The sequence below is a fragment of the Paenibacillus sp. J31P316 genome, from assembly GCF_056269105.1.
The window spans coordinates 1-114,843 of record NZ_JBWDNI010000004.1 but is presented as its reverse complement, the minus strand read 5'-3'; the positions used below and the strand labels follow the sequence as shown (position 1 = coordinate 114,843).

Genomic DNA, 114,843 nt, shown 5'->3' with positions numbered 1-114,843 from the left:
GCGTGATCCCCTGCGGGACGCCCGCAACCTCTATTCGGTTCATTCCATTCGCACTCCCTTTGATCGAATAATTCGATATTGACGCTGCCAGAAATCGCATGTTTCCCTGCTGCCTGCAGCCAAATGCGGAGTCTGCTTGCCAGCTTGCTGGTTCAACTGGACGAGCAGCCTTCGTTACTCTAGTGTAATAAAGGATTCCGCCGAGCGACATCGAAATATATTGATGCCTTAGAACGATATTGACCATACACTTCTTACAGGAGCCGGTGCCATGTTCCGAAACCATCTCACGCTCCCGCTGCAGGGCCGCGGACGCTTCTACTGTTTTCCCGAATCGGCGGGCCATTATCTCCCCGACCGCGGACATGAGTCCTATCGGGAAGCAGGCTCCATGCAGGAATTCAATTTGCATCTCGTCGTAGCCGGCAGCGGCTTTGTCGAACTCGACGGCCAGCGCAAGGAGCTGACGGCCGGCGATTGCTTTCTCTATTTTCCGGGCGACAGACAGGTTTATTACGCCCATCCCGAGCATCCTTGGGAAATCAAATGGATCCATTTCTACGGCAACGGCGCCTTGGCGGATTTGGCTGAACGCGGCTTTCATCGCTCCGTGCCGTGGCGCCTCCGCCATTCCTCCGAGCTGGAAGGTCGCATCGACGAGCTGCTGGCCGAGATCGAACGCTATAAAATGCTTCATCCCAGCCGCATCGCCATGCTGATGTACGGCGTTCTTGCCGAATTCATCGAACAAGCCGAGCCGGTGGACGGCGCCGGTACCGGAACCTCGTCCGCGGTGGAACGCATGCTGGCGCTGCTTCCCGAGCTTCAAGCCTCGGCTGCCGAGCCGTTCGACTTGGACGCGTGGGCCGCACGCGCCGCGACGAATCGTTATACGTTCTGCCGCTGGTTCCGCCGCGCCGTCGGACAGACGCCGCTCGCTTTTCTGACCATGTGCCGGATCCAGCGGGCGAAGGCGCTGCTCGTGGAACGACCCGAGCTGAGCATCGGCGATATCGCCAAGCTGTCCGGCTACGACACGGCAAGCTACTTCAACAAAAGGTTCCAAGAAAGCGAGAACATGACGCCGACCGCCTATAGGCAGCAGTTCGCCGGCATGCATGCCGTCCGAACATAACGCTTGTTCCCTCCTCCGTTTTCCGCTACAATCAATGGAAATGCGTTAGCCATAGAGAGAAGGAGCCGGAGAGAATGACCTACAAATTAATCGCTATCGATATCGATGACACCTTGCTGACCGACGATATCATCGTAACGCCCGGAACGAAGGCGGCGCTGGCCGCGGCGATCGAACGCGGCGTATTCGTAACGCTCGCGACGGGACGCATGTTTCCGTCTGCCAAGAAAATCGCCAAGCAAATCGAGCTGAACGTGCCGATCATCACCTACCAAGGCTCGCTCGTCAAGACGCTGCTCGACGAACAAGTTCTCTACGAACGGAACGTGCCGGAGGATGCGGCAAGGGAACTGCTCGCGTTCTGCCAAGCGAACGATCTTCACCTGCAGCTGTATATCGATGATGTTCTCTACGTCCGCGAAGACAATGAGGAGGCGCGCAATTATTCCGCCCTCTCGAACATTCCTTTCGTGGTGGAACCGGACTTCGAGACGCTGCTCGCTAAGCCGTCGACCAAGATGCTCATGATCGACGATCCTGCCCGTCTCGACGAGATGGCCGAGAAGCTTGCCCCGCTCATCGGAGATCGCGTGCACATCACCAAGTCGAAGGCGCATTACTTGGAAGTGACGCACAAGGAAGGCACGAAAGGCCATGCGATCGCCTTTATGGCAGCGCATATCGGCTGTACGCTGGACGAGGTCATCGCCATCGGCGATTCCTGGAACGACCACGAGATGATCGAAGCCGCCGGACTCGGCGTCGCCATGGGCAATGCCCTGCCGAAGCTGAAGGAAATCGCGCAATTCGTGACGAAATCGAACAATGAAGAAGGCGTGAAGCACGTCATCGACAAATTCATTCTTCAAACGGTCTAACAACAAGAGCTGCAGCACCGGTCCTACGCGGGACGGGATGCTGCAGCTCTTTTTTGCTATGGCGATATTGAAGATCCGTCAGACGGATACGTATGTCCATATGGAGAGAAGCACCGAGACCGCGAGCATCGCCCAAAGCGATCTTAGCACGCCCCCGCCCAAGCTGCGGAGATTCACGTTCAAGCCAAGTCCCACCATCGCCATGGTGAGCAGGAACGTGGTGAGCGTCGTCAATCCGTTCATCAGCCCGGGCTGGGATAAAATGAAGCTGTGGCCGAAGCCGCTGCTGCCGAGCAAGCTCATCAGCGCAAAACCAAGCAGGAACCACGGGAGCTGCAGCGTCGCCTTCTCCCTCTCTCCGCTTCCCGATCTGCGGCTGCGGATGCGTTGCTGGATGAATACGAGCGCCAAGCACAACGGCACGAGCAGAAACACGCGTCCCAGCTTGGCGAGCAGCGCCAACGCCAGCGCATCCTGCCCGGCCGGCGATGCGGCCAGCGCGGCATGCGCGATTTCGTGCAAGCTTGTGCCGGCCCATATGCCATACTGCTGATCCGACAAGCCGAGCAGCGGGCGAAGCAGGGTGTAGGCGACGGCGAACAAGGTGCCGACGAGCGCGATCAAGCCTGCGCCGACCGCCGTGTCTTCGTCCTTCGAACGCAGAATCGGGGATACGGCAGCGATGGCCGCCGCTCCGCATATGCCCGTGCCGATGCCGAGCAGGAGCGACAGCTTGAGATCGGCCCGCAGCCATTTGGCAAGCAGCATCGTTCCTCCGATCGCGAACAGAACGACGACGGCATCACGGGCTAACAGCCCAAGCCCCTCGCGGTAGATATCCATGATGTTAAGCTTCAAGCCATAGAGTATAATCGCGAAGCGCAGCAGGTGCTTGCTGGCGAACTGGATTCCAGGCTGCAGCGCCACGGGATAACCGAGGAAATGCCGGTAGCCAATGGCGAGAAGAATCGCACACGCCATCTGTCCCACATAGTGAAAACCGGGCAAACAGGATAGGCTCCAGCCTGCAGCTGCGAAGAGAAACGTAAACGCGATGCCGCCGATACGCTGTCTGCCGAAGCGAACGAGTATCGCGGGAAAGCCAAGGGGCTTGATAGGGTAAGGGATAGACATGATGTTTGGCCGCCTCCGATTCCATAGTTCAAATTTCTAAATTCTAAATTTAAATACGAAGCACTATTCACGGGGGGAGCGGTCTATTACTCGTTCCAAAGTTCAGCAGCTCGTTCAAGCTCCCTCCGAAGTTCCGGACAGCCCGTTCCTGGCATGTTCCGTCGCTCCTTCCGAACGTTCGGGTTGGTTCCCATTATACCGCCATGCCTGCCGATAAGAGAAATCAATCCTAATGATGAAATAGATAACGAATCGTTATGACACCTTCCGGAATAGGGATCGTTACCGTTTTGTTACAATCAATCGGGGTAAATCCGTTTATAGTGTAACTAGACACACATTGGAGGGATAATTATGAACAACCATCACAGCCGCTCCCACTCGCGCAAATCTGCTTTCAAAATCCTGTCATCCACTGCCTTAGCCTCCGCGCTGCTTCTGAGCGCTTCTGCGCCATTTGCGTTCGCCGCTTCGGATGCCCCCGTTGCATCGGACGAGCCCGTCGCATCGCCGATCGCAGTCGTTCAGCCGATCGCCGTTGCCCAGCCGATCGTTGTAACCACCGCGGCAGCGGATGCCGTGAAAATCACGTTCAAAAGCGTGCAGCAATCCACGAAGCAGCTCGAAACCGATCTTCAAGTGCCCGTCATCTCGGGCATGAAGGATACCGCCTACCAGAATACGCTGAACGCCAATATCGCGGCGCGCGCCAAGGCAGCCGTCGATGCGATTACGAAGCAGGCAGCGAAGGACTATGCGTCGAACGACGGTTCCTATGAATTCCGTCCGTACGGCATCACCATTCGCTACGAGCTCGTGTCGGATGGCAGCGCGGCCGCTGACGGTATTCTGTCCTTCAAAGTCCTGACATACACCTATACCGGCGGCGCTCATGGCGGCACGCAAGCCACGACTTATAACGTGCGCAACGACGCCAAGGCAGCCCCTATCAAGCTGAAGGACCTGTTCGGTTCGAACTTCAAGTCCATCCTCGGCCGGGCAGCCACCGCGGAAGTAAAAGCGTTCCCGGATGACTATTTCGCCTCGAAGAACGTCACGATTGCCGACGCGCAATCGTTCGTAATCAAGAGCGGCCTTGCCTTCATAATCTTTCAACAATACGAAATCGCGCCGTATGCCGCCGGCCTACCTGAAATCGCCGTCGCCATCCCCGGCTCGTCCGCGGTCGCTCCGGCCGGCGCGGTCAAGCTGCCGGTCGTCGCCGACGGCAAAACCGTTAAAGGCGCGAACGTTCTCCCGGCTGCCGCAGGCAACCTGATGGTACCTCTTCGTACCGTCGCCGCGGCGCTCGGTTTCGAGGTCCGTTACGACGCCAAATCGCATGAAACGATGGTGACCAAGGGATCGTTCACGGCAAGCGTGATGCAGGGCTATGACCGGTACGCGTACGGCGATTTCCAATCCTTCGCGCTTGGTGCCGCTCCTTCCGTGAAAAGCGGCGTGCTCTACGTGCCGCTTAACTTCTTCTCCACCGGCCTGAACGCGGACCTCGCCTATACGTCGAAAGCCATTACGCTGAGCTCCGCGAAATAATCGGCCTTCGGGCCAGATTCCGTAATCGCTTAGCTCCAAAGAGCGAATCGCCGCGCAAGCACGGCACCAACGACAAAAAAGAGCCCTGACCGCATCATGCGGTCAGGGCTCTTTTGTTATATGCTGAATAGCTATCGGAAACCATATGCTACTCTCGAGCTCATAGCTTTATTTATCTTACCTGCACGCTGCGAGCTAGATTCCGGCCAGCACCTGGTACCAGACGCCCTTCTGCGAATACAGCGTGCGCCTTACCTCGTCCCAGCCGCCCAAATAACCGATGTCGAACAAATCGGCCGGCGTAGCGAAGTCGCCTTCGACCTCTCCCATGACCGCCTTATTTATAGGACGGAAACCGTATTTCACGAGGATACGCTGCGCTTCCTCGGAATGCAGGTACGCGACGAACGCCTCCGAGACCTTGCGCGTGCCGTGCTTGTCGACGTTCTTGTCGACGACCGCCGCCGGGTTCTCGATCCGGATCGTCGAGTCCGGAACAACCAGTTCGTAGGGCACGCCCTGCTTAATACGGGCCAATATCTCGTTCTCGTACGTAATGATCACGTCGCCGAAGCCGTACTCGAACGCCGCCATGGAGGCGCGTCCGCTCTTATCCAGCGATTCCACGTTGCGGTGAATGGCCTTCAGAAAGTCTTTGGCGTAGGCGGGGTCCTTCTTGCCGGTCTTCGCCTCGGAAGCTTTCAAGCCCGCGCCGTACAGCGCGTTAATGTCCCATTGCGCGCCGCCGGACGTCTTCGGATTGGGGTAGAGCACCTTGATGCCTTTGCGGGTCAAGTCATCCCAATCGCGAATGCCTTTGGGGTTGCCTTCGCGCGTCCCCATCGCGACGACCGACTGCGTAATCATGCCGCCGTCCCCGAATTGCTTGCGCCAGTCGCTCGTAATGAAGCCCGCCTGCTGAATCTTGTCGATATCGGCTTCCATCGCCATCACGGCTATATCGGCCTCGAAACCGCCGGCGATTGCCCTGGCTTGCGTACCGGATGCCTCGTACGACTCTTGGAAGTTGACGGTCTGGCCCGTCTTCGCTTTCCACTGCTTCGCAAAGGCCGGCAGCAGTTCGGCAAAGGAATCCTTCGCCACGGAGTAGGCACCGATGACGAGCGTAACGCCGCCTTTCGGAGGAGCCGTCTGCCCGGTTCCGTTATCGGTCCCCGAGTCGTTATTCGCGCATGCCGCGGTCAACAGTACCGTTGCGGCAAGGAGCGCCGTACCGGCCAATCGCCATCCTTTGAGTAGGGTAGGTTTCATTATGCACACAACACTTTCTTTGGGGTAAGAAGACTCGGATGAAGAAGACTGAGATGGAGGAAACGGACTTCGCCACCTTGCCTGACGCTTAGATAAAGATCGGCATCGGGTCTTCCTTCTGCTTGTTTTCCATGATCCAGGTGTCGTTGTCGTTGAATAAATACGCGCGGTGGATCAGCACGCTGATCGGTTCTCCGGGCGTCAGGACTTCCTTCTCCAGCGAGCGGTACGTAATCAGCTTGATATCGCCGATCTCGACTTCGACCATCCATTCGCTGCCGCGGAAATGCAAGTGCCGCACGATGCCCTCGACGGTCGCGGACGGAATGCGGAAGTCGCTCCGTCTGCCGATCTCGATATATTCCGGACGGATCAGCGCTTTCGTGCCCGGCCAATTGGCCGCTTCCTCGAAGCCCTTAAGCTGCTCCACGTTCTCGACGATCGTCGACTCCCCGATGAAGCTGGCGACGAACTGCGTTTGCGGGTTTTTGTAAATATCCCAAGGCGTTCCCTTCTGTTCCAGGCGCCCCTTATTGATAATCATGATTTCGTCCGCGACTTCGATCGCTTCGTCCTGGTCATGCGTGACGAAGATCGACGTAATGCCAAGTCGCTCGATCATTTCCTTGAGCCACGTCCGCAGCTCGTTGCGGATCTTGGCGTCGATGGCCGCGAACGGCTCATCCAACAGCAACAGCTGCGGCTGCGGCGCAAGCGCACGGGCGAATGCCACGCGCTGGCGCTGACCGCCTGAGAGCTGGTGCGGATAGCGGTGCTCGAAGCCCTTCAGTCCCGTCAGCTCGATCAGCGACATAACGCGCTCGCGGATGACGTCCTTCGATTCCTTCTTCACTTTCAGCCCGAAAGCGACGTTGTCGTAGACGGTCATATGCTTGAACAGCGCGTAGTTCTGAAATACGAAGCCGATGCCCCGCTCTTGCGGCGGCAGATCGTTGACCCGTTTGCCATGGAAAACAATATCGCCCGACGAAGGCGTCTCCAGCCCCGCCAGCATGCGAAGAATCGATGTTTTGCCGCCGCCGCTCGGTCCGAGCAGGCCGATCAGCTGGCCTTTGGCGATATCGAAATCAACGTCCCGTACGGCATGAAAGTCGCCGAATTGTTTATTTAAACCGCGCACCTCGATATGCATCGTTCAATGCACTTCCTTTCTCTTCTTGGCCCATTCCATGAGCAGCAGCAACCCGACGGAGAAGGCCGCGAGCACCAAGGCTACGCTGCTGGCTTCCGTCACGTTGAAATTCTCGACATCCTGATAGACGAGCGTTGTCGCCGTCTGGGTCTTGTTCATAATATTGCCGGAAACGACGAGCACGGCGCCGAATTCGCCAAGCGTTCTGGCGACCGTAAGGACGACGCCGTAAATGACGCCCCAGCGAATCGACGGCCAAGTTACTTTCCAGAAGGTGTACCACGAGTAAGCTCCGAGGGTCGATGCCGCCTCTTCCTGCTGAGCGCCGATCTCCTGCAGCACCGGCATCACTTCCCGCACCATCAGCGGGAACGTGACGAACAAGGTGGCAAGAATCATGCCCGGCAGCGCGTATACGACTTTAAAGCCGACATCTTCGAAGAATGCGCCGATGGCCGAATTCGGCCCAAGCACAAGCACGATCATTAAACCGCCGATGACGGGCGATACCGCGAACGGAAGATCGACGATGCTGTTCAGCAGCCCTTTGATCCGGCGCGACATCCAGTCTGCCCTGACGAGGTAAATGGCCAGCATGACGCCGAACAAAGTATTGAGTACGGTTACAATAACGACAAGGATTCCGGTCATCATCAGCGCATGCAGCGATTGCTCGCGCGTAAGCGACTCCGTGAAGCCGTTCCAGCCGTCACCCCAGGACCCGACGAAGATTTTCGCCAGCGGCGCGATCAGCAGAACGAGGAATACAAGATAAGTGAGTCCGATCCAAAGCTTTCTCATTTGCCGTGCCTCCTCGCCTGAACGAGGTTGACGGCTCCCAGGATGAGGAACGAGAGCGTCAGCAGAAGCACGGAAACCGCAGCGGCTCCCTGCGTGTTATCGCTTTCTATTTCGCCGAAAATATAGACCGACGCGATCAAGGTTTTGCCCGGAATGTTGCCTGCCACGAGGACGACGGCGCCGAATTCCGCAAGCGCGCGGGAGAAGGCCAGCATGGCCCCGCTGATGATGCCCGGCAGCATGGACGGGAAGATCACCTGAACGAACGTTCTTGCCTTGGACGCTCCGAGCGTATAGGAAGCTTCCTCCTCCGACTTGTCCATCTCCTCGAGCAGCGGCTGCACGCCGCGAATGACGAACGGGAACGTGACGAAGACCATCGCGACGATGATCGCCGGTTCATGAAACACGATTTCGAAGCCGAGCTTCTCGGCAAGGCCGCCGACGAAGCTGTTCGGCCCTAGCAGCAATAATATCATCAAGCCGCCGACCGCAGTCGGCAGCGCAAATGGCAAATCCACGAGACTGTTCAATATTCGGCGTCCCGGAAAACGGTAACGGATAAGGACCCACCCGATCATCGTGCCGAGCAGCACGTTAATGACCGCGGAGATGACCGCGAGCTTAATCGTCAGCAGGACGGCTTCCCATGCCAGCTGATCCGTCGCGCTGTCCCAAAAGGTCGACCAGCCCAGCTTGAAGGACTGGGAATAGACGCCGACGATCGGCAGAACGATGAGCAAGATAAAATAGAGCATAATGGTGCTGCGAAAACCAAAGCTCCACAAACGGCCGCGCATTATGAAATTCAAGCTGTATTACCCCCTGACGCTTTCCTTGAGGAATCGCGGTGTGGAATTCGACAATCTATAATCCCCATCAAATCGCTTGGTATTCATACTCTAGCAGACGGAAGGATGTCTAGTCAATGCTTTATTCGACAGGTTTCCCCTTGAACCTATGAACGAAAAACGAACAAAAAGCTCCCCGGCGACGATCGATAATCGCTGGGGAGCTTTTGAGGAACGAAGGGCATCATTCTCCGTCGATATAATACTTTTCTTCGCCGACGGCAAGCACCGCCTGACCTTGCGTCAGATCGGTAATCCAGTCCGCGAACTTGTCCGCCTCCGGCGCCGTCGGCAGGCAAGTAATGACGACGCGGTCCGTGAAATCAGTCCCGCCGATGCGGACGCCGCGTGCATGGAACTCATTCTCGAGCTTGCCGTACCAGGTGTAATCGACGTCGACGATGACTTCCCGGTGCAGCACCTCCGTGATGGCTTCCGCCGCCTCGATGGCAGCGACAGCGCCGTCCGTGTACGCTCGGATGAGGCCGCCCGCACCCAACAGAATACCGCCGAAATAACGGGTCACGACGATAACGACGTTCTTCAGTCCTTGATGCTTGATCACTTCAAGAATCGGCTTCCCCGCCGTACCGCTCGGCTCGCCGTCATCCGACTGCTTCTGGATTTCGTCCCGTTCGCCGATGACGTACGCCGAGCAGTTATGCGCGGCATTCCAGTGCAGCTTCTTCAGCTCCTCGATGAACGCGACTGCTTCCTCTTCCGAGGCGACAGGCTTGCCGTACCCGATGAAGCGCGATTTCTTGATGACGATCTCTTGGCTGCCCTGCTGCCGCAGCGTTCGGTAACGGTCCAGCATGAATACCGCTTACAGGCGAGCTTCCAGCTCGGCTTTCTCTTTCTCGAAGCCCGGTTTGCCGAGGAGCGCGAACATGTTTTTCTTGTACGCTTCGACGCCAGGTTGATCGAACGGGTTCACGCCGAGCAGATAGCCGCTGATGCCGCAGGCGATTTCGAAGAAATAGACCAGGTAACCGAACGTATACGGCTTCATGTCCGCGATGTTCACGACGAAGTTCGGCACTTGACCGTCCGTGTGCGCAAGCAGCGTGCCTTGGAATGCTTTCTTGTTCACGAAATCCATCGTTTTGCCGGTCAGGAAGTTCAGGCCGTCCAGATCGTTCTCGTCATGCGCGATCGTGATATGCTCCGCCACGTTCTCCACTTGAATGACCGTTTCGAAGATATTGCGGTTGCCTTCCTGGATGAATTGGCCCATGGAGTGCAGATCGGTCGAGAAATCGACTGCGGCCGGGAAGATCCCTTTGAAGTCTTTGCCTTCGCTCTCGCCGTACAGCTGTTTCCACCACTCGGATACGAAGTGAAGGGCAGGCTCGTAGTTAACGAGGATTTCGGTCGCTTTGCCTTTGCGATAGAGCGCGTTGCGGGCCGCCGCGTATTGGTACGCTTCGTTCTCGGCCAAGTTCGGATTGTTGTAAGCAACCGATGCGTCAGCCGCGCCTTGCATCATTTCTTCGATGTTGATGCCGGCCGCCGCGATCGGCAGCAAGCCGACTGCAGTCAGAACGGAGTAACGGCCGCCCACGTCGTCCGGAATAACGAACGACTCGTAGCCTTCTTCATTCGCCAGCTTCTTGAGCGCGCCTTTCTCGCGGTCCGTCGTCGCGTAGATACGCTTGCGCGCTTCGGCTTTGCCGTATTTGGCTTCGAGCGCTTCGCGGAATACGCGGAAAGCGATAGCCGGCTCTGTCGTCGTGCCGGATTTGGAGATGACGTTGATCGACCAGTCGCGGCCTTCCAGCAGCTGGAGCAGATGCGTTACGTATGTAGAACTGATATTGTTGCCCGCGAACAGGACTTGCGGCGTTTTGCGCTGCTCCTGCGGGAGTAGGTTATAGAAGGAGTTCGACAGCATTTCGATTGCCGCGCGCGCTCCGAGGTAGGAGCCGCCGATGCCGATCACGACAAGCACTTCGGAGTCCGATTTGATTTTCTCGGCCGACTTCTGGATGCGGGAGAACTCTTCTTTATCGTAGTTCGCCGGCAGGTCGATCCAACCGAGATAGTCCGAGCCCGCGCCCGTTCCGTTACGAAGCTGATCATGCGCCGTGCGCACCTGTTGTGCCAAATTATCGATCTCGTGCTGGCCGATGAAGCCGAGCGCTTTGCTGTAATCGAATTTTACTGCTTTAGTCATGTGAAGACCTCCTGAAGGTTATTTAGAATACTTCCTGAGAAACCGCATTGCGAGCAAAACCCGCATCGGAAGCATAAGCGCTGCTCGTCCGTTTTACATCAGGATAAGGATAATGGATTTCATAGGCAAAAACAAGGGAAGGAGGGCCGAATGCAGCTTGTCCCGCAATTATGTTAAAATGGAAACAGCTACATACGGAAACCAAGGAGATGACGCGACATGTTCAAAATCGGCTTTATCGGTCTAGGCGTCATGGGCGAACCCATGGCTGCCAACTTATTGCGGAAGGGCTATCCGGTCACGGTCTACAACCGCACGCCGGGTAAGGCGGCCCAGCTGACAGCGCTTGGCGCGGATGAGGCGCCGACGCCTGCGGCGGTTGCCCGTTCCTCCGAAATCATCATCACGATGATCAGCAACGACGATTCCATTCGCGAGGTCTACTACGGCGAGAACGGCATTCTCGGCGCCCTGCTGCCGGGAACGGTCGTGATGGACAGCAGCACGATTTCTCCGCCGCTGTCGCGCCAGCTTCATCAAGACATCAACGGCAAGTCCGCCGACTTCCTGGACGCCCCGGTAACGGGCAGCAAGCCGGCGGCCGAGAGCGGCACGCTCACGTTCATGGTCGGCGGCGACGTAGAAGTGATTCATAAAGTGAAGGACGTCCTCCAAACCATGGGACGCAAAATCATTCCGATGGGCCCTGGCGGCAGCGGCTCCGTCGCGAAGCTTGCCCACAACACGATCGTCGGCATCAACGTCGCCGCTCTCGTGGAAGGCATGGCGATCGCCGCGAGCGGCGGCATCGACGCCAAGTCGTTCTTGGAGCTGGTGCAATCCGGCGGCGCTGCAAGCAAGATGGCCGAGCTCAAGACGCCGAAGTTCCTGGATCGCGATTTCAGCGTCCAGTTCTCGCTCGCCTTGATGCTGAAGGATTTGCGGCTCGCCTCGCAGCTGTCGGATGAACTGAAGACGCCGACGCCGATTCTGGAGACGGTCAAGAGCTTGTACCAGATCGGCGATTCCATGGGCTTTGGCGATTCCGATCTCTCCGCGCTGGCGCACAGCTACGAGCAGTGGATCAATAAGCGCATCACGAACCACAGCGATGCGGAAGACTTTACGGCCGCTGCCAGCGCTTCCGCCGAGGCGACGGCCCCTGGCGTAGGAACGGCGAGTTCCTCAGCCGTTAACGGAGACCGCAGACGCAGCGAGCGCCTGGCGCTCAACGTGCCGCTCAAAGTATCCGTGTATCAATGGGAGCAGGAAGGCAGCTTTACGGGCCATTTGATCGACTGCACGCTGCGAGATCTTTCGGACAGCGGCCTGCAAATCGTTTCGGATGCTCCGCTTGAATGCGACATGTTCGTCGTCATTTATTTCCCGCAGGATGCCGGGCTTCCTCCGGTAACGGGACGCATCATTCGCATCGAGTCGAGCGGCTCCTCCTTCCGCTATGGCTGCATGCTCGCAGGTCTCGCTCCGTATCAGCGCTTGCTGCTGGAAAATTACATCAATAAGCAGATCACTATGGCCGACTAATTGCAACTCGCCCCTTCATGCCAAAAGGCTGCTCCATCCCCGCGTACGCGGCGGAATGGAGCAGCCTTTTCTACGTTCACTCTACGAAACATTGCAATGCTGTGCTTAGCGAACTAAGCTCGCGAAGCCTGTCTATTCTTGAATGTACGAGCAAGCGTAGTCCGTAATGGTTGCCACTTGCAGCTTGAATTTGGAGTTAGCCGGTACCGTGAACTCGCCTTCGCCGGAGATGCTGATCCATTCGGAATCGCCTGGAAGCAGCACTTTCAGGTCTCCTGCAAGGATTTCCATGATTTCTTTGGCATCCGTACCGAACTCATAGTCGCCCGGCAGCATGATGCCGAGCGTTTTCTTCGTGCCGTCCGCGAACAGAACGGTGCGGCTGGATACTTTGCCGTCGAAGTAAAGATTAGCTTTCTTGATCACGGTTACGTTTTCGTACTGGGACATTGGGGATGATCTCCTCGCGTTTAGGAATGATGGCTATACAAAAGCAGGACTTGCGATGCTTAAACAGCAAGCGGTGCAAGCCCCGCGATTTAATGAATATGGACCGTCCTGCGATTCTATAAATCGACTACAGCAGCGCTTTTACTTTGCTGACGACGTTCTCGACCGTGAAGCCGTATTCCGCGATGACGCGGTCGCCCTTCGCGGATGCGCCGAACGTGTTGATGCCGAGTACCGCGCCTTGATCGCCGACGTAGCGCTCCCAACCGAACGGCGAAGCCATTTCGATCGCAAGACGCGCTTTAACGTCAGGAAGAATCACGGAATCTTTGTACGCTTTGGATTGACGCTCGAACAGATCGAAGCTTGGCATGCTGATGACGCGAACGTCGATGCCTTCCGCTGCGAGTGCTTTCTGAGCCGCAACCGCGAGTTGAACCTCGGATCCCGTTGCGATCAGCTGCGCCTGCGGTTTGCCGTTTGCTGCTTCAGCAACGACATATGCGCCTTTGGCAATGCCTTCGCGGGAGTTCTCGTTCGTGCCTTCCAGAACCGGCAGGTTTTGGCGAGTCAGCACAAGCGCTACCGGCTGGTCTGCATTGGACAATGCATAGGCCCAAGCGGAAGACGTCTCGTTCGCATCCGCAGGACGGATCACCGTCAATTGCGGAATGATGCGCAGGGAAGCCAATTGCTCGATCGGCTCGTGCGTTGGACCGTCTTCGCCGACTGCGATACTGTCATGCGTCAGTACGAAAACAACTGGCTGTTTCATCAGCGCGGACAGACGAACCGCCGGACGCAGGTAGTCCGTGAAGACGAAGAACGTCGCGCCGAACGGTTTCACGCCGCCGTGCAGGCTCATGCCGTTGACTGCGGCAGCCATTGCGAATTCACGTACGCCGAAGTAGACGTTGCGGCCTTCGTAGCTGCCTGGCTTGAAGACCGGCAAGCCCTTCAGATGCGTCATCGTGGAGCTCTCGAGGTCGGCGGAGCCGCCGATCAGGTTCGGGATGTTTTTCGCCAAACCATTCAGGGCGTTGCCGGAAGCTACGCGCGTCGACAATGCTTTGTCAGCCGGCGTGTACGCAGGAAGCTCTCTGTCCCAACCCTCGGGCAGCTTGCCGCTGATTGCGGTTTCGAATTGCGCAGCCAGCTCAGGGTAAGCGGATTTGTAGGAAGCGAAGAGCGTATCCCAAGCCGCGTTTGCTTTCTCGCCGTTCGCTTTCACTTCGGCGAAGTGCGAGCGAACCTCTGCCGGCACGGAGAATGCTTCGTTCTCCCAGCCGTAGAATTGCTTCGTCAGCACCGTTTCTTCGGCGCCGAGCGGGCTGCCGTGCGTGCCCAGATGGCCGCCTTTGCCGCCTTTGTTCGGGCTGCCGTAGCCGATCGTCGTTTTCACTTCGATCAGCGTCGGTTTGCTGAGGTCGGCTTGAGCCGCTGCCACCGCTGCCGCGAGCGCGTTCAGGTCGTTGCCGTCTTCAACGCGCAGTACTTGCCAACCGTACGCTTCGAAGCGGCCTTGCACGTTCTCGGAGAAGGACAGGCTCAGTTCGCCGTCCAGCGAGATATCGTTGGAATCGTACAGCACGACAAGTTTGCCGAGCTTCAGGTGAGCCGCAAGCGAAGCCGCTTCGCTTGCAACGCCCTCGCTCATGTCGCCGTCGCCGCAGATCGCGAATGTATAGTGGTCGATAACGTTCAGGTCTTGTTTATTGTAAGTCGCGCCAAGATGCGCTTCGGCCATGGCCATGCCGACAGCCATCGCGAAGCCTTGTCCGAGCGGACCCGTCGTAGCGTCTACGCCGGCCGTGTGGCCGTACTCCGGATGCCCAGGCGTCAAGGAGCCCCATTGGCGGAAGTTTTGCAGCTCTTCGATCGGTAGATCGTAGCCCGAGAGATGAAGCAGGCTGTAGAGCAGCATGGAGCCGTGGCCCGCGGAGAGCACGAAACGGTCGCGGTTGATCCATGTCGGGTTCGAAGGATTGTGATTCATGGTTTTCGCGAACAATTGGTAGCCCATCGGAGCGGCCCCCATAGGCATGCCCGGGTGGCCGGAATTCGCTTTCTCGATCGAATCGATCGCAAGCGTGCGAATCGTGTCGATGGAAAGCTGGTCGATGGATTTCTGAGTAACTGTCATTACGTAAACTCCTCCTAAATCTCAATAGGTACACGACAGTTTGATCTGCATGCACGACCGGTATCGGCCGGACATGAAGCATTCTGCGCATGCATTTTTTCATTTGTTTCCTCATGCGGATTTCCCGCAATAGGCTTTGAAATATTGTATCATTACCACTTCGTCATTTCCATCTTTAATGAGCTTCCCACCGTAAAATCGACAAAGGACCACGGAACGGCAGACAAAAAACGCGCCAGTCCGGGAATCCGGCTGGCGCGTCTTGGCGGCGATGCTACCGCTGCTTATATTTAGTTAAAAACGACCGTCTTGTTCTGATGAACCAGAATCCGGTCCTCCACATGCCATTTCACGGCGCGCGCAAGCACGACGCGTTCGATCGTGCGGCCGATCCGCTTGAGATTGTCGACATCGTCGCGGTGGCTGACGCGCTGAACGTCCTGCTCGATGATCGGGCCGCCGTCCAATTCTTCGGTTACATAGTGAGCGGTAGCTCCGATGATTTTGACGCCGCGCTGGTAAGCCTGCGCATATGGCTTGCCGCCGACGAACGCCGGCAAGAAGGAATGATGAATGTTAATAATCCGGTTCGGGAACTGCTCGATGAACTTGGGCGAGATGATCTGCATGTACCTTGCGAGGACAATAATGTCCGCTTTGCCGGTAACGGCTTCAAGCTGCTGCTTCTCGGCTTCGGCCTTCGTATCCGGCGTAACCGGAATATGATGGAACGGAATGCCGAACGATTCCACAAGCCCTCTCATATCGGGATGATTGCTCACGACCATCGCGATATCGGCGTCCAGATCGCCAGCCTGCCACTGCCAGAGCAGCTCGAGCAGGCAATGGTCCTCCTTCGATACGAATATCGCGAGGCGCTTCTTGCGGCTTGCGCGGAACGTGTGCCATTTCATCTCGAAACGGTCCGCCACGCGGGTGAAATCCTCCTGGAGCACAGGCAGCTCGCGCTCCAAGTCGGTAAGATCGAACTCGAAGCGGATGAAGAACATGCCGCCGCCGGGATTCAAGGTGTATTGATCGGACTGTACGATGTTCGCGCCGTGCTCGTAGAGAAACTGCGATACGGCTGCCACGATGCCGTTGCGGTCCGGGCAGGAAATGAGCATCCGCGCGCGGCCCGACTTATCCGGACGCTGCGAAGGCTGCTGGGTTGGATGACTAGTAGACATATAAAAAGCGACTTCCTTCCGTCAACAATTAGATGAGCCGGCCGAAGCCGGTTTTACGCATTACGCGTTTACGAGCAGCGTCTTGCCCGCGAACCAAGCCGTGATGCGCTGGTTGACTGCCTCTTCGGACAGGTCTGGCAGCACGCGGTGCTCGGCCACGAGGTCGTACAGACGATCCATCGGCTCGCGAGGATCGGCTTTCTTCGCTTTCGCGTCGTTCTTAAGCACATCCCACACGCTCAGGACGAACTGGCGGTGGTCGATGTCCTGCTTGCCGAAGAAGTGGTGCAGGCGTTCGACGTCCTCCAGGAATTGACCGCCGAAACGGCCCGAAGCATCGCCGCGAAGCAAAGCGATCTCCGCCTCGTACATCGGACGCTGCGTCTTGTCCTCTTGGCCGATCCATGGCGTCTCGAGAATGAACGGACGTCCCTTGAGCGCTTCATGGTGAACGATGTTGTGTATGGCGTCATGGCCGATCCAGCCTGCACCGATCGGGGCATGGCGGTCCTTGCCGGCGCCGCGAGGGTTCTTGCTGTCGTTGACATGCACGACGGCGACGCGGTTCAGACCGACGATCCGGTCGAATTCGTTCAGCACGCCGTCCGCGTCGTTGACCAGGTCATAGCCGGCATCATGCATATGGCAGGTGTCCATGCAGACGGTCAACCGATCGTTGGAAGCAACCTTGTCGATAATAGAGGCAAGTTCCTCGAAGCTGCGACCGATCTCCGTTCCTTTGCCGGCCATCGTCTCGAGCGCGATGTTCACGTTCGTTTCTTTCGTGCCGTTCAGTACTTCATTCAGACCTTCGGCGATCCGTGCGATGCCGTATTCGGCGTCCTTGTCCGTATAGGCGCCGGGATGGAGCACGATATTGCGTACGCCGATGGCGTCCGTGCGGCGGATTTCCTCTTGCAGGAATCTGACGGCCAGTTCGAATGTGTCGTCTTTATAGGAACCCAGATTAACAATATAAGGAGCATGCACGACGATTTCGTCGATCCCCGCTTCGCTCATCGCTGCCTTGCCTTCCGGAATGTACAGGTCTTCCATCGGCTTGCGGCGCGTGTTCTGCGGTGCGCCGGTATAGATCATGAACGTGCTGGAGCCGTAAGTAACGGCCTCGTTCGCTGCGGTGAGCAGCCCTTTATCAGAAAATGAAACATGCGAACCGATTTTCAACATGGACGAATTTCGCTCCTTTCGTTTATACGGCGGAACCCTGCCTTGTCGCGGGTCTCCGAGTTAAACGCTTGTCCTTCCTATTTTACAAGGAATGGCGAAATAAATCTAGGTTCCGGAATTTTCCTTTGTTGCGGGAAAGGCAATACATGGCTTATAATGAAGTACGATTTATCCGAAGATAATGGCATAATGTGCGTCAAGAGGTGAAAGCTAGCGATGGCTCCGAATTGGTTCATGTATTTTATCGTATTTTGGGCAGTTGTCATGATCGTCTTCATGTCGATCGGCGGATACTTCATGTTCCGCAAGTTTCTGAAGGTCCTCCCGATGCGGGACGGCAAGTCCAAGCTGGATTGGCAAAACTATTGGGTGGAGCGCAGCCGCGGCATGTGGCCCGAGGATTCAAAGGATTTTCTGGAGAAGCTCGTAGCGCCGGTACCAAGCGCTTTCCGAGATATTGCAAGACATTCGATCGCAGCCAAAATCGCGCAAGTGGCGGTTGAAGGCGGCTCGGCCGAGGTATCGCGCAGCCACTGCATCGAGGGCTATATCCGGGCAACGCCGAAGCGCGATTATCGCAGCCTCGTTTCCTTCCTGGAGAAAGAACAGATCGATTACAAGCCCTACGCGCATTTATTGAATAAATAAGCCGCCCCTCAAGGCGGCTTTTGTTGTACCATGGAAGTAATCAGGAAGTAACTGGAACCGAGGAGGCGTACGCAATGAAAGTGGCGGTAACGGGAGGAACAGGCTATGTGGGCAGCCTGCTGGTGCAAGCATTGCTTGATCGAGGGGACGAGGTCGCCGTCATCACCCGCTCTGCGGGACGACGGGCAGCCGGGCCCAAGCTCCGCTATGTCACCTGGTCGCAGCTTGCCGAGTCGCCTTCCGTGCTGGACGGATTCGGAGCGATCGTGAATCTAGCCGGAGAATCCATCAACAGGCGCTGGAACGAAGCAGGGAAGCACGCGATTCTGCAATCCCGGCTGGACGCCGCTTATGCAGTCGGAGCAGCCGTTGCCGCATTGGCGCATAAACCCGGGGTTGTCGTCAATGCTTCGGGCATTTCGATCTATGGCACCGACGATAGCATCGCCCACGATGAAAAGAGCGATGTCCGCGGCAAGGACTATCTGTCGTCCGTCGTCGTTCAGTGGGAGGCAGCGGCTGATCGTATACCTGCGGAGAGGCTTGTTAAACTGCGCGTCGGACTCGTCCTTGGCATGAAGGGCGGAGCTTTCCCGGCCATGCTGCTGCCTTACCGTCTGTTCGCCGGCGGCCGGATCGGCGGCGGAAAACAATGGATTCCATGGATTCACGAAGACGACATGGTCCGCTTGATTCTGTTCTGCATCGATAATCCCGACATCGAAGGCCCCGTCAATGCCTGCGCGCCAGAGCCGCTGACCAACGACGATTTCGGACGGGCCGTCGGCAAGGCTGCCGGCAGACCGCATTGGTTCCCGTTGCCGGCCTTCCTGCTGAAGACGGTCCTTGGCGAGCTGTCCTTCCTGCTGCTCGAAGGATCGCGAGCCGTCCCCCGCAAGGCGCTGGAGCATGGATTTACGTTCCGCTATGCAGACATTGCTTCCGCATTGCGCCAACTGCTTGGGAAAGGCCGCTAACCGCTGTCGTTAACCCGCTCGGAAAATATAGACCGGCCCCTGCTCGCCGGCAAGTTGAAGCTTGTCGGAATCGGCAAGCGCATACGTCTTATACGGGATCATCGCACTTCCGTTCAGCGTGCTCCCGTTGCGCGAACCCATATCTTTCACCGACCAGAACCCCTCGCTGCCCGACAGCTCTAAATGGGCCCTCGAAATGCCGGATGCCCGGTCCGTATAATGCGTGCCTTCACTGGAACGGCCAATCAGAAATTGCAGCCGTTCCAGCGCGATCTTCTCCGCCTGTCCCTCCGTTTGTCGTTCCAGCCATGGACGATGATTCTCTTGTGCCGGCCTCCCCTTGGCAGCATCTCCGAGCATTACCGTGGCATCGTCAGCCGCGGAAGACTTGAAAACCATCTGTCTGACGGGCAAGTTGCTTACGGGTTCGCCCCGCCTCGGTTCTCTCTCCCGCAATGCTTCTTCTCTAGCTGCTGCCGCATCATTCGTTCGCAAGAATGGATGCACCGAAGCGCCGGCCCCCAGCGCGAGCGAATTCGGTACAAATGCATCGTCAGCCGACCAGCCCTTCTCCCCTCCCTCTGCCGCCGCACCGCCTCGCATTCGGCGTAATACGATCAGAGCCATAGCCCCCGCCATGAGCGACAGTCCAGCACACAGGAGCAGCTTCGATTGCGACGGAGAAGCAAGATAGATAAATCGCCACACGACGGCTGCGATAAGAACCCACCCCGCTCCGACGATCCATCCCATTGCGGATGACGGCTGTTTCTCGGGAAGCTCGTTGAAAGGCAGGTCAACCTCCTCGCCAAGTTCCTTCTGATCCCAGCCGCTTGCGCTTGCCCAAGCTGACTCGGGCGGCACATTCTCGCGGGCGGCCGTCGTTCGTGCAGGCGGCGAATCGAAGGAAGCCTTCTCGACCTTTGGTTCGCCAGCAGCAACGAAATGCAAAACCTCAGCTTTCTCTTTACTCTGGACGGTATTCCCTTGCATTCCGGCAGTACTGGCACCAAGTAGCGCGAGCAGCGTCTGCCTGAGCCGCTCCCAGGCAACCAGTTCACCACGCAGATGCTGAAACACCTGCTGCAGACCGATTCCATCTGGCTCTTCGATCGCGGCTACCCAGCGGATGGCCATGGCCAACACGGCTTCACCTGCGGAGGAGACCACTTCCTTGCCGCTCAACGGAACGTAAGCAAGCATGGCTTCATCCCAATTCTCCCCGATGAATATATATTGTTCGTGCAGCAGGAAGCATTCCGCGCGGAGCATGTAATGTCTGCAATCGTCCAAAACCTCGACGACGGCCAGCAGCAGCGTATAAAAGTCGAACATCGTCATTCGCTGGGTTTGGAGACGATGCATCAGCATTCGTTTACCGTTGAGCGGATAACGGAACGTGATTTCGCCGTCAATGTCTATCCACTCCACCGGCAGATGCTTGGGTATACGCTGTCCCTGCAGCATTTGGATTTCAATGCTGTCCAGCTGTTCCCGTTTCATGCCGGACTTCAAGTCCACGATCATTTCATGGCCGCGTTTCATGGCGAAATCGACCCGAAGCTCATCTAGAAGCATCCTTGCTTCCTCCTTTCAAAGTTAAAACGCCATCATGTACCATGCCGTTAGAGCTCCCGGCACGACAGCGATCATGAACGGAAACCGCAGGCTTCCGCCATCCGCGAAGCTTGCCTCCCAAGCACGAAGCCGGGATTCGGCTACGATGACCGATACCGCGCCAAGCAGAATCCGCCTGCCGAACGAGCGATTGATAACCAGCATGACGAGTCCCAGCAATCCGCCGTACAGTACGGCATACATAAAGATTTGCAAGACGTCCGCCGCGCCTACAACCGCGCCTAATGCCGCAAAAAACTTGACGTCTCCCGCTCCGATCCCTTTGAGCAGGTAGAGCAGCAGCAGCGGCACCAGGCCTGCCGCGCAGCCAGCCAAAGCCAGTGTTCCCCCGGCGAGACCTCCAGTTATCAAGTGATAGGCGACACCTGCCGCAAGAAACGCGAGGTTCAGCTTGTTGGGAATGGTCATCGACCGAATGTCGCTGACAAACGCAGCGATGACGAACAAGGCTCCTATGATACAGGTCAGCGTGCTATCCATTGGATCCGTCTCCTTCGGTCTGTTTCTTCTGCACGACAAAATGTTTGGCAGCCGACGTCCCGTCATCTGCCGTTACGACGATCTCCCAGGTTCCCGGGGTCGTATTGCCCGATACGTGCCATGTCCAGTCCGCTAAGCCTTCGCCGTCGGTAACCGTATCCCCCAAATGTTTAGCCGTGCTTTGGCCGCTCTTATAATGCACCTGGATGGACAGGCTTCGCCCGGGACTCGTCTTCACGACCACTCGCGCTTTGTTGCCTGGTCTTACGGGAGAAGGCTCCACCAGCACGATTTGGATCGGCGCATGCTCGGAGTCCGAAGCGCTCCCAGTCCGAAGTGAAGGAACGATATCGGGCGTCCATACCCGCTCCTCTGCCCGTTCCGTAAGAACGATGGTTTTGCGCGTAAACGGGAAGCCGAGCTTGAACGCATATTCCACTTCCATGGATATGGACAAGTCGCTCCGGTCCTTCAAGTCGGGCAGCGAAATCTTGCTGAGCCTTAGCCGTTCAGGATCCAGAATCGCCGTATCCGCTTCATGGCGCAGCATCGGCTCGATAATGGAACGGCCAACCTCCGCAGCCGCGGTATCTTGAATCGATTTCCAATCCCCTCGCAGCGCTGCTGCTAGTATCGGGCCTGAAGGCGGGGGCAGCCAGCCTTCCAGCTTGTCCGCCAGAAACCGGACAGCGGCCGAAGGTTCTTGAGCTGCGACGCTATCTTCTGCGGTCTGCGAATCGTCGGATGATGCCGCCGAACCATCGTTCGTCGCACTCCCCCCAACGGGCAATTCCGATGAGCTGCCTTCGTCCCGCATCCCCTCTCTAACGGCGAGATCGATCGGATGAATATTGGCAGCGGCCTGCCTGACCGTTTGCGAGACGGCGCCATGCAGCGCCATCTGTGCCGCGCTCAATTTAATGAGCATAATGAAGAAGATAGCCACCATCAGCACGACGGGCAGCACTAAACTCGCTTCTAGCGCTATGCTGCCTCGTTCGCCCCGCCGTTCATCCGTAAGAGGTACCGATCGTCTGCGTTTTCTCATAGCGGCCGTCCTTTACCTTTCCATTCAAAATGCCCGTTGCCGTAAACGCCCTCATCAGTCCCGGCAGGAACCATAAGTTGACCGAGGACGTCATCTCACCGGATAAGCCCGTGGCCGCCATGGTCAGATCGGCACCCGTATTATGCTCGATGACGGCAATGATGCGGGAAGTCCGCGCTTGGCCGCCGCTGCCGTGAAGGATGAGAAAGACACGCAGGTAATCAGCATAGGTCAACTCGGCCGGCACGTACTTCGAGAGCTGTACCTTCCCTTTCTCCGATAGAACCGCCATGTCCGCAATCGCCTTCTCCAACCCATACAGCACGGCCGCCGACAATACGAGCAGCGGATGCCCGAGCGCCCTGCATGCGATAAGTCCTTCCATCGTCCGAATGGCCAGCCTCGCCGCGAAGATCTCACCGACCGCGGCAGCGACATTGGCCTCCGGCTCCTGAAACCCGTAGAGGATGTACTCGACCTCCTGGTTCTCGAGGGCAAGCGCCTTCGAGAATGACGCTCGATCGCCTTGACCGCCGCCGGATATCATCCCGCGGAGCTGCGTAGGATCAAAGCTGCGAAAGCGATGAACGACGTATTCGTTGACATAAAGCGGATCGCGAATCCCTTCCAGAAGGTCGGCCATACCGCCGAACATCGTGCCCATGGACGCCAAGGCAGACTTGGCTTCATCTCCGGCATCGTCTGAGCGGTCAGCATCGTCTGAACGGCCAGCATCGGCATCGTTATCCAGCTCTTCGCTGGCAGCTTGATTAAATTGCAAATTGTCCGCTGCCAGCTGTTTCACCTCTTCGAAAGCTTTCTTCTGCTCTTCTTGACTGGGGTCGGACTTCAGCCCCCCGAGCATCGATTTCACTTCGGACCATTTGGTTTTCGCCGCGGCTTCATTGGATTTGCGCTCTGCATCATGAGCGTGCCTTCGTTGGAATTCATTCTTTCTGGCAATAATGACCGTTCCGGGATTGGAGTAACTGGCCTCGTAACGATGGGCAGCACCATTCAAATCCGACCAAGCCCCGTCAAGACTAGCAGCCATACCTGTCGTAGAGACGGCTGACTGGACAGCAGCCTGGAACGCAGCCGCTGCGGCATTGATGCTCCGGTAGTCCCCGAGCTGCTCATTGAGCTCTTGGCGATAGTCCGTGAACCACGCCTCCTCCAAGACAAGCCCTTCGGCGGATGTCCTTGTTTGTTCGAGTTGCGAGAATTCCTCCGCAGTCATGGAAGAACTGTCCTTCCCGGCTGCGTCCGCGCCCGATAACTTGTCGTATCCGCTCGTGTCCTGCGACTGCCGCATACGTTCGGCTGCGGAAGCGATCGCGGCGTTCAGCTGCTCTGCGGCCATCAGCTCGGACAAAGCTTGCGCCGTGTCGCTGCCATGACGTTCCAGGCCGGTATCGGCGGCGCTCTTCACGGCGGCGGCAGCGGCCTGCGAACGGGCCGCATAGGCAGCAATGGCGTCCGTATGCTTCGGCTCTTCATCCTCGCCAAGCGAAGCATCCTCTTGACGCCAACTTTCGTAAGCACCATATCCGCTGAAAATGCCAGAGGCGGTCGACAGCGCTCCGTTCAGATCGGATACCCGAGCCGCTGCTCCCTCCTGAAGCCGGGCTGCTCGTTCGAGATGCTCCTCGCGATCTTCGTAGAGCTGCCGGATGTCCTCGAGTCCTCCGATTGTCGCGGATGCCTCCTTCATCGCGGCGCTCATTGGCGCAAAACGCGACACGATCTCCATCGTAAAATCGATCGGCGCTTTATATTTCATTTCCTCGAGCACTTGACGGGTAAAAACGAGTTGATTCCCGAGTACTTCCTCGGTATCCACATGCGACGCTTCCCGCCGGATACGAAGCCATTGAAAATGATTGCCGTTATCGGCGGGCCAGTTATGCTCGGCCGCCAGCGCGAACAGCTCGCTTCTGTCCGTACCGCCCGCGCCGAACAGTCCGTACCGCTCATACAGCGACTGATCGTAGGCAGAGAGCGCCGAACGAATACCGGACTGCGCGGCCAACTCGGTCTGTTTGTCGAAAGCGGCGATCCGCGCATAGTCGATCAGCAGCGAAGTGAAAAGCAGCATCGCGGCCGTCGCAACGATCAAATACAGCGACACCGCGCCATCCGCCCTGCGCCAAACCGACAAGCTTAACCGGTTTCCCCCAAGCCGCCAGCATTCCTCCCACCGAAAGCGTCGCTTCCGTATCATGGTTTGGACGCCTGCCGATCGCCCAAAATAACCTGCGCCTGCTTGCGTTGATCGCCGCTTAACCCGCCTTTGAACTTGCCGGCATAGTAACGTACCAAGTCAACGTTACGGATCAGCTCGACGGGATCGACGATGGAAGCCGATCCCTTGGTCATAGGCTCCGAATGTCCGAGGAACGTATCCAGCAGAGGAATGGAGAGCGGCTGGCGCAGCTTGAGCTCGACCCGTTTCTCGATTGCGCCGTAATAACGAGACTCGCCTTCAAACGGGCTGCCGACTCTGCCGGCTTCCGCGCTCATTTTTCGCTCGGGCAGCGAGCGTCCCTCCTCGCTACCCTCCTCGGCAGTACCGATGGCCATGCTGACTCCAGCTTCGCCGCCGCTCTCTCCGCCAAAATCAAACAACGATTTCAACGCGCCGTTGTCCGCCATTCGCCAATACAATCCGTCGTATTGCCCCGTCGGTGCAATACCGCTGATAGGGTCGCGGGCGCTGTTATCCCAGCGAAAGGCTGTCCGCTCCGCTGTTTTCGAAGCCGCATGATAGAGCACGACGGTCTGATAGGTGTACATGCTCAGCATGAGAAGCGAGATTAAGGCAAGGAACAGCACGGGGAACACCATGCTGGCCTCCAGCGTGAAGCTGCCGTCCTCCCTTTTCGCGAGAGCGGCCATCCAAGGATTAGCTCTATTCATCGAAGATTTCATTCGCCTTCTCGTCCGCGCTGCCCATTAGATTTTTGAGCAAATCAATGATCCAGTCCTTGAACAGAAGCGCCAGAATAATGACAACCGCAATGATAAGCACGACCTCCAGCGTGCCTAAGCCTTCCTCGCCTTTCCAAAAATTCCGAACCGCTTGTTTCCACTTCGACAACATAATCCTCTCCCTACATGAGTGTTTTCTTCTATACTCGCTAGCCCCGCATCATCAGAATGGCAGGCGACGCAACAAGCACCATCAGGACAAAAAAGATACCGACGAGCGGAAACACAAGCTTCGAGGACGCTTCCTCGCCCCTTGCGCGAACGACTGCCTTGCGCTTCTCCCACAGCGAATAGGACAGTTCCTTGAGCGAGAGCACCAGCCGGTCTCCGCCGCGCCTATAATTGAGCAGTAGCGTCGTCGTGAAGACGGACACTTCCTGCACGCCGCAGCGCCGGCTGAAAATTTCCATCGCCGCGGCAAACGGTTCTCCGTTGCGGACGGATTCGTTCACCCGCCGCAGCTCGAGCAGCAGCGGATGCTGCCCCTGCTCGTCGTTCCGCTCCGCGCAGCGTACCAAGGCACGCTGCAGCGTCTCCCCCGCGCCGAGCAGCAGCATCAATTTACCCAGCACCTCCGGCAGCAGCAGCACAATGTCCTGCTTCCGGCGCGCGACTTGTCCGGCGACATCCTTCCATTTCGCCGCCGGAATGACCAAGCCGAAGAGCAGCCCGAGACCAACCAGCATCGGTTCTCCGCTCAGCACGCTCAGCCAAGCCCCTGCCCACATCGCCACAAAGCCGAAACCGATTGCTTCGGCAATGAATCCGCGGCTGGCTTCGGCGGACCATGTGCTTCCTTTCAGAAGGAGCAGCCTGCCGTGCAAGCCGGCCGCGAGCGGCTGAAACCGATCCAGCAGCCCGCTCCGATGGAGCAGCGCTTTAAACGGCGCCGCAAGGAGGCGCTCCTTCGGCTCGCTCTTGCTTCCCTTCATGCGATCGCGCTCGCTCAAATACAGCGAGAAGCTCCATACGACCGTCAACAGCAGTCCCACTGCCCAAGCAACCATCATCGGCGACCATCTCCTTATAGACGGATTTTCATGATTTTGGACATGAGCATGTAACAGAAACCAAGAGCGAGCAGCGCGCCGGTCAGCAGAAAATAACCCGCTCCGCTGTACAACGGCTTCATATAGTCCGGCGCGGAAATGCTGAGAAAAGCCAAAAAAATGAACGGAACAGCCATCATGATCCGGGATTCGAATCGTTTCTGCGCGACCATGACCGCGATTTCCTGCTGCACCTCGAGCTTCTCGCCGATCATTTGGGACGTGCGGCGAATGACGTCCACCATATCTCCCCCGGATCGTTTGCACGTCATGAAGACGTCGGCAAACTGCATGATGTCATCGATGCGAGCTCTTCGGCTGAAATCGTTCAGCGCCTGCTCCAGCGGCTCCCCGTAACCTATACGAGCGGCGACGATTTCGAATTCGATAATGATTTCCGTATTCGGACTGGGATATAGCAGATGCAGATCCTCCTGGGCCGTCAAAAACGCATTCTCGACGGATCTGCCTGCCGCAAGCGACGAAGCGATGGAATAGAGCGCCTCCTTGAACTGCTGCGCGAGCCGCTGCTTTCGTCGTTCCAGCAGGAACCTCCGGTACAACCGGGGGACGACGATTCCCGCAGCGGACAATAACAGTGCAGCCGGCACCGAACGATAGAACAAGAAGGCTGCAGCAAACACGATTCCGCCGCCGAACACGCATGCCGTCATGAATTGCTGCCTGGTCAGCCGGTACTCCGAATAATGAATCAAGCCCCCTGCGGCATGGACGCCTGCTCTTGCCGCCGCGGAATCCGGCCAAGCGAGCCATTCCGCCCAATCTTTCTTCCGCCGTCCTTGCTGCTTCACGCGCCTCTGCCTCCCCAAACATCGGATATGCCTGCCATTCTCAGCTTCCAGGTGCGCTGCAGCTCATTGCCGGCGCGCTTCAAACCGCCGATCAATCGGCCGTTCCGCTCGCCTTCTTCCTCGAAGCGATATAACGGCTGGAGCGCTACTTCACCGTTCACGACGCCGGTCACTTCGCAGATTTCCGTTACCCGACGAGATCGGTCGCGCAGCCTGGACAGATGCACGACGATGTCGATCGCAGATGCGATCTGCTGCCGAATGACCGCAACGGGAAGCTCGGCACCGCTAAGCGCCATCGTCTCCAGGCGCGCGATCATGTCTCTTGCGCTGTTAGAATGGCCCGTAGAGAGCGATCCGTCATGCCCAGTATTCATGGCTTGCAGCATGTCGATTGCCTCCCCGCCCCGCACTTCCCCGACGATTATGCGATTCGGCCTCATCCGCAGCGAAGCCCGGATCAGCTCGCGCATGGAGATGGCCCCCTTCCCCTCGGTGTTCGCATTGCGCGTCTCCATCGTGACGAGATTGGGGACGGACACGATCTGCAGCTCTGCCGCATCCTCGATCGTGACGAGACGTTCGTCGTCGGGAATGAACTGGGACAGCGCATTCAGAAACGTTGTTTTGCCGGAACCTGTCCCCCCGCTGATGAAAATGTTGTATTTCGCCCGAACGAGCTTCTCCAGCAGCGCGGCCGCCTCGTCCGGAAGAGCCTCGAGCTTGATCAGATCCTGCATCAGAAGCGGCTTGTCCGGGAATTTCCGAATCGTCATCGTCGGCCCTTTCAGCGCGACCGGCGGCAGCACGATATGAACCCGCGATCCATCCTTCAAGCGGGCGTCCACGATCGGCGACGATTCGTTCACGACGCGATTCACGCCGGCTACGACCGATTGAATCAAATCCTCCAACCGTTCCCGGCTCTCGAAAGCGAACGGCAGCCGCGTCAGTCGACCGCCCCGCTCGACGAACAGCTCCTCATGACCGTTGATCATGATCTCCGTCACGGAGGGATCATCCATCAAGGGCTGAATGAGATCCAGCCCGCGGAAGGCGTGAAACAACCGGCGAACCAATTGAATCTTCTCCCCGGCCGGCAGGGGATGCTCGGCGCACCATCCGAAAACGACGCGTTCGATCTTGGCCGTGAGCTCGCCGTCGGATATGGCGCTGTCCAATTCCAGCTGCCCGCGAATGCGCTCCTTCAAGAGCTGCACCGTTTCTTCGCGCATGTTCCCGCCTCCTTACAAAATACCGAGCTTGCGAACCAGCCCGTCTACGGCTCCCCTGTAATGGGGAACCATCGCACCGGTCGCGTTCAAATGATCGCCGCCCGCCCATTCCTCCACGTACGGAAGCACAGCGTCGAGCCGGGAAGAGCTTCCGCTTGGCAAGTCCTCCCGATTCGGCAAGGCGCCCTTCTGAACGAAGCGGAATTTCGGCTGCTGATCTCGGAAGGCCTGGCCGAATTTGCGGTCGGCATATCGCATCGCCAGCTCGTTCTTGCGCCCGCTTGCGGCGTCCGGCGTCACGAGCCACAGAATCGTATCGCATGCCTCGAACACGCCGGCATGCAGCACATCCAGCCTGCTGTCCAAATCAACGACGATGAAGCCGTAGTCGCCGGTGTCCGCGATCGCGGTGACCAGACTTTGGGCTTGTTCAGCCCCGAGTGACAGCCTTTCGTCCGGATTGTCGCTAGGGACGAACATGTCCATTCCCAGCACAGGATGGCGCCGGCGAAGCGCCGAGACGGCAGACGCCCCTTTGCCAGGCTCCGATTGGAGCGTATAGAGAAGCTTGGCAAAATCATCGCCTCCCCCGGCCGTCTCCTCCGAGGCCATGGAACCATTCCACTGCTCTAAATTCAAATAGAACGATTGGACTCCCGATATGCTGGCATGCCTCGCCAGCTGCATGGCAAGCGTGGTCTTGCCCGAACCGCCCGATGCGGAGTATACAGCCGCAACTACAGGTCCCTGTCCACGGAGCGCAGGCTTAGGAAGCGTATGGCCGCTAGCCGCATACAACGCAGTGAAGGCTTGAAGCAGTTGAGGCAGCGGCTGATACTGCAGCAATTCGTTCGCATGACGAGACTGCCCGTGAAACTCGACGAATGCGGCCGTCGCAATCGGCGCAGGCAGCTCGCCGAGCTCCTCCAGCATCGCGGATTGCGCGGCAAGCAGGTCGACCGAGTAGCCGCCGCGAATAAAACCGCGGAGCGCTGCCGCGTTCGTGAATGCAGTCAACTGCCAGCTTTCTCCGAAGGCGGAATGACGGATATAATCGGCCAGCCGCTCGACATAGGCGCTTTCTTTTACCGCCACGATTAGATTTCGTTTGTTCATGATGCTCGGTTCCACACTCCTCCAGGATGAGAAGAACGCAAAAAAGCACCATAACGACGCAAGGTTCTGCGCAGTTACGGTGCTTCCGTAGCGAACTTCATATAATTGACCATAATTTACCATGGAAGGATTATGGTGTCAACCCCTCTTCACGCTAACTTTCGGCTCGCCTTTAAGACTTGCTTACGAATTTATTAGTTGCTTATATTTTGTAAGCAAGGTATACTCAAGTTAGTAACGACATAAAAGATGAGTTACTTAATTTTACATTTCAACCACATATGGAGAGGAAGAATTCATAATGAACACAACCAATACATCGGCTGCCTTGACGGCAGAACAAGTCATGCGCGCCCGCAATTCCGTACGCAAGTACAAGAGAGACGTGGTCATTCCCGAAGCGGACCTGAACGGAATTCTCGAGCTCGCGGCAACTGCTCCATCCTCATGGAATCTGCAGCAATGGCGCTTCCTGGTTATCCAGGACCAAGCACAGAAAGATCTCGTGCTTCCGATCGCATACGGCCAACAGCAAGTGTCCGACGCTTCGGCTGTCATCATCGTCCTGGGTGATCTGCAAGCGAACATCACGGGCCGCGAAATCTTCGAAGGCGCCGTGGCAGCAGGCCATATGCCGAAAGAAGTAGCGGATACGATGATCGCTCAAATCGACGGCGCATATTCGTTCGAGCAAGTCGCGCGTGACGAAGCGAACAAAAATGCCGGCTTCGCAGCTATGCAGCTGATGCTTGCAGCAAAAGAAAAAGGCTACGACACGGTTCCAATGGGCGGCTTCGACAAAGAGAAGCTCGTGGAAGCACTGAACATTCCTTCGCGTTATATCCCGGTCGTTATGATCGCGCTCGGCGAAGCAGCGGCTCCAGCGCATGCATCCGCTCGTCTGCCGCTTAGCACGCTCGTCATCAACGAATCGTTCTAATTTCGTTGCATCTCTTATAACTATCGAAAGCCCTCCGTTCTCTATCAGAGACCGCGAGGGCTTTTTAATGTCCAGCTAGTAAGGCGCACCGAACCAGAAGAATCCAAGCTAATGCACCGTATGTTCGCCGTCATGACCGATCGCGTTCGCGCCGAGCAAGTCAAAAGAATGGGGAGCGGCATGCCTTCCGAAGAACAGTCCGATTTCCCTTGCCGCGCTTGCTGCCGAATCGGACCCATGCACGATGTTGCCTGCAATATCCATCGCAAAATCCCCTCGTATCGTTCCCGGCGCCGCCTCGACGGGATTCGTCTTGCCGATCAGCGCCCGCGCGTTCTCGACCGCATGCTCGCCTTGCCAGATCATGGCGCACACCGGGCCTGACGTTAAATAGTCGACGAGCTCGCCGAAGAACGGTTTCGTTTTCAAGTCGCCGTAATGCCGTTCCGCCAGCGCGCGGTCGATTTGCAGCAATTCGATCGCCGCCAGCTTGAACCCTTTCTGCTCGAAACGCGTGATGATCGGACCGATTAATCCCCTGCTCACGCCGTCCGGTTTTACCATGACAAATGTCTGTTCTTGCTGCATCGCCAATCTCCTTCCGTGATTACCTTCCTAATTCTGCCGATGGGACAGAAAAACGGCGCAGACGCCCTCTCGGGCCGCACCGTTCCTATAAGCATCAGTATTCCACGAAAGCGAGATTTTATTCACTCTCTCATCCGAACTTTAGTTGTCCCCTATTCCTCCGTCAGCGCCAGGAATGCATCCACATCCGCTAGCAGCAGCGCTACCGCTTCCCGCCAGAAGTCAGGCTCATCCAACCTTACGCCCAAATGCTTCTCGCCCAGTTCTTCCACGGTCATCAATCCCGTATCCCGCAAGAGCGAGACGTAACGTTCCGCGAACGAAGCGCCTTCCTTCTTCGCGATGGCGTAGATGCCGCCGCTGAACAGGTAGCCGAACGTGTACGGGAAGTTATAGAACGGAACGTCCGTCAAGTAGAAATGCAGCTTCGCCGCCCAGAAATGCGGGTGGAGCTCGCCAAGCGCGCCGCTGAACGCTTCCCGCTGCGCTTCTTCCATCAGCCCGTTCAGCTCTTCCTGACTAACCATGCCTTCGCGGCGCTTCTCGTAGAATCGTGTCTCGAACAGGAAGCGCGCGTGGATATTCATGAAGAACGCAACCGCGTTCTGCAGCTTCTCGTCCAGCAGCGCCAGCTTCTCGCCTTGTTCCGTCGCCGCTTCAAGCGCCGAGTCCGCCACGATCATTTCGGCGAAGGTCGAGGCGGTCTCCGCCACGTTCATGGCATATTCCTGCGCAAGCGGCGGCAGGTCGTTCATCACATGCTGGTGATAGGCGTGGCCAAGCTCGTGCGCAAGCGTCGACACGTTATCCGGCGTGCCGGAGTACGTCATGAAGATACGCGTTTGCTCGCTCTTCGGGAAAGCCGTGCAGAAGCCGCCGGGACGTTTGCCGGGACGGTCTTCCGCCTCGATCCAGGCATCCTTGAACGCCATCTCCGTGAAATCGGCCAAGTCCGGGCTAAACGCGCCGAACTGCTCCTTGATGAATACCGCCGCCTCGTCGTAGGAAACCTTCTTCTCCGTCTGACCGAGCGGCGCCGCGACATCGTGCCAGTCGAGCTTCGTCAGCCCGAGCAGCTTTGCTTTGCGCTCCAGATAACGAACCAGCTTCGGCTTGCCTTCCGTGACCGCGGACCACATCGCGTTCAGCGTGGCTTCGCTCATCCGGTTGATTTCAAGCGGTTCCTTGAGGATCGACTTCCAGCCGCGCTTATCGTACAGCTTCAAGCGGAATCCGGAAATCCGGTTCAGCGTATCGGCGCACAGATCGGCCTGCTCGCCCCAAACGCGTTCCCACTCGGCAAACGCTTCTTCGCGCACGGAACGATTGCTGTTCGAGAGACGGTTGAACATCTGTCCGGCGGACAATTGCTTCGACGTACCGTCTTCCTCTTTTGTCTCGAAACGAATCCGGGAGACGATCGTGTTATAGAAATCTCCCCAGCCATGATAACCGTCAACCGCCAGCTCGCCAGCCAGCGCTTCCTGCTCCGGCGGCAGCTTTTCTTTCGACGCTTCGCGGCGCTCGTTCAACACGAACGCAACCGGAGCGGCTTCGCCGGATTGCACCCACGCCTGCCAGGATGCATCGTCCGTGCGGAGCAGCTTCTCGTCGAAGCTCGTCAGCGCGGCATTGAACTTCGCCGACATCGTCTTCACCCGGTCGTTCAGGCCGTTCGCGGCCGCGTCCTTCATCTGCTGCGCCTGCAGGCAGGACACGAACGAATCGGACTGGCGGATGCGAAGCAGGATGGACTGCACCGCGGCGGTCCAGCTCGTCAGCTGCTCCGAAGACGGAGCCTCGCCGGCCGTCAGCGCCGCGAGTTCCCTCGTCAACGATTCGATATCCCGTTCCATGCCGGCTAGTTCCGCTAGAAATGCCGCCGAGCTCGAGCCGCCCTCGTAAATTACGTCCAAGTCCCAAGTGATTGGATAATGGTTTGTCATCGTGTCACTCCTTAAAGTTATTGCGAATGAAATCCGCTGCCGGTAATCCGGTAAGAATAGCAAAAACTACGTCGGAAGCATAAACTTAAAGTTTTTTCGCGCGCAGCACGCTGCCGCTCTTCGCGTTGCGTAATGGACGGCATCGGTGTATAACTGATTATAACGGTAATGTTGTCCCTTTTACCAATCCTATGCAGTCGCAGCTTCCGTTCATAACAAGGGCAAGGCCTACGAAAATAAGGAGTTGACACCGATGTCCCAACCATTGCAGCTATCTGCCGAGACCGCCGTAAAGCTGTCCAAGGAGCTGAACGTTCCGCTGGAGCATCTCATGCATATGCCGAAGCATATTTTGTTGCAGAAAATCGCCGAGCTGGCCGCCAAGGCAGCCGCCGAGCCCGAGAGCAAACCCGAGGATGAAGGAGACGGCAAGCCGTGATTCCGTTCGAGCGCTCCTGGCCGTACGACATCATCATGAAGGACGTGTACGTCTCCTCCTGTCCGTTCTGCGGCCAGGATAACGTCCTGCTCCCGCTCCGGCCGAGAGAAATCCCCGACATCCACACCGGCAAAAAGAAGCTGCTCGTCTTCCCCTGCTGCCGGAACCGGGTCACCGTCGTGGATGCGGACCAAGACTACCTCCTGACCGATACCGTGCTGCGGCGCGCCTGATGCTCCACGGAGAGATGCCGCAGTCTCCGCTTCTCGGCAAGGCATCCAACTCGCCGCTTTACGACAAAGAACCTCCACGACCACGCGCTGCCATGCAGCCGTGATGATGGAGGTTCTTTTTTTGCAGCGCATTTTGCAGCCAACTCAATCCCTCGGATAATTGACGCCCATGATATCCATGAAAGGGACCTTGTCCAATCCGTCCGCCGTATTCACATGAACCTTGCCCGTTCTGGAGTCCATCGTTACGATTTGCCCGCGCACGTTCTCTTCCCTTCCCCAAACGGTCAGCAGAATCACGGATTCCTCCTGAAAGGCCTCCACCAGCTGATTGCCTATCTCCTCCAGAACGAACTCGTCTCTGGTCGGTCTCTTCGGTACTTTCGCTTTTGCCAATTTCGTCACGCCTTCGCTTCATAGCTTGAACTTCTATCATAATATGAACGGCCCGATTGGGAAATGGTAATTATCTTATTATCCCTTCACATGAACGATATGATTGTCACCCGACAGCGCGTTCCGCGTATTGCCGTACCAATTTTTCGCGACGAAATCGAGTCCGCCTTGATCGGAAATACGCCCCGCTCCGCCCATATGCGCCCCCAGATTGGCATCCAGCACGACCTCTTCCTCGAAGGATAAGCCGCCCCGATTGCGGAAATAGACCCAGCGAGGGCGCCTTACGATACCGCTGTCCTCCTGCCACACTTCCATCTCGGCAGCGAAGAGGTTAGGCAATCCTCCCGGATTCTCTACCAGCTGCAAGGTATGGATCGAGCCCCATTCCCGTTCACGGTCTACGAGAACCTGCGTTGTCCACGTCGAGCCGTTATCAGTCGAATGCAAAATCAAGATTCGCGCGTTGGCCAACAATTCCGATTCGCTGAGAATAACCGTAACGGACCCGTCTCCGGCAAAATCGCCCACGACGATTCGCGTCTCATGGTCGATGCCGAATGAATCAAGCTGAGCGAAAGGACGGAATTCCCACGACGTTCCGTCGCCTGCAGCATTGGCGTAATAGCCCGTACCGGTTACGATATCGCACACCCCGTTTCCGGTAATGTCGTACAGCGCCGTGCCGTCGCCATCCTGATGCTCCGTAACGGGCGACTCGATCCACGGCTCCCGCGGATCGCCGTTTTGGGCATACCAGCAGATAAGTCCGCTTTTGCTGCGAACGACGATGTCCGCATTCCCCGCTGCCGAGACGCTTCCGACGACGACATCATGCGGATCGCGCCAGCCGCCGCCGATCACGTGCTTCTTCCATGGTCCCGAATCCGGATCGTCCGGCTGCTCGAACCAAACGGCATTGCCCGTATCCGAGTTTTTCCAGAAGTCGAACACCCATTCCGCGCACACGAGATCCAGCTTGCCGTTGCCCGTCAAGTCCACCGCGGCCATGCCGACATGAACGGCCGTATCGTTCGAGACGAACCTTTTCTCCCATTCCGCGCCATTCCAATGGAACCACAGCACGTTTTGGATCCGCTTATCGTACGTAAGAAGGCCGCTTAAATAATCAGGCTTGTACAGGCTTCCGGCATCCTGCAAATTGCAAAGCAAACCGCCTGTGTACACGTGCTCCGAAGAGCTTCTTTCGATCAAAGCGTATCGATTGTTCGTCGAGATGGATGCCATTGCCTCTTCACGCTCCCAGCAAAGTATAAACCAACTGCTTCAACTCCCATCATCCCAAATTTCCCGACATGCGCCTACTGCTTTTTTACGCCATCGCCGGCATTCAGGGCAGTTATTGCGGAAGAATTCAACCGACGCGATTAGAGAAATAGCGCAACGAACATCCCATTAACAGTCGATGTTAATTTAGTTGACATAAACCTACGTCGATTTTATAATGACGCTATAAGTTAATCGAACGATTTAACTTAATAATTAAATCTAGTGACGGGGTGGATGGGATGAAACGATCGTATGCGATGAGATCCTTCAGAACACAGGTTACCGCGGTGTCAGCTTTATTGGTTTTCGCTGCAATCTTGAGCGGCTGCGGCAAAGAAAGCGGCGGTTCCAAGACGCTCGTCAAGCAAACCGTCGTCACGAACTGGTTCGCCGAACCGGAGCATGGCGGACTGTATGCCGCCTTGGAGAAAGGCTTTTATACGGACAGCGGCCTGGATATGACCATCGAGCCTGGAGGACCGCAGGTTTCGTCCATCCAGCAGGTTGCCGCAGGCAAAGCGGATTTCGGCATGGCCCAAGGCGACGAGCTGCTTGTCGCCCGCAAGGAAGGCATCCCGGTCGTAGGCATATTCGCCGACTTCCAGAAGGATCCGCAGGCGATCATGGTTCACGGCGAGGAGCCGTTGCAGAGCTTCGCCGATCTAAACGGGCGGACGGTGTACACCGCGCAGGGAGCCATGTACTGGGAGTATCTGAAGAAGGCGTACAAGCTGGACAACGTCAAAGAAATGGCTTTTACCGGCAATTACACCGGATTCTTGAGCGATAAGCTCGCCGGCATTCAGAGCTACGTGACCTCCGATCCTTATATTTTCAAAACCCAGAACGTCGATGTGAAGTTTCTTTCCATATCGGACTCCGGATACCAGCCCTATGCGAATGTATTGTTCACGACGGAAGCGATGATCAAAGAAAAGCCCGAACTCGTGAAAGCTTTCGTCAAAGCCACGGCGCAAGGCTGGGATTATTACAAGACCCACTACGAAGAGATCAACCCGGCGATCAATAAGATCAACCCTGAAATCTCCCTCGACAGCATGAAAGCTACCGCGGAGAACGAAATGGACCTCATCTTCTCCGGGGATGCCGCCAAATCCGGCGTAGGCACGATGACCGAGGAACGCTGGACGGCCCTGGCCAAGCAGCTGGTAGAGATCGGCATCATCCCGAACGCCGACCAAGTGAAACACGTCTTCACGACCTCATTTCTCCCCTAACCGCTTCTCCTGAAGTTAATTTCATCCATCTTATTCATAAGGACGTGACAACCATGGATACCGCATTAGCAGCGCAATGGCTCCCTGTCGCTTTCTCCAAAGATCTTCGCGAGGATCCGGTCAGCGCGGTCGTGCTTGGCGAACGGGTCGTCGTCTTCCGCACCTCCGAAGGCGTCCGTGCCTTGAAGGACCTGTGCATTCATCGCGGCGCGGCGCTGTCGCAAGGCAAAATGATCGGCGACGAAATTATGTGCCCCTACCACGGCTGGCGCTACGACGGCTCGGGCAAATGCACGCTGATTCCGCAACAGCCCGCATCCCGCAAAATTCCGCTCAAGGCCTGCGCCGAGCCCTACGGGTGCACGGAAGCCTACGGACTCGTCTGGGTCCGGTTGGACGGGAACGATCCCTCATCCCTCCCGCCATTTCCGGAATATGCGGATCCCGATTTCAAAACCTTCTTCTGCGGACCGTATGAGGTAAAAGCTTCGATGCCGCGCGTCGTGGAGAACTTCCTCGACGTCGGACACCTCGCCTTCCTGCACGAAGGCTCGCTTGGCGACCCGGCCCATGCCGAAATTTCGGATTACGGCGTACGGCAGGTCGAAGATACGATCGTGACCGACGTCATTTCGATCTTCCAGCCCGATCCGGACGGCCGCGGCATGTCCTTCCTGACCGACTACGTTTACGAAATTCTGAAGCCTTCCGTCGTCCGTTTCAAGAAATCGGGCAAAGCTTCCGAGGAACTGTTCTCGATGATGCTGGCCGTATTGCCTACGGGACCGGTCACTTCCGTCGCTTTCATCTGCGGATCGCTGAACTACAACAAGCAGACGACGAACGATGAATTCGCCGAACGGCAGACCCGGATTTTCCAAGAGGACCTGTCCGTGCTCGAGAACCAGCGCCCGGAGCTGCTGCCGCTCGATCTGACCGAGGAACTGCATCTGACTGCCGACCGTCTGAGCATCGCTTACCGGAGGTACCTCAAGGAACAGGAAATCGCCATGGGCACGGCGTAGCCTTTGCTTCGGCAGCCGCAGCGATTGACACGTTTTGCCATGGAACGGTATAGTCGCCTTATTCGATCAACGTCCGTCTGGGAGTGCAAACGATGAGAAATCGCGAGAAGGATACGAAAGACCCGGTGTCCGTCCAGGACAGCATCCGGGAGGCCGCAGAAGCGGTATTTTGCCATAAAGGTTATGCCGGCACGAGAATCAGCGAAATCGCCGAACGGGCGAAAGCCAATCAAGCCCTCGTCCACTATTATTACGAGAACAAGGAGAAGCTCTATCAGGCCGTGCTCGCGCCGCTCGTCGAGAAGTGGAAACAGCATCTGCTGCACACGCAATGGATCGGCGATCATCCCGAGCAGGTGCTGCGCCAGTTCATCTCCGCGCACTGCGAGTATCACTTCCGTCACCCCAGCCTGTATAAGCTCGCGAGATGGGAGGAACTCGAGGGAAAGGATTTGTTCGCCACCCCTTTCTTCAATTCCGATGTCGCCGAGAAAGTCGCCGCGTTAAGCGTCTGGCAGCGCAACGGCGAGTTATCCCCGGCCATTAATGCGAACACGCTGCTCTATCTGATATGGAGCATGATTCAGCGGTTTTTCGATAAGCAAGCATCCGAGCTCAGGACGATGCTGAGAAGCGATGGCGGGGAGCAGGAGCTGCAGCTTGAAGTGGCGGAACAGATCGCGGAGCTTGTCCTGCATGGGGTTCTGGGGCGTAGTAGTGGCGAAGAAGGGACCGCGAGCCTCTCTCCGCCTGCGGAGCCCGCGAGGTATGCGAGGCATGCGAAGCCAATCACCTTATGGTGCTGCTCCGATTGGGGTCCTGAACAGGAGGATTTGGCGTCGTCCATCCGGCATCAGCTATCGAATGACGCGCAATTGCGATTGATCCAATCGTCCTTTCATGAGGCAAACGGAGAATCCGTTCGTGCCATTGCCGGCGCAGGCGCAGGAGCGCAGGGAATCGTGCTGCTCGTTCACACCGACTACGGGGAAATGTCCGGCTGGCTGAGCCAACTCATCCAGGAATGGACGATCAATCCCGCCTCCATTGCCGGCATGTGCGGCGGCGTATGGGTCAATGGACCATCTCCTGTCTCGCGATCGCTGCAAACGATCGTCGAGGAGCACTTCAACCGGCTAGGCGGTTATGCGTTACCGCGCACGAGCGGGCAAACAGCGCAAGAATATTTCAAACGATTCCATAAACTGCTTAACGCTATGGTGTAATGCGCTCGCCATACCATACCCGATTACGCAAGAAAGCCCGCCGAGATCGTCTCGGCGGGCTTTCTTATTATAACTAGCTGCTAGCGTGCAAGCACAGCAGAAGATCGCTCGAAGCAGTCGTCATGCGATGCCTTCAGCCGTCTCTTCATCGAGGCCCGTCTGCGCTTCGCGGATCGCCTGCCACTGCTCCCGGCTTGCGCGGATCATCGCGGCATCCGTAATTTTCTTATCGTTCACGACGCGGGAGAACCAGCGAACGGCCATGCGCGGGTCCCCGACGCGGCGGTACAGCTCGCCGATCAGATACATCAATTTGGCATTGTTCAGCGATACGCCTTCGGTCTCGAACACCCCGATGTAAGCGTCGAGTGCGTAACGGAGAAACCGCTGTTCCTGATCCCCGTTTCCCTTGGAGCGGTACAACCAAGCGATATGATGAAGAAGCCCCGCGGTAACCCGATCCTTCTCGCCGATGATACTCGCGCAGAGCAAGCCGAGCTTACAGCATGCAAGCGCCTGCTCTCTTGTCCGGGTGCCGCCGTAATCCCGGTGAATCCAGCGCGAGCCGATCTGATCGTAATAAGCTTTCTTTTGGGCATCCGTCAAGCGCGAAGCACCGTTCTCCGTCGAGGAGAAGCCGCAATCCGGACAGACCCAAACGATGTAATAATCCGGGTTGATGTCATTGGCATACAAAGCGCGAAAATCGGAATCCCGATTGGACGCTTTCTTGAAGCTTGGGCGGACGCGCGATGTTTGATAGGAACGCTCACAGCAAATGCATGTTTTGGTTGTCGCGTACAGAGGTTCCATCTCATCACGTCTCCAGGTCGGTTAAGGTTGATTAATAAAATGATGCGCGGGACCCGAAAGCCGCTCCACCATCAGCTCCTGCAGCTCGATCGGCAGATCGGTCTCGGCCAGCGCCGCGCGCATGCAGCTCAGCCAAGCTTCGGCGCGCTCAGGCGTAATCGGGAAGGGCATATGGCGTGCCCGCATCATGGGGTGGCCGTGTTGGTCGGAATACAGGGACGGTCCGCCGAAAAATTGCGATAGAAATAACGTTTGTCTCTCCATGACAGGATCGATATCGGCCGGAAACAGCGGCCCGATCAATGGATTCTTCAGCACCTTAGGATAAAAGGCCTGGACGATTTTCCTGATCCCTTCGACTCCTCCAACTGCTTCATAAATAGTGCTATAGTTATTCATCGTCTTCTTCCTCTCCATTTTTTAGGTCTTTGGAATTAGTTGTTAAAACTTTTTTCCGCGAAACCGATCACATCAAAACGTCAAAAAAATGCCCTCTCTCAGGAGGGCATTACGGAAATCGTATAGTGTTGCGACTAAGGCACCAGGACTAACGCTCGTAATCCTCTTCTCCGGGAGCCACAAGCGACTCGCGAATGACGTAAACGAAGGCACATACAAAAATGCCAGCAATTATACTCATCGTCATCACCCCAAGCGTTTGATTGACTTAATCCGATTGTACCATAACCGGGATTAAAAAGACATTACCTTTTGCAAGCGTTTTCTAAATTAATTTCCGGCATAAATTCGGCTTTTTCCACCGATGCGGGACGTGGACAGGTGATGATTGCGCCTGCTTGGACATATAGCAGTAATAGTCCGATTTTCACTTGTCCAATAGGAGGGAATCCCCTTTGCATATCGTTCGTTTTCTGTTTCGACCGGCCATCATTCCCGCATGGTCTGCCGCCGTGCTCGTCCTGCTGCTTGCAGCTTTTCCCGCCCCGGCGCTCGAAGCCTCCCTTCGCGGCCTGTCGATATGGTGGGAAGTGCTGTTCCCGGCCCTGTTTCCGTTCTTCGTGATCTCCGAGCTCCTGCTCGGCTTCGGTATCGTCCACTTCTTCGGCAAAATCCTTGACCCGCTTATGCGGCCATTGTTCCGCATTCCCGGCATCGGCGGCTTCGTCGTGACAATGGGCTATGCATCCGGCTATCCCGTCGGGGCACGTCTGACCGCGCAGCTGTGGGAGCAGAAGCTGATCAACCGCGCCGAGGGCGAACGGCTCGTCGCCTTCACGACGACATCGGATCCGATCTTCTTGATCGGCGCGGTGTCGGTCGGTTTCTTCCACAGCGTCGCGCTGGCGCCAGTCCTTGCTGCCGCCCACTATGGCGGCGGGCTGATCATCGGCCTCCTCATGCGCTTCCATGACCGCCATGCTCCTGCCAGCAGCGAGCAGAAGGCGAGGCGCGCACCCGGCGCCCGGCGGAAAAGCCGGATTGCCGAAGCCTTGCAAGCCATGCATACGGCCCGGCTGATGGATGGCCGACCGCTGGGCAAGCTGCTGCAGGACGCGGTTCAAGCCGCGCTGCGCCTGATGATCGTCGTCGGCGGTCTCGTCGTCGTCTTCTCCGTCATTATGGAGCTGCTGCGGCAGACGGGCAGCATCGAGGTGCTTGCCGGGGCTGTGCGCCTGGCGCTCGGGCTGGCAGGCATGCCGACCGCCCTGGCGGATGCCGTCGTGAGCGGCATCTTCGAGGTGACGCTCGGCGCGCGCTCCGCCGGCTCCGCAACCGGCAGCGGCCTCATGAATCAGGCCGCGATCGCCGCGTTCGTGCTGTCTTGGGCAGGTCTATCGGTTCATGCCCAGGTCGCCAGCCTGCTAAGCCGAACGGACCTGCGCTACAAGCCTTTCTTCATCTCCCGCCTCCTGCATGGCTGTATCGCCGCCGTGCTCGTCTACTTGTTTTGGGGATGGCTCGGTCCCGTCGCGTAACGTTGTATTCAGCCCCGTTTTCAGCTATGATGCAAGGAGAATCTGGCTGATTTCCAAATGAAAGGTCCGCTGGCGTTGCAACAAGCATCGGCACGACCCACGCGGATATCGGCTGTGCGGAAGGGGCTACTACCTTTGAACTATGTCGTTATTGACAGAGGCGACAAGCTGTCGAAGCAGCTTGCCGCCCAATTTCATATTCTTGCGGCGGAGCGCGGACTTGTTCGCAACGACGAACAGCCTGAGATCGTCATTTCCATCGGCGGTGACGGAACGCTGCTGCAAGCTTTCCATTCCCATGCTGACCGCGTCGAGGATATTGCTTTCGTCGGCGTCCATACCGGCCATCTCGGCTTCTTCGCCGACTGGAAGGCCGATGAGCTGGAGGAGCTGGTCCGCATGATGGCGGAGGACGAGCCGAAGATCGTGCGCTATCCGCTTGCGGAAATCGTGCTCGATACGTCCGAAGGCTTGTCCGCTTACATCGCGGTCAACGAATTCACGCTTAAAGGCGTGGACAATACGCTTGTCGCCCAGATCGACATCAACGACGAGCTGTTCGAGATGTTCCGGGGCGACGGCATCGTCGTATCGACGCCGTCCGGCAGCACCGCGTACAACAAAAGCTTGGGCGGCGCGGTTATCCATCCGTCCATCGACTGCCTGCAGATTGCCGAGATCGCATCCATCAACAATCGCGTATATCGGACGCTAGGCTCCTCGGTCGTCCTGCCGCAGCATCACCACTGCGACATTATTTCGCGCAAGGATCAGCGGCTTCAGCTGACCTTCGACCATTTGAACATCACGAGGTCTGATATCCGTTCCATCCGGTGCAGCGTCTCCGCGCGCAAAATCAGCTTTGCCCGTTATCGCCCATTCCCGTTCTGGAACCGGGTGCGCGAGGCGTTCCTCGGCTACGAAGTCAAATAGATGAACCGTTATCGCGCATTCTACCGGCTCGTCCAGCCTTACCGCTGGCTTGTCGCGCTAACGCTGATTATCGGTGCCGTGAAGTTCGCGATTCCGCTCACGCTGCCGCTCTTCATCAAATACGTCGTGGACGACGTGCTGCTTTCGAGCCTGCCCGCCGCCGACAAAACGGCCAAGCTGTTCAAGGCCATCGGACTGGCCTTCCTGATCTTCGTCGTGCTGCGCTACCCCATCGAATATTATCGGCAGTATTTCGCCCAATACACGACGAGCCGCGTGCTGTACGACCTGCGAAACAAGCTGTACGTCCATCTGCAGCAGCTGTCGCTGCGTTTCTATCAGAACCGCAAGTCCGGCGAGATCATCTCCCGAATGATGAACGACGCCGAACAGACCAAGTCGCTCGTGGAAACCGGCCTTATGAACATTTGGCTGGATATGTTCACGCTCGTCATCGCGCTCATCATCATGTTCAACATGAACGTGGCGCTGACGTTCGTCGCCATTGCGATTCTGCCCTTCTACGGCTACGCGGTGAAGAGGCTGTACAAGCGGCTTCGCGGGTATTCCCGGTCGCGTTCGCAAGCGATGGCCGACATGCAAGGCTACCTGAACGAGCATGTGAACGGCATTCCCGTCGTCAAGAGCTTCACGTTGGAGCGCTATGAAGAGGAGCAGTTCGGCGCGCGCAACCGAACGTTTCTCGCTCGCGCTTTCGCCTTGACGCGCTGGAATGCGCTGACGCAATCCATAATCAATACGTTGACGGAGATAGCCCCGCTTCTGGTGCTCGGCTGCGGAGGCTATCTTGTCGTGCAAAATACGTTGACCCTCGGCGAATTCGTTGCGTTCTATGGTTACCTGGATCGGCTCTATGCGCCGCTTCGGAGGCTCGTCAATGCTTCGACCGAGCTTACCCAAGCCTCGGCTTCCTTGGATCGCGTCATGGAGCTGTTGGACGAAAAGCCGGAAATCAAAGATTCGCCCGATGCGGCCGTCCTCCCGTCGGTTCGCGGCGATATCGTCTTCGAGCATGTTTCGTTCCGCTATCACGACGAATCGGAATGGGTGCTGCGGGACATCAGCCTAACGATCCCGCACGGCCATACCGCCGCGCTCGTCGGCATGAGCGGCGGAGGCAAGTCATCGATGGTCAGCCTGCTCGCCCGCTTCTACGACGCGCAGGAAGGCCGTATCACGGTCGACGGACAGCCCATCGATCAACTGACGCAGCAAAGCCTGCGCTCCCATATCGGCATGGTGCTGCAGGACAACATCTTGTTCAGCGGCTCCGTCCGCGAGAATATTTTGCTCGGCAATCCCGAGGCAGCGGACGAGGCGATGATGGAGGCGGCCAAGAAAGCCAACGCCCATGACTTTATCTTATCTTTACCCAAAGGCTATGACACCGAAATCGGCGAACGGGGCGTGAAGCTGTCCGGCGGACAGAAGCAGCGCATCGCCATTGCCCGCGTCTTCCTGAAGGATCCCGCCATTCTCGTGCTCGACGAAGCGACGTCGGCGTTGGATCTGGAGTCGGAGCGCGCCATCCAGGAGTCGCTCGCGGAGCTCGCGCGCAACCGGACGACGCTCGTCGTCGCCCATCGCCTGTCGACGATCACGCATGCGAATCCGATCGTCGTCATCGAGCACGGGGAGATCGTGGAGCAGGGCTCCCACGAAGAGCTGATGCTACTAGGCGGCGCTTATGCGCGGTTGTATAACGTGCAATATCTATAGACTTGTGCCGATCATTCATTAAAACAAACGCCGGTTCATCCTTAGGGATGAACCGGCGTTTTCCATTCGTTTGGTGCGTTTGTTCGTTTTGTTCGTTTTGTTCGTTTTGTTCGTTTTATTCGTTTTGTTGTTTTGTACTCTTTGCTCGTTTGGCTCAGCTTTGCTTAGGTGCAGCGTCCTTGCTGCGGTTCTGCTGCTGATGCTGCTGGCGCGGTTGATTGTTCGAGTTCGGCTCGGAAGCCGCCGCAACCGGCGCTTTCTGATTGAAATGCCGCTGCTTGCTGCGGCCGCGATCCGAGCGCTCTGGACGCTCCCCGCGCTGTTCGCCGCGATCATTGCGCTGCTCGCCGCGGTCCTGACGTTCCGGACGATCTCCGCGCTGCTCGGCACGATCGTTGTTGCGTTCCCCGCGATTTTGGCGTTCGGGCCGTTCGCCACCGCGCTCTCCGCGTTCGCTCCGTTCAGGACGATCGCCGCCGCGTTCCTGCTGCTGGCCGCGTCCCCCTTGCTGCCCTTGGCGGGTGCCGTGGTCGCGATCCTTGCCGGATGGCTTGCGCTGATGATTGTCGCGCGGAGCGCCTTCGCGTTCCTTATCGGTTTCCTTCGTCGTTTCCTTGCGGCTGTTGCGCTGCTGCTCGCGGCGCAGATCGCGTTCATGCCGCGGCATGAATTTCACATGCTGATTCTCGGACACCGGCGCATCGGCTGCTTTCGCGGCCGCGATCGTACGAGAAGCCGTCAATAACGCTTCCTCCGCCGTATCCGGCACCTCGATAACCTCGTATTCGCCGGTGTTCTCGCCGCCCTCGCCGTCTTCGCCCTGCTTCACGCCGCCCGGCTGTTTCTCGAGAACGAAATAAGCGCATCCGAAATTGCAATATTCGTTAATGTAATCCGCAATCGTGGAAATCACGGATTCCCGCGTCGCCTTCGGATGCGTATCGCGAAAGAACCCTTTTAGCCGCAGCTGATTGTATCCCCAGTCTCCGACTACGTAATCATAGCGTTCCAGCACGTCGCTGTACCGTTCGCGGAATGCCTCTAGATTCCAACCGTTTCTGTTTTCGTGGATTAATGCGTAGGCTCTGCCGCTAATTTGGATCAAGGCTCCTTCTCACTCCTTAAAAGTTTTGCGATCACGGTTTGATGACGGTTATCCGGCAAAAAATGAGCAAAACTACTTCGTAAGCATAAACAAAGTTTTGCGATCACGGTTTGCTGCCGGATATCCGGCAAAAATGAGCAAAACTACTTCGTAAGCCTAAGCTCACAGGGATGCGCTTTGGGCTTCCTCCGCCGATTTGACCTGCTCATGCGCATGGTAGGAGCTGCGTACGAGCGGTGCGGATTCCACGTGGCTGAAGCCGCGCTTCAAGCCTTCTTCCTTCAGCTTCGCAAACTCATCGGGATGCACGTAGCGTGCGATCGGCATATGGTTCGGCGTCGGCTGCAAATATTGACCGAGTGTCAAAATGTTGCAATCCACGGCGCGCAAGTCGTCCATCGCCTGCAAAATCTCATCCCATTCCTCGCCGACTCCGAGCATGATGCTGGACTTCGTCGGAATTTCGGGCTGCATTTCCTTCGCCCGTTTCAGCAGCTCCATGGAACGCGGATACTTCGCTTTCGCGCGCACCCGGTCCGAGAGCCTTGCGACGGTCTCTATATTATGGTTCAAAATATCGGGTTTCGCGTCCATGACCGCCTGAAGCGCTTCCCAGTTCCCCATGAAATCGGGGATGAGCACTTCCACGCTGCACAGGGGCAGCTTGCGGCGAACGGCCTTGATCGTCTCGACGAAAATGCTTGCGCCGCCGTCCTTCAAATCATCGCGAGCCACGGAAGTGATAACGCAATGACGCAGGCCCATCTGCTCCGCGGCTTCCGCCACGCGCTCCGGTTCCTGGAGATCCAGCTCCGTCGGCAGTCCAGTCTTTACGGCGCAGAAGCGGCATGCCCGCGTGCAAATGTCGCCGAGAATCATGAACGTCGCCGTGCGGTTCGCCCAGCATTCGTAAATGTTCGGGCAGCGCGCTTCTTCGCAAACCGTATGCAGCGTCTTGGAACGCATCATATCTTTCAGTTCGGCATAATTGCCGCCCGTCGTTAATTTTATTCGCAGCCAATCCGGCTTGGGTTGTTTCTCTTTGGTCTTCATTGTACGCAGTACCTGCTTTCCTTCTTCACTCTGCGTCTTATTATAGCATGTTTCGGATAAAAACCAATGATTTGCAAACCATAACAGCAGAGCAGCGCCGCATAAGCTGCATCCCTATCTGATCGATCGACCGGCCAGAAGAGGTCCTTCCGGATCCTTCCAAATCGAACGGCCGGCGGTCTTCCTTGGAGGCTGAACCATGTGAAATCATATGCCTTCCGCCTCATGGCGGTACTTCCGCTCGCGCTGATGCTGCTGCTGCAGTCCATGCCGGATCGGGCGGGCGCATCGGCCCCGAACCAAAAGCCGACCCAAGACAAGCTTTATGCCGAACGTAGAATCCTGTATGACGAAATCAGCGTCGTGACCGGCATTCCCTGGTACCGGCTGGCCGCGATCGACCAGTACGAGCGAACGATAACGAAGGCGCGCCCCAAAACCCGTTCCCAACTGGGGCAGTATATCAGCGTCTTCGTCACGGAATCGGACTGGGCCGGAGAGCTGAATCCCGACAGCACCGATCAATTCCCGCTTTCCATCCATTGGTTCAGGGGCCTGGGAGAAGACGGCGACGGCGACGGACTCGCCAAACGCACGGATGATACAGACTTGCTGTACGCGATGGCGAACCATGTCATGCAGTTCGGTACCGAAGAGGATGATTTTGCCATCGGTCTCTGGCAGTATTATCACAATACGCGGGCCGTGCAGCGTGTCCGCCAGTTCGCCCGGCTCTATGAAGCGTACGGCAGACTGAACCTGTTTGAGCATGCGTTCCCCGTGCCGATCGGGACCAACTACTCCTATAAAGGCACATGGGGCACGCGCCGCAGCTGGGGCGGGTACCGCATTCATGAAGGCACGGATATTTTCGCCAATCATGGCGTTCCCGTTCGGAGCACCTGCTTCGGCATTATTGAGGTGAAGGGCTGGAACCCCTACGGCGGCTGGAGGTTAGGCATCCGCGATCTCAATAATTACTATCATTACTATGCGCATCTGAGCGGCTATGACAAGACATTGGACGTAGGCTCCATCGTAAAGCCGGGCCAAGTGGTCGGCTGGGTGGGCAGCTCGGGATACGGACGCCCGGGCACGCAGGGCAAATTCCCGCCTCACCTGCATTACGGCATCTACCGCGATCGCGGGCTGGTGGAGTGGTCCTTCGATCCGTACCCAAGCTTGAGGCAATGGGAGAGCGAAGAAAGACGCCGCTTGCGCAGGCGATAAGGATCGTACTTACGGGCGTACGCAAGTGGTAGGACAAGTAATGTTAAAGTGTTGAAAACCGAATCCGGATTAAACACGAAGAGCGCTTCGTCGGATCAGCCGATAAGCGCTCTTTTCATTATTCCCTCAACATCAAGAATCGTCTTCCGAACGGTTGGCTGGCGTGCCGTCAGAGAATCCGCTGTTGTCCTCCGGCGCTTCGTCTCCGCCCGTTCCGCTCTGCGAGCCGGATGCGGCGTTCTTGCCTGTCTCTCCGGGAATCGCGATGCTAGGCGCATTCGGCGCGGAATCGCCGACGGGGTTGCCGTTGTTATCGTAATAATACGTCGGCACGTCGCCAACGACGAGCAGATAAGAGATCGGGATCTCGGTTTCCACCAGCTCCGGCTTCGTATCGAACGGAATGATAATGGAGACTTCCGCTACGATATGCATGTACACTTCCACCAGAATCATGTTGATGCCGGCATCCTTCTGACGGGTATTCAGGTCCACTTTGACGGCGCCGATCGGTTCGAATTTGACCGGGATACGGGGGCCGAACGAAGCGATGATGGCACTGCCGAGCGCTTGGCCGAGCGGAATTCTCTCCGGAATGTCGCCCATCTTATCGAGCGTCGCTTGAACGGTATCGATCGTTTCCGACGTGATGCGCATATGCTCCGAGTAATTCAGCATGAAGCCGGATATTTTGCCGTCGGCATTCGTTTTCCATTCGATGAGCTTGTCGGCGCTTGTCTTCTCCGCCACCTGCTTCGTGATCGACTTGTTGATCGCCTGCGTCGCCACCTGCTTCACGCGTACCTGCGCGACGGTCATGAGCGGCTTCTGCAAATTGCGCTCAATGAAGATGAACGTCTGGAAGAAGAAGAGCACGAACAGCAGCGACAGAAAAATAAGGAGCCTGCGCCGGTTCGGTTTCCTGCCGCTCTTGCCGCCGGAGCGGCGGCGGACGCCTCCGCTTCTCCAGCCTCGTCTGCCCCACCTGCGCATGTGGCGGCCCCCTTCCCTGCCTTTGTCCGCTTTCCCCTTCCAAGCTTATGCGGGACAGGGACAAAAAAGAAGGAGGCTACGGACGAGAAAGCAATCCCGCGCCGATGCAGGCGGCCGCCGACAGCTTGCGCACCCCGATGCCGAATCGGATCTCGATCGTTTCGCGGCTCGCCGCGATAAATTCGCCTGCGCCGAAAGCGGAATGGAGCAGCGCATCGCCGGGCTTCAGCCCTTCGAAGCTCTTCAGCGCGTTCGGGCTTCGCTCGGACGGCTGCTCGCCGGGCTTTCCTTCGGTAACGGTCACGCCGGAGCTTGCGGGGCCGCGCGCATTCCGCTTCGCGGACGGCACGGCCGGCTTGCCTGCCGCCGTACGTCTTCCGTCCGCTCCCGTGTTCCAGGCTGCCTCCGGCCTGCGCAAGGGCGACGTTGTCTGCAGCCCCGCTTGCTCCTGCGGCGGAGACTGCAGCTGCCGAACCGCCGCCATGAACTGCGATTCTTTCGCTTCCTCGCCGTCGCGGCGATTGTAGCTGAGCAGCGTCAGCTCGCGTTTGGCACGCGTCATGCCGACGTAGAACAGCCGCACCGCTTCCTCCATCAGCGGAGAAACGTCGCCGTCTACTTTCTTCATATCCTCGCTTGAGGGAATGATCCCATCGATCAGATCGATCATGAACACGCGCTCGAATTCGAGTCCTTTCGCGCTGTGAAGCGTGGAGAAGGTAACGGCTTCCGCGTTCTTGTTCTTCTTCGAGGCCTTCATCGCGGCTTCCAGGTACTTCAGCCGGTTCGCGAAATCCTCCAGGGTCTCGAGCCCGTCCGCGATATCCTCGAGCGTGTTCAGAATGCCGACCAGATACTCCTTGCGAAACCCGAGCCGCTCGCACATCCGGTCGATCGCCCGCTCGTAACCGAGCTTGAACCGAATCAGGCGGATGGCGGCACGCGGGTCCATGATCCGCATGGATTGAAACAGCTCCTTGCATTCCAGGAGCTGCTTCGGCTGATAGTCCTGCAGCGGCACGTGCGCGATCAGATTGTCGAAGACCGAGTCTCCATTATCGATGGCGCCGAGCGCGGCCATTTGCACCTTGGAGATATAACCGGACATCTTCGTATGAATCTTCTCGAGCAGATCGGGACGCTTATCCGTATACGCCATTCGCATGAAGCCGAGCACGTCCTCGAGCACCCAGTGAGAGAAGAAGCGATTATCTCCGTCCTTCATGTAGAACGGGATGCCCCGGCGGTCGAATTCGTTCATCAGCATGATCGACGAGGCATTATTGCGGTACAGCACGGCCGTTTCGCTTAGCGATTCCGACTTCTCGACGCCTGCCGCCACATACTTGGCCTGCCCTTTGTAATCATCCAGCTGCTTCAAATAAATCGGCCGGTTGCCCGGATTGCGCGTGAACATATTTTTGTCGTACCGGTTCTCGTTGCGCTTGATAAACTTGTTCGCAATGTCCACGATGTTGCGCGAGGAGCGGTAATTTTGTTCCATTTTCAGCACGGCAGCTTCGGGAAACACGCTGCGGAAATCCAGCAAATATTGCGGCTCCGCGGCGCGCCACGTGTAGATGCTCTGGTCGTCGTCCGCCACGACGCACAGGCAGCCATGCCGCCTCGCCAGCTTCTCGATGATGGCATGCTGCACGAGCGACGTATCCTGGCTTTCGTCCGTCAGGACGTAATCGAAGCGGTTCTGGTATTTCCACAGCAGCTCGCTGCTCTTCTCCAGCGCTTCGTTGGCCAATACAAGCATATCGTCGTAGTCGACCAGCACTTTACCCGCGAATGAGCGCTTGAATGCCTCATACTCCTTCGCCACGAGCGCGGCTTCCGGTACATCGCATTTCACTTCCGGCCATTCCCGCTCGGGAATGAGCTTGTTCTTGACGTAGCTGATGTAGGTCGTCAGCTCCTCCATCTGGTCCTCGGTCAGGTTCTCGCTCCGCACCTTGCGATACAGATCCCGAAGGATCAGCTTCTTGTGCAGCGGCAGCTCGTCCTCCTCCGTCTGCTCCACTTCGCCCTCGATGATTTGAAACGAGACGCGCGAACGCCGCAGATGCTCCCGCATTACCTCGAACGCGAAGCTGTGGATCGTCGAGAATTGGACGCCGCCATCCGGATGATCGGGGAAAAACCGGCTGTACCGATCCTTCATGTCCTGCGCCGATGCGCGGCTGAACGTCACCGCTTTGATCCGCGACGGATGGACGCCTTTCACCTCAATCAAATAACCGATGCGCATGATGATCGTCGTCGTCTTGCCCGAGCCCGGCGATGCGAGCAGCAGCAATGCGCCTTCCGTCTGCAGCACCGCCTTCTTCTGTACCTCGTTCAATGCTACGCCGAGCTCCTCCTGCTTGCGTGCGAAAAAGTCCTTGCCTGCGCCCGTCATCCCCATCTACCTTCCGTCCGCGAGACGCAAACATCCCTCTCCGGCTCTGGAGAGGGATGTCGTCGATCCGCCGTTTTCTGTACGTTAAGTATCGCAATAAGGAGCGGTTCGGCGCAAGGGTTAATTTTTCAGTTTGACCGGCTGCGTGCCGACATGCCTCATCTTGGCGACCGCCCATAACAGAAGCGGCAGCCCGAACACATGGATCGGCAGAATGTAAGGAATCGCGATCTTCTGCGGGAACAGGACGGAGCTCTCGATGAAATCGCGCGGAACGAGCGCGATGCCCAAGGCGACGGGCGCCGTAACCCAAGCCATTCGCCGCCAATTGCGCACCTTCATCCATTGGGCCGTCCCGTACGTGCAGACGAATAAATACAGCGAGACTTTGATGAAGACGCTGACGATCCAGATGGCGATCACGAGCGAATCGAGATTTTGAACGAAATCGAAGTACGAGGTGTTGCGGATCAGATTGAAATACGGATAGGTGATATTGCTGCCCTGTCCCTCGCCCATGACCGCGATCGTCAGAAACGTGGCCGCGCAGGTCAAGAAACCGGATACGCCGACGCCGAGCATCACGAACTTCGATCCCCTTTTCGGCTCCGCGACGAAGGCGTACACCATCCACATGATGACGCAATCGCCGAGAAACGTCAGGGTCGGCAGCGATCCCTTCATGATCTCCATGAGTCCTGAATCCACGTAGATGGGCAGCACGTCGTTGATCTTTGCATCATCGATCATCAGCAGCAGCGGGACGAAGATGCCAAGCAGAATGAAAGGGCCGAACACTTCCGCGCATCTCGCCAGTACCTCGATTCCGGACACGGTAACGTAAACGGCCACGAGAAGCATGGTGACGAGCGGGACGAGCAAGGGCGTTTTCGGCAGAATCGTCGACAAGACAAACTCCGAATACTGCCTCAGAATCATCCCGAGAACGACGTACCAGAACAAAAAATAGAGCGCGATCACCACGTTGCCCACCCATTTGCCGACGATCGACGAGGCGAATTCAACCAAGGTTTTGCCGGGAAATCGCTCGTTGACCTTGGCATGCACATAGGCGGAGAACACGCCGAGCAGGCCGGCGACCACCGTCGATATCCAAGCATCGCGCCCGGCAATCATGACCGCAGGGTTAATGGTAAGCAGAATCGTCATGCCCGCTTGCATGACCGCCATGAGGCAAAACAGCTGCTTGCGGCCGATCCGCATCTCTTTCATGAGCCCACCTTACCGCTGTGAATCAGCTTCTGCCCCAGCCGCTCGAACAGCGCATCCATTACTTCGGACGGACCCGGCAGATGGGGGTAGAACATCAGCAGAATCGCCAGAAGCCAGCCGGCTGCGAGCAGCGAGAAATGCACCATTTTTTCTTTCGGCTGCGCTTGGAGCATCCATTTCCACTGGACGGCCACGATAACGAGACTGATCGTCAGCAAGCTCGGAATGGCATAATCCGTCATCGTTGTTCCTCCCCGTCCTTCTCTCTCGTCTGCACGTTGGACAAGCCCGGGCGCAGCAAACGGGAATTCGGGATCACCGAAACCTCGACCTCGGGAAAAATGTCCTCCCACTGCGACTGATAGCGATGCCATGTCTTCGGATAGGCACGGTGGAATGCCCCGGCAAAATCGAACACGTCCGCCTTCATTCCCTTCTGCACGATCCGGAGCGCAAGATTCACGCGGTCGATCATATCTTTATCCATGGCTTTCTGAACGCTCCGGACGGCCGCTTGGCTGGTCATCAGATTCGCGCTCGATGCGTTCTGCAGGGCGTCGGTATCCATCTGAAGCCGGACCGTCATGCTCCATTTGCCGTTCTTGATATGAGGCTGCAGCTTCGTCTTGCTGCGCAGTATCTTGGCGGAGACCGTTCCTTCCGCTCCTTCGGGCTTCACCGTGACGACGGCATCCTTGATTTCGTTGCGCAGCCACAGAACGCCCCTTGTCGTCGCTTCGTCGACGACGCCGACCATCTTGTCTCCCTTGAATACCGCGGTCCCGTTTGTATAATTCGCGGTGCTGTCGGGATTTGCTTTCGTTCGCGGCAGGTTTTGCTTGATCCAAGGCAGCGCCGCGGATCCCGTCTCGTCCGCGAGCATCTTGGCCAGCTCCGTCATGGTCACGCTCATGGACGTTTTCGCTTTGGCGATCTCCCTGAGCGCTTCCGATGAGTCCCGTTCCAGCACGGCCTGCATTTCGAGCACCTTCATCGCTTTGCCGGCGCAGACGTAAATATAAGCCCGCTCTCTTGGCTGTGGCGCGCGCATCAGATAGTCCACGTCGTCCCGAATGCCATGCTTGGCTTCGGACGCGCCGAAAATAATGACTTCGGAGTGCCCCCAAAACAGCTTGCGCGGGAGCCGTTCCTGCAAATGCGACAGCGCATCGGCGATGTTCTCGCCCACCGCGGAATGAACGAACGTGCTGGAGGCGCCGACGCCGCCCTTGGGACCCATCTCCATGCTGCTGCCCCCTCCCCCTCCGCCGGACGCGCGGGGAATGAAGATTTGCACGGCAAGCTGGATGTGCTTATCATCGTAACGGTCGATGGCCGCTCCCGTTATCAATCCCAAGTCATTGATCTCCGTCCGATCCCAACAGCCGGACAATAGCGCAGCGCCGGCGACGACCGCGGTCAAGAGAACGAGACGGCCCATATTCATCATGCTCATGATGCCCGCGCCCCCCTTGCCATGGCAATGAACAGCATCAGAACCGGAATCAGCACCTGCGTCAGCAGCGAGAGTATCGGAACGCTGGTGCCCAGCAGGTTCCGCAGGTCCTCGAAGTCGGACGCGCACCAGATGCTGAAGAGGATCATCAGGAGACCGATCGGCGCGATCAGCACGCGATAATCCTTCAGTCGCAGCAGTTGAGCGGTACCGAGCGAGGCGGCGTAATACACGACTACGATTTTGATGAAAATCGCGACAAGCCAAGCAGCCATCAACAGCGATTCAATATGTTCAATGAAGTCTGACAAGGACACGTAGCGCACCGCAATGAGAAACGGATAATTGAAGCCTTTATTGGCATCGCCGAAGATGTAAAGCACGGCCAGATTGATGCTCAGCATCGTAATCAAGACGGAAGCCAAGCTGATCAGCATCCATTTGATCGCGGAGATGCTTTTGTGCACCAGATAGGGCAGGAAAATCGAGACGATAAAAAACTGCGAATACCAAGAAGACAATACGATCGAGGACCGCAGGACCGGCAGCGGTCCGTATTCCATGACGGGGAACATTTCCTTCAGATGCATGTCCGGTACCATGATGATCAGCATGAAAATAATAATGACCAGCGCCGCCGGGATAAGCAGCTGCGACGCTCTGACCCACACTTCGACGCCTTGATGCAGGGCGTAAGCGCACACGATCATCAAACTGGAAATGACAAACACCATCGGCGTTTGCAACAGGAAGGTCGTAGCAATAAACTCGCCGTATTCCCGGATGACGATGCCGTTCGTGAACAGGAACGAGAACAAGTAAAAGGCTGCCAGCAAACGCCCGACAACCGGCCCTAGGATGAGCTCGCAGTATTCGATAAATGTTTTCCCCTGATACCGATCATGCAGCTTGAACACAACGACGATAATGATGAGACCGATCACGGAAGAAACGATCGGAACGATCCACATGTCGCGGCCGGCGGTGTTCATCGTGATGTTCGGCACTGCAAGCGAAGCTGTGGCTAGAATGGTCGGGTGCATGAAGATAGCCAGCTGCAAGGGCGATATACGGCCTTTTTCGATCATGAGGACTCATTCCCCTTTGGCGGTTCTGGTTTCGAATTCGGCGCTTGGCGGATGGGATTAGGTGATTTCCCGGTTAGATTCGGCCGCTTGCGCTGCGTCCATATCGGCGGACGGGACAGCACGTCTTTCATCTCCGAACCGTTCATCGGCGCGATCGGCTGCAAGTACGGAACGCCGAAGGAGCGCAGCGAGCACAAGTGGATGACGATGACGATAATACCCAGCATGAGCCCCAGCAAGCCCAGCATGCCGGAGAGAAACATGATGGGAAAGCGCAGCATCCGGATGGCGATCCCGCTGCTGTACTGCGGAATCATGAAGGACGCGATCCCTGTGATGGCGACGACCATGACCATCGGTGCGGATACGAGGCCCGCGGACGTTGCGGCCTGACCGATGACCAACGCGCCGACGATGCTGACGGCTGCGCCGACCTGTTTGGGCAGGCGCACGCCGGCTTCGCGCAGCGCCTCGAAGGACAATTCCATCAGAAGCGCCTCCACGAGCGCCGGAAACGGGATATCTTCTCTGGACTTTGCAATGCTGAGCAGCAGCGAGGTCGGCACCATCTCCTGATGGAACGTCAGAATCGAGACATACAACGAAGGCAGAATCAGCGTCATGATAAAAAATAGATAGCGGAGCCAGCGAATCAGCGTGCCTATATAGAAACGCTGATAGTAATCCTCCGGCGATTGCAGCATGGAAAACAGCGTCGCCGGCGCGATGAGGACGAACGGCGTGCCGTCGACAAGGATGGCAATCCTGCCTTCGAGCAGGCTGGCGCTGACGACGTCGGGCCTCTCCGACACTTGCATTTGGGGGAAGGGCGAGAACGGGCTGTCCTCGATCAACCCCTCTACATAACCGCTCTCTAGGATGCCGTCGATGTCGATGCCGGAGATTCGTTCCTGCGCTTCAGCCACCAAGGATTCATTGGCGATGCCCTCGAGGTAGACAAGATTTACTTCCGTACGGGTTTGGCGGCCTAGACGAAAGGGCAGCATTTTGAGTGCCGGCGTCTTGATTTTGCGGCGCAGCATGGAGCGATTGATGCTGATCGTCTCCGTGAATCCCTCGCGCGGACCTCGCACGACGGATTCCGCGGACGGTTCCTCGATCGACCGCTTCTCCCATTTGGCCAGCCCCATGGCGAAGCATAGCGTCAGTCCGTCCACGAACAACTGGATGCAGCCGCTGCCTATATGCGAGACGGCATCATCGATCGTATCCACGGCCATCAAATTGGATACGGAGAGTGCCTCCCCAAGCACGCGCAAGGCATTGTCGTCATCAAGCGGAGCGTCTTCTTGCCGGAGCGCTCGAATGATATGCTGGTCCAGCACTTCCACGTTGACCAAGCCGTCGATGAACACGAGAAAAGCATCCGTCGCTCCCCCGAGCTTTATCTCCCGAAAGAGGACGTCGTCGCACTTCGCATAAATGCCGGTCAACCGTTTATAATTATCAGCCAGTTCGGGAGAAACGGCCTGCGGGGAATCGTCGGTGTTCATGGGCAGTCTCCTTGTCGGTATTCCTTCTTAATTTTTCCATAATGTGCGTTCTGTAAACACCTTCCGACAATTGTCCGTCAAAGTGCGACACGGCAGACAAGCCAAAAAGCCGCATCCTCCCGGCGAGAAATCATCCGGTTAGATGCAGCTTTAATTGCTGCTTCGTATATGCTTATTCGTCCATTCAATATAGCTGGTGATGGTGACAGCTAGTGACAGCCAATTGCGCCTATGGCAGTCCAAGGAACTATAAGGAAATCTAAGGAAATTTAAGGAAATCTAAGGCAGCCGATAAACTGCGAATGGGTCCCCGTGGCGGAAAGGCTCGCTTGCCGCGTCCAGCTCGGCCTGCAGCTCGGGCGTCAGTGCAATCGAGAGGCTGCTCAAGTTATCCTCCACCTGACCGGGGTTCGTCGCACCCGCGATCACCGTAGCTACCCCAGGCCGCGCCATCAACCAGGCCAGCGCCAGCGCGCCGGGCTGGCAGCCATGCGCGTTTGCGATGTCGGCCACCCTTTGGCCAAGCGCCAGCTCGCGATCTCCCATGAACCGATTGAAATTCGGGTCCGTTTCGGCTCTTGATCCTTTCGGCGCGGCGCCGGACGGGGTAGACGCGTATTTCCCGCTCAGGATGCCGCCGGCCAGCGGGAAGTATGGAATAATACCGACTTCCTGATCCAGGCAGGCCGGGACGAGCTCGCGCTCCGGCGTACGATCGGCCAGCGAATAGCTGACCTGCGTGGAAACGTAACGGCTGAACCCTTCAAGCGCGCTGATGCCCAGCGCCTTCGTCAGCTCCCAGGCCGCATAGTTAGACGCGCCAATATAGCGTACCTTGCCGGAGCGGATGAAGTCGTCCAGCGTGCGAAGCGTTTCTTCGAGCGGCGTATACGGATCGAAAGTATGGATTTGGTACAGATCGACATAATCGGTTTGGAGCCGCGTCAGGCTCTCCTCCAATTCGCGCTGCAGGTGATACCTGGATGAGCCGCTGCCGTTAGGTCCTTCCCTGCGAGGCAGTCCCGCTTTCGTCGCCAGCACGACGCCGTCGCGTTTTCCCTTCAACGCATGTCCGATGATCGTTTCGGATTCCGTGCCCGCATAGATGTTGGCCGTGTCAATGAAATTGATTCCGCTATCCAAGGCGCTGTCGATGATAGCAGTCGATGCTGCGCGGTCAGCGCGTTTGCCGAACGCGTTCGTGCCTAATCCGAGCACCGATACGGCGAGCCCGCTCCTTCCAAGACGGCGATAGTCCATGGTCGATCTCTCCTGTCCGTGTGTGAATGTACGTTCTCTCCTGACAAGATTAGTATCCCGCCAAGCCCTGAATCATGTCAAATCGCGCCAATCGGAAATTATGATGGGAATTACCCGCGAATTTTGATACAATAATTGAAAATTTGTTGAAGGGGATCGTTATGGACTATATCAGCACACGAGGGAAAATCGCACCTGTCGGCTTTATCGACGCTGTCCTGATGGGACTGGCGGACGACGGCGGACTGATCGTTCCGAATCACATCCCGCAATTATCCGAAGCTACGCTGGGCGCCTGGCAGCAGCTCTCTTATCCGGAGCTTGCCTTGGAGCTGTTCTCGCTCTTTGTCGATGGCGAGATCCCCCGCGAAGAGCTCAAGCAGCTGGTCGACGAAAGCTACGGCACTTTCCGCGATGACGAAGTGACGCCCGTACGGCGCGTGAACAACAGCCTGCATATCCTGGAGCTGTTCCATGGTCCAACGTTCGCGTTCAAAGACATCGCCTTGCAATTTCTCGGCAACCTCTACGGTTATATTTCGAAGAAACGCAATTCGACCATTCATATCCTCGGCGCGACCTCAGGCGATACCGGCGCTTCCGCGATCGAAGGCGTGCGCGGCAAAGAAGGCATTCGCATCTGCATCCTGCATCCGCACGGAAAAGTAAGCAAAGTGCAGGAGCTGCAAATGACCACGGTCGACGACGCTAATGTGCTGAACCTGGCCGTCGACGGCAACTTCGACGATTGCCAGCGCATAATCAAGGAGCTGTTCGCGGACGTCTCCTTCAAGCAGCAGTACCACCTGCGTGCGATCAATTCCATCAACATCGCGCGGATCCTCGCGCAGACGGTTTACTATTTCTACGCTTACTTCCAGCTGGCCAAGCAGGGCCAAGGCGAGAAGGTCAATTTCAGCGTGCCGACAGGCAACTTCGGCGATATCTTCGCGGGTTACTTGGCCAAGCGCATGGGTCTGCCGATTCACAAGCTCATTCTGGCGACGAACGAGAACAACATCTTGGAGCGCTTCGTAACGGCAGGCGTCTACCAGCCGGGCGAATTCCGCGGCACGCACAGCCCGTCCATGGATATCCAGGTCGCCAGCAATTTCGAGCGCTACTTGTATTACTTGAACGGCGAAGACGCAAGCACGATCTCCGGGCTGATGGACAGCTTCAAGCGTGATGGCCAAATCGTCGTCTCCGGCGCTGCCCTCGAGCAGGTGCAAGCCGACTTCGCTGCATACGCCGTGAAGAACGACGAATGCTTGAGCGAGATCAGCAGCTGCTATAAGGAGTACGGTTATCTGCTCGACCCGCATACGGCATGCGGCGTGGCAGCGGCTCACCGCTTCACGGCAGACGATGAAGTGACCGTCGCCTTGTCGACGGCACATCCGGCCAAGTTCGACGAAGCGATCCGCCTCATCGACATCAAACAAACGGCGCCGGCCCAAATCCAGGCGCTGTCCAACAAGCCGCAGTTCCAGACACGCGTCATCGGTACGAACGAAGCGGTATCGGAGCAGCTGGTGCGCTTCTTCTAGAAGAATGTTTGATGCACGATGAGCAGCATCACGTCATGCACAGCTCCCGCATGGACTTCAGAATCCAAGCGGCAAGATGAGAGAGTCGATAAGTCCAATGGACTTTTCGGCTCTTTTTTATTTGGTGGTCTCGTTTGATCAACTTATCCGCTATGTCGTGTACCCAGCGCACCTCTTGCACCGAATTCGCCTCTTTTCCGACAATGTACTGCACTGGGTACACCTCTTGCTCCGATCTCGCTGCTTTTCCACCCATGTACTGCACTGGGTGCGGCTCTTTCCTAACCTCAGCCCCCAACAAAAAGAACCCCGCATTCCGCGGGGTCCTCTTGTTCAATTACTAGACTTAGTCAGCCAAAATCAAATCTCCGAATTGCGCTGGATCTTTGCCGTTCGCGATACCGCCCATGTAGGACAACCAACCCTTGCGGCCCGAACCGTCGCTGTCGTTAATGACGAACGAAATTCCGATGTCCTTCGAACCCGCATAAGCAGCCGGACGTATGTCGTCCCAATCGAAGGCAAGCGTGTACGTCGTCGTCTTCGCCGCTTCATCCCGCTTCACGAAGCTGTGGCTCCGTGTCAGCAGCTGGCCGTAGCTGAGCCCGAGCGCCGAGTAATCCGACCGGTCGACCGCGATGCCGTAGGCGCCCGTCGACGAATTCAGCGCCGACGTGAAGCTGAGGTGCGGGCCGGCCGTGACGGGACCGGACGCTCGAGCCGGATCGATCGACACCTGCAGGCTGTCGCCTGCCCATGCGTCCACGATGTTGGATTGCGTCATGGAATGAACGTCATCCTTCACCTGTACGGTCAGGTACAGGTAATCGTCGTCCCATTTCACTTTCGCCGTCGCGCTTTGGTCATTGACGCCGCCCCATGTTCCGGAAGCTTGGGAAGCCTGATTGAGCACGATGTCCGTCGCCCCCGTCCATTCGCTGGCGTGAATCGTGCCGTCGATCGTGATCGGCGTAGCTGTTTTCTTCGCCGCCAGCGCGCTGATCGCGCGCTGCACGTCGAAGCTGTAGCCGCCGTTCAGCGAGACATGGAACGTAAACGAGCCAGGCGCATAGCTGTCCAGCGTCGGAATCGTGAAGACCGCCGTTCCCGAGGCATTCGCTGCAACAGTGGAAATCGTCTTCGACTGCGTCCAGCCATTCGGGCCGGTAGCGTTGATGACGATGTTCGACACCGCGCCAGCCGCATGGTTGCTGTATTTGAAATTCAAGTTATAGCCGCCCGAGGCGTTCAGCGACGGCGAAATCTCCGTGCTGTACAGCCCTTTCGTCGTGAAGCTGACGTTCTTCGTCGGGTACGTCGTGCCGCCCGCAACCGGGGTAATGCCGATCGTGCCTTGGAACTGCTGGAAGCTGGACGGTACGTTGAGAACGATCGTATCCTTTGCATGACCCGACGTAAAGCTGCCGCCCGAAGCGACCGACCAGCCCGTCGGCAGGGTCATGTTGTACGTGCCGGACAACGCCTGCACATCGGAACCGCGCTGAATATCAATGGATACCGTGCTGCCCGGCGTTGCCGTCGTCTCCGTGAATACCGGCGTGAAGCCCGTATTCTGAACTTGGAACACCCGTACCCAGTCTACGTACATTTCGCCCGTTTTCCCGTAACGGTCGAAACCGCCGCGGTAAGAATCGGCATCGCTCTTCCGGAACGCATTGTTGATCATGAAGTAGTTGCCCACCGTCCAGCTGCGGTCGAGCGTCGCATGCGAGGAGTTCGGAATGTATTGATCGTCAAAATAATAGTACGTCGTATTCTCGGTAATCAGCATGCCGTACGTATGCCAGCCCTCGGACAGGTTCACCCCGTTGCCGAAACTGTTCGTGCTGGCCGTGCCGCCCGTATGGATGCCGCCGTAGCCGTCGCCCCACGTATGGTGATTGTAGGTCGTCGTGGTCGGATTGCCGCCCATGTACGCCTCGAGCACGTCGAGCTCGTCATTGCCGGGTCTGCCGTTCGGATCGTTCGGCGTCAGCGTCCAGAATGCCGGCCACAAGCCCGGGTTCGGAGGCAGGAACAGACGGGTCTCGAAGTATTGCGCAGCGCCTGGCTTCGTCACGAACCCCGAGCCGTCGGTGCCCATCGAAGCGAGGAAGCCGGTCGTGTACTTCTGCCCCCAATTCGGCTCGATGACCGAATCCCAATTCTTCGTCTCGATCTTCATGTAATCCGAATTCACGATCGAGAACGGACTGTAATTGACCGCGGCGCCGTAGGTCCAGTTCGGCGGCGTGAATTTGGCGTCCGCGTACTCCGGCCAGCCGTACGGGTCCGGCTTGGCCGCGGCGTACTTGGTATCGCCCGTACCCGTGTACGAAATGGTCGGCAGCGTCGTAAAGTCGTCCAGGAACACCTGCTGCATCGTCAACCCATGGGCCGCGATCGCTGCCGGCACCGTGCTGCGGGTGTTGCCAGGTCCGCCGTTCCATGTCGTCGATCCTGCATTATTGATGATCTGAAGGTAGCTGTCGTCGGATTCCCCGCTCGCATTCCACGCCCGGATATGAATCGCGACCGGACCTTTCGGGAAGTCCGAAGCGTTGAACGTGAACGTCCCTTTGCCGCTGTCGTTCTGGTCAAGATTGATGTCCGCGGACGTCAGCGCCTTCATGTAGCCGTAAGGATTGGTATGCGCGCCGTCCGGCGCGTGCAGCGACTCTGCGCTCGCCTTCGTGAAGCCGGGCGCGTAGAACGTTACGCCGACCGTGCCGCTGCTTACCGTCGAATAATACGTCGGGCTCGTCACGTTTATGAGCTTGAATTTGTACGGGCTCGTTCCGCCGCCTTGACTCGGCGTATATTCGAACGCCTTGATTAGCGCATAGGCGCTGCCGGAGATGGATTTGCCCGACACTTTGACCGTGAGGGTATGGGCGCCGGCCGGAAGACCGGTTTCCTCGAATACTTTGGCCGTATCCACCCATGTGGCATTGTACGTATCGACCGTGCTCTCCAGGAGGCCGTCGATGTAAACCTTCACGATGCCGCCCTGGCTTTGCTTCGTCATGTACAGCGCGATCGTCGTGCCCGTAAAGTGGAAATCGACCGACTCGTCGGTATTATCCACGTTATCGTACATCCATGACCAGCCGTCGCTCCACCAGCCAGCGCCGTTAAACGTGAATTCCGGCTCGGCCGCATTGGTGGACCATCCGCCCGAATGCGGATTGCTGCTCGCGTTTACCACGATTTTGTCCGGATCCGTGCCCGGATCGGGATTCGACTGATTGGAGCCGTAGTCGAACGCCTTAATCAACACGTACGCGTCGCCCACGATCGACTTGCCGGCCACCTCGATCTTGATGCTGTGCGCGCCCTGCGTCAGCCCCGTCAGCTCGTAAACGTTCGCCGACTCGACCCACGTCGCATTCGCCGTATCGACCGTCGTCTTCAGCGTGCCGTCGACGTAGATGTTCGCCTTGCCGCCTTGGGCATGCTTCGTCAGGTACAGCTTGATGGAGTTGCCCGTGAAGTTAAACTGGACCGCTTCATTCGCGTTCGCCACGCTGTCGTACATCCATGACCAGCCGTCGCTCCACCAGCCTGTTCCCGTGAAGCTGAAAGCCGATTGGGTCGTATTGGCCGTCCATTGGCCGCTGTTCGGAACGGCGTTCTTGTCAACGAGCGTATGGCCCGTTGCAGGCGCCGGCGGCGGATCGTAATTGCCGGATGACTGCTGAACGCCATAGTCGAACGCCTTAATTAAGACGTAAGCATTCCCGGTTATCGACTTGCCCGCCACTTCGACCTTAAGGGTATGCGCCCCCTGCGTCAGAGCTGCATCCTCGAATACCTTCGCCGATTCGATCCAGGTTGCGTTCGCCGTATCGACGGTCGTGCGCAGCGTGCCATCCACGTAGATGTTCGCTTTGCCGCCCTCCGCATGCTTCGTCAAGTACAGAATGATGGAGTTGCCCGTGAAATTAAACTGAACGGCATCGTTCGTATTCGCGACGTTGTCGTACATCCATGACCAGCTGTCGCTCCACCAGCCCGTGCCGGTAAAGGAAAATGCCGTCTGCGTCGTATTGGCGGTCCACTGGCCCGTATTCGGAACAGTGCTTGCGCCTACTAGCGTATGTCCCGATGCCGGTGCCGGCGGCGGGTCCAAATTCGCGGGAGGCAGCGTGCCGTAATCGAAAGCCTTGATTAAGACGTAGGCATTCCCGGTAATCGACTTGCCTGCCACCTCGACTTTGATGGTATGCGCGCCTTGCGTCAGCGTCGTATCTTCGAATACTTTAGCCGATTCGATCCAGCCTGCGTTCGCGGTGTCGACCGTGCTCTTCAGCGTGCCGTCGACATAGACGTTCACTTTGCCGCCTTCCGCGTGCTTCGTCATGTACAGCGCGATGGAGTTGCCCGTGAAAGCAAACTGGACCGCTTCGTTCGCGTTGGCGACGTTATTGTACATCCACGACCAGCTGTCGCTCCACCACTGCGTGCCCGTGAACGTGAAGGCCGTCTGGGTCGTATTGCCGGTCCACTGGCCCGAATTCGGCACGGCGGCCGCGTTCACGAGCGTATGGTTCGCTGCAGGCGCCGGCGGCGGATCCAGGTTCGGAGCCGGCGGCGTGCCGTACACGAACGACTTGATCAGCACGTACGCATCGGTCGCGACGGACTTGCCCGCCACCTCGACCTTGAGCGTATGCGCGGCATTCGTCAGGCCCGTCTGCTCGAACACCTTCTCGGATTCCACCCAAGTCGGGTTGACCGTATCGATCGTGCTCTTCAAGGTGCCGTCGACATAGACGTTCACTTTGCCGCCATATGCATGCTTCGTCATGTTGAGGGCTATGTAATCGCCGGTAAAATGAAACGTGACCGCGTCAGTCGCATTGCTGACGTTATTGTAGAGCCAGGACCATTCATCGCTCCACCATTGCGTGCCCGTGAAGGTGAAGGCCGTTTGCGTCGTATTATCGATCCATCGACCGGCATACGGGACGCTGCTGGCGTCCACAGTCGTTAATACTTCTCCTGGAAGCGGGTTCGCCTTGGTGCTGAGGGAAGTGCCGGGAATGAACCCGGAGAGCAGGAGCAGCGCTGCGAGTACGAGCGCCGTCCATCTGGTTATCGGCTTGTTGTTCAATCAAATCCTCCTGACGATGTTTGGGATTGGGATTGTCCGATTTCTCTCATGCTGCTCTACCTAGCGACATGCGCTGAAGGCCATGACTGCACTGACGCTTACGCCTGTCCCTTTGAATCGGGCCGGTCGACGGACGGCAATCAGCCTGACTTTCGTCACGCTCCTCCTTTCTATCGCTTGCATATCATAGCGAGAAGATCGTATCATCACCCCCGCACAGCGGATAGGGGACAACATTCCGATTTCTATGGTTTATTCAACTATTTTGGTAACATATGTCTGTTTTTATATATGAGCGACCTGCCCTCCGTCTAGGCTTAACCGTTGCGGGACTGCTTCAATTTCCCCCTGTATTCATTCGGCGTTTTACCGGTATACTTCTTGAAGACTTCAGAGAAATAAGCCGGATCCGAGTAACCGACCAGCTCCACGATCTCGTAGACCTTGTAGCTGTTGTCGAGCATCAGTTCCTTCGCTTTGTTCATTCGAATCGTCGTCAAATATTTCAAAAACCGCTCTCCCGCATTCTTGAACAATAAAGAGAGATGGCCCGTCGAAATAAAGACATGGTCGGCAACCTCCTTCAACGTCAGGCTTCGGCCGTAATTCGCCTTCATGAACCTCTTCGCTTCCACGAGAATAATGCTGTCGCGGGAGGCGTCGTCCTCCTCCAGACTCTCTTCTTCGGCCGGCTCCGCGGCTGTTGACTGTGGTTCGAATGCTGCGCCCTCTATGTACGAATAAGCGACTTTAACGGAACCTTCCTCTTCGTTGCCGGCAAGCGCTGACCTCGCAGACTGCATCGAACGATGAATCGCCGACGGGTCCGTGACCGTCACGCCAATACCGACGGAGAAGGTTGACTTGAACAGCCCGACATAACGATGCAGCTGACCGACGATATCCGTGAAGCGCTGCCGGCTGCCGTCCTTGGACAGCAAATAGACCTCCAACCGCGCCCGATCGACCAGATGATAGCCGAAATGCTGCGAGTCCCAGAGATCGCCCAAAATATTATCCAGCGAGAATGCCAATAGGTTCTGTTCCCGCTCCGAGATGCGCTTATCGTAGATCGCCAGCCTGTCCAGCTGAATGACGGCGGTTGTGTAGCTCTCCGCTTCCAGGAGCACCTCTCCCGCCGCGGCATCCTGCTCCAGCACCTCGCTCTGCAGCGGCTTCTCGAAGAGCCTGCCGAGAAAATCGTCCCGCAGCACCTTCGTCAGCTGAGAGGCCTTGCGCGTGAGCACCTCCAGTCGCTGCCGATTCTGCTTCTGCTCGTCAAGCCGGACTGTCAGGCGCTTGATCGAATTAGACAGCTCCGAGAAAGACACCGGCTTCAGCAAATAGTCGACCGCGCCGTGCTGCGTCGCTTTTTGGGCGTAGCTGAAATCGCTATAACCCGATAATACGATGACTTTAATAAACGGGTAGCTGCGATGAAGGGACTCCATCAACGCAATTCCGTCCATGAATGGCATGCGAATGTCGGTCATCACGATATCGACCGGATGGCCCGACAGGAATTGAAGCGCTTCCAAACCATGGGCGCAGCAACCGGCGACTTCGATATCATGGTCCCCCCATGTCCAAGCGGCCAAGCCGTCGCGTATTACTTTCTCGTCGTCAACAATCAATAGCTGATACATGCCAGATCGTCCCCCCGAGCGGTTTACTCTTCGCTAGACTTCTTCATGAATCGTGAGAGAAACCGGCGGCCGCCATGGGCGCTACGGGTTTCTGCCCTTTTATGATAGAAGCAAAGAATACTGGAAACTGATATTTCCTTCGCTTGGAACAAAACGGCGACGTTACCGTCGCCGTCTCCATTCCCTATGATAATTCAACTTGTCAAATCTTGTCCATCCGACCTGCGAGCTCCTTGGCCGCGGATGTTCCCCAAGCTTTGTTCGGACGCTCCCCCATCCGCAGCGTCAAGACGCCGCCGCCCGCCAAATCCTCATGGTTGATGCGCGGCTCGGCCAGCGGCTTGCCGTTGATTTCCGCCGATTGAATGTATTTGTTGCGTCCGGATACGCCTTCCGCATGGATGGTGAACGTCCGGCCGCCGCCAAGCGCGATCTCCGTTCGTTCGAACAGCGGACTGCCAAGCTCGTAGCTCGCCTTGCCCGGACAGATCGGATAGAAGCCCATCGCGCTGAACACGTACCAAGACGACATCGCGCCATTGTCCTCGTCGCCGCAAATGCCGGTCGGCGTCGCTTGGTACCACAGCTTCATGATTTCCCGCAGGCGGCGCTGGGTCTTCCACGGAGACGACGTGTAGTTGTACAGGTACGGAATATGGAAGGCCGGTTCGTTGCCCTGGCAATACTGGCCCATCAATCCGGTCGCATCCGGGAACTGTCCGAGGAAATGATATTTCGAGCCGTCATATTGCTCGGCGAACAGCGCATCCAGCCGCTCTTCGAATTTGTCCGCGCCGCCCATCAGCTCGATTAGTCCTTCGATATCGTGTTGGACATGGAAGCTATAGATCCAGGCATTGCACTCGGAGAAATAATCCCTGCCTCCCAGCCCGCCGCCGAGCTTGGGATCGAACGGCTCCACCCATTCGCCGTCTGCGGATTTGGGCGACATAAACCCGGTTGCGTCGTTGTACAGCTTGCGGTAATTCTGCGAGCGCTCCATGAAATAGGCGTAGTCATCCTCTCGGCCGAGCTCCCGGGCCATCTGCGCGACGCACCAGTCGTCGTAGGCATGCTCCAGCGTGACGGCGACGGACTGCCGCCGCTCGAAGCCGTCGACTTCCTTCACCCATTCCTTCTCCCCCGGACGAAGCGCAGGATAGAAGCCTTGATCCAGGTAGACGCGGTCCAATTCCGTGAGCGGCCCGTGAACCCATGGAAGCATCGTCACTTCCGTCGCGTTGACTTTCATCGCCTCGAAGGCTTTGGCCGCATCGAAGTTCCGGTAACCCTTGGTGTATACGTCATAAATGAACGCAGCCGTGTGATTGCCCGTCATGACAGGCAAATCGCCCTGCACGAAAGGAAATTGCGGCAGCCAGCCGCATTGCTCGTACATGCGCACATACGAGTGAATCATGTCCTGCTTCCGTTCCGAATCCAGCAGCAGCTGCAGCGGATGAAGGCAGCGATACGTATCCCAAATATTATCCGACACGTAGAAATCACGGCCGCCGCTCTCATGAACCTGGCCGTCGTAGGCGCTGTAATAGCGGCCGTCCTCCGTAATGCTGCTCATATTGAGCAGGGAGCGATAGAGCGACGTATAGAAAACCGTCTTCTGCTCTTCAGACCCTCCGGTCACCTCGATGCGGCTGAGCGCGTTCTGCCAAATCTCGCGGGCGGCCTGCTTCGTCTGCTCGAATGAGCGTTCGTCCAGCTCGCTGCTCAAATTGCATTTCGCCTGTTGGCCGTCGATATAAGAGACGCCTGCGCGCACCTCAAGCAAACCGCCTTCGGCTGCCGCGCGGAGCACGCGTCCGGCATGCCGCTCCGACTGCCATTCGCCGATTGCAACGACTGGCTCCGAGAACTCGAGATGCGTATAATGAGGGACGCCGTTCAGCGTGCCCGTAATCGATATCGAGCGGTCCGAGAGCAGCGTCAAGCTTCCGTTCTTGGGAAAACCGACGACCAGCACGGCGGACGGACGGTTCGGATAACCAAAACGATAGACGGCGGATTGATAGGCAACCGTCATTTCCGCCTGGATGCCCTCGTCCTCCAGCAGAACGTCATACGCATAAGGCGCCGCATGCTCCAAATCGTGATCGTAGAGCGAAGACAGCTTGGACGGATCGGGCAGGTCCGCCTCGTGGGTCGGCATGAGGTAGGCGCACCCGGCCGGGAACCCGAATATCCGTTCAGCCAAATATTTGTCCATAATGCCCGGCGTCGTTATCGGCGCGAGCTTCATCATGCCGTGAGGCAGCGAAACGGTCGGCGAGGTTGAAGTGAGCAGATGGCCGATCGTTCCGATCATCGGATTTACATAGTCGACAGCTAGCATGGAATCCCCTCCGTATCTTCAGTCCTATCTATTGTAGCAAGGCAGCATGGCCAGCTAAATAAGGCAAACCTCCAAAAAGTACGGGTATTCCTATGCTTATGATCGACTTCCTTGTTACGGCGCCACGGCATTGACGACTGCTTGTCCAAGCGCATGATCGTAGCTGCCCCAGTCGGGATCCACGTTGCCGTACGGATGATTAACCATATTGCCCTTCAGCTCGGTCAAATAATAGACGCCGAACTCATGCAGACGCTGAAAGTACGTAAACCCGCCGACGAACGCGCAGTCGAATTCCTCGGCAAGCCTGCGGTAGCGTTCATGCGAAGCTTCAACCTGTCGCATCGAGCCGCAGAATAACGGGTGCATGCCGTTGTTCGTTACGATCAGGCACGGGATGCCATCCCGCCGCAGGTGCTCGAGAATGCCGCGTATGGCCGGCTCAGCCCCTGCGCCAAGCCCGGAATCGTTCAGCATGTATTCCAGAATGACGAGATCGGGGTTGACGCTCTTCACCTCATGCTCATACCGCAGCAGGCCGCGGGCGGAGCTTTCCCCTCCGATCGCCACATTGGAAGAATAGATCGTGGAAGAAGGAGCGCCGTGACGCAGCGCGCGCACCAACTGATACGGCCAACGTCCCGAACGCGTCGTACTTTCCCCGTAGAAGGCGATTCGCACCGGATTGCCGGCGAGCAGCTTCTGCCTGAAGGGCTCTAGCGCCGCCTTATTCAGTACGGGAATCGCTGCGGGCGCCTCTTCCTTCGAATGCGGGAAATTCATGATGGACTGCGGGTTGGCATGGATTCGGTAGCTGGCTCCCGCCTTCAAGGACTCCGGCGGCACCGTGCTGAAATCAAGGGATAGCCCCCAATCGACCGTATGTCCATACTCGCTCAGCGTGACCAGCGGCACCGGGTTATCCAGCGAAGCCGTTATCGGATCCGTCCAGCGCAGCGAAGTCCGATCCAGGCTGCGTTCCCGGCCGTAATCGATGCCTGCCGAAGCCATGAGCAGCAAGATGGAGCAATCGTCCGGCGAATAAGCGATGATTTCCACCTCGTACACGCGAGGCGTCGCATCCAAATACCGGCCCGACAGCACCGGAGTCGGCGATTCCTCCTGGTCTTCCAACGATTCCTTCAGCGTGATGCCCGCTCCCCCGTCGTATAACGATTCCTCGCCCCAACCGGTAAACACATTGGCCAGCACGATGCCATCGCGGACGACCGGCGGATCCGGCAGTAACAACTCGCGGGATTCCGGTGCTTCCGTCAGCCCCTCGATGACGACGATCTCCCCGTCCTCCCGCAGCACGATGGAATCATAGCGGCAGAGCCACACGTCATAATCCAGCAGCAGCAGCTCGCCCTCCGCGATGCGTCCTTCGGGATGCCGCTTAATCGTCCCCCAGTAATAATCGAAGCTATAGTCTTCTTCCGGCCGATAGAGAACGGACTGGCTTTGGTCGTGCACGCGAAGCGTATCCGGCACCATTCGTTGATACGGCATGCCTCCGCTTCCCCGAATATCCTCGCCATTCCAGAAGCAGGGCGACTGCCGCGCTTCCCCGGTCATGGCATACCGTTGATTGCGGTACGCTCTGCTGCCGCCGGGACGTATGGGCAGCGACTTCTCCTCCCCAATCGCGATGCTTCGTCCGTCCGCCATTCGGATGGTTCCGGGCATCACCTTTACCTGCCAAGGCGATTGCGCATCGCAAACCACGCGGCAAGTCCCTTTGTCTACGACTTGATTCTTACTCGGCATCGTCGTGATTACTCCCCTTCTCGTTACAGTGTCTATACACCATTTCTTGATCGATGCGTGACATCCTTCCGGGAAGGAGAAGTTAACCGGATCATGAATCATAAGTTTAAGTATTTACTTAATTAAGTAAATGGTTTACTATTGGCATATGGATACTTTTACAGCGATTGCCGACCCCAACAGACGCCATATTATTGAATTGCTGGCCGAGAATGGCCAACTTTCCGCATCCGACATCAGCGGCAGCTTCACGATCAGCCCGCAGGCGATATCGCAGCATCTGAAGGTGCTTCGCGAGGCGAACGTGGTCACCGTGGAGAAGAAGGCGCAGCAGCGGATCTACCGTCTGAACGAGCAGTCCATCTCCGAGGTGGAAGAATGGGCGAAGCGCTACAGACAGCTTTGGAGCAAGCGATTCGAGAAGCTCGACGGCCTATTGCAAGCGCGGATGGAGCAGAACCGGCCGCATAATCAATCGAAGAGAGGGATGGATAACGATGACCGTAGTGAATGAAACGAAACTGACGGCAGAGCCGGGCAAGCAAGTGATTCTAATTGAGAGAGAATTCGATGCGCCGCGCGAGCTCGTATTCGAGGCTTTCACGGATGCGGATTTGTTCGTGCAGTGGATGGGACCCAGCGTTCTTACCATGGAGCTGGAGAAGTTCGATGCACGGGACGGCGGCGCGTGGAAATACATTTCGAAGGATCCGAATGGCGGCGGGGCTTATGCCTTCTGCGGCGTGTTCCACGAAGTGACTGCCCCGGAGCGAATCGTGCAAACCTTCGAGTTCCTCGGACTTCCGGAGCGCGGGCACGTGACGCTGGAGACGGCGGTGTTCGAGGAGTTGCCCGGAGAACGGACGGTCGTGAAGATGGAGTCCGTGTTCCGCTCGGTTGCGGACCGCGACGGCATGCTGCAGTCCGGCATGGAAGGCGGCATGAACGATTCGTTCGACCGGCTGACGAAGCTGCTGGAGACGCTTCGCAATCGCTAATGTTCGTCTCAATAAAGGGCCGATCGACCTCGCCGGCGCGGGGGATGGGCCCTTTAAATTAGATACGCAGCGGTATGCGCGGCCAGGCGGGGCGCTTAAGACTTGTCGCCGCCCGTGGGCGCGTCCCGAATGCCTAACGATACGAGCGGGCCGTAGTTCATGACCCGAATCATCATTTTGGCCATTTGCTCCGGCGATTGGCTCAAGCCGGATTCGATCCAGTGGAGCAGCAGGCCGAAGTTCGCGGCGGTGATGTACGCGACCATATAGTCCTGCGGAATGTCGATGTTTTTGGCCGGCACGTATTTGAGCTTGTCATAGATACGGGTGGCCATCAATTGACGGAACCGAATCGCGTAGGACAGGTCTCCCTTCTGCCCGAACATGATGCGCAGGAAGTCCGCATGCCGTCCGAAAGCCTCGAAGATCTTCACGCTGTCGGGATAGGCTTCTTCCTCCTCGGCATAATCCATTGCGACATGAATATCGATATGCTCCACGTGAACCTTGATGTGCTCGTACACCTCATCCTTCAACTGCTGGAGCATATCGGGAACGTCTTGATAATGAAGATAGAACGTCCCCCGGTTCACTTCCGCGCGATTCGCGACATCCGTGACGGTAATATTCTCCATGCCCTTCTCGTTAATCAGACCCATGAGCGCTTGGTATAGCATTTGCTTCGTCCGGACCTTGCGGCGATCTAATTTCGTCGTCATCCCATCAAGCCGCCTTTACTTTACTGATTGCGTTAATGAACATTCTCCCCGTGATTCGTAGACTAATGAACAGTGGCGCCAATAGTGATTATTGTACTTTTCTCTCCCGTAATTATAATTAACAACATGCTCATTAATCAACAGCTTGTTCAATAACAGTGAGGGAGTCCACATAACGTGCATGTATTTAAACAAAAAGTATTTTGGATTGGATCGTTCGCCGTTCTGCTTGTTTTAGTAATATTCGGCGCTGCGATGATGGGGTCGGTTCTCGGTACGAAACCGAAGGATGTTTCCGTCGCGCTTGTTTCCCTGGATCAATCGGTGAACCTGCGGAACGGCAGCACGTTAGCCGTTGGCGACATGGTAAAAGAGAAGTTGACATCGAATTCTGAAATGCCCATTAAATGGACGCTCGTGAACTCGGAAGAGGAAGCCCGTGACGGATTGGACAACAGAAAGTTCTACGGGGCTTTGATCCTGCCTGCGGATCTTAGTTCGGGCATCGCTTCCCTTCTTGGTCCGTCCCCTAAGCCGGCAACCGTACAAATTATCGCCAACGAGGGCTTGAACGCGCAAGCTGCAACGGTCGTCAAACAAGGGCTTGGCCAAGCGATGAACTTGCTGAGCACGGGACTTTCGAGTTCCATGCTTGATCAACTGGGCGAGGAGAATCAGAAAGTGCCGGTTGCTGTAGCGAAAGCACTGCTCTCTCCGGTCGTTGTTCATGAAGAGACCGTGCATGCGGTCGGTACGAACAATGCGACGGGCAATGCGCCCGGACTGTTGACGCAAATCATGTGGATCGGGAGCTTGGTCACGGCGTTGATTCTCTATTTGTCAGGCGTGCACGCCATGAAGGCCGGTGCCAAACGGCATTCGGCGGTCGTATGGCAGCCTGTTGCCGGCGTGGCCATCGTTGGCCTGGCATCCGGATTTCTCGTATGGATGGCTTCTTCATGGTATGGCATGGAGATCGCGCATAACGTGGACGTTTGGCTGTTCCTATGGTTCGCGGCTTCAACCTTCTACATGCTTCAATCTTCGCTGCTGAACTGGATCGGATTTCCCGCGATGGGCATTCTCGTGCTGCTTATGTTCTTCTCGATGCCGCTTCTTAACATGGCGCCGGAGTTTCTGTCTCAAGCATCGCATGATTGGATTTACTCTTGGACACCGCTCCGGTTCGCAGCCGTCGACCTTCGAGAAGTGATGTATTATGGCGGGTTAGGAGCGATCGATTCGAGCACATCCGTCTTGTGGAGTTTGATCGGAGCGTTCCTGCTCCTGCTGCTGGCATCCGGATTCAAGAAAGGCAAGTCGGCGGTTTCCTTGGTTTCCGTCGTTCCCGATTCTTCCGCGGTCTTTGCGTCCTCCGAGCCTTTCCCGTCTTCCGACTCAGCCGAGTCATCCGAATCCGCGGTTTAATTCGCTTTTTGACATGACGATGGGCAAGCCAAACGGCTTGTCCTTTTGTGATTTCAATCCGATTTCAACAAGCATACGCCGGGTTTGCGCCGTACTTTGTAGTGCGACGCTTGCGGAGCAGCCTTGAAGACTCGTCCGCTTCCAGCATGCGATCCGGCTCCGTCATGCCGGCTACGGCTATCTGGATATCGTGCAGGCATGCGGCTATGCCGACCACGCTCACTTCGCCAAGGATTTCAAAGCGTTCGCCGGCTGCACGCCCGAGCAGTTCTTCAATAGCGCGTTTCAGCCGGAATTGGCCCAGACGTTTAACGACCGCGAATCTTCCTCCACGGTCGTGAATTGCAGCGCTGGCTTCGGCAAATGAACGAAATGGATACGCGAGTCTGAACCGGTCCAGACGCCGCATGATAAAAGCGCCTTGAGCATCCGCCGCTGCGGCATTGCTCAAGGCGCTTTACATCACGCATGCTTATCCTAACAAGGGCTTGTCCAGGAACGTAACGCTTCTGTCCGGAGCTCCCCCATGCACATCGAATATCAGAACTTCATTGTCCCCTTCGCGCAATAGCGGCCCCGGAACATACAGCGTCCGCTGCGGACCTGCCTCCCAATAACGGCCGAGATTGAAGCCGTTCACGAAGACGATTCCTTTGGTCCATCCTTTCATATCCAGGAACGTGTCCGCGGCGTTATCTACGCGAAGCGTACCCCGAAGGAAAGTCGGGCGATCGGTTATTCCCGATTCCGATTCCGATCCGGATTCCGAACCGGATTCCGATCCCGTTACCGATTCCGAATCTCCGGAAAGAACCTCGGGTCCAAATTGGAGACGGGAAAGATCCTCGAGCGGAAGCGGACGAATCGTCCAATCGAACAGCATTTGATTCCACCATCCCATGCTATGCAGCCGCACGCTTTCCGTAATGCCTTTCGGATCTCTCATATTCGGCCCGTAATTGACTCGTCCCATATTTTCGACCAGCAGGTCGATACGGGCGCCTTCAGGCGGAATATCGAGCGTGACCTTGGATGCCGGATTCCATCGTTCAAGCACGCCGCGGTATTCGCCGTTCACGTAGACGGTCGCCCGATCATGCACTTCTTTGGCGATCAGCTCGCAATCCGTCTTCGGTCCCGTAACGATGGTGGAATACAGAATAAAGCCGTAATCCTGTCCCAGCTTCTCCATCGGAACCGGCGCCGCGCGGCGCACGGGCTCCGATAATCGAGGCAATTGGCTGAACAGCTCCGCCTTCTCCGTCAGCCGCACGGTCCCGTATGCTCTTTTCTCGGAAGGCTCGGGAACGGGGATTTCGCTCAAATCCACGAAGCGGGACATCACTTCCCGGATCGCCAAGTACTTATCCGTCGGATCGCCGGCTTCGTTCAGAGGCGCATCGTAATCATAGCTCGTGACGACCGGCTCGTAAGTGCCCATATGATGGTTCGCCCCGCTGTAGAAGCCGAAATTCGTTCCGCCGTGGAACATATAGAAGTTAACGGAAGCGCCCATCGTCATCATGTCTTCGAACACTTTGGCCGCATCGTCCGACTTGCGCGTAATATGCGCCTTGCCCCAATGATCGAACCAGCCGTTCCAATATTCCATGCACATGATCGGCGCGTTCGGCTGGTACTCCCGCAGCTTGGCAAACGATTCTTCGGGCTTGGATCCGAAATTAGCCGTCGCCAGTACGCCTTCCACCATTCCGCCCTGCAAGCATCCGTCATCTGCTCCGTCCGAAGTGAACAAGAGCACGTCCACGCCGCGCTTGATCAGCGAGACTTGGAGATATTCCAAATACGTCTTATCGTTGCCGTAGCTGCCGTATTCGTTCTCGATCTGCACCGCGATAATCGGTCCGCCGTTCGTACTGAGCAGCGGCTTCAGCTTCGGAATGAGTACATCGTAATAAGCGTCGACCTTCGCGAGGAACGGTGGATAGGCACAGCGCAGCTGCATGTCCGAATCGGCAAGAAGCCACGACGGCAGCCCGCCGAATTCCCATTCCGCGCAAATATACGGACTCGGCCGCACGATCACGTACAAGCCAAGCTCCGCAGCCGTTTCAATGAACAAGCCAACGTCCGCAAGACCTTCGAATTGAAAGCGATCCTCGGCCGGCTGATGCAAATTCCACGGGATATACGTCTCCACGGCGTTGAAGCCGCAAGCCTTAAGCTTGAGCAGGCGGTCCCGCCAATGTCCCGGAACGATTCGGAAATAATGAAGTGCCCCGGAAATGATCCGGAACGGCTGTCCATCCATGAGGAAAGTTTGTTCGTTGAACGTCAGAAGACTCATGCGTAACCCTCCACTGTTTGTTGGTTGTCGTGTCGTAAAGCGCTAGATCACTTGCCTGGCGCTGCTATATCCCCGAATCATACCATTCGACATCCGGATCAACCATTCGAAATGGTATGGATTTGTTATATAAATGTAGGCTATAATTTATTTTCGCGGCGTTATCGCGATATAAATGTAGGGAACTATACGTGAATAGGGAGCTCTTCATGGATCATACGTTCGAATTGCCCGATTTGTACAATGCGCTGCGGATTCCGGGGATGGAATATGCCAAGCACCAAGCCGGCTGGTCCTACCCGGACCATCGGCATCCTTATTTCGAGTTTTTATTTTGCGTTTCCGGCGAAATCGATCAATGGGTCAACGGGCGGATGTATCGGCTGTATCCCGGCGACGCGATCATTATCCAATCCGAGATGCTTCACCGGACGGAAACGCGCGTGGATTGCAGTTATTTCGACTTCCATTTCGAGGTGGAAATCAACGCGATCAACATGATCTTCCAGTTGACCGCCGACCCGTTGTTTCGCCGTGAATCCTATGGCCACGTATCCGAATGGGTCTCGCGGTTCATCGCTCGTTTCGGCGAGCATTTGCAGCAGCTGATGGTTCGTGATGAGACGAAGCCCAGGGCGATCGCGGATGACATGGCGGCCTCCGTCAACCATCTGCAGATGCATGCCAGCATGTTGGACTTTATCGCGAATCTGGCAACCGAGCTTATCGCTGCGCAAGCCCATCCGCTGCCCGGCTCCGGGGCCAAGCCCTCGCAATTGAAGCTGGCACGGGAAGCCGCGTATTGGATGGAATATCACGTGAATAACCGGATTAACATTACGGCCGTCGCCCAGCAATTGAACGTGCACCGGACTTATTTGCACGAGTGCTTCAAGCTGGTCTATGGCATCTCCCCTTCCGTGTATCAGCAGCGCATCCGGATCCGGGAAGCCAAGAAGCTGCTGCAGAACCCCCGGCTCAGCGTGGAAGAAATCGGACATGCCCTTTGTTATTCCTCGACCAGCCACTTCAGTCAAGCCTTTCGAAGAGCGATGGGGGTATCACCGCAGCAGTTTCGGCATTTCAATGGATCCGCTCCGAATAAAGCTACATGATAAAGCTACATTTCTATAAACGAGCAAGACGATTCAAAATGGCGTACCCGAGGCGGCGATGCTACGATAAAGTGCATCCTCATTAGAAGCCAAAGGAGATTTACGCATATGAGCATCCGTTTGTTTAAATCCTTGTGGGGCATGGAGCATCTGTCCTACCGGGAAAGCATCGAGCAAATTGCCGCGGCCGGGTACGACGGCGTCGAAGCCTCGCTCCCTTCCCCGGAAAATAAGAGCGAATTCTTGGAGCTGCTGCAGGAGCATCGCTTGGATTACATCGCGCTTATCGGCTCGACGGGCGATTCCTTGACCGCTCACGAGGAGACGTTCGCGAAGGGCATCGAACGTGCCGCCGCATACAACCCGCTGCTCGTTATTTCGCACAGCGCACGGGATTGCATGTCATTCGAACAACAGCTCGCGTTCTTCCGATCCGCGCTTCGGGCCGAGCAGTCAGCCGGCCTATCCGTCGGGCATGAGACGCATCGGCACCGGGCGATGTACACGCCTTGGAATACCGCGCGATTGCTCGAGGCATTGCCGGACCTGCGCATTACGGCGGATTTCAGCCATTGGTGCTGCGTCTGCGAATCCCTGCTCGGGGATCAAGCGGAAGCGCTCCGGATCGCTTTCGAGCGAACGATTCATATCCACGCCCGCGTCGGGTATGCCCAAGGCCCTCAAGTTCCCCATCCCGCCGCGCCGGAGTACATAGCGGAATTACGGGCACACGAATCTTGGTGGAAAAGCATCCTCGACAAGCGGGCGGAACAAGGCTTCGGCATGACCACCGTAACCCCGGAATTCGGGCCTCCCGGTTATATGCATACGCTCCCCTTCAGCCAACAGCCGGTAGCCGATTTGTGGGATACCTGCCTTTGGATGGGGGAGCATATGCGAAAGACATTTAATGCATAACGGACCTCGTCCCATCCGAACGCTTCCGGGCTATTATGCCGCCTGGAAGGTTCAGGGAGGTTCAGGAACGGTATCTGTCTATCTACTTCCACGCCCGAACAATTCCCTAATCCCACTCCGTATACACCTTAAAATGACCAAAAAAAGAGCCACTTCCTGGAAGTGGCTGCTCTCGTATCTTCTTCTATCTTGGAGGTTTTCTCTTACTTCACTTGCTTCTTCGCGCTCCGATAGGCCTCGATATAAGCACTCGCCTTGGCCGTAATGAGGTCGAAGTTGCCGCTCGCCACGGCTTCCTTGGTCAGATCCGAGCCGATGCCGACGGCGAATGCGCCAGCGGCGATCCAGTCTCTCAGATTATCCAGCCCCACGCCGCCGGTTGGCATAATATTGGCTTGCGGCAACGGGCCCCTTAGAGTCGGAATAATGGAAGGCGAATAGAGATTGCCCGGGAACAGCTTGACGACATCGACGCCGAGCTCCATCGCGGCGGTAATTTCCTTCACGGTCATGGCGCCGGGAAGAATCGGGACGCCATAGCGATTGCACAGCCGGACCGTCGCTTCGTCGAGACTCGGAGATACGACGAATTCGGCGCCCGCCAGCAGGACGGCCCTCGCCGTCTCCGAATCAAGCACCGTGCCAGCGCCGATGACGGCATAATCGTCACGGCTTTCATCAACGCTTTGATACTTGCGGGCTAGCGCGCTTATGGCTTCGCAAGCGAACGGAACCGTCATCGTGATTTCAATGATGCGAATGCCGCCTTCAATGGCTTTGTCCGCCATCCGGACCACTTCTTCCGGGGAATTGGCTCGCAGTACGGCGACCACTCCGGCCTCATGCATGGCATTCAGCAGCTTCATTTTTTTCATCGTTGTTACCTCTTTCTGATTGTTCTATTTACGTCATTCACGTGCGCCGAGAGATGATGAGAGATATCGAGCTACCGTGATCTTAACGAGCCATCCAGCCACCGTCTACGCAGAGCACATGGCCGTTCATATAATCGGAAGCGGAAGAAGCGAGGAACACAGCCGGTCCTTTCAAGTCATCGGGAGTTCCCCAACGGGCAGCCGGAATACGCTCCAGGATGGCCTGGCTTCTCTTCTCGTCCGCAATCAACGGCGCCGTATTGCGGGTATCGATATAACCGGGCGCAATGGCATTGACCTGAATGCCTTTGCTTGCCCATTCGTTCGCCAATGCTTTCGTAACGCCGGTCACCGCATGCTTACTGGCCGTGTACCCGGGAACGTTGATGCCGCCTTGAAAGCTCAGCAGCGAAGCGATATTGATGATTTTGCCGCTGCCTCTCTCGATCATATGATTGCCCGCAAGCTGGCATAAGAAAAAGACCGAATGCAGATTGATGTCCATGACATCGTACCAATCTTCGCGAGCATGCTGGGCAGCCGGCGTCCGGCGAATGGTGCCCGCATTGTTCACGAGAATATCAATGCCTCCGAAGGCTCCCAGCGCTTCTCGGAAGACACTCTCCAGACCGTCCGCATCGCTTAAGTCAGCCGAAATTTGTTCGATGGCGCCTCCGTGTCCGCGTACGATGCCGACCGTCTCGTTGCTGTTCGATGCCGAGACCGCCACGATGGATGCACCCGCTTCGGCCAGTCCGATCGCGATCGCTTGCCCGATTCCGCCGGAGGTGCCGGTAACCAGCGCCGTCTTGCCCGTCAAATCAAAGCTCATGACTCCCACTCCTTCCTTGTATGAGTACCCGTGTCCCTTCTTGCCGGAACAACTCAGCCGTCTCGGCCGAGATGCCCGAGTCCGTGACGATCGCTTCGACTTCGCTTAATTTCGCGAACGTAAACAAAGCCGCTTGGCCGAATTTGTGATGGTCCGCCACCACGTACGAGGCTTTTGCCGTTTCCAGCCACGCCCGTTTGAGCGGCACGGATTCGCCGGCATAGATCGTAAAGCCGTAGGTCTGATGAACGCCCGTCGCCGACAGGAACGCTTTGGAAATGTTAAGCTTGCGGATGTACGCTTCCGCTTCTGCACCGATCAGCGTGTTCCGGTACTGATAGCCGCCGGGCACGACAAGGCGGATCTGCTCCTTGCGGGCAAGCTCCGCGATGATGAACAGATCGTTCGTCACGACCGTCATCGAGACATCGGGCAGCCGTCTAGCGATTTCCAGCGTCGTTCGGCCGCCGTCCAAGGCGATGACGTCATTGGGTTCGATCAACGCAATCGCCGCCGCTGCCGTTTCCAGACGCTCCGCTTCGTTCGGGACGGCTGCCTGCTTCGGCGACAGAATGCCGAGCTGATTCTCCTGCGCGAGGACCGCGCCGCCGTGAATGCGCGTCAGCAGCCCCTTCTCTTCCAGCTTCGCCAGGTCTTCCCGGATCGTCTTGCCCGTCACCTGCAGCTGTTCCGTAAGCTTCGCGACCGTCACTTCCCGTTCAGCCAGCAGCAGTTCCATGATTTTCTCGTATCTTCGCAGTGGGTTCATTCGAATTCATCGCTTTCTTGCGTTATTTTCTTTATTTCAGCTCCGTCATTTTAACGGCGTCCATATCCTCGAACGTTTGGTTCTCGCCGGCCATGCCCCAAATGAACGTATAGCTGCTCGTGCCGACGCCGCTGTGAATCGACCAGCTTGGCGAGATGACGGCTTGTTCATTGCGGACGACCACGTGGCGCGTCTCGTCCGGCTCCCCCATAAGGTGGAAGACGACGCCGTCTTCCGGCATGTCGAAGTAGAAATACACTTCCGAGCGGCGGTTGTGCGTATGGCAAGGCATCGTGTTCCACATGCTGCCGGACTTCAGCAGCGTCATGCCCATGACGAGCTGGCAGCTCTGAATGCCGCCGGTGTGGATGTAGCGGTATATCGTGCGCTCGTTGGAATTCGTTTGACTGCCGAGGTGGTTCGGGGACGCTTCGCTGATCGCGGCCTTCACCGTCGGGTACGTCTGATGCGCAGGCGTCGAATTCAAATAATATTGCGCCGGCTGGCCCGCGTCTTCGCTGGCGAAAGTCACCTCCTGCGCGCCGCGTCCGACATAAAGGCAATCCTTGTTCGCCATGACGAACGTTTCGCCGTCAACGGTTACCGTACCCGTGCCGCCGACGTTGATGATGCCGATCTCGCGCCGCTCCAGGAACGTGGCAGCCCCGATCGTTGCCGGATCCGCCTCCAGCTTCACGGCTTCGTTCACCGGCACGACGCCGCCGATAATGAAGCGGTCGACGTGGGAATAGCTCAGCACGAGCCGATCGGGAGCGAATAACTGCTCGATGAGAAACTCCTCGCGCAGGCGGGTCGTATCGAATGCTTTGACTTCATTAGGATGGGAAGCATAACGAATATCCACAATAAAATCCTCCTTTTAGGTTCATATGAGTTCATATACTAATTTATATGTTCATTTTAGATCGAAAGTATTTGTAATGCAAGCTGAAATCCGCTCTTCCTGCCGCCGTTTTATTAGTAATCTCAGCCCATTTGAGCAGCGGTAAATTCGATTCCCCTTGTATTTCTAACCGCTACGCCTAAAACAACATAGCAAAAAACCTTCAACGCCACATGGAACGTGGAATTAAAGGTTCTGTCGCAAATGTACGGCGTCGACGTGCCTGGAAACCCGTATGACAACCCGACTTTCTTGGTTCGCAGAACGCGATGCGGCTATTGGACGGCCTGCAGGGTGAACCGCTTCCAGCGCTTGACGCAAACGCCGCAAAGGATGACACCCGCCAGCGCGATGACGCACCATCCTAGGATGGTCGATCGCCACCCATAATGCTCGCTGAAGGCTGCGATGCCGTAAATCGAACCCGCGCTGCCGACGTATGTGAACGCATTGAGCACGCCCGATACCATCGAGACATTGCCGAACTTGGCAAAATACGCGGGCAGCAGGCTGATAAGCATCAGGTTAATGCCTTGCACGCATCCGGTCAGGAGTGCCAATAATGCAATGCCTATGACCGCGTTCGCGTTATAGAATGCAGCCAACAAGCTCGCAGCCGCGAAGGCGGCGGCCCACAGGAGCGCTGCCGTCTTGATCTCGTTGCGCAGCAAGCGCTGGAAGAACGAAGCCGCGGATACGCTGACGATCGCGAAGATCGGCAGGATGGCCGTGCTGAGAATCGAGAGGGAATTGCCGAAGCCGTAGGTATCGTCGATGTAGGTCGGCATCCACGTCGTGATCCCGTCGCGCAAGGCGCCTTGCAGGATGATCGCCGCGATAATCGGCAGCAACAACCCGGCCAGCGCGGATGTTCCTATAGTCCCGTTGCCGTTCTCGTTCCCGGAGTCGGAAATTCCTCCTTGGCATGCTGCTGGCGTGCCAGCCGATGCTTCTATCGCGTATTTGCTTGCGCCCCTGTACCAAATCGCCGCAACGAGCAAGCCCAGCAGCGCGGGGATTGCGAAGGACATCCGCCAGCCGGAGAGGAGAATGCAGAGCGGGACAAGCAGATAGACGCCGATCGTGCCCAAGGAAGCCGCCGCGACAATGCCGACGCTCGTGCGATTGTAAGCGTCGCGGGACAAGGTTTGCGTCATGATGCGTACGAGCGGCGGCCAGAGCATCGCTTGGAACAAGCCGTTGACGCACCACATCGCGGTAATCAGATAGATGCTGCTCATGCAGGCCACGGCCAAATTGAGCAGGGCGGTCCCGGCAAGTCCCATGGCGATCATTCGCTTGGGGGACATGCGGTCACCCAATAAACCGAATATCGGCTGGCCGATGCCGTAGGCGACGAAGCTGCCGATCAAAGCCATGCCGGCCAGCTGGTTGGATACCCGCAGCGAATCGGCGATTTCGGAGATCGCAGCGCCGTAATTGAGCCGCGTCATATAGCTCGTGAAATACACCAGGCAGCACAGCAAGCTGAAAGCCAGGGATCGCCGAGGCGTCAAGGCTAAAGCAGACATCGGCCCTCCCAATCGCCGTTGGCTGGCACGCCGGCCAGTTTGGCGATGGTAGGGGCAATATCCAGGATGCTTGCCTGCCGGAGTTCCGTTCCGGGGGCCATTGACCGACTCTTGATAAACAACGGAATCGTCATATCCTCCGGCATATCCGTGCCGTGCGTACGGTCATGGCCGCCGTGGTCTGCCGTCACGAGCACGGCATAGTCGGAAGGCAAGGCGCGTACGGTCCGCTCGATGCAAGTCCATGAGGCATGGACCGATTCGATATAAGCGTCGGACATCCAGCCATGCCGGTGGCCGATCTCGTCCACGAGGCCAAGGTACAGGAAGACGAAATCGGGCGAGTGCTGCTGAATATAGCGAATCGCTTGATCGGTCACCATTTCATTCGATGCTTCATAGGTGTGGACCGTGCCCGAGATCATGCAGCTATAGGCGAGAGAATCGGGGCGGCTTAGATCGCGCAGCTGCTCCCAATTATAGAACATGCCGCATGTACGCTGATGGGCATGCAGCTGTTCGTAAAGTCCGGCAATGGGACGCACCTGCGGCGTATAGACATTGTCCAAGATGCCATGGCGCTGAGGCGGAACGCTGTGGAACAACGACATATGGCAAGGCAGCGTAACGCTGGGCATAACCGTTCTTCCTTGCAGCGTATAGCCGGATGAGGCGCTCAACTCCTCGATAAAGGGATGACCGCAAGCGGCCAAAGCGTCTGGTCGCATACCGTCGACCAAAATCAATACGATTTTCTCGTTCATCAGGTTCACTCCTACTAGTGATTGATAAGTTGCAGGGCATGCTTCTGATACAGGGCATGGATGGGCGCCGGCAGCCGGTCGTCCGTAATGATCTTGAAGGAAGAGGACAAATCGCACAGCTTGATGGCCGCTGCCGTCTCGAACTTCGTGCTGTCCGCCAGCAGGAAGACTTCGTCCGCATTCTGCATGAATGCGCGTTGGATTTCGAACAGTTCGTGCACGAACTCGGTCGCCCCGTTCTTCAGAGAAATTGCCGACGGGAAAATGAACGCTTTCGAATAATGAAGCCGCCGAATCGCGTCCAACGCCAGATGGCCGTAAAACGCCTTCTCTTCCTTCAGGTATCTTCCTCCGATCTGAATCAGATCGAACCCATCCGAGTCGCGGAAGCAATTAAACACCTCCGGCGAATTCGTGACGATCGTCAGTTTGCGGAACCGGCGTTTGATGACCGCCGCCAGTTCCATGGCTGTGCTGCCGGAGTCGAGGGCGATCGTATCTTCCTCTTGAATGTACCGGGCCGCAATTTCAGCCAGCTGGCTTTTCAACTCCGTGTTCTCCGTTATGCGGGCTTCGAGCTTCGCGAAGGTCTTGCCCTGCTTAGCGGAAACGGCCCCGCCATGCACGCGCGTGAGCGCCTGCTGCTTCTCGAGCTCCGCCAAATCGCGGCGGACGGTCTCGATGGAGACGCCGAACCGTTCCATTAGTTCCGAAACGGTAATCGACGATTGTTTCTCCAGCAACTGGAGGATCTGCATATACCGCTCGTTCGCAAACAAATGCAACCATCTCCACTCATTTCAACATAAATACACAAACGAAGTATAGGCGCTGTTCCAAGTATTGTCAAGCAAAAGGGAATTTCCCCTCTTTATTCCGAAGCTTGCATGCGGCAAGAGCCCCGTACGCCGTGTACGAAGCTCTTGAAGGGCTGCTAGGATATCGCTGTCGCTTTAAACGCAGCCTAGATTATAACCACCGCCTGACTCTCGGCCGCCGAGCCTAACGGGCACGCGATTATTCTTTCACCGAACCAAGCGTAATTCCGTGCACGAAATACCGCTGCAAGAACGGATAAATGATCAGTACGGGCACGATTGTAACGACGATCTTCGCTGCGTTTAATGTTTTGTTCGAAAGCTGCGACAGACTCTGCAGCTGATCCGTGGTAAGCTCGGCCGTGTTAATGTTTATGACGAGCTGTTGCACATAGGATTGAAGCGGATAATGGGCCGGCTTGTTCATGAGAATGAGACCGTCGAAGAAGGCGTTCCAGTGGAACACGATGCTGAACAGCGTGACCGTTGCCATGACAGGCACCGAGAGCGGCAGGTAAATCTTTAGGAGCAAATACCAAGCTCCCGCTCCATCGACCATCCCCGCTTCATCGAGCTCCTTCGGCAGTCCTCTGAAGTAGTTGATGACGAGAATAATGTTGAAGACCGGCACTGCATAGGGCAGCACAAGCGCCCAAATGGAATCAAGCATGCCGTATGATTTGATCGTCATATACCACGGGATGAGCCCGCTGTTAAACAGCATCATGGCAACAAGAAACCACATGACGATATTGCGCCCGGGGAATATTTTATTTTCTTTCGAAAGCGGGTAAGCCATCAATAAGGTAATGATAAAGCTCATCGACGTTCCGAGGACAACCCGTTCGATCGAAACGAGGAAGGCCTTGAAAAACTTTCGGTCGCTCATGATTTCATGGTAAGCCGCCAAATTAAAGTGAACCGGATGCCATTTGACGAGGCCCCCCGCTGCCGCGCTGCTGTCGCTGAAGGACACCGCAACGGTATACCATAACGGATAAAGCGTTGAGATCATCACAAGGCCTAAAATCAAGTAAATGAGTGCATCGGCAGAAACCGCGCCGAATGAGCGTGTTTTAACCATCGTTCAGTCACTTCCTTTAGTTAGAAGATGCGGTAATTCGCGAATTTGGATGCTAACGTATAGGAAACGCCGATCAGCAGGAGGCTTACGACCGCTTTAAGCAAGCCGACCGCAGTCGCCAATCCGTACTGCACGTTCAATAGGCCAACGCGGTACACATACGTATCGATAATGTCGGAAGAGGAGTACACCAGCGGATTGTACATGTTATATATTTGATCGAAGCCCGCATTCAGTACATTGCCGAGGCTGAGCGTTGTCAGCAGCACGATCGTCGGCCTGATGCCGGGCAGCGTTACATGCCATAGCTGTTTGGCTCTGCCGGCTCCATCGATCGCCGCTGCTTCATAGAGGGACGGATTGATGCCGGTCAGCGCGGCTAAATAAATAATGGTATTGAAGCCGAATTCCTTCCACACATCGCTTCCGACGAGAATGCCGGGAAACCATGAATTGCTTGCCAGAAACAAGACGGGCTTAAACCCGAAAGTGCTGAATAATTGATTCACGATTCCATGATAAGAGAACATGTCCGTCACGATGCCCGCGAGAATAACCCAGGACAGGAAGTGCGGCAAGTAAACGACCGTCTGTACAAAACGTTTAAACGCCATCTTGCGCACTTCATTCAGCAGCAGCGCAAAAATAAGCGGAACAATGAGGTTCGCGATAATCTTCATCACGGCCAAATTAATCGTGTTGATAAAAATAACGCGGCTGTCGGACAACTGGAACATATACTTGAAGTTATCGAGTCCCACCCATTCCGAGCGCCAAATGCCAAGCCCCGCGTTGAAGTTCTCGAAAGCGATTGCAATCCCGAACAGCGGAATGAAAGAGAACATAATCAGCAGTATCATTCCGGGTATCAGCATCAGGTAGTAGTTCGTTATGAATGTCCGGTTCCTCATCTTTTCTTCCACTCCTTCATTTAGAACAAGTAGCGCCTGGAGCTAAGCCCCCGGCGCTATTTGTCAGCACATTCTTCCTATCCCTTGAGCGCCTCTGTAACTTCCTTCGTAATGTCATCTCCGCCTTGCGCCTTGAAGTTCTTCACGAAGGCGTCGAAGGCGCTGAGATCGGCACTGCCCATGATGATCTTGGTATACGTCTCATTCTGCAGCTTCAGTAAGTTTGCCCACTTCGTTTCCATGGACTTGGTCTGACCATAATACAAGCTGAATACTTTGTTCATTGGCTTGAACAGCTCTTTACCGGAAACGATGTAGGAGAATGACGGGCCCCACGAGCCGAAGTCTGACGCAGGGTTGTCCTTCGTCTTCAGCCAATTGTCATAAAGCGGCTTCTGGTTGCTGTTCAATGTCGATACGTCCGCAGCTCCGTCCAGTACATCGTTGATCGCCTTCGCATTGCGTTCTACATTATCCGCATACGTCGTTACGCTGCGCATTGGCCAGTTCTGCAAGCCCACGCCTGGATCAAGCTTCGAAGCGTCCGGATCTGCATACGTTTCCGCCGCGACTTGCACGTTAATATATTTCATGAGTGCTTCCGGATGAGCGTAGCCTTTGTTCATGACGAAGTAAGCGCTTGTCGGCGATTGAACATGCGTATTGAACGTGCCTGCCGAATCAAGAGGGACCAGGTAAGGCTTCCAATTCGCTTTGGGATCATTCTTCATCGTATCCGGCAGCGGATCGTAGCCCATCCACCATGGACCGAAGAAGATACCCGACTTGCCGCCTCTGACCAGCTCCAGCGGATCGGTGTGAAGCGCGAATTCCTTCTCGATTAAGCCTTGCGCGTACAGATCGCGAAGCTTGCCAAGCGCCTCCTTCGTCTCCGGCGTGATGCCGCCAAACTCGACATTGCCCGAGCTGTCCTTCACCCAGTTGAGCGGGTAGGAGTGGAACGCTGCGAAGATCGGATCCAAGCCGCCTACGGAGTTGTCCATCTCGAACAACGCTTTGTCCCCCGTAATGCCGACGGTCCCTTTGCCGCTAACATCGTTATCAATGAATGCTTTGGCCACTTTCGCAATGTCATCCACGGACTTCGGCGGCTGCAAACCGAGCTTATCGAGCCAATCTTGACGGATCCACAGCATGTAGATCGAGTCCGCCAACGTTTGCGAGTTCGGAATCGCCATTAGCTTGCCATTGAACGTCGCCTGTTTGAGGCCGATCCCGCTAGCCGATTCGTACATTTCCTTAATTTGCGGAGACGCGTAGTTCTTGTAAACCTCCGTCATGTCTTCCAATTGGCCTGCCTCGACCAATTTCACGAGGTCCGCATAGCCCACGATCATCGCATCCGGAATGTCGTTGCTCGCAATGGCGAGCTTCTGCTTCTGCGTATACGCATCGCCTTGCGCCTGCCATAAATGATTGAATTTAATGTTCAATTTCTCTTCGGTGTAACGGGTGTACTGGTTGTTCTCCACCGTATCGCCGGCTGGCAGCGTCTTCTCTGAAGTCGGGTCGATGGATTTGCCGATATTGATCGTAACCGGCTCAGCGTACTTGCCGAATGGATCGGCAGGCGCCGCGGCAGCATTGCCCGCATTTGCCGTATTGCTGTTGCCAGCGTTCGAGGTGTTATCTGATGCAGCGTTGCCCTTGTTGCTGGCGTTGCCTGTGTTGCTGGAGTCGCCGTTATTCGAGCCGCATCCGGATAGAACTGCCAAACAAGCCGTCAACATGATTGCTGTACTTCGCAAGCGCAGTTTCATCTTAATCCCCCTGTGTAATCGTTTGGCTTTCTTGCACTATCGTATAGCAAAAAGGACCATCCGCGAGAGCACAAACGGTCCTTTGCAGGTGATTATTCGGTTCGATGCTTTATGTGGTTGGATAGACATATTTCATCCAATCGGACGATTTTGCACCTCTTGCCCGATATTCGCTCGGCAGCAGGTGAAAAATAGACCGAAACACTTTACTAAAGTACTTTTCGTTCGGATAGCCCGCCTTCTGAGAGACCGCATAGATAGGAAGCGTCGTCTCTTCGAGCAGCTTCAGTGCAAACCCCAAACGGACGTTTCGAAGGTAGGTTTGGAAGGAAATGCCGATAATGTCCTTGAAGCACTCACTGAAATAGCTTCGGCTGACGCCAACTTCGCGTGCGACTTGGTCCAGATGAAGATCCTCACCGAGATGATCCCTTATATAATGAGCAGCCCTCACGATAGCCTCAATCATCTCAATCGAGTATGGGATCAGCTTCGGTTCCGTCTGGAACCATTTCCGTAAAGCCGCAATATCCGCATGCCATTCTGCGAGTGTCTGAATGGAGGCCGCATCGACCTTCCTCGCTTCCGGCACAATCGGATCTAGCTTAAGAAGCAGCTTCTCTCTCGACCCTTGAACAGCTTCCAACTGCAGCTCATGCTGCTCCATATACGCGATCAGCTTGCTCAGCTTGTTATCGTCTCGAAGCCAATCAAACGGCAGCATCGCTGCCAGGATCCGGGCCTGCTCCTCAGGTGAGGCAACCTGCTGCTCACTCGAATTGGGCTTTTCCGATTTCTGCTTCAATTCGAACCGAATTCGCTTCATAATCCGGTCCAGTACTTCTTCCAGCTTCTCTTTCTCCAGTTGAATCTTCGCGATATAATCGATCGCCCCAAGCCGGAGCGCCTCTTGAACGAGCTCGAAATCCTGATGGTAGGACAGCACGACAATAAACATGTTCGGATATAGCTCGCGAACCTGGCGCATCAGATCGATACCAGACAATACCGGCATCGCCAGATCCGTAATAAGCAGGTCAACCGTATGGGACTTCAGGAACTCAAGCGCTTTCTCGCCATTGCTCGCTTCGCCTACCACTTTTAATTCGAATTGATTCCACGGCAGCAGCGTCATTAAGCCCGTTCGCGCTAATCGATCATCGTCCACTATCAGCACACGCATCATAAGCTGTCGCCTTCCTTCACTGCATGCAATCGAGGTATCCGAAGCGTAATACAAGTGCCTTCGCCTATGATGCTGCTAATATGGAATCCTGCTTGTCCATTATATTGGGAATCGAATACCCGCTTCACGTAGTAAACTCCGATTCCAAGGCCGATTCGGTTCTGTTCCTCCGATTGCTTCTCCAGCAGTCGCGTGATCGTTTCCGAAGTCATGCCGCGACCGTTATCGCGTATCCGAATAATCATGAATTCGCTGCCGTCCGGCTCAACGGTCACCTCAATAAGCCCGTCTTTATCAAAATTCCCATGATAGAGGGAGTTTTCCACAAGAGGCTGCAAAATAAACCGCGGCACCAGGCAGCTCTTCAGTTCCTCCTGGGCTTCAACGGTCATACTGAATTCAAAATCATAGCGGATCTTCTGGAGCGCCATGTAATCCTTCAGCGCTTCCAACTCTTCGGCGATTGTCGATTGCGTTCCCTTCTTGCCAAGGTTGTAATACAGCAATTTATTGAGCGAAGTCGCGACGGTATCAATATCTTCGTGGCCCTTCAAGCGAGCCAACCATTGAATCGTATCGAGCGTGTTATGGATGAAGTGCGGGTTGATCTGGTACAGCAGCTTCTCCACTTCGAAGTCCGCCCGGCGCTTTTCCTTCAGCCTGTTCTCTTCCAGCAGCTCCTTCACGCGGCCTCGCATCGTATCAAAGTGCCGCATCATCGTATCGAATTCCATAATCGAGAACCGCGAGAGCGGCGTGTCGAAATCGCTATTCTCGATAAGCCGCATATCTCGATTGACCTTCCGTAAGGGCACATAGACCATACGCCAAATCGACCAGGCGAACAAGGAACAGAGCAGAATGGAGATCATCAGAATGACGACCAGCTGTTCGATCCATCGTTTAACCTCTTTATGATAGGCCGCCTTAGAGATGACATCGACCGCCGTCCAGCCTTGATTGCTCGTCGCTTCGAACATATAATAGCCGTTCGCTTCCCGAAGTTCACCGGATGCATGGGCGTTCAGATTCGTTCCGATCGGAAAATCGGCCAAGTTCTCGCTATACGTAATTTGATTCTTCTGATCGAGGATAAGCCGGTAATCCTCCAGACTGTCCGTATGTCCGGTTTGATTGATTTTGTCCCACAGCTTGTAACCTGTCTCGAGGTAGACATAAACGTTGTTCTGATCCGGCATCACAATCTTCCGAGCCACGGACAGCACTTGAACGTTGCTGTACTCTCTATTCGTCGAATGCGGACCATAATAGGTGATCCCGCTCAATTCAACGAGCCGCGGCAGCTTCTCGAGCGAGAAGTCGGGTCTTACGTTATAGTTCTGATAAAGAACCTTCTTCTGATCTTCAAAATAATAGAAGTACAGACCCAGCGTCGGATTCGTACTGGATATGATACTTAAATCCTGCTGGATATCGTTGTTGATTTGCGTTTTCGCATAGATGTCCTTTTCCGTCAGAAACTGGCTCAGCTTCTTGCCGATACGACCGTCATAAGCAAGAGCCTGAGACACGTTGTTAATGCTGACGAGCGTATTCTCCAGCGTCATCTGGTACATATTGAGATTATTCTGAATGCCGTCCCGAATGCGCTGATCGAGCAGTGGATAGACGCTTTTGTAGGATATGAAGATGACCATCAGCAGCGGAATCAGCACGTTAAAGCCTAGGATAATGAATAGCCTTCTTACTAAGGTTTTGGGCCAGAAGCCAGCAAGGAAACGCAATCAATGACCCCTCTCAGGATGAAAATCATGGGAAAGCCTTCTGTCAACTAGCATTGAGATCATGCGCTCCATTTATACTAATACACAATACGCGCATTTCCTACGGATATCCGGCCGAATCGGTAGGAAAGTGCACCTTGATCGGACAATTTCGGACGATTTTGCACCGGTATGCATAAAAAACGGCCGATCGGAGTTTAGCTCCTAATCGGCCTTGGTATATCAGATTCAAATACGTATTTAACGCGCATACCGCCGCTGCCGCATTGCCTCGTACAACAGAACCGTCGAGGCCATCGCCACGTTCAGCGATTCCGAGCGTCCGTGCATCGGAATGATCATCCGCGTATCGACTTGCGCGAGCGCGGCCTCCGACAGTCCGTTCGATTCGCTGCCGAGCAGCAGCCAAGTCGGCCCTCGCCAATCGTAACTATAGCAGGTAGCCGAAGCTTGGAGGCTTGTCCCCACGAGGTGAATGCCTTGCCGCTTCGCTTCCGGCAGCAGTTCCGTTAGGTCACCTTCGATGACAGGGAGATGAAATAACGACCCCATCGTCGAGCGCACCGTCTTCGGATTATACAGATCCACGCAGCCCCGACCGAGAATGACCGCATCCGCGCCGACCGCGTCCGCGCTGCGTATAATCGTGCCGACGTTGCCGGGATCACGTACGCCGTCCAGTACGACGACGAGCGAGTCCGGCCGGTATATCGGCGCGTCGTCGACCGCCGTCTTGGCCACAACGCCGAATACAGGCGGCGGCGTATCCGTCCCTGTGCACTTGGCCATGATTGCGGGCGTGACCTCGATCAGCTCGCAGTCGGTCTTGCCGAGCAGCGTCCGCAGCTCGCCGGGCACGCCGCGCTCCGAATCGATGACGATCGTTTCGACATCGGCGCCGGCAAGCAGCGCTTCCTGCACGAGATGCACGCCTTCGATCAGGAAGCGTCCGCTGCGATCGCGGTGCTTCTTCTCGAGCAGCGCGGCCATCGCTTTCACTTTTTCGTTTTGCAGCGAAGTAATGCTCATCGTACGTTTATTATTCATGTTCCCCACGTGTCTATTCAGCCTTCCGCATACGAAAGTTCTAATTCGGATAAATCCTCGGTTTTGCCTACGATGACGAGTACGTCGCCTTCCTCGATCACGTCCGCCGCGTCGGGGGTGATGTTCAGATCCGAGCCTTTCTTAATGGCAAGCACATTGCATTTATATTTGGCCCGGATATCGAGCTTCATCAAATTCTTGCCGACCGTAAAGTCCGGTGCCTTCATCTCCACGATGCTGTAGTCGTTCGACAACTCGATGTATTCCAGAATATTCGGCGAGATGAGATGATGCGCGACCCGTAGTCCCATATCCCGCTCCGGAAAAACAACCTTGTCCGCGCCGATTTTGTTCAGCACCTTGCCATGCAATTCGTTCTGCGCCTTCACGATTAATTCAGGCACGCCAAGCTCCTTGAGAATGAGCGTCGTCAGGATGCTCGCCTGGATGTCTTCGCCGATCGCCACGACCACGACGTCGAAATTCCGCAAGCCCAATGACCGCAGCGCGTCTTCGTCCGTCGAATTCGCCGCTACCGCATGAGTCACCCAATTAGAGACTTCCTGGATTTTTTGTTCATCCGCGTCGATGGCAAGCACATCGAAGCCCAATTCGGACAGCTCGCGAGCCACGCTGGTTCCAAATCTGCCCATGCCAATGACGGCATACTGCTTCTTCGCCAAACCGATACCTCCCGCAACCATTTTCGAGTTAGCTTATTATAGCATAATTTCCGGCGATAACCGAGCGGAGCACAGCCACGGCGCGGCATGAATTCACCTAGCGGGGGAGATATTAAACGGGAAATCAGGTGATGGAGGGATCAGGTTTGAACAATCTTGATTTGCGGCAAGCGATCGTGAGGCGGGTCCAGGATAAATCCGGCGCGGAATTGACCGACGTCATCGAAAGCTCCATCGGCAGCGATGAAATGGCGCTTCCCGGCCTGGGCGTCCTATTTGAAATGATCTGGAAGAACAGCCCTGCACCGGAACGAAACCAGATGGTCGAGCACCTGTATGAACATCTTCATCATGCCGAACAGGCTTCTCCAAGCCCGAGTTAGATTACAGAAATTTACAGAAGCAAGAAGTTAGCTTACCCAGTCCCATGAGCATCTAAGTGTTTCGCCAAACAAGCCGCTGCCATTACTCTGCTGCCGCAGCGCGTACCTCATAGTTAGCGGATAAACGCCGGACGCAAACAGCGTTCGGCGTTTCTTCGCGTTCGTAGCTTGTTATTCATTACGACTAGTGTCTCTCATACAAGCGACAATCATGTAACCCTGCCTGTACAGACAAAGCAGCCTGTCCATCGTGGACAGGCTGCTTTACGCTTTGCGCTATTCATTATTCTATTTCGCAAGTGCCTACTATCGCAATATCTGCCGCGACTTAGGAAGCCGGTGCTTCCTCCAGCGCAGGCATCGGCGCAGGACGCAGACATGTGCTTTCCATCACATAATGCTTGCCGTCGCGGGACGCGTCGTGGAAGCCATGCATCGCTTCCAGCACATGATACGCCATCGCTCCGTTCGCGCGGTGCTCTCCGCCTTCGCGAATCGCGCGCGCCATGTCAGCCACGCCGATGCCGCGATTGTTGTCGGTGTGCCCGTGCGTCAGCGCGATTTCTTCCCATTCGCCGCCCAGGCGTCGCAGCTTCACCGTACCGCCGAACGTATTCGGATCCGGCACCAGCAAGGAGCCCGCGCTGCCATGAACTTCAATGTTCGGCAGCGAAGTTCCGGCCTTCGTATCGAAGCTTGTGATGAGCGTGCCTACGGCGCCGCTTTCGAAATCGATAACGCCAGCGATATGCGTAGGCGTCTCGACCTTCATCACTTTGCCATGCTTCTTCTCGCTCGTTATGACCCGCTCCGGATAAGAGATGACAGCCGAGCCCGTCACCCTGCGGATCGGTCCCAGCAGCGTGATGTAAGCCGTCAAATAATACGGACCCATATCGAACATCGGACCGCCGCCGATTTCGTAGAAGAATTCCGGATCCGGATGCCAGCCCTCCGGTCCTCCGCCCATCATGAAGCCGGACACCGAGATCGGCTGTCCGATCGCGCCGTCGTCGATCAGCTTGCGGCAGGTTTGAATGCCCCCGCCGAGGAATGTCTCCGGCGCGCTCGCGACGCGAAGCCCTTTCTCGGCTGCCAGCTCCAGCACCCGCTTGCCTTCTTCGCGCGTAACGGCGAGCGGCTTCTCGACGTACACGTGCTTGCCGGCTTCCAGCGCTTGCAGGCAGACATTGGCATGCGCTTTCGGGAACGTCAGATTGACGACGATCTCGATCTCCGGATCTGCCATAAGCTGCTCCACCGTATACGCCTTGGCCAAACCGAATTCCTCGGCGCGCATCTTCGCGCGCTCCAGATCGATATCGGCCGCAGCCACGAGTTCAATTTCGGGATAGGTTTTCAAATTCGTAAAATAAATTTGGCTGATATTGCCGCAGCCGACAACACCGACTTTAACAGGCTTCATCCTTCACGATCTCCCTTGGCTCCGAATAAATGAAACAGCCCGCCCACGAAGGGCAGGCTGTCACCCTACCTGCAATATACACTACTTTGCTTCCTATTTCGACTGCGTTTCCAGTGCCGGCATCGGCTCGGGACGCGAGCAGCGGCTCTCCATATTGTAATGCTTGCCGTCGCGGGATGCGTCGTGAATGCCATGCATCGCTTCTAGAACGTGGTAAGCCATTTCACCGTTTGCACGGTGCTGGCCGCCTTCGCGGATGGCGCGGGCCATATCCGCAACGCCGATGCCTCGGTTGTTGTCCGTGAAGCCGTGCGTCAGCTCGATTTCTTCCCAGTCGCCGCCGGCGCGGCGCAGCTTGACGGTGCCGCCGAAGCCGTTCGGATCCGGTACGAGCAGCGTTCCGGCGCTGCCGTGAACTTCGATATTCGGCAGCGAAGTGCCTGCTTTCGCGTCGAAGCTCGTGATCAGCGTGCCGATCAAGCCGTTCTCGAAATCAAGCACGCCGGTGATGTTCGTCGGCGTCTCGACGACGATTTGCTTGCCGCGCTTCTTCTCGCTCGTGATCGTCCGCTCCGGATACGAGATGCGCGCGGAACCCGTCACGCGCTCGATCGAGCCGAACAAGGTCACGAACGCCGTCAAATAGTACGGACCCATATCGAACATCGGACCGCCGCCGATTTCATAATAGAACTCCGGATCCGGATGCCAGCTCTCGTGACCGCCGCAGATCATGAAGCCCGTCGCGGAGACCGGCGTGCCGATGGCGCCTTCGTCGATCAGCTTGCGGCAAGTTTGGATGCCGCCGCCCAGGAATGTTTCAGGCGCGCTGGCGACGCGCAGCCCTTTCGCTGCAGCCAGCTCCAGCACCTGCTTGCCTTCCTCGCGCGTGACGACGATCGGCTTCTCGACATACACATGCTTGCCGGCTTCCAGCGCCTGCAGGCAAACGGATGCATGCGCTTTCGGAATCGTCAAGTTGACGACGATTTCGATCTCCGGATCGGCGAGCAGCTGCTCAACCGTATAGGCTTTAGCCAGGTTGAACTCCGCAGCGCGGGCTTTCGCGCGCTCGATATCGATATCGGCTGCAGCGACAAGCTCGAGCTCGGGGTATTTCTGCAAATTCGTAAAATAGATATGGCTGATGTTGCCGCAGCCGATAATGCCGACTTTAACTGCCTTCATGTTCAGTTCCTCCCACGTGGATACGTCTCTGAATGAATAAATGAATGAATGAATGAATGAATAGATGAATGGATTAACGCGCTGCCCACAGGAAACCGCGGCGCATCAGCTCAAGCGTCTGCGGCATGGCTACAATGTTTGCTTGGTGGCCCAGCGAATTATAGTACACCCGGCCTTGTCCCCATGTTTTCGTCCAAACGACCGGCATCTTCACGTCGCCGAAGCTTGTCGTCGCGTGCACCTTGACCGCAGGATCGACATGCATGTAATACTGCTCGGTGACGACTTCAAAATCACCGATGCCGCTCGTCAGCGGGTCGTTTGCATCCACCAAGTTAACGTCGTAACGTACTCCGTCATTGCCCGGATGAGCTACCCATTGGCCGCCGACCATGAACTGGAATTCCGTCTCGTTGCGGAAGGAATCGCCCATGCCGCCATGACAGCCGGCGATGCCGCAGCCCGCGTTAACAGTGTCCAGCAGAGGGCGCAGCTGTTCCTGCGTAATCTGGCCCATCGTCCATACCGGTACGATCAGGTCGAGGCTTGCCATCAGTTCCGCGTCCTCAAACGATGCGAGCGTATCGGATACCGTTACGTCGAAGCCTTCCTCGCGCAGCAAGCCCGAGAAAATCTCCCCTACTTCCTTCGGCTGATGGCCGTCCCATCCGCCCCATACGATCAATGCTTTTTTCATGTCTGTTCCATCCTCTATATCAAATTAGAAGTGCTCTGCAACTTAACGAAGCTCCGAGATCGCAACCCAGCGGCGCTCCTCGATGGATTTGTCGACCGCTTCCAAGACAGCTTGGCATTCCACGCCGTCCACGAAGTTCGGCACCGGCTGACGGTCTTCGGCGATCGCGTTCATGAACTCGACCATCTCATGCGTGAACGTGTGCTCGTAGCCGATCGTGTGGCCGGCCGGCCACCAGTTCTCGCTGTAAGCATGCGCGGCATCCGTTGCCAGAACCCGGCGGAAGCCTTGCACGTCTTCGGCATCGTCCGTGAAGTAGACTTGCAGCTCATTGACGCGTTCAAAATCGAACTTGATGCTGCCTTTGCTGCCGTTGATTTCAAACGAATTCGTGCAGCGATGTCCCGGTGCGAAGCGCGTCGCTTCAATGCTGCCGAGGGCGCCATTCGCAAAGCGAGCCAGGAACAACGTCGCGTCGTCGACCGTTACTTGGCCTTTCGGCGCGTCCGCGTCGCCTTTGGCGCTGAGACCCGTCATCGTCGTCGGAAGCGGACGCTCCTTGACGAACGTTTCGCTCATGCCGATGACTTCATTGAATTCGCCGACCAGGAAACGAGCCATATCGATGACATGCGCGCCAAGGTCGCCATGAGAGCCGGAACCGGCGATTTCCTTCTGCAGGCGCCATACGAGCGGGAACTGCGGATCGACGATCCAGTCCTGCAGGAAGAAGCCGCGGAAATGAAAGATTTTGCCGAGCCGGCCTTCCGAGACGAGCTTCTTCGCCAGCTGAACGGCCGGAGCGAAACGGTAGTTAAAGCCGACCATATGCTTGACGCCGGCTTTCTCCGCCGCATTCAGCATCTCGATGGAATCGGCCAGGTTGAGCGCAAGCGGCTTCTCGCAGAAAATATGCTTGCCTGCTTCGGCGGCGGCGATAGCAATCTCTTTGTGCGCGTCGCTAGGCGCATTGATGTCGACCACGTCGATGTCGTCGCGCACGATCAGCTTGCGCCAATCCGTCTCCGCGCTCTCCCAGCCGAACTGCGCGCGGGCCTGCTCCAGGCCGGCGGCGTCACGGCCGCATATCGCCACCATCTGCGGGCGAGTCACGTTCGGGAAGAACATCGGCAGCGCGCGATAGGCGTTGCTATGCGCTTTCCCCATAAATTTATAACCGATCATGCCTACTCGAATATTGCTCATCGTTTCGTTCCACCTCTCATGGGTTAGGTTGATAAGAAATGCTCGCATCCCTTTTCAGGCGATTTTGGATTCTTACGGCGCGGAGGAAGCGCGTTCAATTAGCTTCACGGGCAGCTTCACGTCGAAGGAAGCCGATGCTTCCGCATTCGTCACGAGATCGAGCAGCCTCGCAGCGGCCTCGCAGCCGATTTCGAAGAACGGGACGCGGATCGACGTTAACGGCGGGTCCGTCATGCGCACAAGGTCGGAATCGTCGCAGCCGATGAGCGCAACCTCTTCGCCGACGCGAATACCGAGCTCCTTGAGCCCTTGCAGCAGGCCGATTGCCATCCGGTCGTTCGCGGCGATCACGGCGTCGATTCTGCGCTCGCGTACGAGTGCTGCAACCGCTTTCGCTTGCAAGTAACCGCTTTTCCGGCTGTAATTGCCTGTCAGCACCCGCTCGGGATCGTAAGCCAATCCCGCTTCGTCAAGCGCCTGCCGATAGCCCTGCAGCCGATCCTGGCTGTTGGAATAGACCGACGGTCCGTTCAGGAAACAAATGCTTCGGAAGCCCTGCTTCAGCAGATGGCGAACCGCATCGCGGCTGCCGGCCTGCTGGTCGGCGTCCACCGAATTGTAGGCTTCGCCCTCGAAGCGCTGATTGACGAGGCAGAACGGATAGTTGCCCTCCTGCAGCTCGGTCAACGCGGCGCGTTCGGACGGGACGTCCTGCGCGCCAAGGATGACGCAGCCGTCGATTTTCTGCGTCCGGAACAGATTGGCGTAATCTCTCGGCTCATGGGGCTCGCGGAAGAGCAGCAGCAAGTCATACCCGCGCTGTTTGGCTGTCATGCCGATGCCGCTTAGCACCTCGGAGAAATAATACGTCGAGAACAAATTTACTTTCGGCAGCATGGGCAGAATTACGCCCAGGTTCCCGCTCTTACGGAGCGCGAACCGCTGCGCGAGCGCGCTGGGAACGTAATTCAGCTGCTGCGCCGCTTCGATGACCCGTCTCGCCGTTTCCTCTTTCACTGCTCCGCCGCCGCTAAGCACGCGCGAAACCGTCGCCTCCGACACGCCCGCAAGCTCAGCGACTTTTTTACGGATAAGTCCTTCCTCCCGTTCAGCGTAATGCTTCAAATGTACACGCGTACATTCTCTCATGGCCTCTTAATCTTGTCAACGACGAATCGTGTCGAGAAGTGTTATATTTTAGTAATTGTTCTAGTAATTCCTTGTCGAATCCGCGTCGTCCCTTTATACTAGATGAGTCGAATTTAGTAGAATGCTACGATAAAGGGGAATGGTAGATTTGAATTATAACATCGCGCAAAAGAGCCAATTGGATGCCCGCGAACTGCTCCTTTTGGACCAAGAAGTACGGTCGCAGGGCAAGAGCATGCTTGTCGCTTATATTTTGTGGTTCTTCCTAGCCGCCTTCGGCGCACATCGTTTCTACGTAAAAAGAACAGGTACGGCCATCGTCATGCTCATCCTGACACTCACGATTGTCGGAGCTGCAGTTACAGGCATTTGGGCGCTGATCGACGCGTTTCTGCTCCACGGCATCGTTAAAGAAGAGAATGACAAATTGGAAAGCCGTATTTTGAATGACCTGCTGTCCCAAAAGCATTTCAATAATGCGATGAGCCGCTAGTCCATGCTGAACAAACAAGACTTATCCTTGAATGAGCTGATGCTCTTGAACTCCGAGCTTCGGCGGGCGGAGAAATCAGCGGGCGTTGCCTATCTGATGCTGCTGGGCGGCCATTTCGGACTGCATCGCTTCTACCTGAAGCGCAAAGGCTCCGGAGCGGCTCAGCTGTCGCTCTTCGTCGCCGCCCTGTTCTTCTACTTCGTCAGCATCGTCGGTTCCGCGGCGGAATCAACCCCGCTCATGATCGTATCGTTGACCTTATGCATTTTACCCGGACTTGCGCTGTTAGTCTGGATCATCGTCGATTTGTTCCTGCTGCCCGGCATGCTCCGCGTTTACAATGCCGCCGTCGAGCAGGAGGTCATTGCTGCAATCATCCATCACCGCCGCATGGAGCAGCTTGCCGGACGCGGCTGACGTCCGCGAGTGACGGCTTCCATACAAGCCACAAGCCAAGCAAGCCAAACAAGCCAAAAAAAGACCTCGCGTACCGTATTGCTACGGACGCGAGGTCTTTCTCATTAAGGAGCCATCTCCAAGAACTTGGAGGTGGGGTTCTTATCCATTGCGGTGCGCATCGCGTATTCGTTCTCGAACAGCGCGACGTAATTGTCTTTCTTGTCCTTCACGAGCGTCGAATTGATCCGGTACTTGGAAGGATCGATCTTATCATCGACGATCCAGCGCGCGAATTGGAACTGCATCCGGTGCAGCATGATGTCTACGCCGTATTCCGAACGCATCCGATGCTCGAATACCTCGAACTGCAGCTGGCCGACGACGCCAAGAATGGTCTCGTCGAAATTGCCCGTGGAATGGAACACCTGAATCGTGCCTTCTTCCGTCAGCTGGTCGATGCCCTTCTGGTATTGCTTATGCTTCAGCGCATTCTTGACGGTTACTTTCGCGAACAGCTCCGGCGAGAACGTCGGCAGCTCGTCGAAGACGATCTCGCTTCCCTGCGAGAGGGAATCGCCGATCCGGAAAATGCCGGGATCGAACAGGCCGATGATGTCGCCCGGATACGCGTTCTCGACGATATCGCGGTCCTGCGCCAGGAATTGCTGCGGCTGCGACAGCTTGATGTCTTTGCCGTTGCGCACATGGCGAACGCTCATTCCGCGCTCGAAACGCCCCGAGCAGATGCGCAGGAACGCGATCCGGTCACGGTGAGCCGGATTCATGTTCGCTTGAATCTTGAACACGTAGCCCGAGAACTTCTCGCTCGTCGGTTCTACCGTGCCGCTCGTGCTTTGACGCGGCGTTGGTGCAGGTGCCAGCTGCAGGAAGTTCTCGAGGAACGTCTGCACGCCGAAGTTGTTGACCGCGCTGCCGAAGAAGAGCGGCGTCAGCTCGCCCGCGCGAACCTTCTCGTAGTCGAACGGATCGCCCGCGACGTCGAGCAGCTCCAAATCCGCGATCAGCTGGTCCGTCAAATAATCGCCGGCCATCTCGCGAATATGCGGATCGTTATAATCCTCGACCTTCAGAACCTCGATCGTGGAGTGATCGTTCCCTTTGAACAGCTCTACCTGGTTCTTCATCCGGTCGTAGACGCCGCACAGCTCGCGGCCCATGCCGATCGGCCAGTTCATCGGAACGGCCCGGATGCCCAGCACGCGCTCCAGCTCTTCCATCAGCTCGAACGGATTTTGGCCCTCGCGGTCCAACTTGTTGATGAACGTAAAGATCGGAATGCCTCGCTTGCTGCAAACCTGGAACAGCTTGATCGTTTGCGCCTCGACGCCTTTCGCGACGTCGATCAGCATGACCGCGCTGTCCGCAGCCGTCAGCGTCCGGTACGTATCTTCACTGAAGTCCTGGTGACCAGGGGTGTCCAGAATATTGACACGGTGGCCGCTGTAATCGAACTGCATGACGGACGATGTAACGGAAATCCCCCGCTGCTTCTCGATTTCCATCCAGTCGCTCGTCGCGTGACGGCTCGCTTTACGCGCTTTAACCGATCCCGCTTCGCGGATTGCGCCCCCGAACAGGAGCAGCTTCTCCGTTAGTGTCGTTTTACCCGCATCGGGGTGGGAGATAATGGCGAACGTGCGCCGTTTCTCGACTTCCCGTTTAATTTCATCCGTAATAGTTTTACTCATGATAGTTCCCTTCGTCTCTCATTTCCATGCCGCCGATCAAGAACGCGCGGGTTGGTACCGCATCGGTTTTCCCTTGCTCAAGCGGCGCTATGTCAATATATGAAGTGCCCTTGCGCAACATCCTTCTAACGCTGCTATATCACACGGAACACGCTGCCTGCGAATAAGCGAAGGATGAATGACCGTCCTCGAACGTTGCGCCATCCATCCTTCAGCATATGCAGCAGCCCATCCGCTTGCGTAATCTTATTTCGGACCGCCGGAAATCCAAATGACGTTGTCTTCCGCTTGCCCGTTGACCGGCCACCAGTGGAACCCGTCTTGTGCCAGCAGTTCATCCGTGCGCGCAGGTCCCCAGGAACCGGCAGGATAGAATTGCAGGCTGCCATTGTCCTCGCGCCATGCTTCGGCGATACGGTCCACGAAGGACCATGCCTGAGCCACTTCGTCCCAACGGGTGAAGTAGGTGGACTCGCCTCGAGCCGCATCGTAAATCAGTCGCTCGTAAGCTTCCGGCGTATTGATGCCGATCATGCAGCTTTGGCAGAACTCCATCGATACGGGCTGCACGACATTGTCGACGCCCGGCTTTTTCGCGTTGATTTTGATATAGATGCCTTCCATCGGATTCACGCGAATCACGAGCAGGTTCGGTGCCAGGTCATGCTTCTGCGCGAACAAGATGTTGTCGGGCACGTTTTTGAATTCAATGACGACCTCCGTCGTCTTGACCGGCAGGCGTTTGCCCGTACGGATGTAGAACGGTACGCCGGCCCAGCGGAAATTGTCCAAGTATACGCGTGCGGCGAAATACGTCTCCGTCGGCGACTGCGGATTGACGGAGTCTTCCTCGCGATACCCCGCCAGCGGCTTGCCTTTGCTCTCGCCTCCGCTGTATTGGCCGCGAATAACGTTGGCGTTCACTTCTTCGGCTGATGCGAACGGACGCAACGAACGAAGCGCTTTGACCTTCTCGTCGCGGATATCTTCCGGATGCAGACGGCTCGGCGGCTCCATTGCGATCATCGCCAGCATCTGCATCATATGGTTTTGCACCATGTCGCGCAGCGCGCCGGACTTGTCGTAATACCCGCCGCGTTCTTCGACGCCGACCGTCTCGGAGAGAGAGATCTGAATGTTCGCGATATGTTTGTTGTTCCACAGCGGCTCGAAAAAGGCGTTGGAGAACCGCAAAACCTCGATATTTTGTACCATTTCCTTGCCCAGGTAGTGATCGATCCGGTAGATCTCCTCTTCCTTGAACACCTGGCTAAGCTGCGAGTTCAGCTTGCGAGCCGATTCCAGATCATAGCCGAACGGCTTCTCGATCACGAGGCGGTTCCAGCCCGTCGAATCCAGCATGCCGCCGTCGCGAAGGTTGAACGATACCGGCCCGAACAGCTCCGGTGCCAGCGCCAGATAGAACAAGCGGTTACCCGGAATGCTGAACTTCGCGTCCAATTCCAGCGATTTGCGAGCCAGCTCCCGGAAGCCATCTACATTGTTGATATCCAGGGACATATAGACGAAATGCGATGCGAAGCGTTCCCATTGATCCGACTCGTCCGCCTTGTACCGGCAAAACTCGCCGATCGATTCATAAATGTCCGCACGGAATTGCTCATCCGTTCGCGGACGACGCGCAAGACCAACGACGGCAAAATCCTCAGCCAGCTTGCCTTCCTTATAGAGGCTGAACAGCGCAGGGAACAGTTTGCGGCGAGCCAAGTCGCCGGTTGCCCCAAATAAATAATAAACCGCACCCTCTGCGGCAATTGAATCGTGTATGCTCACTTCGGTTATTCCCTCATTCTTTCGTATGTATTTTTATGCAACGACAAGCGTGTAGCGTTTTAATGTAGTTTAGCATAACGGGCCGTTAGATGCTATTGAAACGGGGATAAAAAAACGTCCGCGCAGCGTATTCAATTACGGATCCAACGGCGCATAATCTCCGGTAATTAGGGGCACGCCGACAATCAATTGAGGCGCCTCTCCGGCAGCGGAAGACGACTCCGCAATCTGTAGATTGACAGGCTTCGAGCCGCTCTGAACCTTGCTCCCCAGCTTTGCACTGAAATACGTCAAACTGCTCGTGTGACCGTCGTCGTACGTCTCCGTTTCGGTTGCGTCGGCCGCCTTCACGATTCGACTTCCCGCCCCCCCGGCAGCCGAAAGTCCCTTGACGGTCATTCCTCCTTTCAGATCCATTCCGGACCTTGAGACCTCATCCTCCACCTTGGCGATGGCATCCGCTACAGTCTGCTTTTGCGATTGTTTGACCGCATGCAATAACAGCACGATATCATAGAGCCCGCTGTTCTTTTCGGCTTCGGACGGAGCCGTGACGGCTGCCGAAGGCTGACGCGATCGGATCCACAGCGTCATTTCGTAAGTGGGATTCGATGCGACCACGTCTATGGGGCCGTTGCTCTCGTCCAGCTTGCCGCTGAGGTTGAATCCGAGGCCGGCAGCGAAAGCCTTCACGGCTTTCAAGCCTGCGGCACCGTCCCAGCGAAATGCCCATTCGGCTCCTTCTGAGCCGCCTGCATACTCCGCATCGGTCCATGTCCAGACGGTTGCGAAGTCGGCTGTCAGCGGTCGCTGCTCCTCCGCGGCTCTCCCGTTTCGCCCGGCTGTCAGCCCCCAGATGATGGCAGTGATCAGGATCAAGAGTGCCGCGACGAGGCTCGCCTGCGGCAACCGCCTATGCTTCATTTTTCGAATCGGAACCGGCTCGAGAGACTTCAAGGACATTGCTCATCCGCTCCTCGCTTCAGCTTCATTTGCATGGCGAATTGGGTAAATATCCATACGCATCCGCCTCTGGGTGAATACACTGTCACCAGATAAACCAGGGGAGGTGTCACTACCATCATGGAACAAGTTTATCCATTACATGAAGAGAACATCAAACAATTTTGCGGCATGCCTGTATGCGTCGTCACGACGGAAGGGAAGCGTTATGTCGGTATCCTGAGCCGCTGCCACGAAGGACGCGTCATGCTGAACGAACGCCCCGAGGTGACCGCGAACGCGACGACAGGCGTCAAGCAAGGCAAAGTAAACAATCAAAAGAGCAAGAAGTCGTCGAAGAAAGCAAAAGCGGCGGTCGACAGCAAAACGAAGGATACCGCGCAAACGCAAGCCTACTACCCCTATGATCCCTATTACGGCGATCCTTATGGCTATGGATATGGCGGATACGGTGGTTACGGCTACGGCGAAGCGCTCGCTTTCGATCTGGCTTCCATCGCGTTTCTGTTTCTGCTCATCTAATCGACATTGCGGATGCCCGAGACTTGCGTGCTGCTGCGGGACTCGGGCTTATTGCTGCATAGGGCATGTCCAGGCGGGACAAGTCATGAAACGTTTTGGATCAGTCGGAAAGCATCCAGCGAAAATGGGAATGTTTAATCCGTTCCTATATAGCGAGTTTTGTTCAACATTGAAGGGAATCCTCAGAAAAGGCTAGTGGGTTAGCGGTGTTTTTGGTATGTTAAGAATAACACAAACCGTTGTCGGAGGCGATTAACGTGGTGATGCCTTATTCCGTTCCTGCTATATTCGGGACCGTTCGCCGTACGAACGAGCCTATTTGGCCTGTTGATAGATACAATTTGTATCCGTATATGGCTGAGGAAAATGATTATTACCGCAGGAAGGCTGAGCCCAAAAAGTCGCGCGCGCTCATGCCTGCTCAGCTCGTTAGTCCCGCTCCCGCTTCGCTGCCTGCCGAAGTCAGAAAAGCGCTGCTGGCTGCCGCGGATGCCGCTGGCACCTGGCTGGCAGCATGCAGGTCGCTTAGCGAGACGGTCGATGCGTTCACGCCGCGTCATGCACCGCTGTTCGCGCAGCGAATCGTAGTCTCGGAAACGGCGATTGTCGGCAGCGCGAAGGATGGGGCCGAGATCGGGACATTTAACTTGCGGTTGCAATCGATCGCGCAGCCGCAGCGCAATCTCAGCTTTGAACTGACCGCGCATGCGCCTTGCGTCGTTTCACCGGGCGAGCACCGTTTGAGATTGTATACGAAATCCGGAGGCGAGGCAACACTGACGATCGTCTTGCGGCAAGGAGAGACGAACCGCTCCGTTCTTCGCCGCCTTCGCGATGCGGTCTATGCGAGTTCCCTTGGCGTGACTGCCCTGCTGGAGGCTGATTCGTTAAACGGAACGGATAGACTGGAGCTGCGCACTCTGTATTCGGGTACCGGCCATGCGTTCGGGCTGGAGGATCTGGGGACCGGCAGGCTCGTCCGGGCAACCGGCATCGGCAACATCGCGATGCCTGCTTCCGATGCTCTGTATGCCATCGACGGAGGTCCGAACCTCTCTTCATCCTCCAATGAAATTACCGTCAGGAATGGACAGGTTCGACTTGACCTTTCTGCCTTTCAAGTCCCTTCTGTTGTAACCGTAAAGGTACAGCAGGATCAAGTAGCTTTCATCCGTCAGCTGACTCAGCTGGCAGAAGGGTTGAATAGGCTTCAAGAAGTCGACATACTTGCTGCTGGAAGCTTAGATTCAAGTCCAATGCAGCGCATTCAGGCTGCTATGGCTCATCCGGGCGCAGAAGCCGTCGGGCTTTTTCGGACCTCTGCCGGATCCTGGCAGCTGGATGAAGCGAAGCTGCATCGTGTCATGCGCACTCTGTCGGAGGACGTGAGACTGCATTTGACAGGCTGGAACGATTTCGTGTCGGCCCTGGGAGAGCTGCTCCATCGAACGGCTGATTTGCCGACGGGGGCGCTTATTAATGTGAAAGCCGGCGCCTTTCAAACCCTCACAACCTATACCGCAACTAGCGAGCGATGCCTTCGAGTCGGTCTGAGCGGATTCCGTATGGACGCCGTCCTCTAGGCCGCGCCGATCTAGAGCACGATGACCTCCACGATGGCACCTTCCGAAGCTCCTTCAGCGCCGGCTTTGATGCGAATCAAGCCATCCGCCTCCGGAATGGAAGCCATCATGCTCGACTTGCCAAAACCGAGTGGAGCCGCGTACAGCATGCCATTCTCCGTATACAAGCGCGTGCGTACAAAACGTTCATGCGGGCTTCCTTTACTGAAACCGCCGGCCAGCTTGGCCGTTACCTGCTTCGGCAGTGACTGCTCCGGCGACGCACCCTGCAGGCGCAGCAGCGCGGGCTTGACGAACAGCTCGAATCCTACGAAGCAGGCGCCTGGGTTACCTGAAAGCGCGAGAAGCAGCTTACCGGATACGACGGCAGCAGACGTCGGCGCTCCCGGCCGCATGGCCGCTTTGTTGAACAGCAGGCGGCTGTCCTGCGGGAGAAGGTTCGGCACGGACGCCGTTTGCGAAGCAACGGCGGTTTGCGGCGCTGCCGCACTCGGCGTTGGCGAACCGGCCGGCCCATCCTGCCCTTGAGCCTGCTTGCATGCCGTTTGCACGGCCGCAGCCAGCGGAGCTGTCGCACTCGGCATTATCAGTCCTTCCAGCTGGCGCAGATCCTGTGCCTGGGCCGGCTCAGCCGTCGTTTGCACGGCAGCAGCCAGCGAAGCCGCCACACTCGGCGTTATCGGGCCGTCCAGTTGGCGCAGCTCCTGTGCTTGGGCCGGCTCAGCCGTCGTTTCTGTGGCAGCAGCCGGCGGAGCCGCACCATCTCCTTCGCCGGCAGGCTGATTCGTTGCGATGCGGCTAAGCAGACTCGCCATCACGTCATAATCGCCGACCGACACGCCGCCGGTCGTAATGATGAGGTCGCATTGCTTCAGCGCATCCGCAATGGCTTGGGCAGCTGCGCCTTGTTCGTCCGGTACGCGGCCGAACAAGAGCGGCACGCCCCCGTGCTGCGCTACAAGCGCGGCTACCATCGCGCTGTTGCTGTCGCGGATGCGGCCCGGCGCAAGCGGCGCCTCGACCGGCAGCAGCTCCGCGCCGGTCGCGAGCACCGCGACGCGCGGCCGCGCATAGACCGGCACATGGGCATAGCCGAATGTGCCGAGCAGTGCCGCATGGCCCGGCCGCAGGAGCTCGCCGGGCCGCGCGAACTCGCTGCCGCGGCGGTACTCCTCGCCCCGGGGCGCGATGTTCTGCCCGGGCTCGACGGTGCGCTTCACCAGCACCGCCGGTTGCCCGTCAACCACGGCGTCGGTCGTCTGCTCCAGCATGACGACGGCATCCGCCCCCGGGGGCACGGCACCGCCCGTCATAATCCGGACGGCAGTGCCCGGTGCCACGTCCGCCGAGGCGAGCGCGCCGGCGGCGACCGTGGCCGCGATGCGCAGCGTCGCCGGTGCCCCCGGCGACGCCAGCGCCGTATCCGCGCTGCGGACGGCGAACCCGTCCAGTCCGGAACGCGCGAAAGGCGGCCAGTCCGTCGTCGCGCTGACCGCCTCCGCCAGCCTGCGGCCAGCGGCTTCCCACAGCGGCACGGTTTCCTGCCGCCCGGGCTCGACCGCCTCCATGACGAGCCGCATGGCCTCGTCTACTTTGATCGCACGCCTTCGAAACCGTAACTCCCCTTGCAACGTCCCCTCGTTCATGGTACCTCCACTGACATGCCGCATTTTTCTTTCATTGTAACAGAATCCGGCAAAAGCGGGGATACGCCATATGATATACTTATGCCTGTCGATAAATCGCGCAAATGGTCAACTTTTACAGAAGGAGCGCATGCCATGCTATCGCAATCTGCATCCTCTCAACAACCGAACACCGCTCCGCTCGTGCTCCAAATCGTCGGTTACAAGAATAGCGGCAAAACAACGCTCGTCGCCAAGCTCATCCAACGCCTCAAACAAGCCGGCTTCGTCGTCGGCACCGTCAAGCACGACGCCCATGAATTCAATATGGACAAGCCCGGCACAGATACATGGAAGCACCAAGAAGCCGGAGCGGACATGACCGCAATCAGCTCATCATCCCGCAGCGCGATCATCAGCAATCGACCTGAACCGCTCTCAGCACTGCTCTCCTATATGCAGCACGCCGACGTCGTTCTCGTGGAAGGCTTCAAGCACGAACCCCATCTCAAAATCATTCTTCTTCGCGACGAGCAGGATGAAGAGCTGCTGAAGCTCCCGAATCCATGGATTGCGATCGTCTGGCCGCATGCAGAGGCGCTGCGCCTGAATACCGTCCTCCCCACGCATTCCATCGATGACGATGCGCACATCGCTGCCCTTATCTTCGATTTGCTAAACCCGCCAGACACGCGGTAGCGCCATTAAACAATCTCCCACTTACGCTCGCCTTTTCACGATCCGACCAGCACACACCGATTGGATCCCATAAAAACAACAAAAGACGCTTGCCCCAAGCGTCTTTTCATCTGCATCGTCATTCTGCTATTCGCCAGCATACCTATCAGCATCACCAACAGGCTTGGCAGAATTCACGCTTACTCCGCTAACCCCTGCTTATGCGCATAAATCGCCGCCTGCGTCCGGTCGTCCACGCCCAGCTTCGCGAAAATATTCGTCACATGGAACTTGACCGTCTTAATGCCGATAAACAGCTCGTCCGCGATTTCCTGATTGGACAACCCTTTACCGACGCATTTAAGGACATCCATTTCCCGTTCCGTCAGTTGATCGTGCAGCGGTTTTACGGTTTCGGGCTTCGGCTGGCGGAAACGATTCATCATTTTGGCCGCCACCTGCGATTCCAGCACGGACTGTCCGCGGGATGCGGCACGAATCGCTTCGGCGATTTCATTCGCCCGCGACGTTTTGAGCAAGTAGCTGAAAGCGCCCGCTTCGATAACCGGATACATTTTGCTATCATCCAAGTAGCTAGTCAGTACGATGACTTTGCAATCCGGGTACAGCTCCAGCAGCCTCCGCGTCGTCTCCACGCCGTCCATGCCATCCATGACGAGGTCCATCAATACGACGTCCGGCCGATACGCCTGCGCCAAACGGATCCCTTCATGGCCGTTGCTCGCCTCGCCGACGACCTCGATGCCGTCTTCCGTGTTCAACACAGCCGCCAAGCCGATGCGCACCATTTCATGATCGTCGACAAGCAGCACTTTAATAGGCTGTTCGATGCTGTCCATTTGTTCGATCGCTTCCATTCGGTAAAATTCCTCCCCCATCATGGGTTGCCGAAGGCACCCAAATATCGATGACGACCCCGTTGCCCGGAGAAGTGATAAGCTTCATCGAGCCGCCAAGCTCGTTTACGCGCTCTTCCATCGTCAACAAGCCGTACGAGGTTTGTTTCTTCTCCTCCGCATGAAATCCAACGCCGTCATCCTGCACCGTCAAACGCACGTAAGCCCCTGCCTGCTGCAAGTATATATTAAGCTGGTCCGCCTTGGAATGCCGCAGCGAATTAGAGAGCGCCTCCTGCGCGATCCGGAACAAATGATCCTCCGCCTCCGATCCCAGCTGAACGGCAACGTCAGCTTCCAACGATATCGTCATCGGCACCTTTTGCTTCAGCTCGTCAACGAGACTATGCAGCGCCTGACTCAAATGTTTGCCGTCCAAATGCACCGGCCGCAGATGCAGCAGCAGCGCGCGCATTTCCGATTGTGCCACGGAAGCCATTTCCTCGATGAGCTGCACCTGGCGCTTGGCGCGTTCCCAGTCCTTCTCCATCGTTCGGCTGACCGCCGTGGCCGTCATGGAGATGGCGAATAACTGCTGGCTAACCGCATCATGAAGTTCTCGTGCCAGCCGCTGACGCTCTTCGATGACGGCCGTAAAACGAACCTGCTCCGTCCACGCCTCATCCTCCTCGGACATCGTATCCTCGGGCTCGTTGGCGTCCCCTTCCGTCGCCGGTAGCGTGACGCGTTGGCGTTTGCGCTTCTGCTGGTCGGACAGCCGCTTGAGCGCGGCTCGCAGCTTCACCCCTTGCAAATAACTATACACGGCGGCGAGAACAAGCGCAGCAGCAATGACCGTCAGGCCGATCAGCGCCGCTTTGCTTTGCAGAGAAAACAGCTTCACGTAACCGGTCCCCTGCAGCACCAGCACGCTTAACCCCAAAATAACGAAGAGCCAAAGAACCGTCTCCGCTGCATTTTTGCGTTTCTCGGCAGCTTGGACAAGCGCCGGCGGCGCTTCATTGCGATAAAGGACCGGTCGACCGCCCAGATCTGCCGGCGGCATTGGACGTTCGGACGGCTTCACCGGCTCATCGCGATTTGGCGAAGACGATGGATCGCTCAACTCCGCTCCTCCTCCCTATGTATGAACGCGCAAAAACATGCCTGTGGCCGATGCCAGCGCTGCGCATCGACCATGGCATAGTCTTTGATTCTACCTTACAGCCTTATTCAGTAACTGGCGGATTCAAACGGCTTTTGAGCGCTTGCAGCTGCTCTTCGACCTTCAATTGCTTCGAAGGATCAACCGATCCCGCGGCAGCCGACGGTCCGTTGTACGAGCCGAATGGCACGCGCATAACGTCTGCTTCTGCTTCCAGCTGCATGATCTTCTCTTCCATACGGCTGAAGCCGCGCGAAGCGTTTCCGCTTTCGATGGTGTGCACCGAGGACACCTGTGCCATTTGCTTTTTCGCCTTCGCCATTTGGGCACGTGCAGCAAGCTCGTTGCGTTTGTTGCGAAGCTGGTAATACTCATCCTTCATGCCGTGCAGCTGGCTCATCAGCTCTTCAGCCTGCGTTTTGGCATTGACGTGCAGCTCCGTGTATTCGACGATTTTCTGATCGAAGAAAATTTTCTCCTCCAGCAGCTTGCGTGCCAGTTCCTCCTGCCCTGCGCGAAGTGCGGTTTCTGCTTTTCCCTCGCGGTCCGCGCCGCTTCTCGTCGCTTCTTCCAGGCGCTGGAGCATACGACGCTCGTTCGCCATTTGCTTCGCGACCGTCAGTTCCGCCGCATGGATCTCAGCCTCCATATCCCGTAAGTATTGATTCAGCATCACAACGGGATCTTCCATTTTATCGAGCAGCTCGTGAACGGACGCTTTCGTCATATCCTTCATTCGTTTGAAAATACTCATTCTTAAACATCTCCCTTCTCGTTCTCGTGTTTAGCCAGTTTTGCGCGAAGCTCTTCGATTTCCTTCTTCAGCGCGCGTTTCTCCAGGTCTTCCATCATCGCATCGATATTCGAGGCAGGCTGCGCTGTCGTTTGTGCCGGCGGTTTCTGCCAAGTCGGACCTGGCTGCGATGGACCCCCGAAAGAACTTCCGTAGGAGCTGCCATTGCCAGGGCCGAAACCTTGACCGCCGCCGTAATTGCTGCCGCCGCCATACGGTCCGTTGTTAGGATTGTTCCATCCGCCGCCGAAACCGCCCTTGCCCGGGCCATAACCGCCGCCAAAATCATACGGATTTTGCGGGACGACCAAGCCTGCCAATATATAAACCAGAATCAATGCGCCGCTCGTAAAGACCGTGACGACGATCAGTAGAATTCGAACCAGCGTCGCATCCACGTTCAACATTTCGGCAAGACCGCCGCAAAGGCCGAACAATTTTTTGTCGCGTCGCGATCGATACAGCTTCTTCATTGCGATTTCCATCCTTCCTGCTGCAGTTTGCGCTTCAATTGCTCCATCTCGCGCTCGATGACGTTTTGCACCGATTGTCCTGCACCGGTTATCCATTCCTGACCTGCTTTGCGCAAATCGCGAAGACTGCGGGCTTCCAGCTCCATATCGCTGATCTTGTCATCCAGCCTGCGGAAGATGCCGGAAGACTGCTGGCCTGGTGCCGAATTGAATACGCCGTTCTGCGCATAGCGCTCGTTTAACCGCTGCTGCAGACGCAACGACTCCATCCGGGCCGCAAAATACTCACGCTTATCGTAAACGCTCTGATACTCGCTGCGCAGCTCGCGAAGCTGTTCTTCCAGCTCTCTGATGCTTAGTGCGGCTTGTTCGTAAAGCTCGCGGTACTGTACAGCTCGCTCTTCGCTGGATGCTTTCTCCATCAAGGCGATCCGTGCAACATGCTCCTCGCCGGCTTTTAGCGCGATGATCGCTTGCTGCTCGCGTTTTTCTTTCAATTGCTCGGCTTGCTGCCACTGCATTTTCAAATGATTGCCGTGTCCCGAGCATTGCTGATACAGCTTCTCGGCTTGAATGATTTCCTCCCGGGTCGACCATAGAAACTGATCGATCAGCTTTACGGGATCCTCGGCCTTCTCCAGCCGCTCGTTTAGCGTAGCAGCCGTCATGTCCCTCACTCTTCGCATAATGCTCATTGCTCGATCCTCCTTCGTTCCAAACATTCAATTACGAATAGTGCTGCTCATTTCAGTTCGTTACACGCGATTCTGACGATTTTTGAACATTGCCACGCCAGCAACGATCAGTACGACTGCAATAAGTAGAGAGAGCAGACCAAAAAGTTTAGGAAGCAGCATTAATCCGCCAATTACAATCAGGATCGATCCAACCACCTTACTGTTGTTACGAACTCCGACAACGCCCAGACCAATGAGGATAAAAGGCATCAATAGTCCGACAATCCAACCAAGATGAATGCCTAGAAACTTCATCACCATCAATCCGCCAACCACAACCAATGCTGCGCCAATTGCATTTTTACCGTTCATGTATGTCACCGCCTTTCTAAGATTCATTCTTACTGTTCATTACGTGTTTTCGCTTGCCGTGTTTCGTTTCTTGCTTATGTCCTTATTGTAGGTTGTTTTCGCTCTCTTCAAAACGGACCCGCGACGGTATTTGAACCTAGACCTCAGGCGGGGTGCCCACAGACCCTAAGACTGAATAGCCGACAAAATGTACGGTTTCGAAAGGTATCCGTGGTTCGCTCCTAACTTCCTTCGCCTTATCAATATTAAAAAGAAGCCCAAATACAGAGATCATACTGTACTCGGGCTTCTCGACGAAATCATTCCATTCGTGTTCATACTCAGGCTTTCATACATCGTATAGCAGCTTGGTAATATAGCACACAGCACTTCTAAACGATCATAGTCGTGCGTCGTGCATGATATCGACATTAAATACACTATAAACAAAAACGCCGACTGGACGAAGTCCAATCAGCGTTTTAAAGGGTAAAACATAATGTTTGATAATGGTGCCGGCGAGAGGACTCGAACCTCCACGGTTTCCCTCACGATTTTGAGTCGCGCGCGTCTGCCATTCCGCCACGCCGGCATACTTGATGGCGTGCCCTAAGAGATTCGAACTCCTGACCTTTTGATTCGTAGTCAAATGCTCTATCCAGCTGAGCTAAGGGCACACGGTATAGAATTTTGTGGAGGCGCCACCCAGACTCGAACTGGGGGTAGAGCTTTTGCAGAGCTCTGCCTTACCACTTGGCTATGGCGCCATTTAAAGATGGAGCGGAAGACGGGAATCGAACCCGCGACCCTCGCCTTGGCAAGGCGATGCTCTACCGCTGAGCCACTTCCGCATAAATGGCTGGGGATCTAGGATTCGAACCTAGGGAATGACGGAGTCAAAGTCCGTTGCCTTACCGCTTGGCTAATCCCCAACATTTTATTGTTTATTTTTAGTTAAATGGGGCGACCGATGGGAATTGAACCCACGAATGCCGGATCCACAAACCGGTGCGTTAACCACTTCGCCACGATCGCCATATAACTAATTCAATTGGCAGGGGCAGCAGGAATTGAACCCACACTAACGGTTTTGGAGACCGCTGTTCTACCCTTAAACTATGCCCCTAGGTAAAAAAGTGGTGGAGGATGATGGATTCGAACCACCGAACTCAGAGAGAGCAGATTTACAGTCTGCCGTGTTTAGCCACTTCACTAATCCTCCATGATGGTGCCGGCGATAGGAGTCGAACCCACGACCTACTGATTACAAGTCAGTTGCTCTACCAACTGAGCTACACCGGCACATTGTACAACTATTGCTTGACTGAAATGGTGGCTCGGGACGGAATCGAACCGCCGACACGAGGATTTTCAGTCCTCTGCTCTACCGACTGAGCTACCGAGCCTAACTTGGTTATAATGGCGGAGCCGACGGGATTCGAACCCGCGGTCTCCTGCGTGACAGGCAGGCATGTTAGGCCACTACACCACGGCTCCACATTATAGTTCTCGGTATCATACCGAAGGTAATTGGTTGCGGGGGCAGGATTTGAACCTGCGGCCTTCGGGTTATGAGCCCGACGAGCTACCGGGCTGCTCCACCCCGCGTCATTAATAATTGTTTCTATGCAATTATGGTGGAGGCTGACGGGATCGAACCGCCGACCCTCTGCTTGTAAGGCAGATGCTCTCCCAGCTGAGCTAAGCCTCCGCGTCTGAACGACAAGTAATAATATAACTCATTTCCTGTGTTCATGGCAAGTCTTTTTTTGAAGAATTTTCAGAGAAAATGGTGACCCGTAGGGGACTCGAACCCCTGTTACCTCCGTGAAAGGGAGGTGTCTTAACCACTTGACCAACGGGCCATATCTGGCGGAGAGCGAGGGATTCGAACCCTCGATACGCGGTTAGCATATACACGATTTCCAATCGTGCTCCTTCGACCACTCGGACAGCTCTCCAGAAATGGCTCCCCGAACAGGACTCGAACCTGTGACAACTCGATTAACAGTCGAGTGCTCTACCAACTGAGCTATCAGGGAACGGTATTAAATTCGGGCAACTTCCACCCTGAAAACTGGATACGAACCTTTGCGAAAGGTGTTACTTAGCTGACATTACCGATGCTTCCCGAAGTTTTCACTTCGTGATAGCGGTTAGGATAAGCCCTCGACCGATTAGTATTCGTCAGCTCCACACGTTGCCGCGCTTCCACCTCGAACCTATCAACCTCGTCGTCTTCAAGGGGTCTTACATACTGGGAAATCTCATCTTGAGGGGGGCTTCACGCTTAGATGCTTTCAGCGCTTATCCCGT

At 56.5% G+C, this 114,843-nt stretch carries 102 protein-coding genes, 16 tRNA genes and 1 rRNA gene (1 of these 119 only partly in view); 28 read left to right on the top strand and 91 right to left on the bottom strand.

What is annotated here, in order from left to right:
• Positions 1–43, bottom strand: partial view of an aldo/keto reductase gene (locus AC0YNU_RS15940; protein ID WP_475758194.1) — the 5' end (the start) only. Its footprint begins 896 nt before the window's first position; only the first 43 of its 939 coding nucleotides appear in the window; it begins with the start codon at positions 41–43; its stop codon lies beyond the left edge, outside the window.
• A gap of 228 nt (positions 44–271) precedes the next feature.
• Here AC0YNU_RS15940 and AC0YNU_RS15935 point away from each other — a divergent pair, with 228 nt between their 5' ends.
• Together AC0YNU_RS15935 and AC0YNU_RS15930 are read left to right on the top strand one after the other, a co-directional pair.
• Positions 272–1,135, top strand: coding sequence for an AraC family transcriptional regulator (locus AC0YNU_RS15935; protein ID WP_475758192.1), 864 nt, complete (start codon positions 272–274; stop codon positions 1,133–1,135).
• Positions 1,136–1,209: 74 nt separating this feature from the next.
• Positions 1,210–2,013: a Cof-type HAD-IIB family hydrolase gene (locus AC0YNU_RS15930; RefSeq protein WP_475758190.1), complete on the top strand. Its 804-nt coding sequence runs from the start codon at positions 1,210–1,212 to the stop codon at positions 2,011–2,013.
• Positions 2,014–2,091: 78 nt separating this feature from the next.
• Here AC0YNU_RS15930 and AC0YNU_RS15925 read toward each other — a convergent pair whose 3' ends face one another.
• Positions 2,092–3,147 carry a YeiH family protein gene (locus AC0YNU_RS15925; protein WP_475758188.1) on the bottom strand — a complete coding sequence of 352 codons (1,056 nt, stop codon included), beginning with the start codon at positions 3,145–3,147 and terminating at the stop codon, positions 2,092–2,094.
• Between the two features lie 354 nt (positions 3,148–3,501).
• Here AC0YNU_RS15925 and AC0YNU_RS15920 point away from each other — a divergent pair, with 354 nt between their 5' ends.
• Positions 3,502–4,701 carry a PdaC/SigV domain-containing protein gene (locus AC0YNU_RS15920; protein ID WP_475758186.1) on the top strand — a complete coding sequence of 400 codons (1,200 nt, stop codon included), beginning with the start codon at positions 3,502–3,504 and terminating at the stop codon, positions 4,699–4,701.
• 195 nt (positions 4,702–4,896) lie between these two features.
• On the opposite strand, the gene AC0YNU_RS15915 is transcribed toward AC0YNU_RS15920, so the two are convergent.
• The 6 genes from AC0YNU_RS15915 to AC0YNU_RS15890 form a co-directional block, all read right to left on the bottom strand.
• Positions 4,897–5,973, bottom strand: a complete 1,077-nt coding sequence (locus AC0YNU_RS15915; RefSeq protein WP_475758184.1) for a sulfate ABC transporter substrate-binding protein — start codon at positions 5,971–5,973, stop codon at positions 4,897–4,899.
• 88 nt (positions 5,974–6,061) lie between these two features.
• Positions 6,062–7,126, bottom strand: a complete 1,065-nt coding sequence (locus AC0YNU_RS15910; RefSeq protein ID WP_475758181.1) for a sulfate/molybdate ABC transporter ATP-binding protein — start codon at positions 7,124–7,126, stop codon at positions 6,062–6,064.
• A gap of 3 nt (positions 7,127–7,129) precedes the next feature.
• Positions 7,130–7,927 carry a sulfate ABC transporter permease subunit gene (locus AC0YNU_RS15905; protein ID WP_475758179.1) on the bottom strand — a complete coding sequence of 266 codons (798 nt, stop codon included), beginning with the start codon at positions 7,925–7,927 and terminating at the stop codon, positions 7,130–7,132.
• Positions 7,924–8,727: a sulfate ABC transporter permease subunit CysT gene (gene cysT, locus AC0YNU_RS15900; RefSeq protein WP_475758863.1), complete on the bottom strand. Its 804-nt coding sequence runs from the start codon at positions 8,725–8,727 to the stop codon at positions 7,924–7,926. Before cysT ends, AC0YNU_RS15905 begins: the two co-directional genes overlap by 4 nt.
• A gap of 235 nt (positions 8,728–8,962) precedes the next feature.
• Positions 8,963–9,595, bottom strand: coding sequence for a YigZ family protein (locus AC0YNU_RS15895; protein WP_475758177.1), 633 nt, complete (start codon positions 9,593–9,595; stop codon positions 8,963–8,965).
• Positions 9,596–9,604: 9 nt separating this feature from the next.
• Positions 9,605–10,954: a glucose-6-phosphate isomerase gene (locus AC0YNU_RS15890; RefSeq protein ID WP_475758175.1), complete on the bottom strand. Its 1,350-nt coding sequence runs from the start codon at positions 10,952–10,954 to the stop codon at positions 9,605–9,607.
• Positions 10,955–11,173: 219 nt separating this feature from the next.
• On the opposite strand from AC0YNU_RS15890, the gene AC0YNU_RS15885 reads away from it, so the two are divergent.
• Positions 11,174–12,499, top strand: a complete 1,326-nt coding sequence (locus tag AC0YNU_RS15885; protein ID WP_475758173.1) for an NAD(P)-binding domain-containing protein — start codon at positions 11,174–11,176, stop codon at positions 12,497–12,499.
• 132 nt (positions 12,500–12,631) lie between these two features.
• Here the strand turns inward: AC0YNU_RS15885 and ppnP are convergent, their stop codons facing one another.
• The 4 genes from ppnP to AC0YNU_RS15865 form a co-directional block, all read right to left on the bottom strand.
• Entirely contained in the window at positions 12,632–12,949 is a 318-nt protein-coding gene (gene ppnP / locus AC0YNU_RS15880) for a pyrimidine/purine nucleoside phosphorylase (RefSeq protein ID WP_161701622.1), read from the bottom strand.
• A gap of 127 nt (positions 12,950–13,076) precedes the next feature.
• The gene (gene tkt / locus AC0YNU_RS15875; protein WP_475758172.1) at positions 13,077–15,092 is read right to left on the bottom strand and encodes a transketolase; all 2,016 of its coding nucleotides are present in this window, start codon (positions 15,090–15,092) and stop codon (positions 13,077–13,079) included.
• A gap of 290 nt (positions 15,093–15,382) precedes the next feature.
• Positions 15,383–16,282, bottom strand: coding sequence for a formyltetrahydrofolate deformylase (gene purU / locus AC0YNU_RS15870; protein ID WP_475758171.1), 900 nt, complete (start codon positions 16,280–16,282; stop codon positions 15,383–15,385).
• A 60-nt stretch (positions 16,283–16,342) separates the two neighbouring features.
• Positions 16,343–17,470: a deoxyribonuclease IV gene (locus AC0YNU_RS15865; RefSeq protein WP_475758170.1), complete on the bottom strand. Its 1,128-nt coding sequence runs from the start codon at positions 17,468–17,470 to the stop codon at positions 16,343–16,345.
• A gap of 216 nt (positions 17,471–17,686) precedes the next feature.
• Between AC0YNU_RS15865 and AC0YNU_RS15860 the strand changes: the two genes are divergently transcribed.
• Both AC0YNU_RS15860 and AC0YNU_RS15855 read left to right on the top strand, forming a co-directional pair.
• Positions 17,687–18,118, top strand: coding sequence for a DUF2621 family protein (locus AC0YNU_RS15860; protein ID WP_475758168.1), 432 nt, complete (start codon positions 17,687–17,689; stop codon positions 18,116–18,118).
• A 74-nt stretch (positions 18,119–18,192) separates the two neighbouring features.
• Complete coding sequence (locus tag AC0YNU_RS15855) at positions 18,193–19,095, top strand: TIGR01777 family oxidoreductase (protein WP_475758166.1); 903 nt, start codon at positions 18,193–18,195, stop codon at positions 19,093–19,095.
• Positions 19,096–19,104: 9 nt separating this feature from the next.
• Here AC0YNU_RS15855 and AC0YNU_RS15850 read toward each other — a convergent pair whose 3' ends face one another.
• The 10 genes from AC0YNU_RS15850 to AC0YNU_RS15805 are packed head-to-tail and all read right to left on the bottom strand — an operon-like array spanning position 19,105 to position 29,464.
• Complete coding sequence (locus AC0YNU_RS15850; RefSeq protein WP_475758164.1) at positions 19,105–20,673, bottom strand: DUF6382 domain-containing protein; 1,569 nt, start codon at positions 20,671–20,673, stop codon at positions 19,105–19,107.
• Positions 20,674–20,694: 21 nt separating this feature from the next.
• Entirely contained in the window at positions 20,695–21,213 is a 519-nt protein-coding gene (locus tag AC0YNU_RS15845; RefSeq protein ID WP_475758161.1) for an A24 family peptidase, read from the bottom strand.
• Entirely contained in the window at positions 21,206–22,261 is a 1,056-nt protein-coding gene (locus tag AC0YNU_RS15840) for a TadE/TadG family type IV pilus assembly protein (protein ID WP_475758159.1), read from the bottom strand. The genes AC0YNU_RS15845 and AC0YNU_RS15840 overlap by 8 nt, the downstream gene beginning before the upstream one ends.
• The gene (locus tag AC0YNU_RS15835) at positions 22,224–24,485 is read right to left on the bottom strand and encodes a hypothetical protein (protein WP_475758157.1); all 2,262 of its coding nucleotides are present in this window, start codon (positions 24,483–24,485) and stop codon (positions 22,224–22,226) included. Before AC0YNU_RS15835 ends, AC0YNU_RS15840 begins: the two co-directional genes overlap by 38 nt.
• Positions 24,482–25,180, bottom strand: a complete 699-nt coding sequence (locus AC0YNU_RS15830; protein ID WP_475758155.1) for a TadE family protein — start codon at positions 25,178–25,180, stop codon at positions 24,482–24,484. The genes AC0YNU_RS15835 and AC0YNU_RS15830 overlap by 4 nt, the downstream gene beginning before the upstream one ends.
• Positions 25,173–25,364, bottom strand: a complete 192-nt coding sequence (locus AC0YNU_RS15825; RefSeq protein WP_475758153.1) for a Flp1 family type IVb pilin — start codon at positions 25,362–25,364, stop codon at positions 25,173–25,175. The genes AC0YNU_RS15830 and AC0YNU_RS15825 overlap by 8 nt, the downstream gene beginning before the upstream one ends.
• A gap of 37 nt (positions 25,365–25,401) precedes the next feature.
• Positions 25,402–26,262: a type II secretion system F family protein gene (locus AC0YNU_RS15820; protein WP_475758151.1), complete on the bottom strand. Its 861-nt coding sequence runs from the start codon at positions 26,260–26,262 to the stop codon at positions 25,402–25,404.
• A gap of 14 nt (positions 26,263–26,276) precedes the next feature.
• On the bottom strand, positions 26,277–27,113 hold the full coding sequence (locus AC0YNU_RS15815; protein WP_475758149.1) for a type II secretion system F family protein: 837 nt from the start codon (positions 27,111–27,113) through the stop codon (positions 26,277–26,279).
• Positions 27,110–28,348 carry a CpaF family protein gene (locus tag AC0YNU_RS15810; RefSeq protein ID WP_475758147.1) on the bottom strand — a complete coding sequence of 413 codons (1,239 nt, stop codon included), beginning with the start codon at positions 28,346–28,348 and terminating at the stop codon, positions 27,110–27,112. Before AC0YNU_RS15810 ends, AC0YNU_RS15815 begins: the two co-directional genes overlap by 4 nt.
• Before the next feature lie 12 nt (positions 28,349–28,360).
• Positions 28,361–29,464: a P-loop NTPase family protein gene (locus AC0YNU_RS15805; protein ID WP_475758145.1), complete on the bottom strand. Its 1,104-nt coding sequence runs from the start codon at positions 29,462–29,464 to the stop codon at positions 28,361–28,363.
• A 301-nt stretch (positions 29,465–29,765) separates the two neighbouring features.
• Between AC0YNU_RS15805 and AC0YNU_RS15800 the strand changes: the two genes are divergently transcribed.
• Entirely contained in the window at positions 29,766–30,404 is a 639-nt protein-coding gene (locus AC0YNU_RS15800; RefSeq protein ID WP_475758143.1) for a nitroreductase family protein, read from the top strand.
• A gap of 108 nt (positions 30,405–30,512) precedes the next feature.
• Here AC0YNU_RS15800 and ndk read toward each other — a convergent pair whose 3' ends face one another.
• Together ndk and AC0YNU_RS15790 are read right to left on the bottom strand one after the other, a co-directional pair.
• Entirely contained in the window at positions 30,513–30,992 is a 480-nt protein-coding gene (gene ndk, locus AC0YNU_RS15795; protein WP_475758141.1) for a nucleoside-diphosphate kinase, read from the bottom strand.
• A 152-nt stretch (positions 30,993–31,144) separates the two neighbouring features.
• Positions 31,145–32,938: a M3 family oligoendopeptidase gene (locus AC0YNU_RS15790; RefSeq protein WP_475758139.1), complete on the bottom strand. Its 1,794-nt coding sequence runs from the start codon at positions 32,936–32,938 to the stop codon at positions 31,145–31,147.
• 253 nt (positions 32,939–33,191) lie between these two features.
• Here AC0YNU_RS15790 and AC0YNU_RS15785 point away from each other — a divergent pair, with 253 nt between their 5' ends.
• On the top strand, positions 33,192–33,377 hold the full coding sequence (locus AC0YNU_RS15785) for a YycC family protein (RefSeq protein ID WP_475758137.1): 186 nt from the start codon (positions 33,192–33,194) through the stop codon (positions 33,375–33,377).
• The gene (locus AC0YNU_RS15780) at positions 33,374–33,610 is read left to right on the top strand and encodes a hypothetical protein (RefSeq protein WP_161701659.1); all 237 of its coding nucleotides are present in this window, start codon (positions 33,374–33,376) and stop codon (positions 33,608–33,610) included. Before AC0YNU_RS15785 ends, AC0YNU_RS15780 begins: the two co-directional genes overlap by 4 nt.
• Before the next feature lie 144 nt (positions 33,611–33,754).
• Here the strand turns inward: AC0YNU_RS15780 and AC0YNU_RS15775 are convergent, their stop codons facing one another.
• Both AC0YNU_RS15775 and AC0YNU_RS15770 read right to left on the bottom strand, forming a co-directional pair.
• A complete protein-coding gene (locus AC0YNU_RS15775) occupies positions 33,755–34,006 on the bottom strand; it encodes a YolD-like family protein (RefSeq protein ID WP_475758861.1) in 252 nt (83 codons plus the stop codon).
• A 78-nt stretch (positions 34,007–34,084) separates the two neighbouring features.
• Positions 34,085–35,254 carry a hypothetical protein gene (locus tag AC0YNU_RS15770; RefSeq protein ID WP_475758134.1) on the bottom strand — a complete coding sequence of 390 codons (1,170 nt, stop codon included), beginning with the start codon at positions 35,252–35,254 and terminating at the stop codon, positions 34,085–34,087.
• Positions 35,255–35,595: 341 nt separating this feature from the next.
• On the opposite strand from AC0YNU_RS15770, the gene AC0YNU_RS15765 reads away from it, so the two are divergent.
• The 3 genes from AC0YNU_RS15765 to AC0YNU_RS15755 all read left to right on the top strand — a co-directional run bounded on the left by AC0YNU_RS15765 (position 35,596) and on the right by AC0YNU_RS15755 (position 38,785).
• Positions 35,596–36,534, top strand: a complete 939-nt coding sequence (locus tag AC0YNU_RS15765; protein ID WP_475758132.1) for an ABC transporter substrate-binding protein — start codon at positions 35,596–35,598, stop codon at positions 36,532–36,534.
• A gap of 53 nt (positions 36,535–36,587) precedes the next feature.
• Complete coding sequence (locus AC0YNU_RS15760) at positions 36,588–37,559, top strand: aromatic ring-hydroxylating dioxygenase subunit alpha (protein WP_475758130.1); 972 nt, start codon at positions 36,588–36,590, stop codon at positions 37,557–37,559.
• A gap of 92 nt (positions 37,560–37,651) precedes the next feature.
• The gene (locus AC0YNU_RS15755) at positions 37,652–38,785 is read left to right on the top strand and encodes a TetR/AcrR family transcriptional regulator (RefSeq protein ID WP_475758128.1); all 1,134 of its coding nucleotides are present in this window, start codon (positions 37,652–37,654) and stop codon (positions 38,783–38,785) included.
• Between the two features lie 120 nt (positions 38,786–38,905).
• Here AC0YNU_RS15755 and AC0YNU_RS15750 read toward each other — a convergent pair whose 3' ends face one another.
• Entirely contained in the window at positions 38,906–39,598 is a 693-nt protein-coding gene (locus tag AC0YNU_RS15750; RefSeq protein WP_475758126.1) for a DUF2225 domain-containing protein, read from the bottom strand.
• Positions 39,599–39,619: 21 nt separating this feature from the next.
• Positions 39,620–39,997 (bottom strand): globin domain-containing protein, encoded by a 378-nt coding sequence (locus AC0YNU_RS15745; RefSeq protein ID WP_475758124.1) that lies wholly within the window; start codon positions 39,995–39,997, stop codon positions 39,620–39,622.
• A 461-nt stretch (positions 39,998–40,458) separates the two neighbouring features.
• On the opposite strand from AC0YNU_RS15745, the gene ylbJ reads away from it, so the two are divergent.
• From ylbJ to AC0YNU_RS15730, 3 genes are all read left to right on the top strand, one after another.
• Positions 40,459–41,535, top strand: a complete 1,077-nt coding sequence (gene ylbJ, locus AC0YNU_RS15740) for a sporulation integral membrane protein YlbJ (RefSeq protein WP_475758859.1) — start codon at positions 40,459–40,461, stop codon at positions 41,533–41,535.
• 135 nt (positions 41,536–41,670) lie between these two features.
• A complete protein-coding gene (locus AC0YNU_RS15735) occupies positions 41,671–42,468 on the top strand; it encodes an NAD kinase (protein WP_475758122.1) in 798 nt (265 codons plus the stop codon).
• Positions 42,469–44,208: an ABC transporter ATP-binding protein gene (locus AC0YNU_RS15730; RefSeq protein ID WP_475758120.1), complete on the top strand. Its 1,740-nt coding sequence runs from the start codon at positions 42,469–42,471 to the stop codon at positions 44,206–44,208.
• Positions 44,209–44,362: 154 nt separating this feature from the next.
• Here AC0YNU_RS15730 and AC0YNU_RS15725 read toward each other — a convergent pair whose 3' ends face one another.
• Positions 44,363–45,313 (bottom strand): YutD family protein, encoded by a 951-nt coding sequence (locus AC0YNU_RS15725; protein WP_475758118.1) that lies wholly within the window; start codon positions 45,311–45,313, stop codon positions 44,363–44,365.
• 162 nt (positions 45,314–45,475) lie between these two features.
• On the bottom strand, positions 45,476–46,456 hold the full coding sequence (gene lipA, locus AC0YNU_RS15720) for a lipoyl synthase (protein ID WP_475758857.1): 981 nt from the start codon (positions 46,454–46,456) through the stop codon (positions 45,476–45,478).
• A 177-nt stretch (positions 46,457–46,633) separates the two neighbouring features.
• Here lipA and AC0YNU_RS15715 point away from each other — a divergent pair, with 177 nt between their 5' ends.
• A complete protein-coding gene (locus AC0YNU_RS15715; protein WP_475758855.1) occupies positions 46,634–47,596 on the top strand; it encodes a M23 family metallopeptidase in 963 nt (320 codons plus the stop codon).
• Positions 47,597–47,728: 132 nt separating this feature from the next.
• On the opposite strand, the gene yunB is transcribed toward AC0YNU_RS15715, so the two are convergent.
• From yunB to AC0YNU_RS15675, 8 genes are all read right to left on the bottom strand, one after another.
• Positions 47,729–48,589, bottom strand: coding sequence for a sporulation protein YunB (gene yunB, locus AC0YNU_RS15710; protein ID WP_475758116.1), 861 nt, complete (start codon positions 48,587–48,589; stop codon positions 47,729–47,731).
• 76 nt (positions 48,590–48,665) lie between these two features.
• Entirely contained in the window at positions 48,666–50,996 is a 2,331-nt protein-coding gene (locus tag AC0YNU_RS15705; RefSeq protein WP_475758853.1) for an ATP-dependent helicase, read from the bottom strand.
• Positions 50,997–51,116: 120 nt separating this feature from the next.
• Positions 51,117–52,229: a GerAB/ArcD/ProY family transporter gene (locus AC0YNU_RS15700; protein WP_475758113.1), complete on the bottom strand. Its 1,113-nt coding sequence runs from the start codon at positions 52,227–52,229 to the stop codon at positions 51,117–51,119.
• A complete protein-coding gene (locus tag AC0YNU_RS15695) occupies positions 52,226–52,471 on the bottom strand; it encodes a hypothetical protein (protein ID WP_475758111.1) in 246 nt (81 codons plus the stop codon). The genes AC0YNU_RS15700 and AC0YNU_RS15695 overlap by 4 nt, the downstream gene beginning before the upstream one ends.
• Positions 52,468–53,685, bottom strand: coding sequence for a Ger(x)C family spore germination protein (locus AC0YNU_RS15690; RefSeq protein WP_475758109.1), 1,218 nt, complete (start codon positions 53,683–53,685; stop codon positions 52,468–52,470). The genes AC0YNU_RS15695 and AC0YNU_RS15690 overlap by 4 nt, the downstream gene beginning before the upstream one ends.
• Positions 53,682–54,773 (bottom strand): GerAB/ArcD/ProY family transporter, encoded by a 1,092-nt coding sequence (locus AC0YNU_RS15685; RefSeq protein WP_475758107.1) that lies wholly within the window; start codon positions 54,771–54,773, stop codon positions 53,682–53,684. The genes AC0YNU_RS15690 and AC0YNU_RS15685 overlap by 4 nt, the downstream gene beginning before the upstream one ends.
• Positions 54,770–56,287 carry a spore germination protein gene (locus AC0YNU_RS15680; protein ID WP_475758105.1) on the bottom strand — a complete coding sequence of 506 codons (1,518 nt, stop codon included), beginning with the start codon at positions 56,285–56,287 and terminating at the stop codon, positions 54,770–54,772. The genes AC0YNU_RS15685 and AC0YNU_RS15680 overlap by 4 nt, the downstream gene beginning before the upstream one ends.
• Before the next feature lie 279 nt (positions 56,288–56,566).
• Positions 56,567–57,547 (bottom strand): aldo/keto reductase, encoded by a 981-nt coding sequence (locus tag AC0YNU_RS15675; RefSeq protein WP_475758103.1) that lies wholly within the window; start codon positions 57,545–57,547, stop codon positions 56,567–56,569.
• Between the two features lie 161 nt (positions 57,548–57,708).
• Here AC0YNU_RS15675 and thrC point away from each other — a divergent pair, with 161 nt between their 5' ends.
• Positions 57,709–59,097 carry a threonine synthase gene (gene thrC / locus AC0YNU_RS15670; protein WP_475758101.1) on the top strand — a complete coding sequence of 463 codons (1,389 nt, stop codon included), beginning with the start codon at positions 57,709–57,711 and terminating at the stop codon, positions 59,095–59,097.
• A gap of 346 nt (positions 59,098–59,443) precedes the next feature.
• On the opposite strand, the gene AC0YNU_RS15665 is transcribed toward thrC, so the two are convergent.
• The 4 genes from AC0YNU_RS15665 to AC0YNU_RS15650 form a co-directional block, all read right to left on the bottom strand.
• On the bottom strand, positions 59,444–64,213 hold the full coding sequence (locus AC0YNU_RS15665) for a sugar-binding protein (RefSeq protein WP_475758099.1): 4,770 nt from the start codon (positions 64,211–64,213) through the stop codon (positions 59,444–59,446).
• Positions 64,214–64,530: 317 nt separating this feature from the next.
• Positions 64,531–65,859: a response regulator gene (locus AC0YNU_RS15660; protein WP_475758097.1), complete on the bottom strand. Its 1,329-nt coding sequence runs from the start codon at positions 65,857–65,859 to the stop codon at positions 64,531–64,533.
• A gap of 202 nt (positions 65,860–66,061) precedes the next feature.
• Positions 66,062–68,209 carry a GH92 family glycosyl hydrolase gene (locus AC0YNU_RS15655; protein WP_475758095.1) on the bottom strand — a complete coding sequence of 716 codons (2,148 nt, stop codon included), beginning with the start codon at positions 68,207–68,209 and terminating at the stop codon, positions 66,062–66,064.
• 114 nt (positions 68,210–68,323) lie between these two features.
• The gene (locus tag AC0YNU_RS15650; protein ID WP_475758093.1) at positions 68,324–69,979 is read right to left on the bottom strand and encodes an SGNH/GDSL hydrolase family protein; all 1,656 of its coding nucleotides are present in this window, start codon (positions 69,977–69,979) and stop codon (positions 68,324–68,326) included.
• Between the two features lie 148 nt (positions 69,980–70,127).
• On the opposite strand from AC0YNU_RS15650, the gene AC0YNU_RS15645 reads away from it, so the two are divergent.
• Positions 70,128–70,493, top strand: coding sequence for an ArsR/SmtB family transcription factor (locus tag AC0YNU_RS15645; protein WP_475758091.1), 366 nt, complete (start codon positions 70,128–70,130; stop codon positions 70,491–70,493).
• Positions 70,477–70,977, top strand: a complete 501-nt coding sequence (locus tag AC0YNU_RS15640) for an SRPBCC family protein (protein ID WP_475758089.1) — start codon at positions 70,477–70,479, stop codon at positions 70,975–70,977. The genes AC0YNU_RS15645 and AC0YNU_RS15640 overlap by 17 nt, the downstream gene beginning before the upstream one ends.
• A 95-nt stretch (positions 70,978–71,072) precedes the next feature.
• Here AC0YNU_RS15640 and AC0YNU_RS15635 read toward each other — a convergent pair whose 3' ends face one another.
• The gene (locus AC0YNU_RS15635; RefSeq protein ID WP_475758087.1) at positions 71,073–71,696 is read right to left on the bottom strand and encodes a TetR/AcrR family transcriptional regulator; all 624 of its coding nucleotides are present in this window, start codon (positions 71,694–71,696) and stop codon (positions 71,073–71,075) included.
• A 177-nt stretch (positions 71,697–71,873) separates the two neighbouring features.
• Here AC0YNU_RS15635 and AC0YNU_RS15630 point away from each other — a divergent pair, with 177 nt between their 5' ends.
• A complete protein-coding gene (locus AC0YNU_RS15630) occupies positions 71,874–73,124 on the top strand; it encodes a YhgE/Pip domain-containing protein (protein ID WP_475758084.1) in 1,251 nt (416 codons plus the stop codon).
• A gap of 64 nt (positions 73,125–73,188) precedes the next feature.
• Here the strand turns inward: AC0YNU_RS15630 and AC0YNU_RS15625 are convergent, their stop codons facing one another.
• Entirely contained in the window at positions 73,189–73,533 is a 345-nt protein-coding gene (locus AC0YNU_RS15625; RefSeq protein ID WP_475758082.1) for a hypothetical protein, read from the bottom strand.
• 63 nt (positions 73,534–73,596) lie between these two features.
• A complete protein-coding gene (locus AC0YNU_RS15620; protein WP_475758080.1) occupies positions 73,597–75,432 on the bottom strand; it encodes a glycoside hydrolase family 35 protein in 1,836 nt (611 codons plus the stop codon).
• A gap of 209 nt (positions 75,433–75,641) precedes the next feature.
• On the opposite strand from AC0YNU_RS15620, the gene AC0YNU_RS15615 reads away from it, so the two are divergent.
• A complete protein-coding gene (locus AC0YNU_RS15615) occupies positions 75,642–76,547 on the top strand; it encodes a helix-turn-helix transcriptional regulator (protein ID WP_475758078.1) in 906 nt (301 codons plus the stop codon).
• A gap of 108 nt (positions 76,548–76,655) precedes the next feature.
• Positions 76,656–77,465, top strand: coding sequence for a sugar phosphate isomerase/epimerase family protein (locus AC0YNU_RS15610; protein ID WP_475758076.1), 810 nt, complete (start codon positions 76,656–76,658; stop codon positions 77,463–77,465).
• A gap of 203 nt (positions 77,466–77,668) precedes the next feature.
• Here the strand turns inward: AC0YNU_RS15610 and AC0YNU_RS15605 are convergent, their stop codons facing one another.
• The 14 genes from AC0YNU_RS15605 to AC0YNU_RS15540 all read right to left on the bottom strand — a co-directional run bounded on the left by AC0YNU_RS15605 (position 77,669) and on the right by AC0YNU_RS15540 (position 92,417).
• Positions 77,669–78,340, bottom strand: coding sequence for a bifunctional 2-keto-4-hydroxyglutarate aldolase/2-keto-3-deoxy-6-phosphogluconate aldolase (locus tag AC0YNU_RS15605; protein ID WP_475758074.1), 672 nt, complete (start codon positions 78,338–78,340; stop codon positions 77,669–77,671).
• An 82-nt stretch (positions 78,341–78,422) separates the two neighbouring features.
• Positions 78,423–79,172, bottom strand: a complete 750-nt coding sequence (kduD, locus tag AC0YNU_RS15600; RefSeq protein ID WP_475758072.1) for a 2-dehydro-3-deoxy-D-gluconate 5-dehydrogenase KduD — start codon at positions 79,170–79,172, stop codon at positions 78,423–78,425.
• Positions 79,162–79,941 carry a DeoR/GlpR family DNA-binding transcription regulator gene (locus AC0YNU_RS15595; RefSeq protein ID WP_475758071.1) on the bottom strand — a complete coding sequence of 260 codons (780 nt, stop codon included), beginning with the start codon at positions 79,939–79,941 and terminating at the stop codon, positions 79,162–79,164. The genes kduD and AC0YNU_RS15595 overlap by 11 nt, the downstream gene beginning before the upstream one ends.
• A 31-nt stretch (positions 79,942–79,972) precedes the next feature.
• Positions 79,973–80,806 (bottom strand): 5-dehydro-4-deoxy-D-glucuronate isomerase, encoded by an 834-nt coding sequence (gene kduI / locus AC0YNU_RS15590; protein ID WP_475758069.1) that lies wholly within the window; start codon positions 80,804–80,806, stop codon positions 79,973–79,975.
• Between the two features lie 314 nt (positions 80,807–81,120).
• Positions 81,121–82,377, bottom strand: coding sequence for an MFS transporter (locus AC0YNU_RS15585; RefSeq protein WP_475758067.1), 1,257 nt, complete (start codon positions 82,375–82,377; stop codon positions 81,121–81,123).
• The gene (locus AC0YNU_RS15580) at positions 82,365–83,141 is read right to left on the bottom strand and encodes an alkaline phosphatase family protein (RefSeq protein WP_475758065.1); all 777 of its coding nucleotides are present in this window, start codon (positions 83,139–83,141) and stop codon (positions 82,365–82,367) included. The genes AC0YNU_RS15585 and AC0YNU_RS15580 overlap by 13 nt, the downstream gene beginning before the upstream one ends.
• A 14-nt stretch (positions 83,142–83,155) precedes the next feature.
• Positions 83,156–83,920: a DeoR/GlpR family DNA-binding transcription regulator gene (locus tag AC0YNU_RS15575; protein WP_475758063.1), complete on the bottom strand. Its 765-nt coding sequence runs from the start codon at positions 83,918–83,920 to the stop codon at positions 83,156–83,158.
• Positions 83,921–84,158: 238 nt separating this feature from the next.
• The gene (locus AC0YNU_RS15570) at positions 84,159–85,043 is read right to left on the bottom strand and encodes a carbohydrate ABC transporter permease (protein WP_475758061.1); all 885 of its coding nucleotides are present in this window, start codon (positions 85,041–85,043) and stop codon (positions 84,159–84,161) included.
• A 20-nt stretch (positions 85,044–85,063) separates the two neighbouring features.
• The gene (locus AC0YNU_RS15565; protein ID WP_475758059.1) at positions 85,064–85,954 is read right to left on the bottom strand and encodes an ABC transporter permease; all 891 of its coding nucleotides are present in this window, start codon (positions 85,952–85,954) and stop codon (positions 85,064–85,066) included.
• A gap of 77 nt (positions 85,955–86,031) precedes the next feature.
• The gene (locus tag AC0YNU_RS15560) at positions 86,032–87,735 is read right to left on the bottom strand and encodes an extracellular solute-binding protein (protein ID WP_475758057.1); all 1,704 of its coding nucleotides are present in this window, start codon (positions 87,733–87,735) and stop codon (positions 86,032–86,034) included.
• A 109-nt stretch (positions 87,736–87,844) separates the two neighbouring features.
• Positions 87,845–88,921, bottom strand: a complete 1,077-nt coding sequence (locus AC0YNU_RS15555; protein ID WP_475758055.1) for a response regulator — start codon at positions 88,919–88,921, stop codon at positions 87,845–87,847.
• On the bottom strand, positions 88,918–90,666 hold the full coding sequence (locus AC0YNU_RS15550; RefSeq protein ID WP_475758053.1) for a sensor histidine kinase: 1,749 nt from the start codon (positions 90,664–90,666) through the stop codon (positions 88,918–88,920). Before AC0YNU_RS15550 ends, AC0YNU_RS15555 begins: the two co-directional genes overlap by 4 nt.
• Positions 90,667–90,906: 240 nt before the next feature.
• Positions 90,907–91,713, bottom strand: a complete 807-nt coding sequence (locus AC0YNU_RS15545; protein WP_475758051.1) for a TrmH family RNA methyltransferase — start codon at positions 91,711–91,713, stop codon at positions 90,907–90,909.
• Between the two features lie 17 nt (positions 91,714–91,730).
• A complete protein-coding gene (locus AC0YNU_RS15540) occupies positions 91,731–92,417 on the bottom strand; it encodes a potassium channel family protein (protein WP_475758049.1) in 687 nt (228 codons plus the stop codon).
• A gap of 125 nt (positions 92,418–92,542) precedes the next feature.
• Here AC0YNU_RS15540 and sspI point away from each other — a divergent pair, with 125 nt between their 5' ends.
• A complete protein-coding gene (gene sspI / locus AC0YNU_RS15535; protein ID WP_475758047.1) occupies positions 92,543–92,779 on the top strand; it encodes a small acid-soluble spore protein SspI in 237 nt (78 codons plus the stop codon).
• 328 nt (positions 92,780–93,107) lie between these two features.
• Here sspI and AC0YNU_RS15530 read toward each other — a convergent pair whose 3' ends face one another.
• The 5 genes from AC0YNU_RS15530 to AC0YNU_RS15510 form a co-directional block, all read right to left on the bottom strand.
• Positions 93,108–94,205 carry a Gfo/Idh/MocA family protein gene (locus tag AC0YNU_RS15530; RefSeq protein ID WP_475758045.1) on the bottom strand — a complete coding sequence of 366 codons (1,098 nt, stop codon included), beginning with the start codon at positions 94,203–94,205 and terminating at the stop codon, positions 93,108–93,110.
• A gap of 93 nt (positions 94,206–94,298) precedes the next feature.
• Positions 94,299–95,393: a Gfo/Idh/MocA family protein gene (locus tag AC0YNU_RS15525; RefSeq protein WP_475758043.1), complete on the bottom strand. Its 1,095-nt coding sequence runs from the start codon at positions 95,391–95,393 to the stop codon at positions 94,299–94,301.
• A gap of 73 nt (positions 95,394–95,466) precedes the next feature.
• Positions 95,467–96,090, bottom strand: a complete 624-nt coding sequence (locus AC0YNU_RS15520; RefSeq protein ID WP_475758041.1) for a ThuA domain-containing protein — start codon at positions 96,088–96,090, stop codon at positions 95,467–95,469.
• Between the two features lie 42 nt (positions 96,091–96,132).
• Positions 96,133–97,296 carry a Gfo/Idh/MocA family protein gene (locus tag AC0YNU_RS15515; protein WP_475758039.1) on the bottom strand — a complete coding sequence of 388 codons (1,164 nt, stop codon included), beginning with the start codon at positions 97,294–97,296 and terminating at the stop codon, positions 96,133–96,135.
• 72 nt (positions 97,297–97,368) lie between these two features.
• Positions 97,369–98,445 (bottom strand): LacI family DNA-binding transcriptional regulator, encoded by a 1,077-nt coding sequence (locus AC0YNU_RS15510; protein WP_475758037.1) that lies wholly within the window; start codon positions 98,443–98,445, stop codon positions 97,369–97,371.
• Positions 98,446–98,593: 148 nt separating this feature from the next.
• Here AC0YNU_RS15510 and AC0YNU_RS15505 point away from each other — a divergent pair, with 148 nt between their 5' ends.
• Entirely contained in the window at positions 98,594–98,938 is a 345-nt protein-coding gene (locus AC0YNU_RS15505) for a TM2 domain-containing protein (RefSeq protein WP_475758035.1), read from the top strand.
• Positions 98,939–98,941: 3 nt separating this feature from the next.
• Complete coding sequence (locus tag AC0YNU_RS15500; RefSeq protein ID WP_475758033.1) at positions 98,942–99,355, top strand: NINE protein; 414 nt, start codon at positions 98,942–98,944, stop codon at positions 99,353–99,355.
• A 104-nt stretch (positions 99,356–99,459) separates the two neighbouring features.
• Here AC0YNU_RS15500 and AC0YNU_RS15495 read toward each other — a convergent pair whose 3' ends face one another.
• From AC0YNU_RS15495 to AC0YNU_RS15485, 3 genes are all read right to left on the bottom strand, one after another.
• Positions 99,460–101,046 (bottom strand): peptide chain release factor 3, encoded by a 1,587-nt coding sequence (locus AC0YNU_RS15495; protein ID WP_475758031.1) that lies wholly within the window; start codon positions 101,044–101,046, stop codon positions 99,460–99,462.
• Positions 101,047–101,292: 246 nt separating this feature from the next.
• On the bottom strand, positions 101,293–102,840 hold the full coding sequence (zwf, locus tag AC0YNU_RS15490) for a glucose-6-phosphate dehydrogenase (protein ID WP_475758029.1): 1,548 nt from the start codon (positions 102,838–102,840) through the stop codon (positions 101,293–101,295).
• 135 nt (positions 102,841–102,975) lie between these two features.
• On the bottom strand, positions 102,976–103,803 hold the full coding sequence (locus tag AC0YNU_RS15485; RefSeq protein ID WP_475758027.1) for a YwmB family TATA-box binding protein: 828 nt from the start codon (positions 103,801–103,803) through the stop codon (positions 102,976–102,978).
• A 120-nt stretch (positions 103,804–103,923) separates the two neighbouring features.
• Here AC0YNU_RS15485 and AC0YNU_RS15480 point away from each other — a divergent pair, with 120 nt between their 5' ends.
• Both AC0YNU_RS15480 and AC0YNU_RS15475 read left to right on the top strand, forming a co-directional pair.
• Positions 103,924–104,325 carry a hypothetical protein gene (locus AC0YNU_RS15480; RefSeq protein ID WP_475758025.1) on the top strand — a complete coding sequence of 134 codons (402 nt, stop codon included), beginning with the start codon at positions 103,924–103,926 and terminating at the stop codon, positions 104,323–104,325.
• 257 nt (positions 104,326–104,582) lie between these two features.
• Positions 104,583–105,908 (top strand): hypothetical protein, encoded by a 1,326-nt coding sequence (locus tag AC0YNU_RS15475; protein ID WP_475758023.1) that lies wholly within the window; start codon positions 104,583–104,585, stop codon positions 105,906–105,908.
• Positions 105,909–105,919: 11 nt separating this feature from the next.
• On the opposite strand, the gene AC0YNU_RS15470 is transcribed toward AC0YNU_RS15475, so the two are convergent.
• The gene (locus tag AC0YNU_RS15470) at positions 105,920–107,554 is read right to left on the bottom strand and encodes a molybdopterin molybdotransferase MoeA (protein WP_475758021.1); all 1,635 of its coding nucleotides are present in this window, start codon (positions 107,552–107,554) and stop codon (positions 105,920–105,922) included.
• Positions 107,555–107,689: 135 nt separating this feature from the next.
• Between AC0YNU_RS15470 and mobB the strand changes: the two genes are divergently transcribed.
• Positions 107,690–108,232, top strand: coding sequence for a molybdopterin-guanine dinucleotide biosynthesis protein B (gene mobB, locus AC0YNU_RS15465; protein WP_475758020.1), 543 nt, complete (start codon positions 107,690–107,692; stop codon positions 108,230–108,232).
• 179 nt (positions 108,233–108,411) lie between these two features.
• Here the strand turns inward: mobB and AC0YNU_RS15460 are convergent, their stop codons facing one another.
• The 23 genes from AC0YNU_RS15460 to AC0YNU_RS15350 all read right to left on the bottom strand — a co-directional run.
• Positions 108,412–109,089, bottom strand: coding sequence for a response regulator (locus tag AC0YNU_RS15460; RefSeq protein ID WP_475758018.1), 678 nt, complete (start codon positions 109,087–109,089; stop codon positions 108,412–108,414).
• Positions 109,046–110,194: a sensor histidine kinase gene (locus tag AC0YNU_RS15455; RefSeq protein WP_475758016.1), complete on the bottom strand. Its 1,149-nt coding sequence runs from the start codon at positions 110,192–110,194 to the stop codon at positions 109,046–109,048. The genes AC0YNU_RS15460 and AC0YNU_RS15455 overlap by 44 nt, the downstream gene beginning before the upstream one ends.
• Positions 110,195–110,297: 103 nt before the next feature.
• Positions 110,298–110,987: a PspA/IM30 family protein gene (locus AC0YNU_RS15450; RefSeq protein ID WP_475758014.1), complete on the bottom strand. Its 690-nt coding sequence runs from the start codon at positions 110,985–110,987 to the stop codon at positions 110,298–110,300.
• Positions 110,988–110,989: 2 nt separating this feature from the next.
• Positions 110,990–111,499: a PspC domain-containing protein gene (locus AC0YNU_RS15445; protein WP_475758012.1), complete on the bottom strand. Its 510-nt coding sequence runs from the start codon at positions 111,497–111,499 to the stop codon at positions 110,990–110,992.
• Positions 111,496–112,194 carry a PspA/IM30 family protein gene (locus AC0YNU_RS15440; RefSeq protein WP_475758010.1) on the bottom strand — a complete coding sequence of 233 codons (699 nt, stop codon included), beginning with the start codon at positions 112,192–112,194 and terminating at the stop codon, positions 111,496–111,498. Before AC0YNU_RS15440 ends, AC0YNU_RS15445 begins: the two co-directional genes overlap by 4 nt.
• Positions 112,195–112,254: 60 nt before the next feature.
• Positions 112,255–112,548, bottom strand: coding sequence for a LiaF transmembrane domain-containing protein (locus tag AC0YNU_RS15435; RefSeq protein WP_475758008.1), 294 nt, complete (start codon positions 112,546–112,548; stop codon positions 112,255–112,257).
• A gap of 489 nt (positions 112,549–113,037) precedes the next feature.
• A tRNA-Leu gene (locus AC0YNU_RS15430) sits at positions 113,038–113,119 on the bottom strand.
• An 8-nt stretch (positions 113,120–113,127) separates the two neighbouring features.
• Positions 113,128–113,204: transfer RNA gene (locus AC0YNU_RS15425), tRNA-Arg, on the bottom strand.
• A 16-nt stretch (positions 113,205–113,220) separates the two neighbouring features.
• Positions 113,221–113,294: transfer RNA gene (locus AC0YNU_RS15420), tRNA-Cys, on the bottom strand.
• A gap of 9 nt (positions 113,295–113,303) precedes the next feature.
• Positions 113,304–113,378 (bottom strand) — tRNA-Gly (locus AC0YNU_RS15415).
• A 5-nt stretch (positions 113,379–113,383) separates the two neighbouring features.
• A tRNA-Gln gene (locus AC0YNU_RS15410) sits at positions 113,384–113,459 on the bottom strand.
• Positions 113,460–113,486: 27 nt separating this feature from the next.
• A tRNA-His gene (locus AC0YNU_RS15405) sits at positions 113,487–113,562 on the bottom strand.
• A 17-nt stretch (positions 113,563–113,579) separates the two neighbouring features.
• Positions 113,580–113,653 (bottom strand) — tRNA-Trp (locus tag AC0YNU_RS15400).
• Between the two features lie 11 nt (positions 113,654–113,664).
• A tRNA-Tyr gene (locus AC0YNU_RS15395) sits at positions 113,665–113,749 on the bottom strand.
• 4 nt (positions 113,750–113,753) lie between these two features.
• Positions 113,754–113,829, bottom strand: a tRNA-Thr gene (locus AC0YNU_RS15390).
• A 28-nt stretch (positions 113,830–113,857) separates the two neighbouring features.
• Positions 113,858–113,933: transfer RNA gene (locus AC0YNU_RS15385), tRNA-Phe, on the bottom strand.
• Positions 113,934–113,947: 14 nt separating this feature from the next.
• A tRNA-Asp gene (locus AC0YNU_RS15380) sits at positions 113,948–114,024 on the bottom strand.
• A gap of 34 nt (positions 114,025–114,058) precedes the next feature.
• A tRNA-Met gene (locus AC0YNU_RS15375) sits at positions 114,059–114,135 on the bottom strand.
• 27 nt (positions 114,136–114,162) lie between these two features.
• Positions 114,163–114,238 (bottom strand) — tRNA-Val (locus AC0YNU_RS15370).
• 79 nt (positions 114,239–114,317) lie between these two features.
• Positions 114,318–114,392, bottom strand: a tRNA-Glu gene (locus AC0YNU_RS15365).
• 5 nt (positions 114,393–114,397) lie between these two features.
• A tRNA-Ser gene (locus tag AC0YNU_RS15360) sits at positions 114,398–114,488 on the bottom strand.
• 5 nt (positions 114,489–114,493) lie between these two features.
• Positions 114,494–114,569 (bottom strand) — tRNA-Asn (locus AC0YNU_RS15355).
• Between the two features lie 115 nt (positions 114,570–114,684).
• Positions 114,685–114,843: ribosomal RNA gene (locus tag AC0YNU_RS15350) — 23S ribosomal RNA — on the bottom strand; the annotation flags it as partial.

What these genes read in the sequence shown, in the direction of transcription:
- AC0YNU_RS15675 (WP_475758103.1), bottom strand. Translation starts at nt 57,547, where the DNA reads ATGGACTATCGCCGTCTTGGAAGGAGCGGGCTCGCCGTATCGGTGCTC.
- AC0YNU_RS15845 (WP_475758161.1), bottom strand. Translation starts at nt 21,213, where the DNA reads ATGGATAGCACGCTGACCTGTATCATAGGAGCCTTGTTCGTCATCGCT.
- AC0YNU_RS15920 (WP_475758186.1), top strand. Translation starts at nt 3,502, where the DNA reads ATGAACAACCATCACAGCCGCTCCCACTCGCGCAAATCTGCTTTCAAA.
- AC0YNU_RS15800 (WP_475758143.1), top strand. Translation starts at nt 29,766, where the DNA reads ATGAACACAACCAATACATCGGCTGCCTTGACGGCAGAACAAGTCATG.
- AC0YNU_RS15835 (WP_475758157.1), bottom strand. Translation starts at nt 24,485, where the DNA reads ATGATACGGAAGCGACGCTTTCGGTGGGAGGAATGCTGGCGGCTTGGG.
- AC0YNU_RS15890 (WP_475758175.1), bottom strand. Translation starts at nt 10,954, where the DNA reads ATGACTAAAGCAGTAAAATTCGATTACAGCAAAGCGCTCGGCTTCATC.
- AC0YNU_RS15755 (WP_475758128.1), top strand. Translation starts at nt 37,652, where the DNA reads ATGAGAAATCGCGAGAAGGATACGAAAGACCCGGTGTCCGTCCAGGAC.
- AC0YNU_RS15595 (WP_475758071.1), bottom strand. Translation starts at nt 79,941, where the DNA reads ATGAACCCACTGCGAAGATACGAGAAAATCATGGAACTGCTGCTGGCT.
- AC0YNU_RS15745 (WP_475758124.1), bottom strand. Translation starts at nt 39,997, where the DNA reads ATGAATAACTATAGCACTATTTATGAAGCAGTTGGAGGAGTCGAAGGG.
- AC0YNU_RS15860 (WP_475758168.1), top strand. Translation starts at nt 17,687, where the DNA reads ATGGCTCCGAATTGGTTCATGTATTTTATCGTATTTTGGGCAGTTGTC.
- AC0YNU_RS15905 (WP_475758179.1), bottom strand. Translation starts at nt 7,927, where the DNA reads ATGAGAAAGCTTTGGATCGGACTCACTTATCTTGTATTCCTCGTTCTG.
- AC0YNU_RS15715 (WP_475758855.1), top strand. Translation starts at nt 46,634, where the DNA reads ATGCCGGATCGGGCGGGCGCATCGGCCCCGAACCAAAAGCCGACCCAA.
- purU (WP_475758171.1), bottom strand. Translation starts at nt 16,282, where the DNA reads ATGTCTACTAGTCATCCAACCCAGCAGCCTTCGCAGCGTCCGGATAAG.
- AC0YNU_RS15515 (WP_475758039.1), bottom strand. Translation starts at nt 97,296, where the DNA reads ATGAGCAATATTCGAGTAGGCATGATCGGTTATAAATTTATGGGGAAA.
- AC0YNU_RS15560 (WP_475758057.1), bottom strand. Translation starts at nt 87,735, where the DNA reads ATGAAACTGCGCTTGCGAAGTACAGCAATCATGTTGACGGCTTGTTTG.
- AC0YNU_RS15530 (WP_475758045.1), bottom strand. Translation starts at nt 94,205, where the DNA reads ATGAAGCCTGTTAAAGTCGGTGTTGTCGGCTGCGGCAATATCAGCCAA.
- AC0YNU_RS15730 (WP_475758120.1), top strand. Translation starts at nt 42,469, where the DNA reads ATGAACCGTTATCGCGCATTCTACCGGCTCGTCCAGCCTTACCGCTGG.
- AC0YNU_RS15510 (WP_475758037.1), bottom strand. Translation starts at nt 98,445, where the DNA reads ATGAGAGAATGTACGCGTGTACATTTGAAGCATTACGCTGAACGGGAG.
- AC0YNU_RS15925 (WP_475758188.1), bottom strand. Translation starts at nt 3,147, where the DNA reads ATGTCTATCCCTTACCCTATCAAGCCCCTTGGCTTTCCCGCGATACTC.
- AC0YNU_RS15450 (WP_475758014.1), bottom strand. Translation starts at nt 110,987, where the DNA reads ATGAGTATTTTCAAACGAATGAAGGATATGACGAAAGCGTCCGTTCAC.
- AC0YNU_RS15700 (WP_475758113.1), bottom strand. Translation starts at nt 52,229, where the DNA reads ATGAAAGAGATGCGGATCGGCCGCAAGCAGCTGTTTTGCCTCATGGCG.
- AC0YNU_RS15695 (WP_475758111.1), bottom strand. Translation starts at nt 52,471, where the DNA reads ATGACGGATTATGCCATTCCGAGCTTGCTGACGATCAGTCTCGTTATC.
- AC0YNU_RS15690 (WP_475758109.1), bottom strand. Translation starts at nt 53,685, where the DNA reads ATGAGCATGATGAATATGGGCCGTCTCGTTCTCTTGACCGCGGTCGTC.
- AC0YNU_RS15885 (WP_475758173.1), top strand. Translation starts at nt 11,174, where the DNA reads ATGTTCAAAATCGGCTTTATCGGTCTAGGCGTCATGGGCGAACCCATG.
- AC0YNU_RS15640 (WP_475758089.1), top strand. Translation starts at nt 70,477, where the DNA reads ATGACCGTAGTGAATGAAACGAAACTGACGGCAGAGCCGGGCAAGCAA.
- ppnP (WP_161701622.1), bottom strand. Translation starts at nt 12,949, where the DNA reads ATGTCCCAGTACGAAAACGTAACCGTGATCAAGAAAGCTAATCTTTAC.
- AC0YNU_RS15660 (WP_475758097.1), bottom strand. Translation starts at nt 65,859, where the DNA reads ATGTATCAGCTATTGATTGTTGACGACGAGAAAGTAATACGCGACGGC.
- AC0YNU_RS15830 (WP_475758155.1), bottom strand. Translation starts at nt 25,180, where the DNA reads ATGAATAGAGCTAATCCTTGGATGGCCGCTCTCGCGAAAAGGGAGGAC.
- tkt (WP_475758172.1), bottom strand. Translation starts at nt 15,092, where the DNA reads ATGACAGTTACTCAGAAATCCATCGACCAGCTTTCCATCGACACGATT.
- AC0YNU_RS15525 (WP_475758043.1), bottom strand. Translation starts at nt 95,393, where the DNA reads ATGAAGGCAGTTAAAGTCGGCATTATCGGCTGCGGCAACATCAGCCAT.
- AC0YNU_RS15935 (WP_475758192.1), top strand. Translation starts at nt 272, where the DNA reads ATGTTCCGAAACCATCTCACGCTCCCGCTGCAGGGCCGCGGACGCTTC.
- yunB (WP_475758116.1), bottom strand. Translation starts at nt 48,589, where the DNA reads ATGCGCAGGTGGGGCAGACGAGGCTGGAGAAGCGGAGGCGTCCGCCGC.
- AC0YNU_RS15485 (WP_475758027.1), bottom strand. Translation starts at nt 103,803, where the DNA reads ATGTCCTTGAAGTCTCTCGAGCCGGTTCCGATTCGAAAAATGAAGCAT.
- AC0YNU_RS15540 (WP_475758049.1), bottom strand. Translation starts at nt 92,417, where the DNA reads ATGGTTGCGGGAGGTATCGGTTTGGCGAAGAAGCAGTATGCCGTCATT.
- AC0YNU_RS15865 (WP_475758170.1), bottom strand. Translation starts at nt 17,470, where the DNA reads ATGTTGAAAATCGGTTCGCATGTTTCATTTTCTGATAAAGGGCTGCTC.
- AC0YNU_RS15805 (WP_475758145.1), bottom strand. Translation starts at nt 29,464, where the DNA reads ATGAACAAACGAAATCTAATCGTGGCGGTAAAAGAAAGCGCCTATGTC.
- AC0YNU_RS15930 (WP_475758190.1), top strand. Translation starts at nt 1,210, where the DNA reads ATGACCTACAAATTAATCGCTATCGATATCGATGACACCTTGCTGACC.
- AC0YNU_RS15895 (WP_475758177.1), bottom strand. Translation starts at nt 9,595, where the DNA reads ATGCTGGACCGTTACCGAACGCTGCGGCAGCAGGGCAGCCAAGAGATC.
- AC0YNU_RS15520 (WP_475758041.1), bottom strand. Translation starts at nt 96,090, where the DNA reads ATGAAAAAAGCATTGATCGTATGGGGCGGATGGGACGGCCATCAGCCG.
- cysT (WP_475758863.1), bottom strand. Translation starts at nt 8,727, where the DNA reads ATGCGCGGCCGTTTGTGGAGCTTTGGTTTTCGCAGCACCATTATGCTC.
- AC0YNU_RS15825 (WP_475758153.1), bottom strand. Translation starts at nt 25,364, where the DNA reads ATGTTGTCGAAGTGGAAACAAGCGGTTCGGAATTTTTGGAAAGGCGAG.
- AC0YNU_RS15680 (WP_475758105.1), bottom strand. Translation starts at nt 56,287, where the DNA reads ATGAACACCGACGATTCCCCGCAGGCCGTTTCTCCCGAACTGGCTGAT.
- ndk (WP_475758141.1), bottom strand. Translation starts at nt 30,992, where the DNA reads ATGCAGCAAGAACAGACATTTGTCATGGTAAAACCGGACGGCGTGAGC.
- AC0YNU_RS15705 (WP_475758853.1), bottom strand. Translation starts at nt 50,996, where the DNA reads ATGACGGGCGCAGGCAAGGACTTTTTCGCACGCAAGCAGGAGGAGCTC.
- AC0YNU_RS15470 (WP_475758021.1), bottom strand. Translation starts at nt 107,554, where the DNA reads ATGAACGAGGGGACGTTGCAAGGGGAGTTACGGTTTCGAAGGCGTGCG.
- AC0YNU_RS15440 (WP_475758010.1), bottom strand. Translation starts at nt 112,194, where the DNA reads ATGAGCATTATGCGAAGAGTGAGGGACATGACGGCTGCTACGCTAAAC.
- AC0YNU_RS15760 (WP_475758130.1), top strand. Translation starts at nt 36,588, where the DNA reads ATGGATACCGCATTAGCAGCGCAATGGCTCCCTGTCGCTTTCTCCAAA.
- mobB (WP_475758020.1), top strand. Translation starts at nt 107,690, where the DNA reads ATGCTATCGCAATCTGCATCCTCTCAACAACCGAACACCGCTCCGCTC.
- AC0YNU_RS15855 (WP_475758166.1), top strand. Translation starts at nt 18,193, where the DNA reads ATGAAAGTGGCGGTAACGGGAGGAACAGGCTATGTGGGCAGCCTGCTG.
- AC0YNU_RS15445 (WP_475758012.1), bottom strand. Translation starts at nt 111,499, where the DNA reads ATGAAGAAGCTGTATCGATCGCGACGCGACAAAAAATTGTTCGGCCTT.
- AC0YNU_RS15460 (WP_475758018.1), bottom strand. Translation starts at nt 109,089, where the DNA reads ATGGAAGCGATCGAACAAATGGACAGCATCGAACAGCCTATTAAAGTG.
- AC0YNU_RS15565 (WP_475758059.1), bottom strand. Translation starts at nt 85,954, where the DNA reads ATGAGGAACCGGACATTCATAACGAACTACTACCTGATGCTGATACCC.
- thrC (WP_475758101.1), top strand. Translation starts at nt 57,709, where the DNA reads ATGGACTATATCAGCACACGAGGGAAAATCGCACCTGTCGGCTTTATC.
- AC0YNU_RS15840 (WP_475758159.1), bottom strand. Translation starts at nt 22,261, where the DNA reads ATGAGAAAACGCAGACGATCGGTACCTCTTACGGATGAACGGCGGGGC.
- AC0YNU_RS15750 (WP_475758126.1), bottom strand. Translation starts at nt 39,598, where the DNA reads ATGGAACCTCTGTACGCGACAACCAAAACATGCATTTGCTGTGAGCGT.
- AC0YNU_RS15570 (WP_475758061.1), bottom strand. Translation starts at nt 85,043, where the DNA reads ATGGTTAAAACACGCTCATTCGGCGCGGTTTCTGCCGATGCACTCATT.
- AC0YNU_RS15580 (WP_475758065.1), bottom strand. Translation starts at nt 83,141, where the DNA reads ATGAACGAGAAAATCGTATTGATTTTGGTCGACGGTATGCGACCAGAC.
- AC0YNU_RS15915 (WP_475758184.1), bottom strand. Translation starts at nt 5,973, where the DNA reads ATGAAACCTACCCTACTCAAAGGATGGCGATTGGCCGGTACGGCGCTC.
- AC0YNU_RS15790 (WP_475758139.1), bottom strand. Translation starts at nt 32,938, where the DNA reads ATGACAAACCATTATCCAATCACTTGGGACTTGGACGTAATTTACGAG.
- AC0YNU_RS15850 (WP_475758164.1), bottom strand. Translation starts at nt 20,673, where the DNA reads ATGCTTCTAGATGAGCTTCGGGTCGATTTCGCCATGAAACGCGGCCAT.
- AC0YNU_RS15435 (WP_475758008.1), bottom strand. Translation starts at nt 112,548, where the DNA reads ATGAACGGTAAAAATGCAATTGGCGCAGCATTGGTTGTGGTTGGCGGA.
- AC0YNU_RS15495 (WP_475758031.1), bottom strand. Translation starts at nt 101,046, where the DNA reads ATGAGTAAAACTATTACGGATGAAATTAAACGGGAAGTCGAGAAACGG.
- AC0YNU_RS15555 (WP_475758055.1), bottom strand. Translation starts at nt 88,921, where the DNA reads ATGATGCGTGTGCTGATAGTGGACGATGATCGATTAGCGCGAACGGGC.
- AC0YNU_RS15770 (WP_475758134.1), bottom strand. Translation starts at nt 35,254, where the DNA reads ATGGCATCCATCTCGACGAACAATCGATACGCTTTGATCGAAAGAAGC.
- AC0YNU_RS15625 (WP_475758082.1), bottom strand. Translation starts at nt 73,533, where the DNA reads ATGCGGCGTCTGGACCGGTTCAGACTCGCGTATCCATTTCGTTCATTT.
- AC0YNU_RS15635 (WP_475758087.1), bottom strand. Translation starts at nt 71,696, where the DNA reads ATGACGACGAAATTAGATCGCCGCAAGGTCCGGACGAAGCAAATGCTA.
- AC0YNU_RS15500 (WP_475758033.1), top strand. Translation starts at nt 98,942, where the DNA reads ATGCTGAACAAACAAGACTTATCCTTGAATGAGCTGATGCTCTTGAAC.
- AC0YNU_RS15810 (WP_475758147.1), bottom strand. Translation starts at nt 28,348, where the DNA reads ATGCGCGAAGAAACGGTGCAGCTCTTGAAGGAGCGCATTCGCGGGCAG.
- AC0YNU_RS15650 (WP_475758093.1), bottom strand. Translation starts at nt 69,979, where the DNA reads ATGCCGAGTAAGAATCAAGTCGTAGACAAAGGGACTTGCCGCGTGGTT.
- AC0YNU_RS15610 (WP_475758076.1), top strand. Translation starts at nt 76,656, where the DNA reads ATGAGCATCCGTTTGTTTAAATCCTTGTGGGGCATGGAGCATCTGTCC.
- AC0YNU_RS15620 (WP_475758080.1), bottom strand. Translation starts at nt 75,432, where the DNA reads ATGAGTCTTCTGACGTTCAACGAACAAACTTTCCTCATGGATGGACAG.
- AC0YNU_RS15585 (WP_475758067.1), bottom strand. Translation starts at nt 82,377, where the DNA reads ATGTCTGCTTTAGCCTTGACGCCTCGGCGATCCCTGGCTTTCAGCTTG.
- AC0YNU_RS15615 (WP_475758078.1), top strand. Translation starts at nt 75,642, where the DNA reads ATGGATCATACGTTCGAATTGCCCGATTTGTACAATGCGCTGCGGATT.
- AC0YNU_RS15785 (WP_475758137.1), top strand. Translation starts at nt 33,192, where the DNA reads ATGTCCCAACCATTGCAGCTATCTGCCGAGACCGCCGTAAAGCTGTCC.
- AC0YNU_RS15820 (WP_475758151.1), bottom strand. Translation starts at nt 26,262, where the DNA reads ATGATGGTTGCTTGGGCAGTGGGACTGCTGTTGACGGTCGTATGGAGC.
- AC0YNU_RS15645 (WP_475758091.1), top strand. Translation starts at nt 70,128, where the DNA reads ATGGATACTTTTACAGCGATTGCCGACCCCAACAGACGCCATATTATT.
- AC0YNU_RS15545 (WP_475758051.1), bottom strand. Translation starts at nt 91,713, where the DNA reads ATGAATAATAAACGTACGATGAGCATTACTTCGCTGCAAAACGAAAAA.
- AC0YNU_RS15480 (WP_475758025.1), top strand. Translation starts at nt 103,924, where the DNA reads ATGGAACAAGTTTATCCATTACATGAAGAGAACATCAAACAATTTTGC.
- AC0YNU_RS15605 (WP_475758074.1), bottom strand. Translation starts at nt 78,340, where the DNA reads ATGAAAAAAATGAAGCTGCTGAATGCCATGCATGAGGCCGGAGTGGTC.
- kduD (WP_475758072.1), bottom strand. Translation starts at nt 79,172, where the DNA reads ATGAGCTTTGATTTGACGGGCAAGACGGCGCTGGTTACCGGCACCTCC.
- AC0YNU_RS15685 (WP_475758107.1), bottom strand. Translation starts at nt 54,773, where the DNA reads ATGATCGAAAAAGGCCGTATATCGCCCTTGCAGCTGGCTATCTTCATG.
- AC0YNU_RS15910 (WP_475758181.1), bottom strand. Translation starts at nt 7,126, where the DNA reads ATGCATATCGAGGTGCGCGGTTTAAATAAACAATTCGGCGACTTTCAT.
- AC0YNU_RS15655 (WP_475758095.1), bottom strand. Translation starts at nt 68,209, where the DNA reads ATGCTAGCTGTCGACTATGTAAATCCGATGATCGGAACGATCGGCCAT.